Raw genomic sequence first — 115343 nt, forward strand, 5'->3', positions numbered from 1 at the left:
CTATTGCTCCCATCGATTCCGCTCGTGCCCCTGTTGCAATAGATTTCTTGTGGTCTTTTTCCCAAAAAGTTTAAGTATCTGACAGCCATGGAATTGGCTACCTGAATTTGTGAGTTTGCAGGAATATGCTCTAAAACCTTTTTGAAAGCAGGATATTCACCAAAATCTTCTTGGTCAAGAAGGTTGAATAAACTTGTATTGACTTTGTCTTCCAAGCCTAACCATTTTTCCTGAAAGGCTTTGTCGCTCGAAAAGCCTTGTTCCGAAAGCCATTTTAAAAAGAATATAGCATCGCAATCAAGGAACTCAGTCAGGCCCTGAAAAGGATCACGCAGCCCTTGATTGGCTTGAATATGCCAATGCTCGACTTCATTCTTTCGAAGAAAAAGCTTTAATGATTTAGAAATCACTGATTTCCCGAAACTAATAACCAAGTCCGGCACTAAATCCTTGCTGATGGACTCGTTTCCCATCCAATGATCATGCAGAGTGACGGAGCCCGGGATCTGATGATTAGAAATCGTATCCGCAACCACAACTAGGTGCTGTTCTTTGCTTAGTTTCTGAAGAATTTCAGAAATAGTAGGGTCTGGATTCTGTTGACCCGGTATGATTAGTATTTTTTTGAAAGTATTTAGTTTGGACTTGAGGGCATCAAGGTCCTCATTTGCAAGGCTTCTTTTACCTTCTCTGACTTGAATAACTGGAAGTTTGGCGGACGCCGAGAAAGATTCTCCTTTTTTGGGATAAAATGGCTCTCGAAGCGGAATGTTGATATGAACAGGCCCTTTAGGGCCGCTCATACTTAAATTGATAGCCTCATTGACTACGCGCTGGGCATACCAAAGTTGATCTTGGTGCTCAAAGCTATCTGGAAAGTCAAAACTTTCCTTTACATGCTTTCCGTAGACTTTGGTTTGATGAATCGTCTGCCCATCCCATTGATCGATCCATTCGGGCGGTCTATCTGCGGTAAGAATGAGTAAGGGGATTTCTTGAAAAAATGCCTCAGAAACAGCCGGAAAATAGTTTAGAGTGGCAGAACCTGAAGTGCAGACCAATACCACGGGTTGTTTCAGTTGCTGAGCCATCCCCAAAGCAATAAAAGCCGCGGATCGCTCATCTGAAATTGTCCGTGTCTGAATTTCAGGATTCCTCGCAAAAGCAAGAGTCAAAGGGGCACAGCGAGAACCAGGAGAAAGAATTGCATGCCGAATGCCTTTTTTCGCACAAATGGCGACTAAATCTACGATGGCTTGCATGGTCAATTGTTGACTGTTTGAATGAATTTTCCGATGATATTACATTTCACCTCTGTCTCTTCCCATTCCTTCTCTGGATCAGAATCCTCGGTCACCCCAGCACCGGCATAGAGAGTAATAGTGTTCTGACTTAGCGAGGCCGTCCGTAGATTGACATAGATGGATGTTTTATTCTCAATGTTGACCGGTCCGATGAAGCCTGCAAAAAACTTCCTGTCAAAACCTTCATTCGCTTTTAGAAACTCATGCGCCTCTTTTCTCGGCATCCCGCAGACTGCTGAGGTAGGGTGGAGGAGTTGTAGCATGACTGATCCGAGCTGAGGAAAGTTGGTCTCTTTCATATTCACCCGAAAATCAGATCGAAGATGCAAAAGGTTTCCTGCCATGACTGTTTTTGGACCATGCTCTTCGTATTCTCGAAGTCTGATTTTCTTAAAACAATCTACAATGTATCGACTGACAAGTGCTTGTTCCTCAATTTCCTTCTGAGTCCAAGCTGCTGATTTAAGCGGATTTTCCCCTTTGGCTACCTGTGTACCGGCAAGGGACATGGTATAAAAATGATCTCCACTGGTCTCGATTAATATCTCAGGGCTAGCTCCCATCCAGGAACCTACATCGGGTAGGTGGAAGAAATTCACAAATGAATTGGGATAGGTGTGGATTAGGTTGAGCAAGCTTTTTCCCAAGTCAAAATCCTTGGTCATTTCCAAGGTTTTGGTTCGGGCAGGAACCACTTTCTCCATAGATCCCATTTTGACTGCTTCTATACTTTTTCGAACCAGCTCCAAAAAGTGCTCCTTATCTCCTCCGTTTTTTTTGATCTCTTGAGCAGAGAGTTTAGGGAAATGATCTGCAGAAAATTGAAGAGATTTATCTCCTTGTTCAGCAAACTTCTGAATCCATTCGGGTAGGTTGGTTTCGCTTTGATCTTTTGCAAAAGGGATTTTAAAATACTCCTTGGATTCTATAAAAAAGGCCGAATGATCGGCTTGATCTTCAAAAGGATGAACTATAAAGCCGGATGGCACATCTTCGAGAGAAATATTGACTTTTCTTGCCAACTTCGAATCATCGAAAACCACTTCCAACTCATTACTTTTTGGTCTTTTCCATAAGGCAAAGGAACCACCGAATTGGAATCCTGCATGAAGAATTTGCTGAAGAGCCTCGTACTGGGAAATGGATTTGGCTGCTAAGGATTCAATCATTTTTTATCTAAAATAGCCATTGTAATTCTGCTTACGCAGCAAAGGGCCTCTTGTTCGTTATAGATTTTTATTTCCCAAACCTGGGTACTTTTTCCTAAATGTATGGCTTTTGCAATGCCTTTTACCCTTCCTGAACGGACAGATTTGAGGTGGTTTGCGTTGATTTCCAATCCAACACAAGTTTGACTCTTCAAATCAATGGTTAAGGAAGCCGCTACGCTTCCCAGCGTCTCTGCTAGCACTACATTCGCTCCCCCGTGTAACAAGCCCATTGGTTGTTTGGTTTTGCTATCTACGGGCATGGTTGCACTTATGAAGTCATCCCCAATTTCTGTAAAAACAATATCCAGATGGCTCACCATGGTATTTTGACCGCTTTGGTTGAGCTGTTGCAATGAAGGCTTTGTTTTAAAAACCATGAATTCTATTGGGAATTGATTTTATTTGAACTTTGACAAAAATATAGAAAATGCAGCGAAAAAAAATTTACTTAGTCAGACATGGGCAGACTGATTTCAATCTCAAAGGGGTAGTACAAGGAAGTGGCATAGATGCACCTATCAATGAAACCGGTAGATCCCAAGCAGCTGCATTTTTTGAAGCATACAAGGATGTCGAGTTTGATCAGATCTACCATACTTCTCTCATTCGTACTCGCCAGTCCATTCAGCAATTTGTGGATAGAGGAATTCCCACCACAGCTTTAGCGGAATTGAATGAGATTTCATGGGGTGAATATGAAGGAACTCCGATGACGCCACAGGAAAATGAATACTACCGGCATATGTTGCATCAGTGGCAGGAAGGAAATTTGGACTATGCTATAGCCGGAGGAGAAAGTCCTAATCAAGTAGCGGTAAGGCTACAGCGGGGGATAAATAAAATAATTTCGGGTCCTGGCGAAACGATTCTGGTATGCATGCATGGTAGAGCCATGCGTATATTTTTGAGTTTGATTTTTCACTACGACCTGCGCTACATGGATCAATTTGAGCACAGCAATCTGTGTCTTTATTTACTGGAGCAACTTGGAGAAGATAGATTTGTGCTGCGAAAGGCAAATGATCGAGCTCATCTTAAAGCTCTGTAAGCAATTTTCGGCTTTTGGTTTTTGACTCTTTAATTTGTGATTGCTCACTTAGGAAATTCTCAAAAACAGATTCATTCTTGGTCAAATCATAAACTCGAAATGCAATGTCTTCGAGTTTTAAAGATTTTTTTCCTGAAACTTCTACTAAAAAGTCGCCAAGAAAGCATTCATCAAAATCACAAGAAGGAATTTCAATGAAAAGGGCAAGTTCTGAATTGCCTTCATAGCTTTTGGTATCAAAAGAAGAAAATTGCTCTTCTATCTGATTCAGTGCTATTTTATGCTGTTTGAGTTCCTGAGATTGGAAGATGACCAAAAAAGTTTTGGATTCGGGCTGAATCGCCTGAACCTGTAGTCCTATAAAAGTGAATAATATGACTGCCAGAAACTTTCTCATGCCTTAATATAAACATTAAAGTCCTCGGAAAGCAAATTTGTTTGGAGGCAAAAAATAAACCCCGAGAAAATATCCCGGGGTTTGAATGTTGTTAAGCTTTTGCGGTACGCTTCTTTTTTGGCTTTTCTTCGACGATTTCGTCTTCGACGCCTGCCAAGATTCTTCCGCAGTGCTCACACACGATGAGTTTTTTCTTTTCGCGAATATCTGCCTGACGCTGTGGTGGTACGGTATTGAAACAACCGCCACAAGCTCCACGCTTCACCATCACTACTGCAAGACCATTTCTCGCATTAGCTCTGATTTTTTCATACGACCTGTAGAGTCTGTCATCCACCTTTTTGATGGATTTTTCTCTTTCTGATCTCAACTTATCTTCTTCTGCCTCACTTTCGGAGACAATTGTAGACAATTCGTCTTTCTTTTGATCAAGATCTTTCTGTCTGTCCTTCATGACAGCATTCAAATCATCAAGATCTAATTTCTTCTGGTCGATTTTTGCGCCTGCTTCTGCGATCTTCTTTTTCGAAACTTGAATTTCAAGATCCTGAAGCTCCAATTCCTTGGTGATAGCATCGTATTCGCGGTTATTGCGAACATTCATCTGCTGCTCCTGATATTTTTTAATCAGTTTTTCAGACTCTTTGATACTTTCCTTGAAATTTTTGATGTCCTGTTCGTAGGCTTCAATTTCATTTCTGAATTTTTCAAGTCTGGTCTCATAACCGGCGATTTCATCTTCGAGATCCTGAACCTCCTCAGGCAGTGCTCCCCGTACTTTGATGATCGCATCCAGTTTAGAATCTATCAGCTGTAAATTGTGTATAGCGTCGAGTTTTTGTGCTACTGTACTTTCCATGTACTATCGGTAGGATGTGGGATTTGTAACTACTTTCGTCAAATAGAGTGCAATATTAGGAAAATTTTGCGACAATAGTTCTGATAGTAACTCTTTTGTAAAAATTTCGCTTTCATAGTGCCCGATATCGCAAAGCATAAGCTGGCCCTCTGCATCAAAAAACTCATGGTATTTAACGTCTGCGGTCACAAAAGCATCCGCACCATGTCTTTTAGCATCGCCCAAAAGGAATATTCCTGCCCCGCCACAAACAGCTACTTTTTTGATAGGTTTCCAGCGAAGTGCCGTGTGTCTCACTACCTGAAGGTTCATTCGCTCTTTGAGATAGTCCAAAAAGTCTAGCTCCTCCATCGGCGATTCCAATTCCCCTATCATTCCAGCACCTACCTCCTGATTTTCGTTTTCAAGATCTTGAAGGTAGAAGGCCACTTCTTCATAAGGGTGGCTTTTTTTCATAGCAGAAACTACCTTTTGGCTCAAATATTTGGGTAGAATTACTTCTGCTCGCACTTCTGCTTCGTAGGAGGGGGCCCCAGCTTTTCCTGAGTATGGATTGGCTGCATCGGATGGAGTAAAAGTTCCCATTCCATTGACTTGAAAAGAACAGTTTTTGTATTCCCCGATTTGTCCTGCACCGGCTTGGTAGACAGCATCTAGCACTTGGTTTTTTGCATCTTCAGGCACAAAAAAAGTAAGCTTGCTTAATATGCCTTTTTTGGGCTGAAGAATCTTGGGGTTGAGAAGCGAAAGACGATCTGCGATCCGCTTGTTTACTCCATGAGCGACATGGTCAAGATTGGTATGAATGGCGAAAATCGCGACATCGTTTTTGATTGCTTTGATGACAGTTCGCTCCACGTAGTTTTTCCCCGTGAGGCTTTTCAGACCTTTGAAGACAATCGGATGATGGGCAACCACCAAATTAACTCCGAGTTGGATAGCCTCGTCTATTACCTCCTCAGTACAATCCAAAGAACAAAGTATGCCTTTGACAGGCTGATTGGGATCTCCTGCTATCAGCCGTGCATTGTCGTAGGACTCTTGGTAGGCAGGAGGTGCAAGTTGATCTAAAAATGAAATGATGTCTCGGATTTTGTATTCCATGGTTTTTTGTTTCTTTGATCAAAAATAAGAATTCTTTTAGATGCGAGGGTTGCTTTTTCTTTTGTTTCCTTTTTCTGTTCTCTACGATGGCATCACCCGTCTTCGCAATGCGTTTTATGACTGGGGTCTTTTCAAAAGCACTGATTCCAAGATTCCGGCGGTTGTGGTAGGTAACTTAAGAGTGGGAGGGACCGGCAAAACTCCCATGGTGGAATTTCTGATTCGAAGCTTTCGCTCCGATCATGCTGTAGCAACCTTGTCAAGAGGTTATGGAAGAGTAACAAAAGGTTTTCGAAAAGTCAACTCAGACTCAAAAGTGACAGAAGTAGGTGATGAACCCTACCAAATCCACCAAAAGTATGGACAAGGTATTCAAGTTTTTGTCTCTGAGAATCGTGTTTTGGGGGTAGATGAGATTTTGAAAGAGTCCAAGGTACCAAACTTATTGATCCTGGATGACGCCTTTCAGCACAGAGCTATCCGGGCGCAGGCTTATATTCTTTTGACTACCTGGAATGATCCTTTCTTTAAGGATTTTCTCCTACCAGTAGGGAGACTTCGGGAAAGCCGCCATGGTGCAAAAAGAGCCGATGCGATAGTTGTGACGAAATGTCCAAGCTCTAGAACTTTTCAGGAAGAGAACGAGATGAAAAGGCAGATTCATTCTTATTCGGGTGATACTACACCGGTATTCTTTTCTTCCATCGATTATGGAAAGCCTCTAGCTTTAATCCATCAAGAGGCTTTTTCCCCACGTGTGATTCTTTTCAGTGGTTTGGCCGATTCCAGTGCATTGAGGGCTTATTGTGAGCAGAATTATCAAGTGTTGGATGTGGTAGATTTTCCAGATCATCATGCTTATTCTGAAAAGGATTATGAGTTGCTCAAGCAAAAGGCAACAGCTCATGGAAGTAAGAATTTGGTCTTTTTGACGACAGAGAAAGATGGGGTAAAAGTTAAATCACAGCTTAAGAAAGGATTTTTGGGAGAAATTCCGATTTTTGTCCTACCAATTGAGGCCCAGTTTGAGCAAGAGGAAGCGACAGCGCTATTACAACTAATCCAACAAAAAGTCTTTGGAAAAGACCACAAAGGTGAATAAATCCATACTCGCAGTATTTATATTCTTTTTTTTAGGATTGATTCAGCATTCCTTTGCGCAGCGCCCTATTCCCCAAAATGGACGGCAGGTTCAAAACCCAAATCAGCGAGTGCAGCAGGAAGCTTTGCAGCAGGGAGAAGTTGAAGGAGAGGAGCAAACGGGCAGGAGAACTCTTTTGGACGATAGTACCCGGATGGTTTTTGGGCCTACGACTGCCTTATTTTTCTATGAAAAAGATATCAAGCGAAACAGTTTGACGCTTTATCCCCAAGATACTTCATTGACCAATTTTCATAATTATGACCCTCTTGCAAAAGGGGGGTGGAAATATCAGGACCTCGGAAATATCGGCTCCGCTGCCCAGCCTATTTTTTATGAAATACCTGATCAAATTGGTACTCGATCTGGATTTCATGCATACGACATCTACTATCACAATCCCGAAACCAGAAAGTACTTCGATACCAAGTCTCCCTTTACCAATATGTCAGCTTTTTTTGGTGGGGGTAATCGAAATATGTTGGATTTGGAGTTTGCCCGAAATGTGAATCCACGCTGGAATATTGGATTTGAATTCCATACTATTCGGTCCCGAAAAACACTAAATCCAATCGCCAGGGATGACAATATGGTGGAGCAGACATCCTATTCGCTGCACACCAATTATCGATCTGAAAATGGCCGATATTGGCTCCTGGGGAATTTCTCAAGGATGAGGCACGTGGTGAACGAGATTGGTGGAATTATCCCTCCTGAAGAGGACTCTACCTCAGTTTACTTCACCTATGAAGATGCCAAAGTTTGGTTGCGAAACTCCCAAGCGAGAGACCTAAGGCAGGATTACCATTTCTATCATGAGTATAAAGTGAGGGACGGCCTTCAGATCTATCACGTTTTCGACAGAAAGAGTCAGGATATCAGGTTTGATGCCTTACTGAATTCGACTGACTCTCTTTTTTATCCTTCTACAAGATTGCTGGAGCCCGACACCACGAGAAATATCCATGATTTTTCAGAGTGGAAAAATGAATTTGGATTAAAAGGAACCTTCGGAGGCTTTTTTTACAATGCCTATGCAAAGCTCCGAAATGGTAGAATGCAAAACCCTGCTTTCGAAAGCGACAATACCTTCAATGAAGTATTTATCGGCGGGCAGCTTATTGGGAAACTTTCCGAGAAGTGGTCTTTAAGTGCAGATGGGGAATACCTACTTCCCGGCGCGTTTCGGATTCATGGAGTTTTTCAATCTCCCTGGCTGGATGTGGAATATACCAAGGCCCTTTACAAACCCAGTTCCATGCAGCAGCGATATGCCGGTAATCACTTCAACTGGGACAATGATTTCGACAATGTTGGCGTGGATCAAGTCACCGGGACGCTTAAACTAGATATCGGCAAAGCTAAAATAAGACCGGGCTTGACTATCAACCGAGTAAATAATTATATCTATTTTGATGAAAGCAGGTTGCCTGTTCAAGCAGATGGAGAAGCGTTTATGCTGATGCCCAGCGTGAAATCTGCTATTCGGGTTGGTAAAAAATTCCAATGGGATGCGGAGGTGATTTTCACAAGTGTATCCGGAGGGGCAGCTGATGCATTTCGAATTCCTGAGTTATTTGCAAATACCCGTTTTTACTTCGATAGTCCTGCATTTGATGAAAATGTATTCCTGCAATTTGGATTGGATATTCGCTATCACTCTTCTTATTTTGCGGATGCCTATTGGCCATCCCATCAGCAGTTTTACCTCCAAAACACCTTTGATGTGTATGCCTATCCGGTGGTTGACGTGTTTTTGAATTTCCGAATCAACAGAACTCGAGTTTTGCTGAAATACAATCATTTGAATTCGGGGATGATGAGTCGAGATGGATATTTTGTAACGCCTGACTACACTGGAATTCGATCCTTTATTGATTTGGGAATCACTTGGTATTTATTCGATTGATGGTGTCCTGAACTTGATTGATGAATTGCTGTTTGATTAAAAGACATTTGAAGAAAAAGATTGGTTGACTGATGAGTTGGCAAGAAAGTACGAAAGAAAAAATGCTGAATCTCCAGCTACCTACAGATCCCAGATGGGTGGGAATAGCGGAGATGCAGATTGAAGATATTTTGGTTGATCATGCTTATTGCGAGCAAAAGGCGGCTTCCTCCTGCATTTCCTTGATCATCCGATACAATGATTTGGATGAACTGGTAGATACTTTGACTCCGATCGTAGCGGAGGAGTGGGGACACTTTGAGCGGGTCATGGAGCAGCTTCGCAAAAGAGGTATGCGATTTGGGAAGCAGCGAAAAGATGAATATGTGGCGAAGCTTTATGACTTTGTTCGCAAAGGGGGGAGCAGAAAAGATCAGTTGACAGAAGGACTACTCATGAATGCTCTGATTGAGGCAAGAAGCTGTGAACGATTCAAGCTTCTGTCCAAAAATATTGAGGATGAGGAGCTTCGGAAATTTTACTATGAATTGATGATCTCGGAGGCCGGCCATTATGTGGCCTTTATTGATTTAGCCAGAAAATACCAAGATCCCGAAAAAGTAAACAAGCGTTGGAAGGAATGGCTGGAATTTGAGGCTGAGGTAATGAAAAATATGGAGCTTCGAGGTGATCGAATGCATTAAGTAATATTTTAGGAAGTATCTTCGTGAAATGCTTATACTTATTGGCAGAAATAAATTTTGAATAAAGAAATTGTTCTAAAAGCGGACAGAATATGAATTTGATCGAAAATATGCGTGAGGCGACCAAGTCAGTGCAGGTGAATATCCTGCGGACAATTTTGACTGGTGCCATCATTGCCATTGGGATTTCTTCCTTGGTTGGAATGTTGACAGCCATTGACGGAATCAAAGCACAGATTGCCGAGAGTTTTTCGGGATTGGGTGCCAATACTTTTGACCTGCGAAATAGGGGTTTTTCCGGTGGTAGAGCCATCCAAGAGGGAGAGAAGGAGAAGACCTATCCGATCATCACCTACAAGGAATTCATGGAGTTCAAGAATGAATATTCTGCGTATGGGATTTCCACAGTTTTCACCAGAGTTTCGGGTTCTGCTGAGGTTAAAAGGGACTCTAAAAAGTCTGATCCAAATGTTCGTGTCGTAGGAGCCGATGATAATTACCTTTCTATCAAAGCCATCAAGTTGGACGCAGGGCGAAACTTTTCAAATGTCGAAATCCGCTATGGAAACAATGTCTGCATCATTGGAAAAGAGATCAAAGAGATACTATTTGAGTCAAACGAGAATCCAGTCAATGAAAAGATAACGGTCTATGGCCGACCTTATACCGTGATTGGCGTACTGGAAGAGCAAGGAGGCGTAGGAAATGATCAAGGAGCTGATCGTCAGATATTGATTCCTGTGGAAAATGCTTCTCGACTGGATCAACGTGGTACCTTCCGATATCAGGCTACTTCCGTGGCTTCTGGACCTGATAGATTGGAGTATGAAATGGGTCAGGCGATTGGAATTATGCGAAAAATCCGTCAAGACAGAGTAACTGAAGAGGATTCTTTTGAACTGACAAAAAGTGAGTCTGTGGCTGAGAGCTTGGAGGAAGTAGCAGGTTACTTGCGAATTGGAGGTTTTGGAATAGGCTTTATCACGCTTTTGGGTGCATCAATTGGTCTAATGAATATTATGCTCGTTTCAGTTACCGAGCGAACTCGTGAAATTGGAATCCGCAAAGCTTTAGGCGCAACTCCACTTCGGATCCGTCAGCAGTTTTTGATCGAGGCAATTGTGATTTGCCTTTTTGGTGGAGTGGTAGGCGTTTTACTAGGAATTACCATCGGAAATGTCATCGCTAATTTCATTGGTCCGGGAGGATTCTTGGTTCCTTGGCTTTGGATGTTTGTGGCATTCGTGATTTGTGTGGTGGTTGGCTTGCTCTCGGGATATTTCCCCGCTTTCAAAGCAAGTAAACTGGATCCAATCGAATCACTTCGATACGAATAATGAAATATTTAAATGTCTGCTTTCTTACCATTAACCAAAATATATTAAGTTCACCTCGACTTCGCTCGGTGAACGTTACTTCGTAAAGTTGGAGAAGGGGAGGAAAATGCGGTGCTGCCGCATTTTCCTCCCCTTCTAAAATTAACCGCGAATCCGGAGGCCGAGCGAGGTCGAGGCCAATTTGAACTATGGGTATGATTGAGGATAATTAGAATTCAAAAAACCCGCTGGAAACTTAATTCCAGCGGGTTTTTTTTGGCTTTTATTTTTAATAAATAAAAACTATCCCAACCAAGCGCCCCAAGGTATTCTGCTGAGAATAAGCACCAAACCCACGGCGTAAAGCATGTAAATACTTCTGAATTTTGCTCGGGAAGTTTGAGCTTTTTTAGCCCGGCTGTAGCCAATAGTAATTAGCACAATCGCCACGATGTTGATAAGTGGATGCTCCAAAGCCGTCAATCTAGCAGCAGGGTCAGACATTGCTCCTCCGCCTTGTAGAAGCGATAGTCCTACAGGGCTCACAAAGTAAAGAATCAAGCCAAGGAGTAATTGGACATGGGAAAGGATGAAAGCAATCAGTGCTATTTTTCTGTCTTTTTCTGTAAACTCACGTCCACTGAGTGAGCCGATAAGCATTAAGAAGATCACGACTATCAGTGCGATGAGCACTAGGTAAGCCAGTCCGGAGTGTGCATGTTGTAATCCTGTGTACATAGTTCGATTTGTTTGTGTGAAAATAGCTGAAAATGGAAAAAGGTTTCCAAAAAGACCGAAAATTAGTCGACAAATAGCACTAGGCCTTTGAGGTACTCTGTCTCAGGGTGGAAAATATTGATCGGATGATCTGCAGGTTGGGAAAGCTGATGAAGTATTCGAGTTCTCCTGCCAGTTTCCATGGCCGCTGCTGTGACTGTATGCGCAAAAAGGTTTTTGTCCACTACTTGGGAGCATGAAAAAGTAAATAGAATTCCCCCTTTTTTTATTCGTTTCAGAGCTTCTGCATTCAGTCGCTTGTAGGCCTGAACCGCATTATGCCGGGCTTTGATGTTTTTGGCAAAAGCCGGAGGATCCAAAACGATGATATCATAATCGTCTCCTATTTCACGGATGTATTTGACCACATCAGCCACTTTGGATTCGTGCTTGCCTTTGATCTCAGGATTAAGCTTGATGTTTTCTTCTGTGAGTTCGATGGCTTTGGCCGAAATATCTACTGAATGAACTTCTTCTGCACCTTCTAGAAGAGCCAAAACTGAAAATCCACCGGAATAACAGAAGGTATTTAAGACTTTCTTTCCCTTGGAATAATCCGCCAAAAGTTTTCTGTTTTCTCGCTGATCGATGAAAAAGCCTGTTTTCTGGCCTTTGTCCCAATCAATGCGGTAGGTGGCTCCATATTCTTGAACCAAATCTGTTTCCGGGCTACCAAAAACCCAATTGTTCTCATTAATTCCAAAATGCTTGGGCAGCGTTTCGGAGCTCTTATCGAAAATAGCTTTTAGCTTTTCACCATAGCAATTTTGGAGTGCCTCGCTGATGTTTTCCAGATGCTGGTGCATCCCAATTTGATGACATTGGATCACGGCTGTGCCATTGTAAAAGTCTATAATCAAGCCGGGCAATAAATCACCTTCTCCGTGAATCAAACGGTATACATTGGTCTGGCTGCTATCCGTCAATCCCAAACTGTTTCGAAGTTGAAAAGCGGACTGTATTTTTTCATCCCAAAAATTCTGATCGATTTCCGACTTTTCGAAGGAAATCATCCTCACCATGATGGAACCATTGGAAAAGTGTCCGATTCCTAAGAATTCTCCTCCTCTTGAATAGACACTGACAAGCGCACCGTTTTCTAGATCGCTTTCTTGCTCGGCAATAGCACCTGAGAATACCCAATGATGCCTTCTTTTAAGAGAGATTTCTTTTCCTTTTTTGAGGATGATTTTAGGATAGTTCATGGGATTGATTTTTTGATTTGGGAAATAGAAAACTTCCGATGACCATTCCCAAAATACTGCCTGCCAACCCAAATAGATGGGCGGCTACATCGGAAGAAATGAAATTCATGAAAAGGTAAGTAAGCATTCCTGCAATCATAGACAAAAATGCTCCGCCTCGAGAGGCTTTTTTCCAATAAAAGCCTGCCGTAAGCGGTACAAACAGCGAAACCAACATCAAAATGGAAGCTCCAGCAACCAGATCGTAAATGTTTGATTTCCAACTAGCCATGATGGTAGCGATGATTGCCACCAAAACTACATTGATCCTTAGAATCCAAAGGAAGTGCCTGTCTGATAAATTTTGTCCAAAATAGGGTTTGATGATATTTTCTGAAATGATAGCAGAAGGAGCTAGCAGCCCGGAACTAGTCGTACTCATAATAGCTGAAATAAGGGCTCCAAAAAAGACAATTTGGATGGGTAATCCGCCGTGCTCGAGAATCATTCTCGGTAGCAGCATTTGATTATTGTCTAGGGATAATTCGGGATAAAGCACACGAGCACCTAAGGCAATAAACAATGGGAGCAAACCAAAAGACAAATAAAATATCCCGGCCAAATAGGTGGACTGTACTGCTACTTTTTGACTTTTGGCAGACATCACCCGCTGATAGATATCCTGGCTGGGTATGGAACCTAAGCCCAAAATCATCCAAGCCCCTAGATAATTGAGCCAATCAGTAGGATTGGCCTCAGGGATAAATCGAAAGCTACCTTCAGGCGCTTGATCGATAACAGCCGTAAATCCCCCTGCCTGCTTAGCTACCATAATTGCCACCCAAAGTAAACCAATGACAATGACTGTGGTCTGAATAAAATCAGTGATGGAGATGGCCCACATTCCTCCAAGAAAGGTGTAAAGAACTACTACACCGGCGGCTATCAAGATTCCCTGCAATAAGCTAAGGTCGGTGACCGCTCCTAAGACTAAACTCAAAGCGACCAATTGGGCGGCAACATAGCCAAAGTAGGCCGGAATCATAAAGATGGATGCTGTCAGTTCTACTTTTCTCCCGAAGATTCTTCCAAATACATCCCCGATGGTCAGGACATTCATCCGATACATGGGCTTCAAGTAAAAAGCTCCAAAAAGAATCAAACAGAGAGCGCCTCCAAAAGGATCTTCGATTACGCCGAGAAGTCCTTCTTCTAGGTATACCGAGGATGCTCCAAAAATTGTTTCTGACCCAAACCAAGTGGCAAACAAGGCGGATGCAGATAGAAAAAGAGGAAGAGATCTGCCTGCTAGGACAAAATCTCCTGAGTTCTTGACAAGCCGTGAGGACCAAATCCCGATCCCCACGGTGATTGCCAAATAAACGATGATGGCCGTCAGTAGCAACCCGACTAGCCTTTAGCGTACATCTTTTCCCGCAAGGCTTTTATTTCCTCACTTTCCAAGTAATCATCATAGCTGGTCCGTCTGTCAATCACACCATTTGGAGTGAATTCAACTACTCTGTTGACCGTGGACTGCACAAATGCATGGTCATAGGAGGAGATGAAGACCGTACCGGGAAATTCAACCACGGCATTATTGAATGCTGTGATGGACTCTAGGTCAAGGTGATTGGTAGGTTCATCCAAAACCAGGAAGTTTGGATTTTGAAGCATCATTTTGGAAATCATGCAGCGGACTTTTTCACCTCCCGAGAGTACTGTACATTTCTTCAAAGTCTCTTCACCTGTGAAAAGCATTCGCCCTAAAAAGGTTCTGACATAAGCTTCTTCCTGATTGCTGGAATATTGCCGCAGCCAGTCGATGAGGTTCAGGTCTGAGTTGAAATACTTGGAATTTTCATTGGGTAAATAAGCCTTGTTGATGGTAACTCCCCATTTGAAAGTTCCTTTCGTAGGCTTTTGCTCTTCCATGATGGTCTCAAAGAATTTGTTGACCGCCTGCTTGGTTTTGGAGATAAAAGCGATTTTATCGCCTTTGTCCACCATTAGATTTACATCTGTGAAATAGGTTGTTCCATCTTCCACCAGCTCTAAACCTTCAGACATGAAAATCTGGTCTCCAGCTTCACGCTCTGGCTTGAAAATGATGCCCGGGTATTTTCTAGAACTTGGCTCAATGTCGTCCACGTTCAGTTTTTCAAGCATTTTCTTTCTTGCGGTTGCCTGCTTGGATTTGGCCACGTTCGCAGAGAATCTTGCGATAAATTCCTGAAGTTCCTTTCGTTTTTCCTCCGCTTTTTTGTTTTGATCAGATCGTTGCTTGAGTGCAAGCTGGGACGATTCGTACCAGAAAGTATAGTTTCCTGAGAAGATTTTAATCTTGCCAAAATCAATATCTACGATGTGCGTTGAGACCTCATCCAGAAAGTGTCGGTCGTGAGACACAACAATGACCAGGTTCTTAAAATTGATCAAGAAGTCTTCCAACCAACCGATGGTTTCTGCATCCAAGTCGTTGGTAGGTTCATCAAGAATCAGGATATCTGGATTGCCGAAAAGGGCTTGTGCGAGCAAAACCCGAACTTTTTGATTACCAGCCAGTGCTTTCATAGGCTGATAATGGATGTCTTCGGATATGCCTAGACCAGAAAGTAGTGCTGCAGCATCAGATTCTGCATTCCAACCATCCATTTCCGCAAATTCGGCTTCGAGCTCTGATGCGCGAATGCCATCTTCTTCCGAAAAGTCTGGCTTCATGTAGATCGCATCTTTCTCCTCCATGATGGAGTAAAGTTTTTTGTGACCCATCAACACGGTCTTCAGTACCTCTATCTCATCGAATTCGAAGTGATTTTGCTTCAAAACAGCCATCCGTTGGCCGGGGGTGATATGAATACTTCCTGAGGTACTGTCGATTTCACCAGAAAGGATTTTCAAAAAAGTGGATTTCCCGGCTCCATTGGCTCCGATGACCCCATAGCAGTTACCAGGTGTAAATTTCAGATTTACATCTTCGAAGAGGGTTCGTTTTCCAAATTTGAGGGAAAGATTATCTACAGAAATCATGGTACTAGTTGTGTTTTTTTGAAGGCGCAAAGATAGGAATAATTATTTCCATGACTATTTATTCTCCTCCGCTAATCAATCCATTTCAGTGCTTACAAGAAGCAGATAACATTTTTCAGTCTCTATGCTTATATTGATCGGGAATTTATGCTGCTGAAGCCGGATGGGAAGACTTTACCAACTCACTATATTTCTTTTAATTTTTTCTGTGTCTTATGCTGTAAAAGCTCAGGTTTCCACAGTTGGAACGGAGTTTTGGGTAGGCTTTATGGACAATAACCGGATCCCACCGAGTAATGGAGGTGCTGGTGCGCCAGATTTTGCAGTACTGATCATCACAGCTAATGAAGATGCGGATGGTAGTATTGAATATCTTGGCAGGACGGCCAATTTCTCTTTGAATGCAGGGCAACAATACACACTTCGGGTTCCTTCGGAGGATTTGGATTTGCTACACCGTAGTTCAGCTGTCACCCAGAATAAGGGGATTTATATTTCTAGCACAGGAAAAATTGCAGTCCATGCCTACAATGAACGATTTCGAAGTGCGGATGGAACAGTCATTTTACCAGTTTCAGCCTTGGGTACAGATTATTTTATCACCTCCCACTATGAGACACTTACCGCCAATGTCAATTTCAACGGAAATATCAATGATGAAAGCACGCTTTTGGTCATTGCTACAGAAAATGACACGGAAGTAGAAATTACCCCTTCTGTCGGCAATATTGGAGGTGGCCCTGCTGGAGCTCCCTATACCATCCGGCTGAATCGTGGACAAAGCTATCAGCTTAAAGCAAAAGCTGATTTGACGGGTTCTCGGGTACGAGTGATTGGTGCCGATGCCAATGAATGTAAAAAGATCGCTGTATTTGGTGGAAATAAATGGACTTCAGTTGGGAATTGTGGGGAAGCAAATGATCACCTCTTTCAGCAGGCTTATCCTGTCAACACCTGGGGTAGTTCCTTTGTGCATGTAGCCCTATCAGGCCGGACTTCGGGTGAGCTAGTCAAAGTTCTAGCTGCTGAAGATGGAACAGAAGTACGAGTAAACGGGGCCTTGGAAGGGACTATTGACCAAGGAGAATGGCTGCCGCTTGAATTTGGGATCAATGAGCATGGTAAAATAGAAACAAGCAAGCCTGCATCAGTTTCGGTTTTTTCAAAAAGCCAAGCCTGTAATGAACCGACTGCACCTGGATCGACTACGGGAGACCCATTTATGATTACCTACAGCCCCAGCGAGCAATTTTTGAAGCAATTAACATTTATCTCTTTGGACTTGCCTTCCATTGTGAATCATTATGTAAATGTGGTTGTCCGAGCCGGAACGCAGGACGGTACCATATTGGATGGACAAAATGTAGGTGGAAGATTCTTTCCCTTGCCAGGAGATCCTAATTTTTTGTATGCCAGAATCAATATTTCACAAGGAGTACATCGCCTGACGAATCCAGATGGATTTGCCGCATATGCCTATGGTTTTGGTGAGTTGGAGTCTTATGGATATGCTGCAGGGGCAGCTTTGGATAATCTAAACTTCGAGACTCAGGCGAATTACGAATTTGACGTCTCAGGAGAAAATGTGGCTTGTCTGAATCAACCTGGAGATTGGATCATCAACTCTGAAAATCCTGATTTCAGCTATTTTGTTTGGGACTTTGGGGATGGTAGTACTTTGCAAGAGGGGAAAGAGGTAAATCATACTTTTACCCAGTCTGGTGAGTATGAAGTGACTGTTTTGGCAGCTTTGAGTCCTAATTCCTGTGATCAACAAGAGGAAGTAACCTTCACTGTGACGGTATTGGATTCCTCTGGAGAGGTAGTCGGTTCTGAATCGGCCTGCCCCGAAGTCGAGGAGCTGCTTTACACCTTTGAAAACTTTGAAAATGTAGAAAGGGTTGAGTTTGAAGTCGATGGGGGAGAGTTGATGGAAATCAATGATCTTTCTGCTGTCATCAGATGGGGTGTGGCTAATGATAATGCAAGCCTAACAGTGACGCCTATTTCTCTTAATGGCTGTCCCGGAGAGCCAATTACATACCCTGTTGTAATCAATCAACGAATAGACGCGATACTACCTGAAGGACCTGAGCAGGTTTGTTTTGATCCTAATGCTTTACAAACCTACACCGTACCAAACGGGCCCACAGGAAGGTCTTACACTTGGACTGTGACAGGAGGACAAATCATCAGCGGGCAAGGAAGTCCTGAAATTGAGGTGAGTTGGGATCAACCGGATATTACAGGTGAGGTTTCATATACTGTTCGAAGTTTAATTGATTCCCTTTGCGAGGGTGAATCAGGAACCTTTGATGTGCGAGTTGAATCTGAATTTTTGGTTTCAATCGAAGAGCTTATTCCGGTGAGTTGTTCGGGTTTTGAAACAGGGGCTATTGACCTCGAAATCCAAGGAGGAGTAGGGCCCTATGAAATTGAATGGTCCCATGACGGCAATCTAAAACAGGAGCGGGCAGGCAATTTATCAGTTGGTACCTACACGGTGAAGATCACCGATCAACTAGGCTGTGAAAGATTAATCGAAAATATTGAAATAGTTGAACCCTTACCTCTTGAGCTTCAGTCCCAAAACCCCGTAGGTGTGTCTTGTTTTGGAAAACCTGATGGCTCAATTTCTTTAAGTATTACCGGAGGTGTATCTCCATATACTATTGATTATGAAGGGGTAAATACTTTTTCAGGAAATCTTCAATTGAATGATTTACCACAAGGACTTTATGAATGGGAAGTTGTAGATGCAAATGGTTGCGTCTTACCCATTTCCTTTGAAATCACCTCCCCACCGGCGCTAAAGGTGGAGGTAAGGTTGGAAAAGCCTGCCTGCCCGGGTGGGAGCAATGGAGAACTATTTGCCTTCCCGGCTGGAGGCCAGGCCCCATATGTGTATGACTGGGACGGTCAAGGGAGTGGAGAACTACTGACAGGTCTCTCAAAAGGAACCTATAATGTATCTGTGATCGATAGTCAAGGTTGTGTCAGTTTGGGGAATGGAGAGGTGGTAGAGACTGCCCCGCAGGTAAGGATGCCAACCGGGTATAATCCGGGCGATGGTTCTGTTTTCGAAGGTATTTCTAATTGCGAGGTAGATTACGAGCTGTGGATCTATAATCGCTGGGGGCAATTAGTGTATCAAGGGTCTACAGGTTGGGATGGTTTTCTTGAAAATGGGCAAGAAGCTCCTACCGGAAATTACTCCTATTTGGCACGCTATTTATTCCCTCTTGAGGATCAACTCCAAACACTTGAAAAGCGTGGTGGTTTCCTTTTGGTTAGGTAAATTTGACTATGATTAGACGAGTGTGGGAGAGTAAGATGAGTGTAGGTAAAAGGTTGATAGCCTTGTTGCTTATACTTTTGCCATTTTTATCCCATGCTCAAATCAGCACCATCGGTCGGGAGTTTTACATCGGCTTCATGGATAATAATCGTCGGAACTCTCAGCCCGATCGCGTAGTCGTAATCATTACAGCTGTAGAGGAAGCAGCCGGAACTATTCAGACTCCCCGCCAAAGCATTACTTTTGACTTAGAACCTGGGGAACAACTTATTCGAGAATTTGATGGAGATGGGGAAGGAGTTATTCACCGGGGAAGTGGAGCTGTAGATTTCAAACCGTTTAAAGTTACTAGTTCAGGAGATTTGACTGTACATGCCATCAATGGACGAGAATACAGTACAGACGGAACAGTTATTCTACCAACTACCGCTCTGAGCAGCGAGTATTTGGTCATGGCGCACTTTGATGTAGTTGATCCGAGTTTGGATCCCGGAAGTAATCAAAACTTCGAAAGCACCCTTCTGGTGGTAGCCATCGAGAATGATACGCAAGTTGAAGTAATTCCTACAGCACCAACTGTCAATACTATTCCAGCAGGAGCACCCATTCAATTCACCCTGAATGCAGGCGAAAGCTATCAAATCAAAGCCAACGGAGATCTGACAGGCTCTCGTGTTCGAGTACTAAATGCCAGCTCAGATTCCTGCAAGCTTTTGGCAGTATTTGGAGGAAATAAGACCTCTAGCGCAGGAGATTGTGGTACGAGTGGAGATCATATTTTTCAGCAAGCTTACCCACTCGAAAGTTGGGGCAAAGAGTATATCCACGTTCCTTTAGCAGGTCGGACTTCGGGAGAAATTGTCAAAGTTTTGGCTTCTGAGAATGACACAGAAATTCGTGTGAACGGCGTATTAAGAGCTACCCTTGATGCACGTGAGTTTACCCGTTTTGAATTTGGCAAGGATGAATTGGCTCTGATCGAAACATCAAAGCCCAGCTCGGTTGCTGTAATTGCAAAAAGTGGGGCTTGTAATGAGTTTGGGGTAGCTCCTTTGGGAGACCCAACCCTTTTTCTTCTTAGTCCCAATTCGCAGCAACTTGAAAGTATTACCTTTTCCACCGGAAAGCTAATTGGTGGCTTTAATCAAGATATTGAGCATTTCGTTACGATTCTTGTAGAAAGCGATGCCGTCAATCAAACCATTTTAAACGGGCAAGCTGTAGGAAATCAATTTCAACCAGTTTTGAATAGCGGTTTTTCCTATGCCCGAATCAAAGTTCCTTTTGGGGTGAATACGCTTTCAAATCCAGAGGGCTTCATTGGATATGTTTATGGCTCCGGATCGATTGAGTCCTATGGTTTTGCGATAGGGGCTAGTTTGGAAAATGTACAGTTTGAAACCGAAACCACCTATGATTTTGAAGTGGTGGGAGATCGGGTGGCTTGCTTGGATCAAGAGGGTTTATGGGAAATATTCCCGGACGATTCCCGCTTTGTTGATTTTTCCTGGGACTTTGGAGATGATTCAGGTTTGAAGAATGGAAAAGCCGTCAATCATACCTTCACCGAGCCAGGAGATTATGAAGTGACTGTTTTTGCATCCACAGGAGACGGCTCTTGCGGCAGTGAAACAGAATTCAATTTTGAGGTGACTGTGGAAGATATTGGAGCTGAGCTCTCCGGTCCTACTTCTCTTTGTCCAGAGACGGCGGGTGTGCGCTACTTTTTGGAAGATGAAGTAGGCGTTTTTGATGTGATTTGGGAGGTAGAAGGAGGTACCTTTACTGAAGTAAATGATCTGGAAATAGTAGTTGATTGGGGTATTGCCAACCCTGCCGCCTATGTTCTAGCAATACCTGTTGCTGAAAATGGTTGTCAAGGCCAAACTTTAGAGCTAGAAATAACTTTGGATGAATCCATTACTCCTGATTTACCGGAAGGGCAATTAGGTCTTTGTGGAACCAATACCGGACCCTTTGATTATGTGGTTCCTTTTCCACAAGCAGGAAAAGAGTACGAATGGTTTATTACTGGAGGTAGCATCATTGGTAATACGATTTCGGAGTCTATTCAAGTAGAATGGGATCCAAATGCTCCGACTAGAAGTTTGTTTTACGAGGAGCGATTGCCGGGTGGAGGTACATGCTTTGGGACATCTGAGGTGTTGACTGTGGATCAATTTCCTGAGTTATCGGTGGAGCTTGGTTCGGCAATTAGTCCCTCCTGTCCAGGAGACCAGAATGGTCAAATCGAACTGAATATTTCTGGAGGATCAGGCCTTTTTGCTTTTGAGTGGTCTCATGATCCGAATCTTAATGAGCCCATAGCTGAAGGCTTAGTGGCTGGAGTTTATCAGGTTTTAGTCCGGGATTTACAAGGTTGTGGCGATTTCCCTTTTGAAGTTGAAATTCAGGATCCCGCTCCCATAGAATTACTTTCCATTACCCAAAATAGGCCATTATGCAAGGCCAGTGGTGACGGACAGGTCATTTTGGAAATGATAGGAGGGACGGCACCTTTTACTGCTGTAGGAAATCAAAGCGAATGGAATTCTGGTATTTTAACTGTTTCTGGGATTTCTGAAGGAGAATTCAATTTACTTGTCCAGGATGATAATGGCTGTACCTTCCCAGTCCAGGGAATAATGGAAGCTCCAGAAGCTTTGGAAATCAGTTTTGAACAACTTAGCCCGGGATGTCCCGGTGGGGTAGATGGGGCAATCAGAGTGATTCCCACAGGAGGAACAGCCCCTTATCAGGTAATTTGGGAACAAGGCGGGAATTCAGATATTCTCGAGTCGCTTTCATCGGGAGAGTATGGTGTCAGAGTAATAGATGCAAATGGCTGTGAAGTCAGCGGGGTAGGTGTAGTTCCAGATGCTCGCCCGGCAGTCCGCATGCCAACGGGTTTTGATCCACAAGATGGACCATACCAGCCAGTTTCCAACTGCAGTATCTCTTACGAACTGTTAATTTTTGATCGCTGGGGACAATTACTGTATTCCGGCGTCGAAGGTTGGAATGGGCTTTTCAAAGGCGAATCCATGCCTGTAGGTGTGTATACCTACTATCTCAATTATGAATATGCTTTAGAGTCGGGCCTTCAGACGGATCAAATTCGTGGGTCATTTACTTTGATTCAATAATTACATTTTTATCCATGCTTTCTCTTAGTATTTGATACTTTTGTTAAGCAATTTTTGAAAAATGAAGAAAATTTTAATTACAGGTGGAGCTGGATATATTGGCTCTCATACAGCAGTAGAATTGATCAATTCGGGATTCGAGCCCATCATCATTGATGATTTCTCCAATTCTCAGGAAAAAGTTTTGGACAGACTGGAAGAAATTACCGGTAAAGCAATTACCTGCTATCAAGGAGATTGTGCAGATAGGAGTCTTCTGGATCAGGTGGCAAAAGACCATCAACTGAGTGGCGTGATTCATTTTGCAGCTTTCAAAGCAGTGGGAGAAAGCACAGAACTCCCCTTAAAATACTACAGAAACAATCTGGTTTCCCTCATAGAGATTATGGAATTTATGCGGGATCATCAAATCCAAGATTTGGTCTTTTCCTCCTCCTGCACTGTATATGGACAGCCAGACGTCCTTCCTGTCACAGAAGCTACTCCTCGAAAGGATGCCGAGAGTCCTTACGGAAATACCAAAAAAGTATGTGAGGATATGTTGGTAGATTTTGTGAAAAGCAAGCCTGGTATTCGAGTCATCTCGCTCCGCTATTTCAATCCTGTGGGAGCTCATCCAAGCGGAAAAATAGGCGAACTTCCTCAAGGGAAGCCTAATAATCTTGTCCCATTCGTGACGCAAACAGCAGCCGGGATTCGAGAAAAACTGACCGTTTTTGGAGATGATTATGATACGCCTGATGGCTCCTGTGTAAGAGACTTCATTCATGTGATGGATCTTGCCGATGCCCATGTCAAAGCCTTAGCTTACCTGGATGAAAAAGAGAACAATTTTTATGACGTGTTCAATGTGGGTACTGGGAAGGGAGACACTGTCTTGCAAGTCATCAAAACTTTTGAAGAAGTTACCAATGTCAAGCTGAACTATGAAATCGGTCCTAGAAGACCTGGTGATGTGGTGAAAATCTGGGCTGATACCCATAAAATCAATGAGGTGCTTGGCTGGTATCCAAAATACTCGCTTGCCGATTCCATGCGTGACAGTTGGAACTGGCAAAAAGGCTTGTAATCAATTCATTAAATAAAGAAAAAAACTCAGGGGTATATTTTTAGAAGAAAGGAATTTGCATGATGATAACTCAATTGACTTTGCAGATGATGTCTCGATGTAAGCAATTATTTCTGTCAATTACATTTTTACTTTTTTTAAGTAACTCCTTCGCTCAGGTTCCAAAATTGGCTCTTGCGGATTCGCTGGCTAAGGAAATACTTGAAAATGAAGGTCTTTACACCGTTGCAAGTGGTCTCAAGCCAATGAGCACTGTCTTACAATTTGATTTTCAGATCGATACCTTAAGCCAAGAGTTTTTAGATGAAAAAGCTGTCGAAGCCAGTTTGAGTAGTTTTCACAGTGTCTTGAGTCTACTCGAAAATGAGAACATAAAATTCATCATTCTTCCTTTCAAATCGATTTATGGGGATAAGCGAACCTTTCAGATTCTTGTTTTCCATCAAGAGTCTGTTGAAGAAAAGATAAAGGAGTTCTCATCTTTTTTTCTAAAAAGAGGTATTCTTCCAGAGACACCAGTCCATCAGATTCTCTCTATAGTTGAGTTTGGGGAAAAATACGAGAGATATCAGGCATATGGGTATTTTTTTGGCTATCCCGAGCATGCTGTGAATTTCTTTGTCAATGCTTCATTATCGTATGAACAGACCAATGAGTTTTTAGAAAGGGATTTCTTTCAAATTCCAGTAGCCAGTATGGAAGAGGGGCACTTTGTATACGCAGTTCCCAAAGGATATGAACCTGCGGAGATTGATCTTAGAATCCGTCTAGATGCAAGTGAAATATTATCCAAATACAAAGAATTCAAATCTGAAGTCGATTTTGAAACTAAGAGCTATCCTTTTTTGGAATTGTATTTCCAGATTTTGGACTTAGCTTTTTCAGAAAACAAAGAAGAGGTTTTTTTGGACTAAATCAATTAATCTGATTTTTGGCTTTTCAATCAAATAGAAAAGACTAACTCTTCGGACAAGCCGAATGCTCAGATTCTGGAAGCTTCTTCCTTCACTCTTCCGCCTTCGAGCCCGATGATCAAAGTAATCTAGGCTCTAGGCAGAATTCTTCAGTAAAGTTAATAACCGGCTGCTTGACCGTCTTTTCTGGATTCGGATGCTCCGTAGTAAACTTTTCGAACGGGATCAAATTTGATGGCCTGATAACCTCCGAAGGCTCCGACCCTGAATTCTACCCGATGGCCCATTTCTTCCAATTTCCGAATCACTTCATAAGAAAATCCACTTTCCAAATTAAGCGAGCCCCCAGAAGTCATTTTTGATCCGGTGGGTTGGGAGGAGCCTGTATGGCGCATGCGGGGAGCATCTCCTGCTTCCTGAATATTCATTCCGAAATCGATGATATTAACCAAAATCTGGGTATGACCTTGAGGCTGCACAGCGCCACCCATGAGACCAAAACTCATAAATGGCTCTCCATCTTTAGTCACGAAAGCAGGAATGATGGTGTGAAAAGGTCGCTTTCCCCGAGCTAGCGAATTCCAATGATCCGGATCTTGTACATTGAACATTTGACCTCGATTTTGGAGGACAAATCCAAGACCGTCAGGAACCATGCCTGAGCCAAATTCATCATAAATACTTTGGATAAATGAAACCATATTACCCTCTGAATCAGCGACAGTCAAATAGGTGGTATTTCCTTTTTCCAGATCTCCAGCGGCATATTCTTGGGCAGCTTTTGAAAGGTCGATAAGCTTTCTTCTTTCAGCGGCATACTCCTTCGAAATCAAGTATTCAACAGGGATCTCATTAAAAGCCGGATCAGCGTAGTATTTTGCCCGGTCTTCGTAGGCAAGTTTTTTAGCTTCTGTAAGTACGTGGAGATATTCTGCACTTCCGAAGCCCATGGATTGAAGGTCAAAGCCTTCCAGGATATTGAGCATTTGCAGAGCGGCGATTCCTTGACCGTTAGGAGGCAGTTCCCAGACATCATAGCCACGATAGTTAGTGCTTACTGGGTCAACCCATTCAGATGTATGATTTTTTAGATCTTCATAGCTCAAATAGCCGTCATTATCCTTCATAAACCGATCGATGATCCTTGCAATTTCTCCTTCATAAAAGGCTTCTCTTCCACCTTTGGCAATCATGTCATAGGTCCTTGCCAAGTCAGGGTTTTTAAATATATCTCCTTTCTGAGGTGTAGTTTTTCCATTGGGCATGTAGGTCTTTCTAAATCCAGGCAAATCTTGCATTCGTGGCCAGTCGTCATTCATTTGCCAAGCAATCACCTCGGATACCGGAAAGCCCTTATTCCCGTAATCAATTGCCGGTTGAAGGATTTCTTGCATGCTAAGCTTTCCAAACTTCTCGTGTAGCTCAAACCAACCATCCACAGCGCCGGGAACAGAAATGGGTAGTGGTCCAAGGAAGGGAGCATATTGTAAGCCTTTTTCTTTGAAGACTTCCATGGTCAGGCTTGCAGGTGCCCTGCCGCTTCCATTGAGTCCATAGAGCTTTTTCTCTTTGGCATTCCAAACGATGGCAAATACATCTCCGCCAATTCCACAGGCATGTGGCTCTACTAGGCCTAGCATCGCATTGGCTGCAATTGCTGCGTCCACCGCACTTCCGCCTTTTTTAAGAATATCCAAGGCAGCTTGTGTGGCTAGGGGCTGGCTGGTAGCCACCATTCCATTTTGTGCCAGTATTTCTGAACGCGTCGCGAAGTTTTTGCCGCTTACCCGGTCTTGGGCTTTAATATTTGAAAATACCAATAGGCCTAAAGCCAAGAGAAGAAGTCTTTTCATAGTATGAATATTTAGATCAAGTTTAGATGATTGAAAGAGTATGTCCAATAGTTTTCTGGTAAATGGAAGGATGTAAAAGTTCAAAGGGTATTTTTGAAGAAAATTATTTTGCTGATAAATAAGGAGATAACAAATTGCAGGTGTTTTTTTTTGCATTGGTTTTTGTAATGAAAAATCAAAGCGATACATTTGCATCACTTTAAGCCAAGGTTATAAGAACTCTGGATTAAGAAATGTTATTGGAGCGGTAGTTCAGCTGGTTAGAATGCCTGCCTGTCACGCAGGAGGTCGCGGGTTCGAGTCCCGTCCGTTCCGCATATTTTATTATTGATCAATCTTCCCGGAGCGGTAGTTCAGCTGGTTAGAATGCCTGCCTGTCACGCAGGAGGTCGCGGGTTCGAGTCCCGTCCGTTCCGCATCAAAGCCCCAAATTCTGGGGCTTTTTTGTTTTGTTCAAGAGCTTATGGAATATTATGTTTATGTGATTCAATCTGATCTCGATAGCTCATTTTATATTGGGAGCTCTGCCGATCCATACTCTCGACTTGAAAAGCATAACAGGCCGCATAAAGGATACACTGCAAGAAAGCAGCCTTGGTCTTTAAAGTATTTTGAGAAATTTTCTTCTAAAAAAGAAGCTTTGTTAAGAGAGCGGTTTCTTAAGGCTCAAAAAAGCAAACAGTTTTTAATAAAACTTATCCAAAATAACTCCTCGATTTAGAATGCCTGTCCCGAGAATCGGGAAGGTCGCGGGTTCGAGTCCCGTCCGTTCCGCATCAAAGCCCCAAAATTTGGGGCTTTTTTGTTTTTTAAACCGATAAGTAGGACTCTAAGGTTATCTGAAAAGTATTTCAGTGAGATACTTTTCAATTTCCATGAAAGAATTTGCCGCTGCAGGATATTCATTATCTTTGTTTTTGATAAAAACCAATCAAATGGTATTAGAATTCGAAAAACCAATTGCTGATTTAGAGCAAAAACTCCAGGAAATGAAGGATTTGGCCAAGGGTAGAAATATCGATTTAAGTGCCGATATTGAATCCCTGGAAGAAAAGATCCAAAATTTGAAAAAGGAAACATTTGAGAATCTGACTAGATGGCAGCGAGTTCAGCTCAGTCGCCACGCCGACCGACCTTATGCGCTTGATTATATCTATGAGATCACCAATGACTTTATTGAGCTGCATGGAGATCGCAGTGTCAAAGATGATAAAGCAATGATTGGTGGTTTGGGAGATATTGATGGCCGGACGGTGATGTTTATCGGTCAGCAGAAAGGAAGAAATACCAAGCAAAGACAGGAACGAAACTTTGGGATGGCCAATCCAGAGGGTTACAGAAAGGCACTACGCTTAATGAAAATGGCTGAGAAATTTGGTAAGCCGATCGTTACGCTAATTGATACACCGGGAGCATTTCCAGGACTTGAGGCTGAAGAAAGAGGTCAGGGAGAAGCGATTGCAAGAAATCTCAAGGAGATGTTTATGCTGAAAGTACCCGTCATTTGTATCATTATCGGTGAGGGTGCATCAGGTGGCGCACTTGGAATCGCCATAGGAGACCGGGTCTTTATGCTAGAAAATACTTGGTACTCAGTTATTTCTCCAGAATCATGCTCTTCTATTTTGTGGAGGTCTTGGGATTATAAAGAGCAAGCAGCAGAGGCATTGAAGCTTACTGCAAACGATATGAAGGGAAATGGATTAATTGATGATATTATTCCTGAGCCCCTAGGTGGTGCACATCGCGACTTGAAAACCATGTCCGAAACGATCAAAGACACTATCTTAAAAACCTTAAAAGAACTCGATAAACAAAAACCCGAAAAACGGATCGATCAACGAATCGAGAAGTTTTGCTCGATGGGTGTGGTCGTCGAATAAATCTTCCATCCCGAACTTTCCGGTTCGGGATTTTATTTTGAAATACTATGGAACTGTACACTGTCAATACCGGATTTTTCAAACTGGACGGAGGGGCTATGTTTGGTGTAGTGCCTAAGGTTCTCTGGTCCCGTACAAATCCTTCTGACGAAAATAATCTTTGCACTTGGGCCATGCGTTGCTTGCTTGTAGTGGATGGTGACCGTGTTGTACTCATTGACAATGGAATTGGTGATAAACAGGATGCCAAGTTTTTCTCTCACTACTACTTGCATGGAGATGACTCCTTGGAGAATTCCCTAAAAGCCCTAGGAGTGGGTTTTCATCAGATTACAGATAATTTTCTGACACACCTGCACTTTGACCACTGTGGAGGAGGAGTCAAATATGGTTCTCATGGCCAGTATGAAATGACTTTTCCTCGGGCAACCTATTGGAGTAATCCAGATCATTGGAAGTGGGCAACTGAGCCTAATCCTCGGGAGAAGGCCTCTTTCCTCAAGGATAATATTCTTCCTATGCAGGAATTAAATCAACTGGATTTTGTGGATTTGAAAGAAAAGACTCTTTTCCCGGGATTTGACTTTATCACTGTTGATGGTCATACAGACAAGCAAATGCTTCCAAAACTCAGTTACAAGGGAAAAACTATCGTGTTTGTGGCAGATTTGCTTCCTTCAGTAGGACATATTCCGATTCCCTATGTAATGGGCTACGATACCCGTCCTTTGTTGACCATGGATGAAAAGGCTAGGTTCCTCGAGGAGGCAGTTGATAATGATTACATCCTCTTTTTTGAGCATGACCCAGTCAATGAGTGTTGTACACTAAAGCGTACTGAAAAAGGGGTACGTGTAGATCAAACTTTCCGACTCGATGAAATCTAATTTGAAAATCGGTGTTGCCCTTTCCGGAGGGGGTGTCCGTGGAATTTCTCACTTGGGAGTACTTCAAGGACTGAATGAAGCAGGGATATTCCCTACTCATGTCAGTGGCACATCAGCAGGGGCAATTGCAGGAGCCATGTATTGCGAAGGGTATTCACCTACGGAAATCCTCAAGATTATCGTGGAGACGAATTATTTTAAGTTTCTTCGACCTGCTATTTCTTGGAAAGGTATTCTGAAAATGAGTAGTATCGAAGGTCTTTTTCGAACTTATTTGAAGCATAATGATTTTTCCCAACTCAAAACTCCGCTGACAGTTGCTGCTACAGACATCAAAAAGGGTAAGGCAGTGTATTTCTCCGAAGGAGAGCTCATCGCCCCTGTAATGGCTTCCAGTTGTATCCCTGGAATGTTTGAGCCAATTGTGATCGGAAACCGATTCCTAATCGATGGGGGAGTATTGAATAATCTTCCAGTGGAGCCTTTGGATGGGACATGTGATTTTGTGATTGGGGTCAACTGCAATCACCTTCCTGAAGAAAGCGATATCAAAAACATGAAAAGGCTAATCGAGCGATCGGTCATTATGTCGATGAATTATAATGTGTACAGCCGTCAGGCAAAGTGTGATTATTTCATCGAAGCTCCCGGACTGGGAAAGTTTGGTGTCTTTGATATCAAAAAAGCTTCCGATTTATTTCAGGCAGGCTATGTAGAAACACTTCGATACATCGAAGAAAATCCTTCCATTTTGGAATTGAAAAATTCTGGTGAAAAATCCCTATCAGCATGATGAAGTTGCTCTCAAGATTTGTGTTTTGGATTACAGGCTGGACAATGAAAAAAGCTTGGCCTGAAGGTGTAAAGAAGGCTGTATTGATCGCTATTCCTCATACATCCAATTGGGATTTGTTGTACGCTAGGGCCGCCTTCTTTTTGATGGATATTCCTGTGAAATATACCATTAAGAAGGAAATTATGGTTGGGCCATTAGGTTGGCTCTTGAAGGGCTTGGGAGGCATTGCGATTGATCGAAAGCGAATTCCGGGTGGAAAGAAGCAAACCTACACCGAAGCCATGACCCAAATGCTCAAAAATTCAGACGATTTGGTCATCATGGTTACCCCTGAAGGAACAAGAAAGGCAGTCAAGAGATGGAAAACAGGTTTCTACCACATTGCTTTAGGTGCAGGAGTACCGGTAGTAGTAGGATATCTAGACTACAAAAAGAAAGAAGCTGGAATAGGGCCAGTGATTTATCCAAATGGAGACGTAGACGGGCAAGTTGAAGAGCTGAAGGCCTTTGGTAGAACTGTCACACCCAAGCACCCTGATAAGGGGATAATATAGCCTAGTGACTCTTGATCAGTAGATTCAGGTAATCCTTGAGAATTCGAAACTCCTGATCGTCAACTTTACCATCAGCCCATACTTTTTTGATCAATTCATAGAGACCGGTGTACTCTTCTCGAATCTTCCTGTTCTCTTCAAGTTCTAGGAATGTTTTGAGTTTGTAAACCTCCTGATCGTTGATGTCACCGCTGGAAAGTATTCCTTTGAACATCCCATTGATAAAAATCTGATCAGGCTTATCGATTCGTTTTTCACTTCCAATACTCTCAAGAAATTGATCCAGGGTTTCTTCGATTTCATCTAGTTCTTCCACTGAGATTTTGCCGGAATCAATCAGAGGCCTGATTTTAGAATAGAGCTTGTCAAAAGGTCCATAGCTGCATAGACCTTCGTGCTCATTACACCATTCTTTAAGCGCAGCATATTCGTTCCTAGTGACCACTCCATCCAGTGCTACCCCATAAATGAGGCCTGCTAAATCCTTGGCTGCGTTGTGATAATTTGGGTTATTGGGTTTTTCCATTGTTAAAAAGATTTGATCATAATTTACATGGTATTTTTTATAAATACCTGTTCAAAAGGACTTTGCTGTTTAAATATTTTAACAAAAAAATCCTTTTTCAAAATCAAAAAAGAAGAGAATAGTGTGTAAGTTGACCAAGGATTTAATTTTAAACCTTTACTCTTCGACTATGCGAAATGGAATATTTGTTTTTTTGATAGGCTTGTTTTTGGCTTCATGTGATGGCAATGAGGTGGAAAAATCTGAGCTTTCGGACAGCTTTACAGTTACTCTGGACACGGTAATGGTAGATTCGGGAGAGGAGTTTTTGTATTTACAAGACAATCTCTTTTTGTCAGAGCTCGATGCTGAAGATGGTTATTTGATTAATTTCAATCGGCAAGAAATAGGAGCAGAGCGCATTAATCTGGATGAACTTAAGTTAGACTACCTGATTCCTCTCGAAAAAGAAGGACCAAATGGAATACCTCAATATATATCCGGATTTTTGTTGACACCTGAGGAGCATATTTTTATCTGGAATTATGGTTTTTATAAAATCTTCGACCAAGAAGGAAAGCTTGTGAGGGACTTAGAATTAGATAAGCTTGCTCCAGAGGTATTAGGAGGATCGGAGATTTACCCTTCTAGATTTTACTTAGATCCTGAAGATTCCAATCGTTTGTTAGGTCATTTTATTAAATGGGAGGATAAATCTTACTTCCTGATGGATTTTGATTTGGAATCAGGTAGCTATACCGAAATCGAGCTTCCGTTCTTCGAAAAAACACAAGTTTACAATACCGATATTCTATATGAAGGTAATTGGATGGGAAGCTATGGTACCGGAGTTTATCCATTTTCCAATTCTGACAAAATTATTCTTTCTACCAACGTTCTCAATGAAATACAGATCTTTGACTTAAAGCGTGATACCTTATACACCAAAGGCTGGGATACTCCGCTGCTAGGCAGCAAAAGAGGTTATTTGCCACCAAAGGAAGTGGATGGGCAAACAGACGAGATTGAGGAGATTAGGAAAATGGCAGAGTCTGATATCAGCTATGGAGGATTTATCTATGATAAGGCGAGCAAAAAGTATTATCGATTTTCTAAGAAAAGTTATTTCGGAGAAGAGAAGGACGAATATGGGAGTTATGTTCCTACTAGATCCGATGTATATCTTAGTGTTTTTGATGCCGATCTTGAATTACTTGCTGAGGCCCTTGTTCCAGAGCTAAGCCAAGAACCCAAGCGACACTTTGTCAAAGATGGTCAGATTTGGATGTATTTAAACGTAGATGATGAGTTGGGTTTTGTGAGGCTCAGTGTGGAGTAAAACTTTCTTGTTTCCTATCCTAAATTTGACATCTATTAATCCTAAAAAAAATCCAGAACCTGATGGCACTGGATTTTCTTTTTCATATTTGCTTAAAATCTTCGAGGTCTTTAAGACCTCGAAGATTAACCTAATTTGGCCAGGCTTTCCTCCAAGGCTTTTATTTTCGCCTCTGCATCCGCCTGTTTTTTCTTTTCATTTTCTACTACCTGAGCGGGTGCTCCGGCTACAAAGCGCTCATTGGATAGCTTTTTCATCACCGAGTTCAAAAAGCCTTTCGTGTACTCCAATTCTTTCTGAAGAGTGGCTTTTTCTTCTTCCACATTGATGGAGTCTCCCATGGGAACGAAGCATTCGTCTGCCTTGACCACGAAGCTCATTGCATTTTCTACCTTGGCTGCGAAATTTAAGGAAGATAAATTGGCCAGTTTGACTAGTACGGATTGAAAGCGCTGATACAATTCCGGTTGCTTGGTATTGATCGTCAGGTCCAAAGCTTCTTTGGGAGACATCCCTTTAGAAGCTCTCAAATTCCTGACTTGAGAAACCACCTCGAATACTTGGTTGGCTTCCTCAGTGATTTTAGAGTCGAATGGTTTTGCTTCGGGCCATTTCGCCAAAATCAAGGATTCTTCCAATTTCCTATCTTGAATCTGATGCCATATTTCCTCCGAAATGAAAGGCATGAAGGGATGAAGAATCTTTAGAATATCCTCGAAAATCTCAATGGTCTTATCGTAAGTCGCCTGATCAATAGGCTTCTTATATTCTGGCTTAATCATCTCCAGATACCAGGAGCAGAAGTCTCCCCATACCAATTTATAGGTAGCCATTAGGGCATCGGAAATTCTGAATTTCTCAAAGTGATCATTGATCTCTGACAAAGCTTGATTGAAGCGATTTTCAAACCAATGGATTGATGACGTATTGGCCGCACCGTCCAAATTGGAGTCAATTTCCCAGCCTTTTACCAATCGGAAGGCATTCCAGATTTTGTTGGCAAAATTTCTTCCCTGCTCTACTAGCTTGTCATCATAGGGAAGATCGTTTCCGGCAGGGGAGGAGAAAAGCATCCCTGTTCGGACCCCATCCGCACCGTACTGTGCGATCAGCTCCAGTGGATCCGGGGAATTACCCAGAGACTTGGACATTTTTCGGCCCAGTTTATCCCGTACGATTCCAGTCAGATACACATTTTTGAAGGGCTTTTCACCCATATATTCATAGCCGGCGATGATCATTCTTGCTACCCAGAAGAATAGAATTTCGGGAGCAGTCACCAGGTCATTGGTTGGGTAGTAGTATTTCAGTTCTTCGTTTGGCTTGCCAGTGTTAAAGACATCTGTGTCAAATACAGAAATCGGCCACAGCCAAGAGCTAAACCAAGTATCCAATACATCCTCATCTTGCTTAAGGTCATCCAAGGTGTAGCTGGAATCATGCTCAGTTTGGGCAATTTTAAGTGCTTCCTCTTTGGTTTTGGCAACCACAAAGTCTCCATTAGGAAGATGGTAGGCGGGAATCTGATGTCCCCACCAGAGCTGACGGGAAATACACCAGTCCCGGACATTTTCCATCCAGACCCGGTACATGTTTTTGAATTTGGGTGGATGGAGTTGGATGACATCCTCCATTACCGAGCTGAAAGCTGGTTTGGTGATTTCATCCATTTTGAGGAACCACTGCAAAGAGAGCTTGGGTTCGATTACGGCATCCGTTCTTTCGGAATGTCCTACGTTAGATTTGTAGTCTTCGACTTTTTCAAGCTGACCGGCTTCCTCTAACAACTTTCCGATTTTCTTTCGGGCGATAAATCGGTCTTCACCTACGAGAATTTGAGCCTTCTCATTAAGGGTTCCATTGTCATTGAGAATGTCGATGACTTCCAGTTTATGCTTGATTCCCAACTCATAGTCATTGATATCATGAGCAGGAGTCACCTTAAGGCAACCTGTCCCAAATTCCATGTCTACGTATTCGTCTTCAATAATGGGTATGGCTCGATTGATCAGTGGTACGATGGCCTTTTTACCTTTCAAATGAGTGAATCGAGGGTCATTAGGATTGATGCAAATGGCAACATCGGCCATGATAGTTTCTGGACGAGTAGTAGCGATGGTCAAAAACTGATCTACCGTTCCTTCGATTTGATAGTTAATGTAGTAGAGTTTGGAAGCAATTTCTTTGGTGATCACTTCATCATCCGATAGGGCGGTTTGACCTTTCGGGTCCCAGTTGACCATTCGGATGCCACGGTAGATTTTTCCTTTTTTATACAAATCCACAAAAACAGAAATCACGGCATCGCTCAAGCCTTCATCCATGGTAAAGGCAGTACGATCCCAATCACAGGAAGCTCCCAGTTTCTTTAGCTGCTCTAGGATAATTCCTCCGTACTTTTCTTTCCACTCCCAAGCATGCTTGAGAAATTCCTCACGGCTAAGGTCCTTCTTATCGATCCCTTTTTCTTTTAGGAGCTGGACTACCTTAGTCTCTGTAGCAATCGAGGCATGGTCGGTACCCGGTACCCAGCAGGCATTTTTGCCTTGCATGCGGGCACGTCGAATCAAGACATCCTGAATCGTATTGTTCAGCATATGCCCCATGTGCAATACGCCAGTCACATTAGGAGGAGGGATGACGATGGTGTAGGGTTCCTTGTTAGGATCAATTTTGGATGCAAAAAGTTTGTGCTCCATCCAATACTGATACCACTTGGATTCGGTGTTACTTGGATCGTATTTGCTGGCAATTGTGGACATGAAAGCTGGTGATTTTATGAAAGGGCAAAAATAGGGGATTTTAGGGATTTGGGCAGGTAAAATTCAAGCAAATCCGATCTGTGCAAATGAAAAAAGACCGACAAAATTGCCGGTCTTTTAAATCAGTTAATTCGAGGATTAATTTCCTACGTATTCTTCCCAGCTTAGCTCGGCCTGAGGATGAGGGAATTGGGTAAAGATTGTTCCTCCGTCGAAGTCGGTTGGAATTTCACTCAATCTATTGTAGCGACGGGCATCGATCCATCGGTGTCCCCAAGGCTCTGCCCAAAGTGAATAGCGTCTCTGATACAAGATCTCATCAATCAAGGCTGCTTGTGTGGTAGCTCCTGAGTAATCTCCGAGGCCTGCGGCATTTCGGATGATATTGATTGCTTCCACAGCTTCCGCTGATTGATTTAAGTTAGCATGTGCTTCTGCTTTCAAGAGAATCAATTCCTCATTTCTGATGAATGGAATTGATGCAGTGTTAGAAGCCCAACGTGAATCTTGGTGAGTTCCTACCAAAGTACCTGCATCTGTAGAAACCGTTACAGGGGTATCTCGCTCCAAGAACTTGGAAGCTACTCTCAAGTCACCTGGTGTGGCATCTTCCAAAACAGATGGATGAACCACGATGATGGTATTGACAGCGGCATTAGGAACGTAGAATAGCGGATTGAAAACATCCGGCGCAGCTCCATAAGGATGAGCAGGACCGGCATTCAAGTCACCATTCAGATCCATGAAAGATGCATCCAGCGCAGTCAATACTCCTTGCCAATCCTGACGATAGGCATTGAGTCTTGCAGTAATAGCACGGTTTACTTGACGTAGACCTTCGATGGTATTGAACCCGTCAAAGCCTCTTGTCAAGGTGAACGGAAATGCTCCAGAACCTGCAGAACCTAAGGCTGCATCACCTTCATCCAAAACTGCCTTGATCGCATCCAATGCCTGTGCATAAGGTACGAAGGGTCCTGGGTTCAAAGGGTCAGATACATCAATTCGGATTCCATTTTCATAGACGAAGTTGGCTGGAATCATGTATTGATATCCTTGGATTGTTTTAGCAAAACCGCTAACCGCACTTCTGGCAGAAGCAGATATATTCTCGGTATTTTCCGAAGCAGTTACCAAGACATTGGCTTGATTGATGGCCTGATAAGGGGAAGCATAAGAGCCACCACCCGTGTTACCAAAACCGAAATAAGATCGATCTGGAGTTCGACCATTTTGTCCTAGCCAGTCAGTCTGGAATCTAGGATCGGAAGCATTGAGGTACCAAATCTCCCGGCCAAAGGTATTCCAAGCTTGCGAAACGTTGGTGACATAACCTCTGTGTCTTGACTCGAGTCCTGTGATCAAGAATTGTATTTGTTCCCGTGTTGCATTGTCTGATACAGATCCTACCGATGGGTTGTTTGGATCTTGTATCTCGTCTAATTGTAGGGGATTACATGCTGCAAGTACACCTGCAACTGCAATCACTTTACTGATATTTTTAAGTGTGTTTTTCATGTTGTTGCGGGTTTAAAAGTCGATAGTTAAGTGGAAGAATACGCGACGTGGTGTAGGGTAAGGTGCGATATCCACGTTGTTTGCTACTGCTTGAGCTCCAAAAGTGGAAGTCTCAGGATCGTAGCCTTCGTAGTTGGTGAATAGGAAAGCATTGTTGACAGATCCACCTACTCGGATATTCTGAACTGCGCTTCCAAACCATTCTTGAATTGTTGCTCTTGGGATGGTGTAATACAAACCGATTTCACGGATTTTGACAAAAGTCGCATCTTGTACCCATCGTCCAGCATTGTTGTATGGCTCTGGCTCACGCTGACGTCCATTAGGTACTCCGTCACCATTGTCATCGTCAAACCAACCATTCGTAGTACCACCACTATCAGTCAAGAATGAAGTCAGGTTGATGTTGTCTCCGCCTTGTCTCCAGTCTGTCAAGATGGAAAGTTCAAGTCCTTTATAAATGCTAAAGTTATTGAAGAAAGATAGGTTGAAGTCTGGCTGAGAATTACCCCAAATGGTAAATCCACCCGGCACGTTAGGATCAGCAGGAGTACCTACGATCGTGGTAGGAGAGTAGCCTTCAGCATACAAGAAAGTACCTAGACCAGCACCAAATGCTCCAGCAGTGTAGGTAGGAATACCTAATCTGGTCATTTCGATTTGATTTCTCCAGAAGAGAATTCTCGAGAACCATTTGAAATTTGGATTCTCTACAATATTACCGGAAAGCGCGATTTCGATCCCTTTGTTTTGAAGTTCTGCCTCATTACTTGGAGTGGTGTTTACACCGGTAGCTGGAGAAAGTCTCAAGCTTTGAATGTTATTCTGAGTGTTTTTGATGTAGTAAGTTGCTTCCAAGCTAAGTCGGTTATTGAACATACCCACATCCACACCGAATTCCAGTTCTGTCGCTGTTTCAGGGCGGATTTGTGTGTTTCCGATTTGAGTGGAAACTACAGAGCCTAGTAGCCCTCCAATGTTGGTACCGCCTAGTGGAGTAAAGGTCGCTCCGAATCCTACCGGACCAGCAGTTTCACCATAAGCAATTCTTGGTTTTACTTGATTGAAAACTGAAGAACTCCAGAAGTCGAAATTAGCTAAGTTTACAGCCAAGGAAGCCCTAGGGAAAGCATAATACTGATTTGGGTCACCATTCAAAGTGGACTTATCCCAACGAATACCAACCGTACCGATGATTTTGTCTTCGAAGTTGGCTTCCTGCTGTAAGAAAATACCTGCTTCCTGTACTTCGGAATTGAATTCCTGATTGATTTCCTGAATAGCCGCTTGTCCTAGGTTTGTTTGGCCTGGAACCAATCCTCTACCTCTATTGAAAAGAGCGCTATTGTTGAAATCTAGTCGAACCAATCCAGCCTGAGAGTTCATATTGACTTTTCCAAGAAACCAGTTGTAAACCAATGCCGCTTGGAAGTTGGTGTTGAAGCTTTCCTGCTTACCCTTCAATACATCACCGGGGTTTGCTTGAGCTCTCTGGAATTGTAGAAATTCAGGAAGATAAATCAGTGTTCTGTTTTGTAAGAAATCTAATCCACCGGCAATGTTGGCAGTAAGAAAACTATTCTCAGTTTTCAAAAGATCAATATCCAAGGTGAATGCTTGGATGAAACGATTTACTTCTGAGTTGTTTACCGCATTGTCTGTTACTGCTACCGGATTGTCTGAGAAGTAAGGGTTGACAGGGTAGGTACCATCGGCATTCCTTCTCAGATCAAAATAATTAGGTACATAAGCAATGCTGTATCCGATAGATGCACCAGTATTGTTCTGGTTTCCAGTGAATCCTCGGTCTGTGTTAGACTGAATGTAGTTGGAAGATACTCCAAGACGAATGGCATTACTGATCTTATGATCAATGTTTGCTCTTACGGAATAACGCTGAAAACCGGTATTTCGAACAGTACCTTCTTCGTCAGAAATGTTACCTGATACGAAGAATTTGGTCTTCTCATTACCACCCGATACATTCACTCGAGTATTTAGCAGTGTAGCTTGATTGTTGTAAAAGAAGTCTTCATAGTCGATGAAATTACCAGAAGATTGTGCAGCTCTGAATCTTTCAAGCTCAAGCGGTCTTCTTGCTTCAGGGAAGAAGAAATTGATTTTATCCTCACTCCAGTCATCTACACCAAGTAGTCTTAATGGCTCGGCAAAACCGATATCCTGAGAAAGGGATACGGTAGTTCTTCCTTCAGCACCTCTTTTGGTAGTAATGATGATTACACCTGCATTGGCACGGGTACCGTAGATCGCTGCAGCGGATGGACCTTTCAAAACTTCAATCGTTTCGATGTCAGCTGGGTTTAAGTCAGCGAGACGGTTAGCTCCGTCATCCTGATTGCTACCACCTGCTCCTGTTACAGATGCTCGACCGGTTCGTTGGGTGGCATTGGAAATATAAACACCATCCACAATAATTAGTGGCTGAGATGCACCAGAAAGACTGGAGATACCTCGAAGCTGTATCGACATGCCACCACCTGGAGCACCGCCGTTTGACCGGATAGTAGCACCGGCTACTTTACCATAGAGGGCCCCGTCGGTGGTTTGGATCGTTGTTGTTCCAGTGAGGTCTTTGGCAGAAACAGTAGAAACTGCGTTGGCGAGATTACTTCTTTTTACAGAAGATGCAAGACCCGTCACTACCACTTCCTCCAAATTAGTTGCATCCTGATTCAACTGAATATTCAGATTGCTCATAGAGGAGGATACATTGATTTCTTTTGTCAAGTATCCAATAGAAGAAACAACAAGGGTTGCTCCATCGGCATTTTGGATGCTTAGTGAAAAGTTACCATCAATGTCCGTGATAGTTCCAGTGGTCGTACCCTTGATTAGAATACTCGCACCGATGAGCGGCTCCGAAGTCCGCTCGTCTGTCACAGTACCCGAGACGGATATCTGTGCCCATGCCATCCCTGTGGAGAGCCACAGAAAAAGCAAAGGAAGGCTTAGTTTGTAAAATTTGTTCATAAGGTTTAAATATTTAATTATCTAATCTGAAATTACAAAAAGGGAATGGATTCCTCGATTAATTTTCAACTTATTGTTAAAAAATATTATGAAAGGAAAGTAGAAATGATATTTTGTAAATATTCTTTGGCAGAAAAGGATTTTTCAAAAGAAAAGAGGGGGCCTAGCCCCTCTATATTGAAAACCGCTATTACTTTTTTATCATTGGTAGTACTATTCTACTTTGGAACTTCCCTCCATGATGAATAGAGTTTGTTGCTACTACTCCCTCCGTTTCGTCGTAATTATTTCCACCAGTATTCATATTTCTGTCAAAACGTGGGAAGTTTGAGCTGGTCACTTCGATACGGATTCGATGTCCTTTATCAAAATAATTGGACGTGCTCATAGGTGTCATTTTGATCTCATAGACTTTTCCATCCTCCATCCAGACTTCTTTGTCATAGCCTTCACGGTATCGAACCCGCTGGATGGTTTCGTCTAGGTTGTAGGCTTTTCCATCCGGATGAACGTCGATGACTTTGATGGTGACATCTGTATCCTTGGCATCTGAACTCAGATACAAATACGACTCGATGAAGCCCGAAACTTCTACTCCTTCTTCTAAAGGCTCTGAGGTGTAGACGAGTATATCATCCCGAAGCTCCATTTCCGACTGGTCAAATGCCCCACCTTGTACTGCATTACCCGTACAGCATACATTTCCACCATAGGAGGGAACAGGATCCATCGGATCATAAGTGAAAGTATCTTGATTTTCTTTTTTAGGCGCCTTTGCTACCAGTTTTCCATCTCCATTTCTCGTATTGGCATTACCTTCTGAGTCTAGATAGAAATTGGTCATCACAGCTTCTTTGGGAGGCCATACATCTGAGGATTGCCACTCGTTCGAGCCCATGGTGTAGTAGGTTACTTTTGGAAGCTCATTGATGGTATTACTTTCTTCTCCTTTTAGCCACTTGTCAAACCAAGCCGTAATCACCTCATCATAGTTCCAGCGTGCATCTCCTACACTTCGTTCACCTACGATGGTGTTTTCAGTTGCTCTAGTGTAAGAGCAATGCAAAACAGGGGCGATAACCAAATACTGGTTGTCTCTTGCCATTTGACTGATAGCATTTTCTCTGGCGTGATTGTAAAGTGCGATGTTTGGTGAGGAGGATACGTCATACCAAGACACAAACCACATACTTGGTTTGTCAAAAGGCATATCGTCATGATATAGTCCACCCTGATACCAGCGTGCATCATTGGGCTTTCGTGTAATCATTTCTTCATAGATGCCTTTTGGTCCATTTACATTTTTGATAATGTCCTGAACGGGCAAATGCGCAAGGCCTTCTTTCCAGTCTACTCTTGGGTATTCCGGAGCCATGTCATAGAAGCGCTGCAATCTCAATAAGTCCTCTTGAGCGATTCCTCGCTGAAGTCTTGGAGCCATTGGGTCATGTTGTGTACCATAAAGCCAAGCTGTAAAAAGCATCTGCCCAGCACCTCCTCGGTACCAATTGCCCTGCTCTACAAAGTCTCCGATTTTACCAACTCCAGCACCAAATCCTTGTGGGACCAAAGCTGCTAATGCAGGATGATCTAGTGAAGCAGCAGCCATTTGCCATTCTGCTGTGGAGGAACAGCCAAGGAGACCGATTTTTCCATTACTCCAAGCTTGCTCAGACATCCAGTCAAAAGCATCATAGCTATCTGTCAGCGGTGTCCCGAGAATATCCCATTCACCTTCAGAGAAAAAGCGCCCTCTTTCATTTTGTACGACATAGGCATATCCTTTTTTGACCCAGGAAAGGGCAGATTGCATAGTACGGGTACGAAGCTCACCGTCTCCATAGGTGTTAAAATTATAAGGAGTCCTTGAGAATACGATCGGAACAGGCTCATCTGTTTTTGGTCTGTAGATGTCCGTAGCCAGGCGAATTCCGTCTCGCATTGGCATCATTACTTTCTGATCGACGATCGCGACCTCCTCCAATTGGTCCAAAATGGATTTTTCTTGTCCAAAAACCTGGATGGAGAAAAGAAAAATCAGGACAGTAAATAGTGTCTTGGGTATTATTCTGTTCATGGTGCTGTTAAAATTTATTTGCTTTAAATTACCCTTTACAATCTGATTATTCTAAAAAAATAATGATAAGAGGTATTTCTTAGGGTTTTTAGGAGAAGAAGGTTAATAATTGGAAATAATAGTTAAGGGTTTAGTTTCTTTAAACTCTTTTCAATGAAATGGTAATTATCTTTTGTATTCATCGAGAAGGCTTAAATTTGCCCTCACAAATTTTTGATCAGTAGCCAATAAATGATGAACGAGCTAAAAACGTGGGTGGAGATTCCCAAAAATTCCGATTTTACCATCTATAATCTGCCATTTGGCATTTTCAAGAATAAAAGGCTAAGTCCTAGGGTTGGAATTGCAATTGGTGATAAGATTGTTGACTTGAGCATCTTGGATCAGGAAGGATTCTTTTCTGACCTTTTTTTACCGGAGGGGATCTTTTTAAGCGAAGCACTCAATGATTTGATTGCCTTGGGTAAAACTCAAACCAAAAAAATCAGAGAGCGCGTACAAGAATTGCTTCTGGCTGATAATGAAAAGCTTCGCGACCATTCCATCCGTGGGAAGGTAATGGTCAATCGAAAAGAAGCCGAAATGCTTTTGCCCGTCAAAATCGGGGATTACACGGATTTCTACAGCTCCATGGAGCATGCTACCAATGTAGGAAAGATGTTCCGTGATCCAGAAAATGCACTTTTGCCAAATTGGAAGCATCTACCGGTAGGCTATCATGGAAGAGCTTCGTCCATCATTCCTTCGGGCGTAAATATTCATCGCCCAAAAGGCCAATTCAAGGATCCGGATATGGAGAGCCCTTCTTTTGGTCCGAGCAGAAGAATGGATTTTGAGCTGGAATTAGCATTCATCACGGGAAAGTCTACCAAGCTTGGGGACTCAATATCTACAGAAGAAGCGGAAGACTATATTTTCGGATTTGTCTTGTTTAATGATTGGTCTGCAAGGGATATTCAGGCTTGGGAATACGTTCCATTGGGTCCATTCTTGGGGAAAAGTTTCGCTTCCTCCATTTCACCGTGGGTAGTTACCATGGAGGCTTTGGATCAATTCCGCCTAGATGGACCGACTCAAGACCCGGAGGTTTTGCCATACTTGAAATGTGAAACGCCACATAGTTTCGATATCAATCTGGAAGCCTATATCCAGCCAGAGGGAGTAAAACAAGCCAGTCGAGTTTGTCGATCCAATTTCAAATACATGTATTGGAATATTGCGCAGCAGTTGGCGCATCATACTGTCAATGGCTGTAATATCAATGTGGGAGATATGATGGCTTCAGGAACTATTTCAGGTCCCACTGAGGATTCTTATGGCTCCATGCTCGAGTTAAGCTGGAAAGGAAGTAAGCCCATCAAACTGGATACTGGAGAGGAGCGAAAATTCATTGAAGATGGAGATACGGTGATCCTTAAGGGATACGCAGAAAAAGAAGGCATGCGAGTTGGCTTTGGAGAAGTTCGATCCAAACTCCTTCCGGCCAAGTAATAGCTTCGAATAAGCGTAAAGAAAAATCCCGAGATATGGTTTAAGCCTTTCTCGGGATTTTTTTATTTGAATGTCCGCTATCTTACTTATCAATAACCAAATTATATTAGATTCACCTCGACTTCGCTCGGTGAACGTCACTTTGTAAGGTTGGGGAGGGGAGGGAAATGCGGTTGAGCCTCATTTCCCTCCCCTCCTAAAGTTAACCGCGAATTCGGAGGCCGAGCGAAGTCGAGGCCATTTTATGCTATTGGCCATTTTCCGGATGATCATTCTTTTTTCTTAAAAACTTACTTTCCCACTATTTCTAAAAGTGTCTCTGGCTCATCTGTGGTGATAAAATCGATTTTTTTATCAAGCAGAAACTGCATCACCTCTGGGTCATTGACGGTCCAAGAATTGGTGGTCAGTCCCAGTTCGCGGGCTTCCTCAATCCAGTTTGGCTTCAGTTGGAGAATTCTGAAGTTGTAATCAAAGCCATAAAACCCAGCTTCCTTGAGTTCAGCCGGCGATTTGTCTCCGGTCAAATAGGCGACCTTTGCGGTAGGATCGGTAGCGATGGCTTTTAAGCCACCTTCATAGCTAAAGGTGATGTACTCTACCCAATCTTGGGCCTGAAGTTTTTGAACCGTAAGCACTGCCAATTCTCCCACTCGCTCACTTCTTTCGGTGCTGATTTCTGATGGCTTAAATTCCAAAATCAGTTTCGTCTTCTTTTGCTTCATTCCTTCTCGAAGGTATTCTTCTAGCGTGGGTATTTTTTCTCCGTTTGGGAGTTTTTTGCTCAATAGGGTCTCATAGGTTTCATGCTCTATGTCCAATCCCTGAAAGTCTGCATCATGATTGATTACCAACACTTCATCCGCAGTCATCCATACATCAAATTCAGATCCTTCGCAGCCCAGTCGAATGGCTTCTCTGAGGGAAGCGATTGAATTTTGTGGAAGCTCATTCTTTTTCCAAGCACCGCGGTGGGCTATGACTTTATTTTGGATAAAAGTGCTCTGTGCACTGAGGCTGAGACTTAGAAAACAGAGAGCCAGTGAGAGTAGAAATGCTTGCATTTTAGGATTGATTTTGGATTTCGAAAGCGGAAATTATTCCCTTTCTAGGAATTATGGCAATTTTTTAAAAAAGTTCATAGAAACTTCATTCAGGATCAGCCTTGGAATCAAGAATCATTATCAGGTTTTTTTGGTCCTGCCATTTTGTAGAGGAGCCATCCAATACCAACCAAGAAGTGGAGGGCCAAAACTACGACTACGATGATCAAAGTGGTATTGCTTTGCATGGGTTTCTTCAATCGACGGTTTACGGTTGAAATTAACAAAATCGCTTGGGAGTAAATCAATTTTATAAAGAACCTCAGCGAGTTTCCTTGTTTGAAGATTCTTTTAGGAGTGCTTTTCTTTGGACAAAATCAATTTGACATGTCGTTTTTTTTAGATAGTAAGGTTAAAAACTTTCTAATTCTTTCCTTTTGAATTAAAAATAATTACCTTTTAAAACACTGATTTTCAAACTAATAAATAGCCTTTAGGCTAGATTGTTTACGGTTCCCGCTCAACACCTTCAGGTAAAGCTTCGGGATATTGATTCGAACATGCCCACTTGGGTACCTTTTCTCTCCCTTATTTTACCCCCCATATTATCATGGCAAAAATCAAAAATTTAACCGTTACATCGCCCATCCTTTTTGCGCTTCCACTAAAAAGTGCTTGGGCTGTCACTCCGATTGACATCAATAGCCCGCTCTCTGGTGGAGCTTGGGATGGTGCAGGAAAGCTGAAATTTTCCCGTGGAGAAGTTTTGGCAAAAAACGATGCGCAATTTCTCTATCTGGCAATTGATGTGGTGCAGGACACAGGTAATGATTCCGGTACCGGTGATTACTTCTGGCTTTCTTTTGACAGAAATAGAGACCGGGCGATCACTTCAAATTATGACATCAATTATGCGCTCCACCCAGGCCAGCCGAATAAACTTGCGCGGCAGTATTACCTCGGGCCAGCGAGGTGGACAGGTATTTTGAATGATCCGAGTAGTTCGGAAGTGGTGCAAGAATTTGGCTCAAGCGAGGCATCCTCAGCATCCCATCGTATTTGGAAGTTTAAAATTGATTTGAAAGAAATCAATATCGCCCTTTCATGGCCCTTGAGTCCGCCTTATTCTTATTTCGGTTTTCGGGTGAAATCCACTAGACCTGGTTTTACGACAGATTTCCCGGGCAATTTTTTCAAGGATTTCAAAAAGCTGAGACAAATTATTTTGTCCAGAAAACCCGGAATCCCTGACAAATTAGCCGGCCCTTTGATCGGAGGAATTGGCTTGATTCCGAAAACGAATATCAATCAATCCACAGGAAGGGCCACCACTGATGAGGGTTATTATAAGCACTTCGAAAATGCTGCTTTTGGAGGGACATTGAATGTGATTGGCAATCGTACCAAACTACAGCAGCTTTGGGAGCAAGGAGCTAGGAAATACCGGGTTCTCATAGACCCGCCAACAGGACCGGCTCAGAAGTTACTTAGCAATTGGTCCAATTATCGGTGGAATGGTTCTTCCTATGTGCTAGAGACCTTTTCCGCTTCAGCTTTGGGATATTATCAATTGGCAAATCCAGCGATAGATTACTCGATCGATGACTTACTGATCCAATTTCCTACCATAGCCTTGCTTCCAGGGATTCACAAAATCACCGTGATATTTTACAAGGGAAGAACGGTTGCAGCGACGGATACGGTAAATATTTACATCGATAATCATCTGCCAGGAGTGAATATCGAAAGTATCAAGCACGGAAGGAGTGAGGTGTCTGCCTGTGCGATTGAAACGATTGGACCCGCACCTGATGGATTGAATTTTAGAATTACAGCGAACGATCCGCAAGGAAACCTTCGTGCAATTCAATTCAAAGCCACCTACGGTGAAAATCAAACTGCTGTAATTTTCAGTGAAAGCTATCTTCCCTCGAAAGGCAATTGGGTAGGTCATACCAATCTATTGATACCATCTAGTGGTAATTGGCGTCCACCTCAAACGTGTGCCTACAGCTTTGTGCTTACAGCCTCGGCAAGAACAACCAATGGCTATGATTACATTGGGCATATTTCTACTCATAGAAATTTGACGCTGCTGTTGAAATGATTGATTATTAATGAAAAAGGCCACCTTGAAATCAAACAAGGTGGCCTTTTTAGTAGTTTTTTCGATTAGTTAAATCCAAACTTTTTCAATCCTTCATGACTGATTTTAATGGCTTCAAGTGGATCAAGATCAAAGGTATTGTCTTGCTCGACCAGGTAATATTCCATTCCGGATTGGTCCTTTTCCGCCAAAATCCGAGCGAAATCAATTGTACCTGTACCCACAGGGGCAAATTCTCCAGCTTCACTCATGTCTTTGACATGCCAAGCTTTGAACCTACCCGGATATTTTTCGAAGTAGGCTACTGGGTCAGCACCAGCTTTCGTTACCCAAAATAAGTCCATTTGATAGTTGACGTGAGCAGGGTCTGTATTTTCTAAGATATAATCTGTCAGGATAGTGCCATCTTCCATAGGCTTAAACTCAAAGTCATGGTTGTGATATAGAAGCTCAAGTCCAGCAGCAGAGCATTTCTCACCGATTTCAGTTAGAATGCTCACTAATTCTTCTGGTGTTCCTTTCATACCCATTCCATCAGGACCAAAGCTAAACATGCCCATTGGGGGAACAGGAATTACAAAGTATTCAAATCCAGCTGCTTTAGTGGCAGCAATTTGCTCATCGGCATTTTCCAAAGTCACGCCACCCATGTGCGTACTTCTGGCATCCAAGCCGATAGATTCTAGATAGCTTTTGAACTCGGCTGGTTCCATACCATAAAACTTACCATCGGCATAGCCTGCAGCCTCTACGTAGGCATAGCCTGCATCTGCTACTTTTTGGAGTGTGCCTTTCGGATCGGTGCCCATTGCATCTCGAAGGGTGTAAAGGGCCAAGCCTCCGAAGTTTGTTGATTCCATGCTTGTCTCTTCGTTTGATTCGGTTTGTTCATTGGATTGCGGGCTGCATCCTAGGCTTAAAGCCAAAAGACCAGCAATTCCAAGGTTTGATAGGAGTGTCTTCATAGTGATTTTTAATTTGTCCCTAAGTTAATTCATATACATGAAAATGATCCCTTTTTTGGATAAATGGAAGGAAGGAAATGGTTGAGGTATATCCCTCATTGTTAGATTCGATGGAACAATTTGTACTCAAATCCTTTTCTATAATGGAACTAACCTTTAAAATTTTTATGGCAGATAAAGTCAAAATAGTAGATATTCAGGAGCTTACACATGATGTGAAGCAGTTTAAAGTACAAAAGCCAAGCGGCTATTCTTTTGAGCCTGGCCAAGCTTGCGAGGTAGCAATCAATAAAGAGGGTTGGATAGAAGAAAAAAGACCCTTCACTTTTACCTGCCTCCCAGAAGACGATCACTTAGAATTTGTCATCAAATCCTACCATGACCACGATGGAGTGACCAAAGAGATTGACAGTCTTAAAGTGGGAGATGAGCTATTAGTCGATGAATCATGGGGAGCAATTCAATACCAAGGCAAAGGGGTTTTTATAGCCGGTGGTGCTGGAGTTACGCCTTTTATAGCCATTTTCAAAAGCTTGAAAGCCCAAGGGAAAGTAGACGGAAATAGCCTGCTTTTCGCGAACAAAACTTCCAAGGATGTGATTTTGGAAGATTGGTTTGAGAAAACGCTCGGGGAAAATTTCATTTCCATTTTAGATCAGGAAGAAAAAGAAGGTCATGCCCATGGTCGAATTGACAAAGAATTTTTACAGAAGCATATTTCTGATTTCAAGCAGGAATTCTACGTCTGTGGACCCGAACCGATGATCAAAGCAGTCAGCAAAGCGCTGGAAGAACTCGGCGCCAATCCGGAGGCGATTGTATTTGAAAAGTAGATTGAACATCCATAGCTGAAATGACCTGTTTTAAAGGAGCTTGTTATCTATTTTTCCTTTCTAGGGATTTAACCTTTGGAATTAAGTTGAGTTGCTAAAAGCATCTTAGTTACCATTTCACTACTCCTGTTCCCCCGCAAATACTACAAGTGGATTCTCGGTCAGGACCACGCACCGTATAAACTGGAGCACTTCCGGCATATTCTCTTGAGACCTTTCCGTCTGTAGATCGATAAACGTTGTAGGAGGGGCTTCCTTGTATCTGCCTGGATCTTCCGGGGATCATCATGGTTCCTTTTCCATCACACATGGGGCAGCGCTCATGGTCGGGGTGCTGTGGACTTCCTCCGGTAGTAATAGTATAGGAAACGCTAGGTTTAGGGATTTGGACTGTGCCATTTAATACTTTGACGGTCTGTCCATTTGGAGCGAAATAAGTTCCAGTATATTCTGCATCCGCTTGATAACTTCCTGTAAATCGCCATCCATTGGAGTAATGGTATGTGCCATTTCCCTCTTTTTGGCCGTTGCTAACAGTTCCAACATAACGATCCCCGTTAGCGAAATCCCATTCACCATTTCCATAGGGTTGGAAATCTTTGAAGTTTCCTTTGTATTTGTTTCCAGATGGAAAATGGTATTCGCCTTGGCCATTCGCACAGTCACCTGATACGCATCTTGGATCTCTTTTGGCCTGATAGGATTTGTAATCTTGAGCCTCTACTTTGATGTATTGACTCTCTATTTTTTTCCCTTTGTAATACTCTACTTCCTCATAAGAACCATCCTCGAAAATAATCCTTCCGAAACCGTGTTCGAGACCTTTTTGAACCTCGCCTTCGTAGCGGTAGGTTTCATAGTACATTGTACCCGCACCTTCAGGAATTCCTTTGACAAATGTCCCTTCATAGATGCAATAGATGAGATCCATTTTTCCAAAGCCATTTTTGCAATCTCCTTCCAGACACTGCGCTTCTGCGGTGATAAAGCCAGCGAAGATAAAAAGTCCGATTAGGAAAGTTTTGATCATTTTGTCAATAGTTCTTTGGCTTTGGCATCATCCGAAGCGGCTTCTGCATCATTTCCCAATTCTTTATGAATCGCAGATCGCAAATAATACATCATCCCATCATTTGGATTTTTTGAAATCCCTTCACTTATAAAGGAGAGTGCATCCGAAAACTGATTCAAATTAAAAAGTGCTGTTGCTCCATTCAAATAGCCGTTGTTATTGCCAGGCGCGAGTTCGAGTGATTTTTTCGCATCACTTAATGCCTCCTGGTATCTGTCTACTTTTAAATAGGCCAAGGATCGACTGTAATAATTGGCTGCATTTTTTGGAGCCAGTTGAATAGCTTTCGAATATTCCGTGATTGATTCGGAATATTTCCCCATATCGGCCAAAAGGCTAGCTTTAGTTGAGATTACTTCCTCATTATTCGGTTCGATTTTATCCGATAGATTCAGGTCGGAAAGTGCCTTTTCTAGTTCCCCTTGTTTTCTGAACACTTCAGAACGTTTTAGGTAAACTGTGGCATTTTGGCTATTTAACTCTATGGATTTTTGAAAGTCTGCTAAGGCACCTGAAAGGTCATCTAATTTTTCTTTCGACTCTCCTCTAAGCATCCAAATAAAACTAGATTCGGGATCACTTTTCAAATATTCATCAAAATCCCGGATCGCCGGCTCGTATTTTCCTGATTGGAATAAGCTAAAACCTCGGATGAAATAGGCGTCAATCAATTCAGGATTACCATTTATTGCCATGGTGGCAGCTTGAATTACCAATAAATAGTCCCGCTTACCCAAATGGGCAGATGCTTTGGTGTAATAAAAATCAGATGTTAATTCTGAGGAAGCATCTTCAAATTTTTGAAGGTATTCCAAAGCTTTATCGTTATCTCTTAGGTTGTTGTAGTTTGATGCAATGGGTACAAAAACCTGTTCTGGATTTTCTGATCGATTGGCGAAATTCAGGTAATCCCGATTTGATCCTTCAAAATCTCCCGCATAGGATAGCACTTGGGCTCGGTTAATTAACCAATTGACACTGTCGGGAGCTCCTAGAATGGCCTTGTTAATATTTTCAATCCCTTTGTCAGTTTCCCCAAAAAAAGCCTGTAGATACCCATAATTCAATAGGGCTTCAGGATTATTCGGATATCCCTCGTACGCTTTTTTAAAATATTCATAGGCCGTTTGGTAATCCCCTGCTGAAAATGCTTCTATCCCTTGTTTATTAAGGCTTTCATAACTTTGAGCCTTTGCATTCAAGGCCAATAGCGAAAGCAATAGAATGAGGTATTTTTTCATGACATTAAAATAAAATTTTAATAAATTGATTTTTTTTAATTAATAAATTTAAAAAATTTAAAAATCCGATTTATAATTTTGTTCTGATCAGTATGTTTTAAAGAGTAAATCCAAAACTTCGGGTGTTTCAATAGTTGCATTCCCTGTTTAAATAGCTTGAGAAACTTAGTTTGGCTTTTTGTTTTGAAACAGATTTTTGAGAGTTGTAGATGAAGTGAGGCTTTGAAAGTTTTGCCGAGAGGAAGGAAGAGGAGGACAAAAGTCCTCGCTCTCTGTCCACTGAGCAGCCTCACCTCAAAGCAAAAAGCGCTCTTCTCAGTGTAATATCAGTTGCTTGCGGGCTCCTTTTTTAGGATCCACTGTTTTGAAAATAAGTTTACCAGATGGAGTAGTTAGATATGGTATGGTTCCAACAACTAGGTGATCATCAAAATCATAGCTGCTGGATATTTTCATGCTTTGAGGATCAATTTTAAAAATCCTCGCTTCAGCCATAACTTCATCCATCCGTACGGTTGTGATTTTCAGAACGCTTCCAAAATCTTCTCGGGAGGTATGGATTCCTTGTTCCAGCTCAGCTGGAACGCTGCGGATTAAGGCAAAAACCGTCCCGTTCACTTCAAAAATTTCCGAAGGTAAATGGATTGGGTTTTTCCCGATTAAGCGAACAGGCTCATTGTTATCTCCTTCGATTTCTTCAGTCAGGTATGCCTTTTTCAAATCGCCTTGAGGGGAAAGTTGAAGGATCACTGTAGAAACTGGTGCCTGCTGATTAGCAAAGCTGAGCATATAATCCCCATTGGAAAGTTGGGTGATGTTTTCAACTGAAGCGACATTCAAATCCTTGATTTTCGCTTTTGACCCTGCTGGGATTTGCAATTTAGCTTCGATATCCGTGTTGAAAATTTGCTTTGCAAATACTAGATCATCCTCAACCTTGTAAATGGCAATGCTTGGTTTTTTATTCAGTCCGTCTGGGTAGAAGGGTGCGATAATAAACTGCGAATTACCGGCATCCATGATTTTTACATCTACCGTTGGTCTTTTTTTAGGGCCTTCAGCAAATGGAAGTCGAATCTGCTTTAAAATATTTCCCTGCGGATCCATTCGAATAGCCATCAAGTCGCTATCATCTTTTGTACCTTGTGAAACGAGTGCCAAAACTCCATATGGCGTTTGAGAATAGGTTATTCCAACTGGAGCTGATTCCAGGTTTGTAATCACCTGATTGTCCCAGGTTTTGGAGCTCATGTCATACACGCCAGAAATGTATTGCGGCTCAGAGGAAGCCATCAAACCTGCAATAAATGCTTTCCCATCCAAAGGAATGTAATCCGTGTTGCCATCTAAAGCACGTAGAAAGCGGTTCATTCTTCGGGTTTGATAGTTTTGGTTGTCAACACCTTCACCTTGCAGTGCAAAGGAGACAAAAGGCCAGAATTTGTCATCCAATTGGATTTGATCATCTTTCTTGAACTTATATCCAGCCCACAAATCATTGTAATATCTGTTTTCGAACTTCCCGATATTCAACTTGGGTTTCCCAGCTAGGACGGTTTTTTGGAAGTAGCCAAATTCCTTTCCTGCTAAATTATCAGGGACTTTTGAATCTGTTAGCATGGGTTCGGCTCCGATATTTGGAAATTGAGTGAGGCTGGATTCGTTGTAAGGTTCTTCGATAGAAGAAATTACCTCTCCAGAATCGTCTGTGGTTACTTCTAAAAACATCAACCCATTCTTTTTATCCCGATAAAGGAAAAAATTGTAAAGCTGGGTCATGTCACTGTTCCAATAAGAACCGCCATTAAATAATTGCCCTTTTTGGGCGGCTTTCTCAGCATTAGGACTTAGAGGAATATCAACTTCATTGGCTGAGATTTCTTGGGAATAGGAGGAGTAAATCCCTGCAATTCCCATAAGGAGTGCGAGTGTTAATTTCTTGATCATTGCTTTGAGTGTTTTGTTGAATCAAATTTCTGATCCCTAGGAAAAAAATCTCTCCCATTTTCCATGATTTTTCTCCCTGTTTTCGGGGAGTAAAAATCCTTTTTAAGATTAGCGACTACTTTTTAATCCAATTTTTTTATTTTTCAAGGTTGAGAAAACCACTGCATACGATGAGTCAGAAAAAAAACGTCTCTGCTTTTTTAGGATTGATTCTTGGAATGAGCATTTCCTCCTTCGCACAGACCGATAGTCTTTTTAAAGCACTTGAAGAGTTTCAACAGAAGGGTGAGTCTTTTCAAGTCGTGGAGTCATATAAAAATATCGGTCGGTATTATGAGTCAATACAAGCCTATGATTCAGCATTTTACTTTTATCGGAAAGAGGGAGCATACATAAAAGCCCATTTTCAAGAACAAGTTCAGGATTCTCTTCTTGGCAAGGTTTACATGGATTTTTCTTTTGTCGCCTTAGGCCTTCGGGATCTTGATATGGCTTTGCCGTACCTGGATAGCGCGGAAGTGGTTTACGAGCGCTTGGGAAGTAATGGGGATTTGGCTAGGGTAATGAATAATCGAGCCAATGCACTCAATGAAATGAACCGATATGAAGAGGCGATTGGCTATTTACTCAAAGCTATTGAATACGGAGAGCTAGTTGAAAATCAAGAAAGCAAAGATGCATTACTCAATAGCGTGTACAACAATATTGGGAAAAATTACCTCTCCTTGGAAGATTGGCTGAATGCTGTCAAATACACCAGAATGGCAATCGCTATTTCATCTTCTTATGAAATTAATAATGCACATGCAAGGCTTAATCTAAGTAATGCCTACATCGGAATGGATTCTACCGAATCTGCTTTCAATATGGCAAAGGAAGCAGAAGATATTTATGTGAAAGTAGGCTTTCCTTACGGAGTGATTGCTGCTAAAAACAACCAAGGATTGGCCTTGAAAATGAAGGGAGAAATGGATGAGGCAGCTTCCTTATTTCAGGAATCCATCGACATGTCTGAAGAGATAGACTATCCTTTGGGTGTATTGGAAGGATTAATCAATCGGTCTGAAATTTTAGCAGCTAAGAAGCAGTATAGTCAGGCAATTTCTGAAATGAAAGAGGCAGAAAGGTTATGCAATTTATATGATGACCGTCAATACCTAAAGTCTGTTCGGGAGAATTTGGCGAAGCTTTATGAGGAAACTGGAAATACTGACTATGCATTGACTTATTTCAAAGCTTATAAGCAATTGGAAGATTCGCTTAAATCCACAGAGAATATAAAAAATGTTAATGATCTTCTGCTTAAATACGAGACTTCGGAGAAAGAAAAGCAGCTTGCGGAACAGGAAGTGGAGATTCAAACTCAAAAAGCCACATTGGCTGTTCGTAATTCTCAATTGACCTATTTGCTCTCCGGGTTAGTAATTGTATTGTTGGGAGGGACTTTCATTTATCAACGAAATCGATCTAGACAAAAAGCTGCACTTCAACAAGCCATCATCGAAGAAAAAGAGCGGGGTTTTGATGCGGTAATTCAAGCTACAGAAGAGGAGCGAAAGAGAATCAGCAAGGATTTACATGATGGAATCGGTCAACAGCTTTCGGTATTGAAGCTTGGGCTTCAAAACCTTCAGAAAAAAGCGGATCCCGAAATTCAATCCCAATTGGTGGACATTACAGAGAAATTTTCAAAGTCTGCAGATGAAATCCGTCAAATATCCCATCAAATGATGCCCCGTGCCTTGATGGAAGAAGGACTGGTCCGTGCGTTCGAAGATTTACTCCGAAACACCTTTCAATATTCCGAAATCCAATATGAATTTGAACATCATGGGATGGAAGGCAGGCTGGACGAACGGATAGAAATCAGTATATATCGGGTATTGCAGGAGCTTCTCAACAATATTTTGAAGCATTCCGAAGCAAATTTTGTGAACGTTCAGCTCCTAAAAATGAAAGATAAATTGACCCTACTAGTCGAAGATAATGGGAAAGGCTTATCCGATGAAAAATCAAATGGACATGGCCAAATGAATATTCGAAACAGATTAGATTTAATCAAAGGAACTGTCAATTATGAATCCAGTCCGGAAAGTGGTTTTGTAGCGGTCATTTCTGTTCCTGTCAAATAAATGGAGAATACGAGAATTATCATTGTGGATGATCATCAATTGATTATTGATGGGCTGAGTCGAATCATCCAGGATATTTTTGGTTTTGAACTGATCACGGCTTACCATGATCCGTTGGAAGCCTTGCAAAAAGTTCCTGTTTGGAAGCCAGATATCTTATTGGTGGATTTTGAAATGCCACACCTAAACGGGTTGGATTTGATTCGAAAATTGAAACAACAAATTCCAGAATTAAAGACAGTTTTACTGACAATGCACTTGGATCATGCTACAGTTAGGGAAGCTTTATCTGTAGGAGTGAATGCGTATATCCTGAAAAATCTAGATGAATTTGAGTTGAGGATTTCTCTTGAAAAAGTTAGTAAAGGACAAAATTATTACAGCGCTCCAGTGACAGAGGTTTTGAATTCCCGTTCTAAATCCATTCAAAAAACTTCTCATTCCCAACTTGAGTCATTGAGTAGTCGGGAACGAGAAGTCTTGAAATTGATAGCCGAAGCTTTTTCTACCAAGGAAATAGCCAACCAACTCTCTTTGGAAATTTCAACGATAGAAAGTCATCGGAAATCTCTTATGAGAAAATTAAATGTGCACAATGTTGCAGGACTTGTCCGAATTGCTGTGCAAGAAGGACTGGTTTCCTAATCCTCCAATTTTAGACAAATCCAAAAAGAACTGGAAATAAGAATATGACAGTCGAAGCCCAAACCAAATAGGCTGGTAAGAAATTGGAGATGGTTTGACCGACCTGGTTAATGCTTTTCTTGGATCTAACAGTCAACAAGAGGTCTTTTCCCACCCAAATCAAATGCACCATCATCAGTATATTAATTCCTAAAATCGCCGTGCGGTTAGGGGTGAATCCCCATTCGTTGATTCGGAAGATGATGGCGGACAAGGCAACACCATTTACAAGCAAAGTAGCTAAGGCTAAAAGCAGCAAAAGCCAGTTTTGGGAAGCTTGATTTTTTCCTTGGCTATTCTCTGCAATCGAGAAAAAAATCAATGCCATCACACCAATCAAAAGCAAATTAAAGAGTAATAGAAACTCCCGGTCATTGTATGGGTCTTTGCCTGCATATACGATAGCTCCTAGGTAAACCAAGAGCATCACCAAAACTAGCGGACTGAAAATTCGAGCGATTATCGGCGGGACTTTATTGACCAATTGGGGATTGGTTTGGGTCAGGTGGGTAGCAATTAATGGGATAGAGGCCAGTCCAAAGACGGCAATGTACTCCATATAAAATTCCTCAATTCTCAAACCAATCAGGCTAAAGAGTCCAATCGTAATTGCCGAAAGGATTCCTCCCGAAAGGACCAATAATCCACCCATGATAATGGCATCACCATTGAACCGAAGGAAGCCCAATCTGCTTTCCGAACTTTTCCAATTTTCCCCTCCAAAAGAAAAGCCCAATAATCCCCAAAGTAAAATAGGCAAGTGAATACAAGCTAAAACCAGCGTATCACTACTTTCATTGTCAGGTAGTAGATTGATGTAAATCAGCGAAGCGAGAAAGGATAGGGTAAGAATGATGGTGCTTTTCTGTGAAAGCTTGTTTTTCCAAGCGAAATAGGCTGAAACAAAAGGGAAAACCATCAGTCCAAGATTTTTGGGATAAAAGAAATCTTCTTGGATGGGAAAAATTGCCGGAAGCTTTGCGTAAAGCCCTGCAAGCAAAGAAACCACAATCAAGAATGTCCAATCTGATTTTTCTCCCCATTGAATGCTATCCGAAGGTGTTTGAAGTCGAGCTTTCCAAAATTCAGAAATCGGAGATTGGTTTTGAATACTTGGATAGATGTCCAAGAATGCTTTTTTGAATTCAGATTTATTCTTTATATAAAGTTTTTCCAACTCTTCTGCCTGGTCGAGATGGGATAGGATTTCTTCTTTCATGGTGTTTTTGGGATTGGTTTAGTGTGACTTATTCTCTTTAATGAGATTTTCAAGAAAGTCTAAATGATCTTGAAAGGCTTTTTTTCCTGATGCTGTAGCCGAATAATTGGTTTGCGGTTTTCTGCCCACAAAGGTCTTTTCTACGGCTACATAGCCTTGGTTTTCCAAGTATCGTAGGTGAGAAGCGAGGTTTCCATCCGTCACCTCCAGGATCTCTTTGAAGGAATTGAAGTCAAATTGCTCATTGACCATCAGGATGGACATGACACGCAGTCTGACGACATTTTCAAATGCTTTATCGTAATTCCCCTTCACCTTAGCGATCGTATTTTTGGTACATCAAGGCGCCATATACCACATGTAAAATTCCGAAACCGGAAACCCAAAACCACAAGCCATAATCAGGAAAGAAGGCTGCCATTATTCCCAAAATCAATTGAAAAAAGCCTAATTTCTGTATTTCCCCTAAGGTAAAATTAGAAGCAGCAACTAGACCCAAACCATAAAAAATCAATAGGTTGGCGGGAATCAGTTGGAAAGCTGCTTCATGAATCAGCGCAAAGGTGAAAAGCCCACCAACCAAGACAGGAATAAACAGCGCTTGCATAAAGCGCTTACTGGCACCATTCCAGAACACTTGGGCTTTTTGTTTGCTTTTTCGCTTGCTGAGCAGCCAGGCCGTACCTACAGCAAAAAGAAGTATACTGCTTGCCAAAAGAAGTAATCTCGGTAATAAGGTCGAACTATTCAATATTTGACTAGAATCTCCCCATTGGCTAGTAGGGAAGTAGAGCCAATACCAAGCTATGCCGCCACCAATCAATGCATAGATTCCAGCTAATACACCCGATAGTCCACTTAAAGAAAGGAAGCGCGTGCTCCGCTCCATCATGGATTTAATCTCGGCTAATTCTTGTTCAGGGTTTTTCATTTTAAAAGTACTTTGTGATTCAAAGTAAATGAAATTTTACAAAAAAGTATTTGGCTACATGATTTTTTTGAAATCGAAGCTGGGATTTCTCCCCGCATAGTTTACTCTGCTTTGGGAAAAATCTTATTGATTACTTTATTTAATGAATGTCCGTTTTCTTACCAGTGCTGAAATTATGCGGCTAAGATTCTGCGAAATTGATCGATTTATGCTATCATCCGTCATCTGACATCGGACATCCGGCTAGATTAGCAAAGAAAATTTGGTTATTGGAATCATTGCGGATAATCATACTTTATTTAAGTAATTAAATTTTTGATTGTCAATTCATTGTATTCTGTAAAAATCTCCGTTAAGCATTGTTTACTCCAGATTTGGAAATGACTTTTTTGACCAAGGGACCGATGGATAATCCCTGAACAATGATGGAGAAAATCACAATGAGGTAGGTAATGGTCAAAAATAATTCCCGTCCCATCTGCGGTTCGAGTGAAAGTGCCAAGGCGATGGAAATGCCACCCCGTATACCTCCCCAGGTCATGATCAGATTCGTTTTTGGGATAAAGTCCAACTTCTTTTGAAATAGGGCAACTGGTCCAGAAAGGGCAACAAATCTTGACAGAAGCGAAATCACGATTCCAAACACTCCAAAAATCACATAGGTGCTATCAAGCGAAACGATTAATAATTCTAAGCCGATCAATACAAATAGTAGTGCATTGAGTAAGACGTCGATTAGCTCCCAGAATTTATCTACATAGTTTTGGGTGTTGGGCGACCAGGCGATTTCAGGGGACTTGTTGCCAATGAAAATTCCCGCCACGACCACTGCAAGAGGTCCTGAAACATGCAGATAATGAGCCAAAGCTGATATTCCCATCACCAGAGCTAGTGTGATCATCACTTCGGTCTCGAAATTGTCGATCGCTTTCATTAGTCTGAAAGCCAACCAACCGGCAATCAACCCAAGAGCTATTCCTCCGATAACTTCTTCAACGAACAGTAATCCGACATCCCCAAATGACATCGAATCCAGGCCTTGTTGGGCGATTTTGAAAATCACAATAAAAACTACGACGCCCACTCCATCATTGAAAAGTGACTCACCCACGATCTTGGTTTCTAGTTTTTTGGGTGCATTGGCTTCTTTCAAAATACCTAAAACTGCAATCGGGTCTGTCGGGGAAATCAAGGCTCCAAATAGCAAGCAGTAGATGTAATCAATGGGATAGCTGAATGCAAGGAACAAATAGTACATCAGCGTCCCGATCAGAAAAGTAGAAATTACCACTCCGATAGTGGCAAAGAGCGCAATAGGACCTTTCTGTCTTTTAAGAGCATCTAATTTGGTGTGAAGGGCTCCCGCAAAAAGCAAAAAACTCAGCATCACATCGAGTAGAACCGTTTCAAAATCGATGGAATTGATCAGTAAATTGGCTTCCTCCAGAATAAAAGGGTTGAAGGAACCTAGGATATAAACTGCTATAGTGAAAACGATGGCAATGATCATCAAACCTATCGTGAAGGGAAGCTTTAGAAATTTTGTATTGATAAAAGCAAAACCAGCTGAAAGAATGGTCAGAATCGTGATGATATTGAAAATGTTCATGGCGATTTGTATTTAAGAATTCCAAAATACAAGCATTTATTGAATGGACTTTAAATTTCGGTGGGAAAGGTGTAAACAAAAAAGCACTGACCATTTAAGTGCCAGTGCTTTTATTACTTCATTGATTAATTTTTAGATGGATGCTTTCAATCTATTTTGCTTTTTGAGTCCGCGATTGATTTTTGGGACCGCATTTTCAAGGACATCATCCCGCTCATCTTGAAGTTTAGATTTCATAGATTGATAGTAGTCAAATTGGAGTTTTTGGTCAGTCGTCCAAGGTCCGATATAGTCACCTATTTCAGAATACAGTGATCGGATTCTTCGGCTTAATTCTCCGTATTTTCTGCTGATTTCCTTCAGGGGTGCAGCGGTACTTTTATCATAAGAAATTCCGTCCTTTTCCAATTTCTCGAGTTGATCATCAAGTTTATTGATGGTTGTTTGATCCTGGGATACTTCAGCATAAAGGGCCAAAACCTCCATTTGTGATGCAGTCCATTCTTTTCGGATATCTATCGGAATATTCAATCTTGGATCATCGCTGACCTGAAACTTTTGCTCCTGTAATTTTCCATTGACTTCCAGTTTGGCAGTGTAGAGCCCAGGTAAAACATAAGGACCTGAAATTCTACCTCGTCCTGTGCCTGATGTCTCGGTTTGGTATCGGAGATTCCACATTACGCGATGCAATCCTGCTTTAGTTGGTGTTTTGACTTCATCCACTATTTTTCCATTCGCATCTAGAATCGTCAGTTTGATCGCATCAGAAGAGACTGATTCTCGAAGATAGAAATCAATAGCTGCTCCGAAATCAGGATTTTCGCCTCGGTAGTACATATCTCCTGTATGCGCTCCATCTCGAGAATAATTAATGATTTCTGCCTCAGCGATGGAGAAGAGTGCGGCATCCTGCTTTAAGACCTCGGGAGTCATTTCCTGAAGTGCATTTACATGGTCAAGAATCCATACTCCACGTCCGTGTGTACCCAAAACCAAATCATTATCTCGGGGATGAATTACCAAGTCATTGAATGGGAGGGTAGGCATATTGCTTTTGAGTTCTACCCAATTCTTTCCCTGATCGATACTAATGAATAGTCCAAGCTCTGTTCCCAAATAGAGTAGATTCGGGTTTTTTGGATCTTCTCTTAGGGTTCTGGCAACTCGATTTTCCGGTAAATTCCCTTCTATGGATTTCCAGGTTTTACCATAATCATCGGTTTGGTAGATGTAATTATTGAAATCATCATTCCGATAGTTATTGATAGCGACATAGGCTCTTCCGGCTTGATGAGACGATGGCTCAATGGTATTGATCCAGGTTTCTTTGGGTAATCCCGCAAGTTGGGAAGTTACATCATTCCATATCTGTCCATCATCCCAAGAGACTTGAAGCAATCCGTCGTCTGTTCCGGCATACAGCATGCCGGGTTTGAATAAATCTTCAGCCACAGCGGTGAGGGTGGGGTAGTAGGGGATTCCATCATCCAATGAAGCTGTGTTTTCATCAGGCCTTTGTCCCATGATCAGGAGTTCCCGACGATTCACTTTGGTTGTCAGATCTCCCAGTGAAGTCCAGGTCGCTCCATTGTCGGTACTTTTCCAAAGTACATTGGTACCCGCATAGATCGTATTGGCATCATGGTGGGATAGGAAAAATGGACCATCCCAGTTGGCAGGTGCCATGGCATTGCCAAGTTCTGGTTCCGGAATCCCAGGTCCCCAGGCATCCCAATTTCTTCTAGCGCCGATTTTCCCTTGTGGATCTCCTGGACGGATATCTTGACGTTGTCCCGTTTTCATATTGAGTCGGGAAAGTCCCAAATATTGGGACTCGGTATAGACTACATCCGGGTCATTTCGATCGACTAGGTTTAAGAAACCATCTCCGCCTCCCAGTCGTCTCCAGTCCTCATTGATAATTCCGTTAGCTCGGTAAGTTTCGCTTGGGCCAACCCAGCTGCCATTGTCCTGAAGGCCTCCGTACACATTGTAAGGTTTGGCATTGTCAACCGCTATTCGATAATATTGGCTTACTGGTAAATTGCTGATAAATAGCCATTTGATTCCACGATCATAAGAAATTCCAATACCTCCATCATCACCTTTGATGACATGTCTGGAGTCTTTTGGATTGACCCAAAGAATCCGATCATCACCGTGTAAGGATTGGCGGGGAGCGATAAATGTTCTACCGCTATCACTGGAATAGCTGTATTGGTTCATCATGTAAATGCGAGACTCATCGCTGGGATCCACTAGTGGTTGCGAAGCGTACATTGGTCGAGGATTCCAATCACTCATGAGTTCCCAACTTTCGCCCTTGTCCTTGCTTCGATATAGACCCGCCCGACGCTCATTGTAGGCGGTGGAAGCATTGTATTGATAGCCTTGCTCTAAGGAAATATACACTACTTCAGGATTGCTTCGATAAATAGAGATTCCTATTCGGCCGTAATCTCCTTCAGGAAGTCCGTTTTTCAGTTCTTTCCAGGTTTTGCCTCCATCTGTAGATTTATGAAGCCCGCTACCAGGTCCTCCTCCGTGAAAACCATAGGGTTTTCTTCTTCTTTGGTAGGTGGCTGCATAGAGGATGTTTGGGTCTGAAGGGTCCATGGCCACATCGGTGACACCGGTATCTTCATTTACATAAATGATTCGCTCCCAGGTTTTGCCGCCATCTTTGGTTTGGTAAAGTCCTCGCTCTTCATTGGGGCCCCAAAGGTGACCGATGGCAGCGACGTATGCGACCAAGGTATCCGTGGGATGAAGTACGATTCGACCGATATGATGAGAGTCTTTTAATCCTACATTTTCCCAATTCTTACCGCCATCATGTGACTTGTAAACCCCGTCTCCCCAGGAAGAGCTTTGGCGATTGGCCCGCTCCCCTGTACCAACCCAGACGATGTTGGGATGCTTTTGGTGAAGGGCTATGGCACCTACTGAGTGAGTCCCTTCATTTTCAAAAACAGGCTCAAAGCTGACACCATTATTGGTTGTCTTCCAGACTCCACCGGTGGCAGTGGCAGCATAAAAGGTGTAAGGGTCAGATTCGAGTACTGCCAGGTCTACAATTCGACCGCTCATGGTAGCAGGCCCAATATTTCGAAGTGGGAGCCCGTTTAGTAATTCGCTTGTAAGTTCTTGGCTTTGACTAGTCATCGAAAACCCTAGGCAAAGCAAGAGTAAGAGGTATTTATTTTTCATGTGAATATATTTCTGCTCAAGGTGGAAATTAAGCAGCCTGTGTCAGAGTACAAATTCTTTTTGAGGAATGGTGACTTCTAGATATGTCCATAGCTCAAATCAAAGCCATAGCTTTTTCTAATAAATTTTAATCTTGCTGGTAAGGACTGTATTTAAAGTCTGAATTTAGGGCAAATGACGTATAGGTAAGTAACTCCTTTTAAATCAACTTTGGCAAGGATTTAAACACTATTCAAAATGAATAAAAGGACTTTTAACTGGATTTGGATTATTGCAATAGGTCTTGTGATGCTCTCCTGTGCGGATGGAGAAGATATGGAGCCAGATGATAATCAGCAGCTGACCAATGACTTGAATTTTCTCTTTACACTTTCGGGAGATGAAAGTCGCTATGTAATGGAAATCGATGGGGTAGAGGTGAGTAATTATGCTGAGATTCTCAATACTCTCAATACAGACAAGTCTATTTCCATCAATTTTTGGGGGCCAAGTGACTTCAATTTCGCTGCAATCAACTCAATTCCCTTGGGAACCGGAACTTATGAAGCAGGACATGACTTGGGGCCCGGTAATGGTACTTTTGGAAACAATCTCTTTATGATGGCTTTTGTAAAAAAGGAGGGAACAAAGTATTATGCTTATTCAGCGCATATGGATTCTTAGAAGAGGAAAGAATTCCGGGTTCCTCTGCGACAGTCAAGGTTATCACTTTTGAGGGAAAGCAGACGACCTACAACTTTATGAATGGAACCTTCAGCCAATTCATCGGGACGGTGGAAGGTCAGTTTGCAGGTACTTTTAAAACAAAAGATGGTAAGGAAGTGAAGGTGACCAAGGGGCAATTTAGAATAGTCCAAAAACTTCCTCCAGGAGCAGAAGAGGTTGAATAATTCGAAAAATAACAAGAGACTGTCTCAAAAGTAAAGTTTGTCACATTGAGCGAAGTCGAAATGTTGTCCAGAATACTGGAAATGGCCTTCGACTCCGCTCAGCCTGACAAAAAAACGTTTATGAGACAGCCTCTTTTTTTCCTTTTTAAGACTATTGAAAAAGTCTTGGAGCGAATTGACTTAGGTAGACTCTCCAGTTTCTCCAAATATGCCCGCCTTCGCTTTCTACATATTCATATGGCATGTTCATGGAGTCAAGTTTGGCTCTATATTCCTTATTGGCATCGTAGAGAAAATCTGTTTTTCCAATGGCAATCCAATACAGTTTGTAGCCATTGTCCATTTGCTGTTGAAGGGTTTGGTCAAAATTGCTGTAGACCTTTCCTGTAGCATCTTCCCGCGGCATAATTGCTGCCGAAAAGAGTCCCATGTAATCAAATGTGTTCGGATAATACCTTGAAATATGCAAGGTGTGATAGCCACCCATTGATAGCCCTGCAATGGCTCTATTCTCTTTATTTGCTTTTACTCGATAATTATTTTCCACAAACTTGATGATATCCTCAAAAGCCCCTTCATAGGTTCCATCCATTGTTTTTGGGATCATAAAGGCAGGTTTGTAGAAGTTTCGGATACCTTCTCCCGGAGCACCATCTTGGATCACATTTCCATTTGGCATCACTACAATCATGGGTTTGGCTTTTCCCTGGGCAATCAGATTATCTAGGATCTGAGCAGTGCGACCCAAGGAAATCCAAGCTTCCTCGTCTCCACCTGCTCCGTGCAGTAAATAGAGAACAGGGTAGTCTTCGGTTGATTTTTCATAGCCAGGAGGAGTATAGACAGTGATCCTTCTATCCATCCCTAACCCCGGTGAATCATACCATCTGCGAGTGACCGAGCCATGCGGGATGTCATTTGTCTTATAAAGTTCCGCATGACCACCTCCGATAATGAAAATATTCGTAGAGCTAGCTACATCGCGGATCAAAAAGGGATTGTTGGGGTCAGTGGTTCGAAAGCCATCAATAAGAAAGGCATAATTATACAATTCCGGTCCTAATTTTTCGGTGGTGTAGGTCCAGACGCCATTTTCATCCTTAGATAAAGATGCTTTGCCTGGTCCGTCCATTTCACCCATAGGGGTTTCCATCTTTACCGTAGGTAAAAAGTCACCGGTTATTTCTACCGCATCGGCATTTGGTGCAAAAAGCCGGAATGTCACCGAATTGTCCTCATGAACTTCAGGTGAGATGATTTGCTGAGCATTGAATAAGGCTTCCTGAGCAGTCGAACTCAGTATGAGTGCGAAAAGGAAATTTGAGAGTAGGATTAGTTTTTTCATGGATTACGAGATCTATTGTTTCATTTTGGAAAAATAGAAAAAACTCTTTTGAAAACCTATCATCATAAATTGTCAAATTCAAATTTCAAAAAATGAGATTTCTTTTGAACCATCATTCGATTTGAAAGACAAGGTTTTCTGAAAAGAAAGGAAGTGCTTTAGTCTGAATTCGTTCTGCGATACGATTGAGGTGATCACCCTCATAACTCTCATAAAAATGCGGGACTTGATAGGATTCCAGCAGCTCGTGCAACTTTTTTGTGGCCTCGCTGATTCCTCGGTCTTGCAAGCCAGCATCCATACCGATCGCCTTAAGTTTTTTTAGGTTTAGGACATATTGATCCACATAATTCAGTGTTCGGTTCGCTATGATCTTATTGATTACTTCCTGTCGAGGCTCCCCATCTTTTGCTGGAAGGTCAAGGTAGAGTGGTGGATTTTGTGGGTTTGGAGCAAAAGCCGCAGAAGTGGCCAAAGCTGCTATTTCGAAGAAGGAAGTTTCTGCCAATTGATCCGGAGTAAGACTTTCGAGTTTTTTCATTAATTCTGCATTGGTTGACGCAGCTCCATCCATGCAGCAAGGGCTCAATGCGTAAATGGCCGCATAGACATTTGGGTTTTTCATACCTAATCGCAAGGTGCCATAGCCTCCCATGGAGTGGCCAGCTAGTCCTCGGCTATTTTTGTCTGGGATGGTTCGGTAGTTTTTGTCCATATAGCTGACCAATTCTTGGGTGACGAAAGTTTCCCAATCTCCTATGGTAGCCGAACTCGCATACATACTTCCTTTGAATTTATTGTAGGCATTGGGCATGACCACAATCATTTCTTTGGAAAGTCCCTGTTCTATGGATTGCTCAATGACATCTTGCAGGTTGATCCAGTGGTCTTCCCAACCAAACCACTGAGAGTCGGTATCAGTGAATCCGTGAAGCATGTATAGCACGGGAAAACGCCGGTCTGGATTAGAGGCATAGGAGGGTGGAAGGTAAACAGTGACATCTCGCTCGGCAGGATCGCCGATGAGATTGCCTTCTAGAGCTTGACTGTGGATTTTGATTCGTTCTTTAGTTCCTTTTTGAGCATTTACAAAGGAGAAACTCATCATCACTAGAGCGGTGAGGAAAAGTAGTTTTTTCATGGTTTTAATGGGTTTAAGGTAGATTAAAAGTAGGTTTTATCGAGAGATTGGCAAAGGGTATTTATAAATACGGATTTAGACTGATATTCGCTTTTTTGATAAAGATTTACTTAAATTCAATCGTTTAACACTTTTAATTTCCCAAATGAAAAAAATCATCCTCCTTTCGTTTTTTGTTATTCTGACGACTTTTCCCGCTTTTTCCCAATATCAAATTATCACAGGTGGCTGGATTTATGATACCGATACCAAAGCTTTCAAAAAGAACTCCGCCATTTATCTAGTCAATGGATTGTTTGGGACTGGCAGTGAAAATATCACCAACTGGCAGGTCAAGAAGCTTTCAGACGATGATTATATCCTGCCGGGCTTGATCGACCTGCATGCCCACTATCGGGTAAGCTATGAAGGAAAGGCCTATGATGATACGGTAGCCATGCCAAAGATCTTTTTGGCAAATGGGGTCACGAGCACTTTTCCTGCAGGTGAGATTGAGCCTGAAAAAATGTGGGATTTGCAGAGAAAAATAGATGCTGGGCAAATGCCTGGGCCAAGAATTTTACACTCAGGGCCTTATTTTGGTACTGCTGCAGCAGATTGGAGCCCGGATATTTCAGAGTCTCAAATCAGGCAACGGGTAGATGAGTGGGCCAGTCGGGGCGCTTATGGGTTTAAAGCCAAGGGGGTAAATGCAGAGCAACTCCAAGTCTTGATTGATCAGGCTCACAAGCATGGACTGACTGTTACCGGGCATTTGAATTCGGGCTATCGAAACTCCGTCAATCCTCAAGAAGCCATTGAAATGGGAATCGATCGCGTCGAGCATTTTCTTGGAGGTAGATTGTTGGCTGACTCGGTGGACGCTTATCAAAGTTTAAAGTCGCTGGATCCCTCAGACCCAAGGTTGGATGAGATTATTCAGTTGTACATTGGCAATGGGGTTTATTTTGACGCCACCTTGGCTACCTATGGAGCCATAGGCATTGTTGACTCTCCGATATTCTTTGATTTTGCGATTGAGAATGAATATTTCACCCCTTTTACTCGTGAGATCATCCGATCCAAGTCAGCTTCGGCTTTTAATGAACTTTGTGCTTTGATCTATCCGGTGAAGCAGCAAACACTCAAGCGCTTTTATGATGCCGGCGGCTTAATCACCGTGGGTACTGACCGACCGCTACTTTTAGATAATTATCTGGGTGGGGGAATCGGTGGGTTTTTCATCCATCGGGAAATGGCAGCCATGGTTGAGATCGGGATTCCTGCTGGAGAGGTGATTTATTTAGCTACTCAACAAAATGCGGAGGCTCTTAGAATAGCTGACAAAGCGGGTAGCATCAGCCCCGGCAAATGGGCAGATATGATGATTATTCGTGGCAATCCCATTGAAGATATCAACCGAACCCGCAGCGTACATACGGTCGTAAAAGCCGGAAAATTTTACTCATCCCATGATTTAAAAAATGCAGCAAAAGGGAAGTTGGGGCCGCAGGAATGATATGGGTTAAAACACAATTACCAATTTGATAATTACCCAATCTTTCTTATTTACTGTTTCTAAAGGAGCTAAATCTTATTTTATTTCTCGAAGTATCTAGGTTGAAGCATAGGATCATCCTCGTTACTTAGCAGCTTAAATAGAATGGGGTCTCGCAAAATTTGAGTGACGGACAGCTCCATTCCATCCACCATCACTGTTTGACCCATGAGACGTATTCCATGGCTGTAATCCACATACCAGTCCACGTGCCCCGCATAGACTGGCTGAATGGGTTTTCCATCCAATTGATGCCAGCCATAGATAATAACTTTATTGGATAAGTCACTGAGTTGATGGGATAGAATAATGTCCTTTTTGATTCCGGCGATTAGTTGGCCGTTTTGCCCACCTGCTTCCTTTTTTTGCAATTCGATCTGGTTGTTGTGTTCGACAAATTTTTCTACGCTTTCATTTTGATTACCCACTGGTTTGTAAAAAAATGGAGCCAATTTGATGGTGGCATGATCGTAAATATGATCGCTGATTTTTGCCGTAATCAACGATCCTCCAAATAAATCAGCAAGTTTTTGAGCTGTATGAGGATTCATGGGGATTCGGCAATAATCTTCATTTGAACCTACCGCTAAATAGTCGGGCATAGCCTGGTAAATCACTTCATGCTCTTCTCCTAATGCATCTTCAAAATCACCTCTAATAATCACTAGTTTTCTTAAAAAATCAGGCATATTGCCTGAGGATAAGGCCTTATAGATTTCCTCCTCTCGCTCAGAAAGAGGCAGAGAACTGATTCGGTGCATAAACTCTGAACCCGTTTCTGCATTTGCTTTTCTTTCAGGAATTTTAAGAAGGGTTTCTTTGATTTGGCTTAAAACACTCATCGAAAAATATAATGAAATGAATAGGATTAATGGGAGCTTTTTCTTCATGTGTTAAATATGGTGCGTTTCTATTTGAAACTGATTTTTCGATTTATTTTTTATTTAAAAGAAGTTTATAGGATTTAAAAATTGGATGTGTTTTTTTTGCCCAAAAATCTAACTTATCCACCACAATGAAAAATTATCGCAAACCTCAAATTTGGAATTTAACCTACCTATTATTTACTATCTTCTTTTTTGCTTGTACTGAATCTGAAGATCCTCAAATTCCTGCTGAAGAAGAGTTAGAAGATTCACTCTATTTCGATTTGACAATTGATGGAAAAAATTTCCGCACTGAAATCCCTGAAGCAGACCTGGTTCCAAACACAGGCTTTGAAAAAAATGATTCAGGGAACCCAGGGATAAATGCCATGTTTTACAATTTCTTTGATTATTCTATTTCAATTTTGATGAACCGCGACTGTGGTACTGAGGAGAACAGGGATTGTATTGATTTGATCATTTTTAGATCAAACCCTCTTAGTGTAGGAAATTTTGCAAATGAATTTACAAATGGACTTTTAGTTGGAGGTGATACCTATGCTTTAAGCTATACTGGTCCCAATATTTCACCAGACCCCTCAGATCAAATGATCTCTATGGAAATCACAAAATTTGATGAGGAAATTAGTATTGTGGAAGGCACTCTTTCGGGAAGTTTTTACAAAGCAGGTGATACAACTCCAATACTTTATCCATTTAGTGCAAAATTTAGAATTTACATACAGAAGTTTTGACCTTTTGTTTTTTTAAATACTTGTAGATTTTAAATAGACCTTTCAACCTACTTAAGAAAAGTTGAAATTTTGAAAGAAAATGTGAAGATCTTATTTTCCATCGTCAATTTTTTGAATATCTTATTCAACTGTAACTTTACCAACTCATTCAATACCAGAAGCCGTGTCAAATAAAAACGTCAAAGTAGGCCTCGTTCAACTCAGTTGCTCTGGGGATGTGGCCGATAATATGAAGAAAACCATTGCAGGTATCCGTGAAGCAGCCAAAAAAGGCGCTCAGGTAGTGGTCTTGCAAGAGCTTTTTAGATCCCTCTACTTCTGCGATGTGGAGGATTATGAAAACTTCAAATTAGCGGAAGCCATTCCTGGACCTTCTACAGATTCCCTCGGTGCTTTGGCCAAAGAATTAGGAGTGGTGATTGTCGCTTCCCTTTTTGAAAAGCGGGCGGAAGGGCTTTATCATAACACTACAGCGGTTCTAGATGCTGACGGAACTTACCTTGGCAAATATCGAAAAATGCATATCCCGGACGATCCGGGCTATTTTGAGAAGTTTTACTTCACTCCGGGTGACTTGGGCTACAAGGTTTTTCCAACCAAATTCGGAAAGATCGGCGTCTTGATCTGTTGGGATCAGTGGTATCCGGAGGCTGCTCGAATTACAGCCTTGAAAGGCGCAGACTTTTTGGTGTATCCTACGGCCATCGGTTGGCATAAAGATCAGGACCAACTTACCAATGATGAGCAATATGGCGCTTGGCAAACGATTCAGCGCTCCCATGCCGTCGCTAATGGAGTTCCGGTAGTATCAGTCAATCGTACAGGCGTAGAAGGTGAGATGCAGTTTTGGGGAGGATCTTTTGTAGCCAACTCTTTTGGTCGGGTGGTGTACAAGGCTCCTCATCTCGAGGAAGAAGTGCATGTAGAGGAGCTGGACCTGACTGGTTCGGATCGATACCGTACGCATTGGCCTTTCCTCAGAGATCGCCGCATCGATAGTTACGAACCGATTACCAAGCGTTACCTAGACGAGGAATAAAGATGGCTGATGTATTTGAATTGGCTCGATCTGGAGCAGCAACTCCAGCCGAATTGGGCTATTATTTTCCAGCGGAATTTGCACCTCAAGAATCCATGTGGCTCTCTTGGCCCCATAAGGAAGCTAGCTGGCCGGGTAAAATTGAGAAGATTTTTGCGCCTTACTCCCAGTTTATCAAGGAAGTAGCCAAAGGCCAAAAAGTCAATATCAATGTGGCTGATGAAGCCATGAAGTCCTTTGCTTTGGCACATTTGGAAAAGGCTGAGGTGGATTTGAGCAAAATCGCTTTCCACTTTTTCCCAACCAATGATGCCTGGTGCCGGGACCATGGACCTGCCTTTGTGATCAATCCCCAAGCAGAACCGAAAAAAGCTATCGTCAAGTGGAACTACAATGCCTGGGGAGACAAGTATCCTCCGTATGATTTGGATAATCAGATTCCCATCCGGATAGCAGAGCATTTGGGTATTCCCTTTTTCAAACCCGGAATCGTCATGGAAGGCGGTTCGGTAGAATTCAACGGAAAAGGAACGCTACTCACTTCCACAGCCTGTCTGCTCAATGAAAACCGGAATCCTCACCTCAATCAAGCTCAAATTGAAAAATACCTCTGTGATTACTACGGGGTAAAGCATATTTTGTGGGTTGGTGATGGAATCATCGGAGACGACACCGACGGGCATATCGATGACATCACACGATTTGTGAATGAAGATACGGTGGTGACCGTGGTGGAGGAAAATGAAGCGGATGAAAACCACGAAATCCTGGCTGAAAACCTTGAGCTCCTTAAGAAAATGAGGCTTGAAAATGGCAAGCAACTTAACATTGTGGAGCTTCCCATGCCAAGTCCCGTGATTTGGGAAGATCAGCGACTTCCGGCTTCCTACGCCAATTTCTATATCGCCAATGAGGTGGTCGTGGTGCCGACTTTCCGGGATAAAAACGATCAAAAAGCCCTCGATATTCTGACGGATTGCTTTCCCGGCAGACGTGTGATCGGAATTGACAGTACCGATATCATCTGGGGACTTGGATCTTTTCATTGTCTGAGTCAGCAGGAACCGGCGGTGTAGTAGAAAGTTCATTAGTGCCTAAGCAGGAGGGTAGTCGAAGCAGAATGAGTAAAGTATTCCAATTGAGTGGCAGTTTGTAAATGGTAAGTAGTAAGTAGTGGGCGGTTTTAAGTGAGATAAGGGGTAAGTAGTAGGCATTGGTTTGCAGTTAACACAAATCACGAGCTGTGAGCGAATTTTAAGTACAGAAGGTTAATTTTTCGGCTATTTCAGAGCGAGAATCAGAAAGCTAAATTTTTTTAAGCGGCTGATTTCTCTGGATTCCTATTAAATAAGATTTTCGCTAAATTCATCGTTAGATTTTTTCAAGAATCGAAAAAAGATTAATTAATTTGGTAATTCGATGAAATATTTCGTTAGATTATGTTTTTTCAAATAAACTGAGGTTTTAGGGGGGGGGGCTTAAGCTATGGACTCAAAATAATATTCTGAAAAAATCCGTTTTTCAGATTGTACAATTCTAAGAATTCAAGTTTCTGATAATGAGTGATTTGGAAGTTTGAAAAAGACTCTTTAAAATCAACCATTCAATTAATTAGTTCAACACTTTAACCATTAACAACTATGAAAAAGTTAAAAGTTACATTTATGCTAGCATCTGCCCTTCTGTTTTTCGGAAGTGGTCAATTAATGGAAGCAAACGCACAATCGGATCCTAGGCATTATAGGGTTTATGATGAAGACCCAGACTTATGTACTTATGGGTGCTATGAACCTGGAGGCAATTGTTATTCAGAAGATCCTTTTGAGGAGCAGTTCGCCTGTGATTAAATTTTGCAGAGGAGGGTGAAAGCCCTCTTCTTTACTGAATCTATCTCAAAAAAAATGATCAAAAGATTTTTGACCCTAAGCCTTATTTTGTTAGGCCTTGTTTTCTTCTCATGCCAAGAGGAAGAAAAAACCAAACCACTTTCCTATCAACTCACCCATGCTTTTCGCCTAGTCGTAGAGGATCACCCACTTCGTACCTGGAGCCTACAAACCAAAGTTATCGATGGCGAAGAAAAGTTGTTTTTTGGGGATGTGCGAAGTAAAGACAATATCAAAGTTTTCAATATGGACAAAAAGGAATGGGAAGAGCCTATTCGATTTGAAAAAGAAGGGCCGGATGGAATAGGGACAATGAACGGATTTTATGTTCATACCTTGGATTCTATTTTTGTGGTGAACAGCTTTAGTTGGGAGATTCACCTGATGAATGGCAGTAAGAAGGTAAGAACCTACAATACCAAAGAAGGAATTCCTGCCATGGATCAAATAACCCCTTTTACCACCAATAATGCTATTTCAGGAATAATCAACGGGAAATTGATTTTTTATGGATTCCCGGAAGTCCCCTATCAGGGTTTGGACTATCATAACCGGGTGAAAATTGCCCAATCCATTGATTTAATATCCGGAGAAAATAAAGTTGGAATCGGATACCCTAAGGAATATCATAATAAATATTGGCCGATAGTAATTACACTTAACGATCAAACTACTAATGGCGAAGTGGTTTTCATCAATTTCCCATATAGTGACTCAGTTTATTTTTATAATGAAGAACTCAAAGAAGTTAATTCATTTAAATTTTCATCTGTTAAAAAGTCCCAAACCCCTTCTTTTGAGGATAATTCCGTAGCAAGAAATAGTGAGCTTGCATATTTTGAAGCATTAGGCCATGGTATATTTAGAGATGTCCTGGCTGAAAAGAATAGAGACTATTTATACAGAACCATATCCTATAGCAAAAGCGACCCGTCTTCTTTCTCTACCTATTCTGAATTCAAGCCAACCGCTGAGCGGAACCTATTGATTTATGATTTGAAGCAAGATACCTTTATCGGAGAGATTGACTTTCAAGAAGGTGAATTAGACCGGATTCCCATGATGTTTGTAGGGGAAAAAGGATTGTACCTCAGCAAGATGAGTGAAAAAGAGGAAGCTGTAGACTTTTATTTGTTGTCATGGGACGAGTAGGGTTTTGTTCTCTTTTATTCTTTCTGCTTCTAGCCTGTAATAAAAAGGGTAAAGACCAGGATTTAGAAGTGCTAGCTGAGAAATTCCCTCAAGCCAATCAGATCTTGTTTATCCCCCTTCAAAATTCCTGCAATTCCTGTCAGCAATCCGTAGGTGATTGGCTTGAAAGTAAGGCAACACTACTGGCTGATGATGTATTGGTTGTCCTTTCTGTAGAAGATAAATTTCTTTCTGCTGAATACCGGGACGAATACTTGAATGATTTTACCCTAATCCATTTTGATCCAGATAGGAAATACGTGAGGGAGAATATCCTAGATGGAAGTTTTCCGCTGTTTTCCATCACGCTTTGGAAGAAAAACGGGGAAACTTGGGAAAGAAGCGGATCAATAACACCCGGTCCCAGAACCTTGATAATTGAACAGTTGGAGATGCTTTTTGAAGTCTCAGATTAATTGTTTCACCGAGGTGTTGTATAAGAGGACCGATTTTTTGCACCAAACTCAACAGTTATATGAAAAATGATCCTTGACGCTATTTCAACCAGAATAGTAGGTTGCCTCAAATCTAGGCCAAAATGATCTAGGAATTAATTAAGCTTACCGGGATCCACTTAAGTCGTTGAAAATAAATAATATATGAATGAAAAGTGGTAAAAATATTTTTAGAATACTTCCAAGGTAGGCAATTCCATGTGCTTGACAGCACCGACATTATCTGGGGATTGGGTTCTTTTCATTGCTTGAGTCAACAGGAACCGTCGGTGTAGTAGAAAGTTCATTAGTGCCTAAGCAGGAGGGTAGTCGAAGCAGAATGAGTATAGTATTCCAATTGAGTGGTAGTTTGTAAATGGTAAGTAGTAAATAGTGGGCGGTTTTAAGTGAGATAAGAGGTAAGTAGTAGGCATTGGTTTGCAGTTAACACAAATCACGAGCTGGGAGCGAATTTTAAGTACAGTAGGTTAATTTTTCGGGTATTTCAGAGCGAGAATCAGAAAGCTAATTTTTTTAAGAGGCTGATTTCTCTGGATTTCTAAAAAAGGAGATTTTCGCTAAATTTATCGTTTGATTTTTCTAAGAATTAAAAAAAAGTTAAAAATAGTTGAAATTCGATGAAATATTTTGTCATTTCAAATCACTTCAAAATAACCTGAGGATTTAGGGGGGGGGGTTAAACTAATGATTCAAAAGAATATTTCGAAAAATTTCGTTTTTCAGCTTGTATTTTTCTAAGAATCACAAGATGTTGATCCTAAGGGATTTGGAAGTATGAACTAGAATACTTAAAATCACCCAATGATTCAAACATTATTAATATTTAACCATAAACAATTATGGAAAAATTAACAAATGACCAGATGGAAAATCTGGTGAGAACAGGGTATTGTGAGGATCTATGGACCATGCTTACAGGTGGTAACTACCAAGGTGATTTGGCTTATGGATGGTCTGTTTACGCAAGAAATTGTGTAGATCAAAATCCTTAGAATAATATAAGGACTGTTTATTTTTAGACAGCCTTTGCCATATTCAATCCATTAATGCAACACGCTTGAAAGATAGTAATTTCTCTTTAGGTTTTAAATAAAAAAATAAAAACTATAAATAATTATGAAGAAGGATGTTTTATTAATTCTGTTTAGTTTTGGCTTAGTAATCATTTCCATTTGGATAAGTCTCTTTCCAAAAGAAGCAGAAGCTTTGGGAGGGAAAGGTCAATGGATTGAAGTACAGTGTGATGATCTTAATGGAACGGTCGATTGTAACGATTGTATTGCAGGTGAAAAAAATTGTTTTGACCACACCTGTACTTCTTGCTATGGAGGCGGAATTGGTCTTTAATAATTATTGTATTTTTTGATAAATAGAACTTATTTATAATGAGGTATTTGGTTATTCTAAGCCTTTTCATATTCTCATGTACTAATCTGGCTGATGAAAAAGGTCAGGGAAAGGCTGAACTGATTGATTTTGAAAAAGTTGAAGAAACTGATTCATTATTGTCTCCAAGATACTTATTTTCCGAAACTGAATTCTTGCTTTTAAAAACTCCTGATTCATTAAGGTTGACTGTTGCAGGGAAAATTCGAGAATTGAATAAAAACATTTTAATTCTAGATCAGAAAAAAAATATTGTTTTCGTTTTCGACGAAAAGGGTGAATTTATTAGCTTAGTTGGTTCTAAAGGAGAGGGTCCATCAGAATTTAAAGAAGTCACTGATTTTGATGTTAAAGGCGATAAGGTTTATTTATTTTCAAGAGCTGATTTCGCAATATTCAAATTTAATTCTGATTTAGTCTTTGAAGAAAAAATCAAGGTTGATGAATGGGGTTTGCAAATGAGTGTATTGAATACTGGTCACTATGCACTTTATTCATTATTGGTGGAAGGGGATGATGAGTTTAACATAAATGTAATTGACAATGAAGGATCAATTCTTGAAAAAAGAATGATTTTTGATAGGGCCGGTGATTTTGAAGGTCTAGATTATTCGGGGTTTATTAATGGAGAATTTTATACCTATCCACTCTCGTCATATATCTACAAAATTAATGAAGGTGGAAAATTTGATTCTCTAAAATACGAAATAAACTTCCCACAGAAGTTTCCAGAAGAGGATATTTTTAATTGGACTACTTTCCAAGAGAATTCATTGGCTAAACACAATAACAACATTCTTACCAAATTTGAATTTGGTCTGAATGGAGAATTTATTTGCTATTATGGCTTCCGAGAAGGTACTTCAAATGGCTATACTTTAGGTATTCGTCTAGCCAGTGGTCAAAAATTTGGACATAAGAATCTGAAACATGCAGCAAAAGATAAATTTGATGATATTTATTTACAAATGTTTTTAAAAGGTCCTTATAATATTCCATATTATTCCAAAGAAAATGGTCAATTCTTTGTTGCTTCTAACACTCAAAGTGTTGGAATATATTTCGATTATATAGTGGATATAATTACTTCAGAACGGGTTTATGATAAAGATCTTTTGCAAATCCTAAAGAGTACAGATTTGGAAGAATCAATAATCATGAAATTTAAATTAAAGGAAAGGATATGAAAAATTTTTTTGTTTATGCTTTGTTCGCCATTTCATTAATATTCTTTATAATAAGTTTGATTTTAAGATTTAATATTTTTTTATTAGATGATATGCTTAAAACCTCTAAATTGACGGAAATTACTGTTAATAATAGTTATATTGACATTGGCAAAGTTTCAAATTTAAAATTAGCCCAAGGTTCATTCTATATTAAAAATACTGGAGTAGAGAACTTAATTCTTGACAAAGTTGAAGTGTCTTGTTCTTGTAGTTCCAGCACTTTTCTTAACGAGAAGATTGCTCCGGACGATTCAGTTAAGATTACTGTCAGCTATAATAAGAAAACGGGAGGGTATTTTTATTCTGACGTTTTGGTACATGGTAATTTTTCTGGATCGCCTAAGATTATGAGTTTCGAAGGATTTTATTCGGAAAAGTTGGATTTTGATGAAATAGTTAATGATTAAAAAGATAAAGTTATGAAAAAATTAAATGTTTTGGCTTGCTTAATTACTGTTTTTATGATTTTGGGTATGGTTTCAATCCTTGCTCCAAAAAGCGTCAATGCGAACGGAGAAAACAATAAACGTTATCTTGGAAGCACCTGTGAAAGCCCGGATGAATCTTGGAGATGTAATAATTGTATTGAAGGTAATTCGGAATGCTATGATCATACTTGCATGGAGTGTTACAAGCCTTCTTTAGGTAATTAATCTAAGCGTTTGGCCTAATCTTAACGAAATTAAAGATTTAAAGGCTACTGGTAAGGGATTCTTGCTGATGATAGTTAGGAATGGCTGAGTTTGGGTCTGGTTTTGCTTTCTGTCCTTTTGATTGGTAGATCGGTACTCAGCTACCTGCGTGCTTCCATTTTGGTGCGTCAGAGCAAAGAGCTGAATCTTCGTCTGATCAGCGGATTTTTTCAGCAGTTGCTGGGATTACCCAAGGTGTTTTTTGATTCCAGAAAGGTCGGGGACATCACCTCCGGGATGAATGATTCGCGGCGGATTTAGCGGGCGGTATCGGTTTTGACGACCGAACCCCTTCTGGGTGTCGCAAAATCATGACATGATAAGTACTAGGCGTATGTTTGTAACTACGCCTCTCTATCCAAACAAAGTTGTAATTTGTTTATGAAACAAGGGGTCGAATCAAACGGAGAGAAGTATTCCAATTGAGTCTTAGGTTGTAAATGGTAAGTAGTAAGCAGTGGGTGGGTTGAAATAAGATAAGGGGTAAATTGTAGGCATTTGGTTTGGTTTTGACACAAATCACTATCTGTGAGCCAATTTTAAATTTAGAAGATTAGTTCTATGGCTATTTTTAGAACGTGATTTAGAAAGCTGAATTTTTTGAATCGGCTGATTTCTCTGGATTTCTATAAATAGATATTTCGGCTAAATTAATCGTTTGATTTTTCTAAGAATTAAAAAAAAGTTAAAAATAGTTGAAATTCGATGAAATATTTTGTCATTTCAAATCACTTCAAAATAAACTGAGGATTTAGGGGGGGGGGATAAACTAAGAATTCAAAAGAATATTTCGATAAATTTTGTTTTTCAGCTTGTACTTTTCCAAGATTTGCAATGATCTGATGATTAGTCGTTTGGAACTTTGGAACTGATTTTTTAAAATCAACCATTCATTTAATTATTTCTTACACTTTAACCATTAACAACTATGGAAAAATTAGCGAAACTTAAAATTGGACTTGCATTTATCGCATTGATTAGTTTTACTTCTATGTCTAGTGCCGTATTTGCGCAAGGTGGACTCGAAGGTCCCGGTGGAGATTGCAAATGGAAGAGAGCTTCCTGCGGACTTTTCCAAGGAACCTATGAAGCCTGTCTTACCAATGGCGATGGTAGTCTTTGTTCTTGTGGTGATGTAACTAGAAACTGTTAAATTTTTAATAGAGTAGGGCAAACGCCTTGTTCTTCTTTTGACCCATGAAAAAAAAATACCTCTTAGCCCCCGTGTTTCTTTTTGCTTTTCTTAAAAGCTGCCAAAACGTAGAACAGTCCCAGCTGAACTTGACAAGCTGGGATATTTCCTCAGGTATTTCTTCAAGTGAAAAGTTATCAGAAATCATTCTTCCAGAATATTTGTTAATTCCGTTAGAGACTTCTTCAGAATCTTTAGTTTCCAAAATCGATAAGGTTGTACTACACGAAGATAAAATTTACTTGTTGGATGGTTTTTCAGAGGCTCGTATCAAAGTGTTTGATACTTCTGGGGATTTTTTGCAAACAATCGGCAAAACTGGAGAAGGACCGGGGGAGTATAGAAATCCGGTCGATTTTTTCTTGCAAGACGATTTCATCTTCATCTACGATAATCCAGACAAATTACTGAAATACAATTTGGGAGGTGATTTTGTCGATAGTGAGCGTACTGGTATTTCGGGGTTTAGGATAGAACCTAATCAAGATCATGGGTTTGCGATGATCGACGGGGGAACCTCATCAAACCTAGTGACTACGGATGAGCAGTTTGGCCAAATGCAATCATTTTTTCCTTACCGAAGTCGATTTGTTGACCAAATCATTTTATATCCACTCATTAAGACTTCAAATGGCGATTTGCTTTACAGAAGGTTTTTGAACGATACGATCTTTAAAATCGAAAAGAACGGTGTTCCGGTGCCTCATTTGTTTATAGACCATGGGGATAAGGCTTTTTCTCTGAACCAAAATTGGGGAGATAAAGCCATTAATGACGATGAGCTGGAAAATCTGACTAGTAACTATTCGGTGAATCAGCTTTACTTAGAAAATGATTCCCATCAACTGGTATTTTATTTTAGTTCCATGTCTCCCTACTTTGCATTGCGAAATAAGGAGACAAATGACTCCAAAGTCTTTGATTTTTTGAGTTTTGAGAATGATATTACCCTGACTCCAAACTTCGCTTTTACTCATGCTTCAGGTGGATACTTTATCGCAGTAGTAGATCCTGCATCCGTGTTTATGAATAAAAAAGCTGATGAGAATTATCCTGAAAAAATGAAATCAGTATTAGATCAGATAGAGGAGGGAGATAACCCCATATTGCTTTTGGCAAAGTTTAAATAATTCTTGACAGTTCATAATCGTGTTGTTAACAAAGCCAATTTGAAAAAAACTCTACGACTTAATCACCCTTCCATCCTCCATCTCGATAATCCGGCTAGTGCCTGCTGCAAATTCCGGGTCGTGGGTGACGATTAGCATGGTTTGATTGAATTCCTCGGCGAGCTCCTTAAACTTGTTGAATACAATATCCGAGTTTTTCTTATCCAGATTACCCGTCGGTTCATCGCCCATGATCAAGAGCGGATCATTGATCAAAGCCCGAGCGATGGCTACCCGTTGCTTTTGACCTCCGGAAAGTTGATAGGCTTTCTTTAGGGCATGCTCCTCCATCTCAAATATTTTCAACTTTTCCATCGCACGCTGTTCCAGTTCCTCTCGGGAGTATCTTCCCAGTTTCAGCCCGGGAATAAGGATGTTTTCCAGTACCGAAAACTCATTGAGAAGGTAATGAAACTGAAAGACAAAGCCGATTTTCTCATTTCGAATGCGTGCGAGGTAATCGTGAGGCTTGCCTGTAATGAGCTCTTGATCCAAGTGAAGCTTGCCTTGATAGTCCGTATCCATGGTAGATAGGATATAGAGCAAGGTGGACTTTCCACAGCCTGACTTACCGACTACCGATACAAATTCCCCCCGATTGATGGTAAAGGAAACTTTCTTAAGTACCTGATTTTTGACAGGGCTAAAAAAGTACTTATCGATATCCTCGGCCTGAAGTACGGATTGTGCTTTTTGATTCATTTTCCTCTGATTATATCCACCGGATCGACTCCACTTGCTTTTTTGGCCGGAAAATATCCCGCGAGATATGTGGTGATAATGCTAAATATCCCTCCGATGAGGTAGTATTTGGGGTTGTAATCCACCGGGAAGGTTTTGATCGTCGGCAAGGCTTCTGTCTCGAATGGAACCTGATCGATGCCAAGACAGGCCAAAAACCCAAAAAGCAAACCCAAAGTCCCACCTACCAAGCCTATGCTCAATGCGATGGTGATGAAAATGCGGTTTACATCCGATCCGCTGAACCCAATTGCCTTCAAAATAGCAATGGTATCCAGTTTTTCATAGATCATCATATTCAGAATATTGTAAATCCCAAAGCCGGAAACGACCAAAAGGGTGATTCCCACTGCATAGCTAATGAGCGAGCGGATTTGGGTTCCCGTCTCAAACTGCGCATTGACCGTCTGAATATCATCAGCATCGATTTCGTAAATGGTTTCCAGTTCCCGTGCCATGGGAGGGGCGAGGTCTAGATTTTTGAGCTTGACCTGAATGTCGGTGATAAAGGAGGGTGGCTCACCCAGCATTTTCTGCACCGTGGTGATCGAGGCAAAGCTATTGGCATTGTCAAAGTCTCCCAGTCCGGATTGGTAGTACCCGACCACTTTTAGTTGGATTCGGTTGCCTTGGGAAGTAGTGACCTGCACTACATCTCCAATATCGGCGAGCATGCGATCTGCCAGTCCTTTACCGAGTACAATGGTATTGTTTTGAACCAATTCTTCCAGATTTCCTGCCGTTACATAATCTGAAAAAGCGAATAATTGGGTTTCTTTTTCCACATCTATGCCATTGACTAAGCCGGTCAAATCGATCGTGCCGACATTGAAAAAAACCTGCGATGAAATCTTTCTACTCACACCTAATACCCTTGGGTCCTCCTCTAAATCCTGAATGATTTTACTGGCATTATGGATGGCTAAGCGGCTGGTAGAGGGCTTGATGGAGCGGATTACATTCCAGGCATCGGCAAATTCTCCTTTTTGATCTATGGGTTGATTGGGGTTAGGTTTGATTTCATTGTAGAAGCGAATGTGTGGCGTACGATTGAGCACCAGTCCATCGAGCATGGTATTTAATCCATTCATAAATCCCAATAAAGCCACAAACATGGTGATGCTGAAAAGTACACCCACAGCTGCAATAGCGGTCTGTTTGAATCTCGCCAGCATCAAAGCGGTGGAAATCTCAAAAATCAGTGACCACTTCATCTTCATGGCTTGATGATTTCGGTGGTTTCAGTGATTCCTTCAAGAATTTGGGCAAATTGAAAATTTCGGATACCAATTTCCACAGCTACCGTATCTCCGCTTGCGAGGATTACCTGACTATCGTTTATGAGGTAATTTCTTGGGATGACTAAAGCATTTTCAACAGACGAAGTCAAAATATTTGCTTCGAGACTCAGGTTGGGATAGAGGGATGGGGGCGGATTGGTGAAAGTGGCTTCCACTCGAAAGCTTTTGGTTTTTGTATCCATGAGGGGATATATCTGAGTCACTTTCCCATCAAAAACAGAGCCCTTGTAGCTATCCATGGTGATCGCAATTTCTTGGTCGAGCTTCACCTTGGCGATATCGTATTCATCCACCTGTAGCTCCATGACAAACTCTTTTGCATCACCTAAAACGGCTACCACTGTCTGAGGGCCTACCATTTCGCCTTTTTCCTTAGGCAGGGAGTATACCCGACCATTAATCTGGCTTTTCAGCACGAAGTCACTTTCTAAGGCCCGGCTGATGGCAGCGGACTTGGCAGCACTTCGGGAGTTAAACTCAATCTCACGCTCCACATCTTGATACCGAAGCAGTGCTGACTGATAGTTGTTTTTAGAATTTTCGTATGCCAGTTTTCGCTGCTCCAATTCCACAATCGTTCCGATATTTTGCTTCCAGAGATTCTGTTGACGGGCATAAAGTAACGAGTCATTTTGCATTCGGCTTTTGGCAAAATCAATGGCCAACTGAAGATCCCGGAGCTTACTTTGATTCTGTTGGTAATCAGCAAATGCCTGCGCTAATTCGGCATTTTCTCTGCTTAATCGTTCGCGTTCATTATAAACTGCCAGAATGGGCATCCCAACTTCTACCAAGTCACCTTCCTTGACAAAAATTTCTTGAATAGGCCCTGTTCCGTTGGCAAAGGCTTCATATTGATTTAAGGCTTTGATATTGCCTGAAGCATAGACAGATTCGGTAATATCGCTAATGAAAGGGGTAGTGGTTTCTTCCTCGGACGACATACAGGAGAAAAGACCCCAAAATGCCAGGATGCTTAGAAGTTTCGAACGGCTCATGTGTGTTTTCGAAAAGATTATTAATCAAAGAAAGCCTGTTTTTTTCAGTAATTTCCTGATTATTGTCAACTTACTCACAAATTCAAATCAAACAAAGGATTCTAATCACGGTTCTTCAAGGATGAAAAAATATTCACCGCTTTTCTTGGCAATTTTTCTTTTCGCTATTCAGTCATGCGCTTTCAAAGGTGTGGTTCGGGAAAAGAACATTCCCTACATCGAAGCTGATAATTTCTATGACCTACCAATCAAGGAATTGAATGTCTTTTCGCCCAGAAAAGCCTCAAATCTTCCGGTTTTGATATTTATCCATGGAGGAAGTTGGAATAAGGGTCGAAAGGAGATTTATGATTTTATGGGAAATCGACTGGCTCGAAGAGATGTGGTGACGGTAATTATTGATTATCCTTTGGCTCCAGACTATCAGGTAGACGATATGGAAAAAGCGACTGTTTTAGCTGTAGAATGGGTAGAAAAAAATATTTTCGACTTTGGCGGAGATCCTGATCAAATCTTTGTTTCGGGTCATTCGGCAGGTGGTCATTTGGCGGCTTTAGCTGCAATCAAGAAGGAGCCTTGGGAAGAACTTGGCAGATCCAACCCCATCAAAGGAGCCATCTTGAATGATCCGGCGGGTTTGGATTGGTATTGGTTTCTAGAGCAGATGAGAGATAGACCGGATGGAACGGCTAATTATGATGCTTTTACGGATGATCCTGAGGTTTGGAAGGCCTACTCTCCGGTTTATTTTTTGGATGAAAATGAAGTGCCGCTATTGTTGATGGAGGGAGAAAAGACCTACCCGGGAATTCGACTGACTGTGGAGCGTTTTCGGGAAAAGGCGGAGGAAAAAGGAGTGGACTTGACCTATTCTTTTTATCCTAAAACCAAGCATATTCCCATGGTCACGCAATACTTCTGGACATGGAGCAAAGGCTATGATGATGTCCTGAACTTCATTGATTCTCATTCTGAAGAAAGTACGCGCACCAGTTCCTCAGGAGTCAAAATGGGTAAGTAAGTATTTGAGAGCTTAAGGAAATCCTTGTCGGAGGTGACGATGGCTTCGATTTGATTTGAAAAAGCTATTTGATAAAAAATTGTATCCTCAATATCTTTTGAATTCATCCGAAGGGCATTTAAAACATCTTTACCGTCACCATCGACAAAATGAAAAAGAGGAACTATAATTTTTAATATTTCTTTCGTTTTTTCGTATTTAAGATATTTCAGAAGAAAATAGGAGGCTGTCTGAACAAGACCTGTGGTTATAAAACCAATGATTTTTCCACTTTCTAATTCTTTGGTAATTCGTTCAAAAATTTCAGGGTTATCAGTCCGTTTAATTGCAATATCAAGGACTACATTTACATCAAAGAAGATCCTCATACCCTAATTTTTTTGCTTTGGCTTTGTAATATTCTTCTTTGTAATCGAAATCTTCTGGAAAATCAAATTTTGGCAGTGACCGCATATACTCCACCAAAGACATACCCTCTGGGAGGCCTGTTCTTCGGCTGACCAGCTTTTCGAAATGCTCTTCTACCAAACTTGAAATACTGGTTTCTTCTTTTGCTGCGTATTGTTTGATTTTCTCAAGCAGCTTTTCGTCAATGGTAATATTGAGGCGCTTCTTCATTTGATGCGTATTTATTTATAATTATACGCATAATTTGGATTTCCTGCAAAAAGTTCATTTTCAGTAAGTTGTCGGACTAACTCGGGTCTACATCCACTATCCAGCGGACGGACCGGAACTCTGGACGGGCTTGTAATTCCTCAGTGATTTCAGCGAGTTTTTCCTTAAAGGTAGTTTGGGTGGCGCCAGATCGATCAAGTTTTATTAGACTTTCAAATTGATACTGATTTTTAATTCGTCCAATAAGTGCTTTCTCAGGGCCTAAAACAATCTTTTTGACAGCGATCTGAGCCATTTCCCGATGAAGGGCGATGGCAGCTTTTTCAGCGGTTTTGAAGTCTGCATGTCGGGTAGTGATTTTCACCAGTTTGACATAGGGAGGATAGAAAAAATTGCGTCTTTCGACCATTTCCTGTTGGAAAAACGAGCCATAGTCACCTGCAATTACCTTCGCGAAAATATTCTGATCAGGATTTCGGGTTTGGATAATGACTTTTCCCTTCTCGGATCTTCGACCGGCTCGGCCTGCTACTTGTGTGATTTGCTGAAAGGCCCGCTCTCCTGCTCTGAAATCCGGGAAATTCAAGATTCGATCTCCATCCCAAATTCCCACCACCGTGACTCGACCAAAATCAAGTCCCTTTGTGATCATTTGCGTACCCACCAAAATATCCAACTGTCCGGATCCAAATTCATCCAAAATACGCTGATAACCATATTTATTTCGGGTCGTATCCAAATCCATTCTTCCCATTCTGGCTTCTGGAAAAAGTAAGCTCAAGGATTCTTCGATCCGCTCTGTCCCCATTCCCTTGGTGGAAAGCTGGGTACTTCCGCAGGCAGGGCAGGAGGTAGGGATTTTTTCTTTGTAGCCGCAATAGTGACAGCGGAGTTCCTCGGTAAATTGATGGTAAGTCAGGCTGACGTCACATTGGACGCACTCTCCAGTCCAGCCGCAATCCTCGCATTGGATGTAAGGAGCATACCCGCGACGGTTTTGAAAAATGAGAACCTGTTCATTTTTATCCAGGGCCTCCTGAATCTTTTCTCGTAAGAGTCGAGTAGAATCCAACTTGAGCAGGTTTTTACGACGATCAGCACCCAAGTCTGCTAAGAAGTAATCGGGGAGTTCGGCTTCTCCGTATCGGTACTTTAACTCCACGTAGCCATATTTTCCTTGTGAGGCATTGTAAAAAGACTCAAAGGAAGGAGTGGCCGAACCCAATAAGGTCTTGGCTTGGTGGAAATAGGCTAGCATAATCGCGGCATCCCGCGCTTGAAAGCGTGGTGCTGGATCGAATTGCTTGTAACTGGACTCGTGCTCCTCGTCTACAATGATCAAACCCAAAGAATCAAAAGGCAGGAAAATAGAGGAGCGAACTCCCACCACAAAAGAAAATCTTCCGCTCAAAACTCCATTCCAGACCTCAACGCGCTCATTGTCGGAATATTTGGAATGATAAACCCCCATACTCGATCCGAATACTTCTTGTAATCGACTGACAATCTGTGTGGTTAAAGCGATTTCCGGCAAAAGCAGCAATACCTGAGATCCACTTTCCAAGACTTCCTGGATCAGTTGAATGTAAATTTCTGTTTTCCCGCTTCCTGTGATTCCGTGAAGAAGAAGAGTTTGTTTCTCTTCAAATTGAGCCTTGATTTGACTCATGGCCTCCTGCTGAGAAGGAGATAATTGGGCTGGAACCCGCTCCGGTTCTACCTCTTGGAGGCGGTTGACGGTGACTTTGAAGCTTTCAAATATTCCATTTTTGATCAGAGTCTTGAGCGAACTTTCCGAATCTCCTTCTTCCAAAATCGTCGCTTTTTCCAGTCCTTTTTCATTCAGCTCTGGCTTCTGAAAAACAGGAACATCTCGAAGGTATTTCAGGAGGATGGATTCCTGCTTCTCCTTTCCTGAAAGTTGCTCAAAGATTGCCTCCAAAGCCTTCTTTTCCTTGGCTAAATCTTCCCGCAGGCGAATTCTTGTCTCGACCTTTGGGGTATATTTTTCCTGAACTTTTTCAAAAATCAGAATAGCTTCTTTGGCTACCAAGCTTTTCAAAATCGGTGTGACCGTTTTGATTCCGAGGATTTTCTCGCAATCCTCATAAGTGAGCTCCTCTTGATTTTCGAGTGCATCAAGGATTTTCTCCTCTCGCTCATCAAGGGGATAAGCAGCGTTTTCCCGATCAAAATCCGGATTGGCTTGAATCTTGGATTCACTGGAAAGCCGAAGCCCCGAAGGTAGCGCGGCATGCATTACTTCCCCGATATGGCAGCAATAGTAATCGGCCATCCAAGCCCAAAATCGGATCTGAAGGGGATTGACAGAGGGGCGCTCATCCAAAACCTCCAAAATGGGTTTGGCCTCGTAGGCTTGGGGTGCTTTGTTGTGAACTTTCCCGATGATTCCGGTTAGAATCTTTTTTCTTCCAAACTGAACGATTACCCGTGCACCGATTTGGATCTCCGAGGAGAGATTTCGGGGTATTTTATAGGTAAACATCCTGGGGATGGGTACCGGTAAAATAATATCCGCAAAGGAAAAACCCGATTCATTTTGGGTGATCTCATTTTCTCCAAAAAGGCTCAGCACTAGGTCAGTTCAAATAAGGGATTTGCGATAAAGCTTCATCTACATGGCTTACCGGTCTTCGGCAGGCATGATCGAAACAAACATAAATTAAGGCATTTCCTGTCGAATCCGGAGTTTTTCCTTTCAAAATCGGGGCAGTTTCTGTCGATTTTTCTGACCAAGCCAAAGCAATATTGCTTGGCTGTTTTTGTAAAAGGTCTAAGGCTAAGGATTCTGCACCTTTTCCCACAATTCCAATCTCTGCCGTTGGGACAACTGTTTCTAAAAGCAGACTTGCCCAATTACAAAGGAAACCAGGCTCTTTGAGAATGAGCTCCTTCATTTTTCGAAGCATGGAGTTGGCGATCTCTGAGTAATTTTCCTCGTAAGTATAAAGTGCGAGCCGATGAAGGTTTCTAGCCATTATGGAATTGGAGGCCGGGATTACATTGTCAAACAGCTCCTTTTTGTTGGCGATAAGTTTTTCGGCCTTGGGATTATTGAAATAGAAAAAGCCCTCTTTTTCATCGTAGAAGTTTTCCAGGCTAAAGTCCGTCAAAGTTCTAGCAAAGTCCAGTAAATCACTTTTTCCGCTTACTTCGAAAGCCTTTAGCGCAGCTTCAATGACGGCTGCGTAATCTTCCAAAAATCCAGGCGTATAGGCTTTTCCATTTTTATAGCTTCGAAATAACACACCATCCACCATCAGTTTTTCTTGAATGAATTTCAGATTGTTCAAAGCTAAATCCAGCATCCGCTTATCTCCAGTGGCGATATAAGCCTGAACCAAGCCAGTACTCATCAAGCCATTCCAACCGGCTAGAATCTTATCATCTTTTCCAGGGAAAATGCGCTGATTTCGACTTTCTAAAAGGGTAGTCTTAATTGCTTTCAGTTTTTCGAGTAATTCCGCTTCGCTCATGTTGAATTCCTCTGCCACTTCCCTATAGGAGGAAGTTTGGAAAAGGATGTTGACTCCATCTTCCCAGTTGCCATGAATTTTCAAGTTGTAAAGCTTTCGAAGCCAAGGCATCTCATCACCCACCAGTTTTTCCAATTCGGAATAGCGCCAAGTGTAAAATTTCCCTTCCACTCCTTCACTGTCTGCATCTTGTGCAGCTTCGAAACCTCCTTCGCTAGTCAGCATCTCAGCTTCCAGCCAATTCACCGTTTCGGTTACTTTCTCTAAAAAGAATGAATCTCCACTGACCTGATAGGCTTTGGCAAAAAGCTTTAAAAGTTGCCCATTGTCATAAAGCATTTTTTCGAAGTGTGGCGCAAACCATTCACCATCTACGGAGTACCGAGCAAATCCACCCCGAAGCTGATCGTAGATTCCACCCATTCCCATTTTTTTGAGGGTAAAGAAGACCGCTTCCTTTAGCTCATTCCTTTTGGAGGTGATGGCGTAGTCCAAGGTGAAATCCCAAATCGCCGGCATGGGGAATTTGGGGATGCGGTTCATACCACCCCATTCCTTGTCAAACTGCGCGCTGAGTTTGGTGATCACTTCGCTTAAGTCATCCGCGCTAAAATCCTCCTTTGATTCCTTGATTCCGTACTTTTCTATCTCCGATCGATTAAGGGAGCGACCAAATCCCTCGGCGCTTTCCGCCAACTGATCCTCGTGCTTTTTGAATGCATCTGCGATATTGGCAAGCAAGCGTGTCCACTGCTCATTTTTGAAGTAGGTGCCTCCGTAGAAGGGTTTTTGGTTGGGCATCAGAAAAACATTCAAGGGCCAGCCTCCTTGCAATCCCATCGCCTGCACGGCATCCATGTAGATATTATCCAAGTCGGGCCGCTCTTCCCGGTCGATTTTGATGCAGACAAAATGCTCATTCATCAACTCAGCGGTAAGCTCATCTTCAAAACTTTCCCGCTCCATCACATGACACCAATGGCAGGCGGAGTAGCCAATGGAAACTAATATTGGCTTATTCTCTTTTTCGGCTTTTTGGAGTGCTTCAGGACCCCAAGGAAACCAGTCGACGGGATTATGAGCGTGTTGGAGTAGGTAGGGAGATTGGGAAGATGAAAGACGGTTTGGCATAGTTGGAAAGTTGAAAGGTTTACATACAAGGATTTGGAATCCCTTGGACTGTTTGAGGAATTCGTAAGTGGATCAAGGATTAATAAGTCTTTCGAGTGTTCGATTTATTAACTTTAACTCTTTTGAAAAGTCGAATTCCGCACCCATTTGTTCCAGTTTGGTCCGTAAGTTCTGAAGAAATTTGCGGTGGGAGTCACTTTCGGGGTTCAAAGGGCGGTGAGCAAGTTCTCGATGGATTTTTTGAATTTCAGAAATTTTACTCTGTGTTTCTTTTGAAAAATAGGCTTCTGAAAATCGCTTCCAAATGTAATTTTCAGCCTCTGCTGTGGGATGAATTCTATCTTCTTTATAAAACCGATAGTCCCGTAATTCGTCCATCATGATTTCATAGGCGGGAAAATAACTCACCTTTTCAAACTTCTTTTCGAGTTCATGACATAGCAGTCGCAATAGGCTTTTGCTGAGCTGATTTTCTGGAATGCCGTCCTTGATGTGACGAACTGGGCTGACAGTCAAAATGATATTCAATTTGGGAAATACACGGGAAAAATTGCCCAGTGTCACTTCCAAGTCAAGTAACATTTCATTCAGCGGAGAAAGCCTTTTTTCGAATTGCTTTTGTGGCTGTTTATGGCAATTTGCTACCGAGCCAAAATCCTGATGATCGTAAATCCAAGCTGTACCAATAGTCAAAATCAAGTGTGTGCCTGAGGCTAAATAGTCCTGGGTTTGTCGGATTCTTTCATCCCAAATCTGAATCAGCTCCTCCTTGCTCTTTCCAACCAAATCCGAATGAGCAGAATAATGGAAATACATTCCTTCCCGCTCCAAGATGCCCGATTCATCTAAGGAATCTTCGAATAGAGCGTGATTCAGGAGCCGGGATAAAATGTTGGGGTGGAATATTGTGCCAAATGGATTGCACAATACGTCAAATTTGTTGCTTTCCAGTTTGCTTCCCACCACTTGCGCAAAGCAGGACCCCATACTGAGGATTTTAGATTGGTGAGAAATCGGAGAGGATGCGGGAGGTATTTCGAATGAGGTAAACCAGTTCATGTATCGAATTTACAGATTATGATTATACGCTTCCTTGTCAGTAGCAAAATTGAAAGGCTAAAATTCTGTAGAAATGATTGATTTACGTTGGTATCCGACATCGGACATCTGACATCCGTTTAGATCCAACGAAGAAAACTAGGTAAATGAAATAATTCCGTATATCCATATTACAGTTTCTATCAGGGTCCTTTCGAAAAAAATTTCCTAGATTTTTAAAAAAACTTGGAATGAGTTGTGATTTTTTGAAACTATCTCAGACTAATAGAGCAAAAGCTAATTCATGAAGCGCGAGGACGAATTCATTCAACTCATTCAGGAGAACCAGGGCTTGATCTACAAGATCACCACGATCTACACTCGGGAGAGGGAAGAGCAGGAGGACTTGTATCAGGAGATTGTCTATCAGACCTGGAAGTCTTTTGATCAGTTCAAAAAGGCTGCTAAACCCAGCACTTGGCTGTATCGAGTAGGGATGAATACGGCGATCACTCATCTCAATCGCTCCAAAAAACGGGTAGCTGCAGTGCCTATGGAGGGATTGGAACTTGAGCTGATGGATGATGGAGATTCGCAGAAGGAAGAGCAAGTCCGACAGCTTTATGCTGAAATCAGAAAGTTGGGATTGCTGGACCGAGGAATCGTTTTCCTTTTTCTGGAAGGAAAAAGCCATGAGGAAATTGCCGAAATCGTCGGGATCAGTACCAGTAATGTGGGGACCCGACTGTCACGAATCAAGGAAAAGCTGAGAAAAGGAGTACAAACCCACTAAAAACCCAATGATCATGGAACTCGAGGAAATGAAAATACTCTGGGGTGAACTCAGTGGAAAAGCAGAAAATCAAGAAAAAATCAAAAAAGAAGAACTCATGAAAATGACTAAAAAGAAATATCAAAATAGTTTGGGGACGATCTACCTACCCGAAATTCTAGGAGCTGTGATATGCTTTGTGTATGCTGGCTTTTTTATCTTTCAGATAGATAAGTTGGAGTTGCAAGTCAATCAAATCTTTGCGGTTTTTAATACCGTTTTGATGATCATTTTGCCAATTATCAGTTTGGTGATGCTTTATCGATTCAATAGGTTGAATATCAGTGAGAATAGTCCTGTTCAGCTACTTGAAAAATTCAAAAAAGACAAGCGGTTTTACCGGGATTTTCAGATTGTAACAATTGTGCTGTCTGGCTTATTCGCCATGACCATTTTGCCTCCTCTTGCTGAGTTGATGGGTAAGGCTGATATGGTCTCCAATCCTCAGTTTTGGATGGTTTATGTGCCAATAGGAGTGATTTTTATCTTCATTTTTGGAAGGTGGACCTTGAAAAAATATACGCGAGCGCTGGACAAAGCACAGGAAGTAATCGAAGGAATTGAATAATGAAAAGGGGCTAGGCCCCTTTTTTTAGGCTTTCCCAAAATCGATGCACCTGCAAGTCTCCAAAACCATAGATTGGATGCCTCTTCTGAAATTCCTGGAAAGTCTTTCCAAACCCCCAATCTGGATGAGCAGCTTGGATTTCTTTCAAAGTTTTGAGTGGAAGTCCTTCTGAGTCTTTTGATGGGATCATCGCTTTCCATGCATCCAATGCAGGGTTTAAAAAGGGAAACTTCTCTTTACCCAATTGAGCTTGAAGTGAGGCAGTTTCTGTATCTGCAGATTGGAAAGACTTCCAAAGGGTTTTAAATAGCTTTTGGTCTTCGAAATCAATTTTGATTGGATTTTTCCATTGGACTCTTAATTGCTTGGAATTTAAATGGGCGAAAGAGTAGGGGGTTTGTTTTCCAGGTATGACCAAATAGACGAGTTCGATTTCATCTGGCAAAAGAGAAATTGCCTTCCAAAGATTGACCTGGCAAAAAAGATCTTCTTCAAACCAAAGGTAAACAGCTGATTCTCTCTGAATTTGAGTGATTTTTAGGATTTCGGACTTGGAATAGATATCGTAATCTTCAGCTCCATAGTTTTTCTCCAAAAAGTCTTTTCTTAGTTTCCAGAACTCATTCTCTGTCTTAGCAGCCACCGGTCCATCGATCAAGCATTCTCTGAATATGATTTTCTTACCCGGTATTTCTTTTGGTAATTGCTCAGCTAAGGAGTCTCCATTCAAAATGTGCAAAGTCATCTGGTCGGGTATTTTGACTTCATGTATTCATATGACTTTTTGATCAGCTCCCGCAAAACTTGCTCATCAACATCGCTCAATTTGTTGATGTAAAGGCAGGAGGCGCCGGTTTTATGTTTTCCAAGCTTTGCGAAAAGCTCATCGAAACTAGTTTCCATACAGCCCAATAAATACAATGAGAGGGAAGTTTTGCGGGGAGAGAAGCCAACGATAAGAAATTCACCTTCTCTACCGCTTTCATATTTGTAGTGGTATTGTCCGAAGCCTACGATGGAAGGGCCCCACATTACAGGCTTTTCTTCCGTGACTTCTTCCATGATTTGCTTGATCCGAAATGCATCTTCTCGCTTTTTGGGAGATTCTACCTGATTGAGGAAATCTTCGACGGAGGCATTTGTAGGCTGGGTTTTATTTTCTGCCATGGCTAGTTCATTAAGTGCTTCTGCAAGAATTTAGCAGTTTCATTAGAAACTCGAATCATGTTTTTCCACTTCATCCAATGGTGGGTATCACCTGGAATTAAAATCGATTCATAGGGCTTTTTCAACTCATCAAATCGTCGGATCAAATTGGTGGTTTGAGAAACATTTACATTTCTATCATCATCCGAGTGAATAAAAAGAACCGGACTGGTCCAGGTATCCAAATCAGCGATAGGAGAAGAATTCCAAGCTATTTCTTTAGCTTTTTCATAGTCTGGAGCCACTTCGTAGCCTTCAGGCAAATCATACCTTCCATCCAAGTCATGAACTCCGTGGATATCTACTCCAACTTTGAAAAGGCCAGAATCTCTAGCTAGAGCTAAAGCAGTCAGATAACCTCCATAGCTTCCTCCGTAGATACCGATTTTCTCTCTATTCACTTGAGGTAAATTGGCTAAGAATTCTCCCCCGGCCTTCACATCCTGGTATTCTACCGCCCCTTGATAGTACCCGTAAGCAGGTCTGTGAAATTCGTATCCATAACCAATTCCCAAGCGGAAATTGACGGAAAGTACCACAAAACCCATTTCGGCCAAATACTGATTCAGCGCATAGGTATTGGTGTAGTAGTCCATGTAGCTCCAGCCCAAAAGCATCTGCCGCTGAGGTCCTCCATGCACGAATACTACTCCGGGTTTTTGACTGGAACCACCTTCCTTTTCGAATAACTGTCCATAGACAGTAGTCCCATCCGGAGCGGTGAATTTGACTTGTTTTGGTGTTACCAATTGCTTTTGAGGAAAATCACTAGGAATTAAATCTGCCTGTAGCATTTGAGCTTGGTCTCCCTTTTTCACCGTAACTAAATGGGGCCGCTGAGGAGTGGCAGAAAAGTAAGCGAGTTGCCCATCTGCCAAAGCAACCGGATAGGCTTCAATTCCTTCTCCGGAAGTTTCCCAAGTCAGCTTTTTATTCTTCAAGTCCACCGAACCGATGTGTCTTAGGTCTTTATCTTCTTCTTGAGGACCATAATTGGCAGAGAAGAGGATTCGGCTTCCATTTGGGCTGAGTTTGATTTGCTCCACCATGTAATCACCGGGAGTAAGTAGTGATTCTTTTTTGTCTTCAATATCCAAGGCATACAAATGCTGCCATCCGTCATGGTAGGATTCAAATACCAATTCATTTTGATTGGGGTAAGAGAAAAAGAAATACCGATGAGAACCTCTCAAAGTCTCAGGGGCTTTCCAAAGCATTTCGGCTTCTCCACTAGCCACATCAGCATGCCAAATTTCCCAAGGATCATGTCTCGGCTCCAAAAGGGGAAAAGCAGCTCCAGTTCCTCCTAAGGTTTTGATAAAAGCGAGTTTACTGCCATCGGGTGACCACTTGGGTTGGGAATAGCGGTGAAAAGATGGGGAAATAAATTGGATGGGAGTTTCAGCATCTCGGTAGATACCGATCAATTGGTGTCCACCTCGGTTGACGGTAAAGGCTAAGCTTTTTCCGTCAGGAGAAAACTCCATGGAATTAACGGTTCCTTTAATATCAAAAAGCTGGGTTGCATCTAGGTCCTTTGCCAAATCCATAGTCCAGACCTTTCCATTTTTCAAAAAAGCTAGATTTGAGTCAGGTCCCATCACCAAGTCATCCCCCTCACCGATGATGCTTACTGCTTTTGTAGTAAGATTGATTTTCCAAATTTCTACTTTTGGAAGGGTAGGAAGATTGTCAACATTAACGGTAGAGGAGTAAAGGTATCCACCATGGTCTCCACCACGTACAAACACGAGCCAGTTGCCATCTTTGGAAAAGTGTAAGCCCGTGATTTCCTGCCCATCATCCTCGTCAAAAGCTGTCAATTTTTGAGGTTCGAATCTAGGGGCTTCTGCGTAATACACATTCCGCTTTCCCTGCTCATACATTGCCCAGGCAAGTTGAGTGCCTGATCGATCTGCGGTGAGTTCAGAGGGAAAGGTGAATTTTCCTATCTCTTCCATCGTGAAGGTTTGGGAGAGGACAGGGAAGGAGATGAGTACAAAAAGGATAAAGACTAGGCGGAGTTTCATAGTTTAATTGTTAGTAAGATGGCGTTCGAGTTCTTTTGCTAATTCCTCCTTATTTGGGAGGTAAAGCTGGTATTTGCTGACAAAAAGCTGATTATTGATATTATCCGTAGCGTATTCGACCAAAATATGATCTTTGTAGGCTCCCAAAACAATCCCTATGGGAGGATTATCGCCTTCAACATTTTCTTCTTTTCTGAAATAATTGAGATAAAGGTTCATTTGACCAATATCTTGATGGTCTATTTCGCCTCGCTTTAAATCAATGAGAACAAAGCATTTTAAGATTCTATGGTAAAAAACCAAATCCACATAAAAATGTCTGTTGGCCAAACTGATGCGATATTGTTGTCCGATAAAGGCAAAACCTTTTCCCAGTTCCAATAGAAAGCCTTGGAGGTTTTGGATCAATTGAGTTTCAAGCTCTCCTTCCGAATAAGTAGATTGGTTTTGAAGGCCCAAAAATTCAAAGACATAGGGATCTTTGATTAGGTCTTTTGGATGCTGGAATTCAGCTCCTTTTTGGGATAGTTGTAGAATCTCATCTTTTTCCTTACTCAAAGCCAATCTGTGAAAAAGCATACTCTTCATTTGCCGCTTGAGCTCTCTTACAGACCAGTTTTCTTTTTCGCATTGTTTGGTGTAGAAGTTTATTTCTAACTCATTATCGCTTTTTAATATTTCACAATAATGACTCCAAGATAATTGTCCAGACAGTGTCTGGATTTTTGGAAAATTGATGTAGAGGCTTCGGATTTGAAATAAGTTGGATCTGCTAAACCCCTTTCCAAATTCTAATGTCAAATCTCGGGAAAGCCGATCCAGAAGATTGGAACCATACTCCGATTTTGCCTCACCTCCTTGCTCAAACTCAACGATGTGCCTTCCGATTTGCCAGTAGGTCTGAACCAAAATAGTATTGACAGCCCGTCCAGCTTGTTCTCTTCCAGCGATCAGAAGCTGACTGATTTCCTTCTTTAAAGAAGTATAACTGTTCGTTTGCGGGGATTCCTTCATGGCTTAATACTTGTCGTGAATCACGTAAAGCACCTTTTGTAATTCCGTTTTCAGTTCACTGGAAGAAATTTGATAGTTGTTCATCAGACAGGAAAAGTGAAGAATCTTTCCACTTTTGGTGATCAAATACCCGCTCAGTGCATTGGACATGCTAAGCGTCCCCGTTTTGGCATATATGTAAGGAGGCTGCCCTTCATCAGCAGGATACCAGTTTCGGATAGTTCCAGACTCGCCTCCCGCAGGAAAATAAGCCTTGATTTTTTCTAGCGGGACCTCGGCTCGGATTTTTCCTAAGAGCACGATGATTGATCGAGGCGTAAACATGTTCCGGGAGGATAGCCCAGACCCGTCGTACCAGATGGGTTCATCAGGCAAGTCATTCAATAGATTTTCTTTGGCGTAGTCTATTGCCTCTCGGGTGCTTAGTCGGTTATTCAGTTGATCTGAAACCAAAAGCATCAGCTGCTCTGCCAGAAAATTATCACTGATTTTCATCATCTGGGCATAGATGCTGTCTGCAGGAGCGGTTTGGAGTTTTTTAGGATCAAGCTTCAGGTACTGGTCGCCAGAGATCAGGCTGACTTTTTTATCTAATTTTTCGCTTAGAAGCTGAGCAGCAAACTCTGCCGAGGTAATAAATGGGATGTCGGTTTCAAAAGGTTTTAATTCCTGATCGTCTGAGATTTGATAGGAAAATAGATTTTGGAATCTATCTCTTCTAAATCGGAAACCATTCCAATTTTCAGTTTTTACAGCTGCTAAAAAAGGTTTAAAGCGCTCAGGATAAATGGTAAAGTTTTTATTTCCCTCCTCAAACTTGTATCGCACAATATTCCCATAAATTGGTAAGGCTGATCGCTCGGTGGCATAATAGGCATTATACCAATCCCAAGACCACCCCGGGCCAAAAGCATCGATTTGATCAAAGTTGTCAATAAGGAAAAGTTGCTTTTCTGATTTTTGGAGAAACTCTATGACTGTGCTATCCTGTAAATCAGGATGTAGTAAACTCGGATCTCCTGTACCCCAGAAAATCAAGGAATCCCCTCGCTCCAAGTAGTTCAGTCCATTTACCTTTTCATCTCCCAATACGGTGTAGGAGGTATAAAAAGTAAATAGCTTGGTATTCGATGCAGGAATGAAATACTTGTCTTCATTGATGGCTACCAAAGGTTTTTCTTTTGCAGGATCCGTGAGCATAAATCCCAGATGCCCTTTTTCGAAAACATCCGATTTGGTCAGGGATTTATTGATTTTTTGAACCGTGCAGGATGCACTCAAAAGAAATAGGAGGAGGTAGGTGATTCTTTTCATAAGATTAAAATAAAAAAAGTCTCCTGCTTTTGGGCAGGAGACTTAGAGTAATGGTCAAATATTTATTGATCCCACCAGATTCTATCCAGCAGGGTCACATTTGGAACGTTATTTCCATTACGGCTAACCTCACTATCAGGATAGGCCAAGCGCCGGATATAGTTTCCGTTTAATTCTGGATTTAGGTTTTCCGGAAGTGTCATATCCTTGTATCCATAATCGAATCGACGAGCGTCATTCCAAGTTTCAGGATGCAAGAACATGGCAACCCACTTTTCTTTCATGATCTCATCCATGGTCAAGGACCCTGCTCCCACACTGACACTTTCATCAGCTAAGTAAGCAGCCTTGTCCTCTTCTGATACACCCAACATATCCATGTGCGCTTCGATACCTGCCAGGTAGGCCGCATAGGCTCTTGCTGGGTCAGATGCTAAAGCCGCCTCCGCTTCGATGAATTTCAACTCTGCATAAGTGGCGATCAAAAGGGGAGAAGTAGTGGAAGTATAGAATTGCCCAGGGATCAATGTAGATCTGGCACCTTGCTCAGGAGCATCTCCACGACCAGCTCCATTGACTGTACCGATGAATTCACCCTCGTCTGTAGTTCCGATCATCAAAGGAAGTCTAGGATCTACAGTAGGATAGCTAGTTCCATCTAATGCTTGAACGAATTGCTCTGAAATCCATCCTCCAAGAAGCAAGTTGGAATTGTTGATCGCAACCTGCGCCCAAGGGTTGAATCGCTGCTCAAAGAAAGTAACAGCAGCATCATCATCATTCGACTGGAATCCTGCTGAAACAGCCGCTAAAACCTCATTGGCATTGTAACCTGATGTTTCTTTGGTGTGCAAAAGGAATCGAGCTTTCAAGGAGTTTCCAAATCTGATCCATTTGTCGATATCACCACCGAAGATGAAGTCGTCAGCTCCAATTGAGATCGCCGTCTCACCTTGAAGATTGGCAATGCCTTGATCTAAAAGAGAAAGAACCTGCTGGTACAATTGCTCATCGCTATCATAAGCTGGTGTTACCGTTTCGAAATTGAAACTTTCAGAGAATGGAACATCCCCGAAAATATCCACAGTCATTCCCAGGTTCAAGGCCATCAAAATTTGACCTGCACCGAGGTAATGATTTGCTCCTGATTCCTCTGCCTTGCGAATGATTTCATTGACATCAGTCATGACATTGTAAAGGCTAAACCAAGTACCACTGAAATTCACCGGATCCATCGTATCCGATGAGGTTGCAGGGTTTGGTGAGGCAAGGTATTGTACATAGTTGCTGGTAGCACTTCCGATTCGCTGCACATTGAGAGCAGTTTCATAAGTACTATTGGTCATTAGACCAGAAATAGGGGCGTCTTCCGGATTATTTGGATTTTCATTGACATCCAAGAAAGATTCACAGGCTGAAGCTGTAAGTAAAATTCCGGCACCCAGTATGGTATATAATTTATTTTTGAATTTCATCTGTTCGTTAGTTTAAAGTGTTACAGTCCCAAATTCAAAGTCACAAAGTAGCTCTGTACTCCTGGGAATCCCAGACCGGTAAATCCAACAGCATTTCCTCCAGCACCTGCTGAGAAAGATTCAGGATCGAATCCATCCCATGGGGTAGAAAGGATAATGTTGTTTGCCGCAAGCGATATTCTAGCTGTTCTGAAAGGTGTTCTTTCCAAAACATTAGGCTGGAGATTATAAGCCAAAGTGATATTTCTTAGCTTGATGAAATCCGCATCTTTGACGAAGTTTTCGGATACACCTCGATAGTGATTTCTCCAGTAACCTGCACCATAATTTACGCCGTCAGGACCTACGCCTTGACCCAACCAAACTTCTTGAGTGTTCTGAGAACCATCAGCCAAGACTCCAGGGAATACTACGAAGTCGTTTCTTCTTTCAGAATCTTCTTGCTTACCAAAGGCAGAAAGGAAGTTGCCAAACTGATCATACTGCTGAAGTCCGGAACGGAAATCAATCAAGAATGAAAACTCGAAACCTTTGTAGCTGAAATCATTTCTCAAGCCACCAAAAAACTTAGGAACTGCATTACCTAAAACCAATTGATTTCCATTTCTAACTGGGAAGCCATTAGCTCCGATCAATTGTGGAAGGCCTCTATCAAGTTCTGTTGCTCCCTCAGGTGCTCCAGGTCTTACATAGCTGCTACCAAAGATATTTCCATAAGCTTCCCCTTCTTCAAGAATCATGGTTACTGTCGATCCCGCATATCCAAACTGGGAACCAACTACAATTTGCTCGATTCCTTCTCTAATCGCCACGATCTCATTCGCATTGGTAGTTAAGTTAGCTGAAACATCCCATCTGAAATCGCCTCTTTCGATCGGTGTGCCTCCGATTACAAATTCCCATCCACGGTTTTCGATTTCTCCTGCGTTTGTGATGTAAGAAGAGAACCCTGTAGCATCAGAAATCGGCACTGGAATAATCTGATCTTTGGAGTTTGTCTTATAGTAGGTTACATCCAAGTTTGCTTTGTTGTTGAAAAAGGCAAACTGTGCACCGAACTCCAAAGACGTCGTCAACTCAGGACGGAGATTTGGATCACCGAATACAGAGTTTCGGGAGAAACCTACCTGTCCATTCAGTGGGAATACACTTGGAGACACAAAGAATGATCCTAGAATATGAGGATTGGTATCTTTACCCACTTGCGCCCAAGATGCTCTTAGCTTTCCAAAGGTCACCCATGATGGCAAGTCAAAATTCTCGCTAAATACATATCCCAAGTTAACTGAAGGATAAAAGAAGGAGTTGTTATTCTTCGGTAGAGTGGAGGAGATATCGTTTCTTCCGGTCACGTTCAAGAAAAGGAAGTTTTTGTAATCGACCATCAAGTCACTGTAGAAACCTACCAATCGACGAATGCTCTTTCCCTGAGAAGCGAAAATCTGCGTGGTATTATTCAGATTGAAGAAATCAGGGATTACGAAGTTGGAACCCGTTGCAGTCACTCGATCAAACTTCCGCTCAAAAATATCATTTCCCAATCTAAGCGTGGTATTCCAATCTGAATTCCACTGCTTTTGTAAAGTAATGTAGAAGTTGGAAGTAATATCCCGGCTATTGATTCGAGTTTCCTCGATGAATCCAGTAGAACTTAAGGCTACCTCGCCGTCGATTCCCTTTGGACCTGGAGTGATTTCTGTTCTAGAGTCTGAGTAATTATCAACTCCCAAACGATAGGATAGTGTCATCCACTCTGTAGGGCTATAGTTCAGATTGATGTTTCCGATCACTCGGTTTACATTGTCTTCATAAGTAGCAAAACGGGCGTCATAGATTGGATTGGTATTGCCATAAGTACGCATCGTACCATCCTCGTTGATGTAATCTCTCACATCAGTAGTCTCTGACCAATACATCATCCGCTCCAAGAAGCGGTCGTGAGGTACTCGATTACCACCTGAGTTGATGTAATTCATGGAGCCTGAGAAATTGAACTTCTCGCTCACCTTGATGGTACCGGAAAGTTTGGCACTAGTTCGATCCCAGTTGGAGAAAGGAATGATACCGTTTTGATCTAGTCTACCGAAGGAACCGTAGAATGTGGCTTGTTCATTACCTCCTGATACAGAGATAGAGTTATCAAATTGGATTCCTGTGTCAAAAGCTCTTTCCCAGTTGTTTTGATAAACGTAATCCGGGTCATTTTCTTCGGCAATATTAGCACCCCAAGAAGGCCAGAAACTAGAGTCGTTTCTTTCACCGCTAAATCCTTGTCCATATTCATCCTGAAGTCGAGGCTTTTTCACCAATCGGTCAAAACCTAGAGAGGAATTAAAATCTACTCGAATCTGACCTGCCTTACCTTTCTTAGTGGTAATGATGACTGCCCCATTTGCAGCTCGTACACCGTAAAGTGCTGTAGCGGCTGCACCTTTTAGTACAGACATGGACTCAATATCATTTGGGTTGATGTCAGCAATACGGTTTGACATACCACGAGGTGTACCTCCTGACTCTACCGTGGAGTTATCCACCGGCACACCATCCACTACGAATAGTGGTTGATTGTCTGCTGAAGGGTCCAATGAGTTAATTCCTCGGATGATGATTCGGGCAGATTGGCCTGGAGCACCTCCGGAATTAGTGACTTGTACACCGGCTACTTGGCCTTGTAGGGCATTAACCACATTTTGTTGTCTGGTCTTGGTGATTGCTTCTGAATCAATGCTTTGGGCAGCATAACCAAGTGCTTTTTTCTCTTGAGAAATACCGAATGCTGTGACAATGACTTCATCAAGCTGAGATTCCTCTTTTTTCATGATGACATTGATCACACTGGTATTTCCGACAGATACTCGCTGAGTCTCAAATCCTATAAAGGAGAATACCAAAACCGCATCGGAATTTGGAACTGAGATGGAATAGTTTCCATCGATGTCTGAAACGGTACCGTTGGTCGTACCGTCCACCACGACGCTTACCCCTGGTAAGGGTAGGCCATCTTCTTGTGTTGTAACTTTTCCTGTGACAGTTTGCTGGGCCATGGACATTCCCACGGTCGAGCAACTCAGCAAGAAAAGCAACATGAACTTGTAGTAGTTTTTCATGTGCGTTTAGATTAGGGTTAGTGAAACATTAATTTGCTTTTTTATGCAATTTTTAAAATACAAAACAGGCAGATCACCAAATATAATTTCTAAAAAGCAGCAAATACTGCAATAAAACTGGCGGATTTCTTGTCTTTTATCCTGACTTAGGAAACCTATTTTGTAGAACAGTTTTTAATTTACTAAACAAAATGGTTAAAATCCGAAGATTTGGCCTGAAATTTCTTTTAAAATTGAGTTTTCATTGATTTTCAGGTAAAAAATAGGATTGCTGTTTTTTGCAGTAATTAAAATTTAGGCAAAAAAAAATCGCCGTATTTACCGGCGATCTTTTTTATGATTAATTAAGGAGGGTTTATTTGACGATTTTCTCGGTCACAGTGACGATTTCTTTCCCTTCCTCAACTTTAATTTCTTTTTTAACCTCGATCACTTTGGCATCTGCCATTTCACCATGAGAATCATGTGAAGATAGAAGTGGTGCAATTACCAATCCCACCAAACAGGTCAACTTGATCAAGATATTCATGGATGGACCTGACGTATCTTTGAATGGATCTCCGACAGTATCGCCTGTTACGGCTGCTTTGTGCGCTTCTGATCCCTTGTAGGTCATTTCTCCGTCGATCATCACACCTGCTTCAAATGATTTCTTGGCGTTATCCCAAGCACCACCTGCGTTGTTTTGGAAGATGGCCCACATGACACCAGAAACTGTAACACCCGCCATATATCCTCCGAGAACCTCAGCAGCCAATAGGGTGTCTCCGGTAAACAACTGTGTCAAAAAGGCAATTAAGATTGGTGATACAATCGTCAGTAATCCAGGGAGCATCATCTCCTTCAAAGAAGCGTTTGTAGAGATTTCGACGCACTTGTCGTACTCAGGTTCTGCTTTGCCTTCCATGATACCAGGAATCTCTTTGAACTGACGTCTTACCTCTTTAACCATAGCCATGGCAGCTTTACCAACCGAACTCATAGCCAGTGCAGAGAATACTACAGGAATCATCGCTCCAACAAAAAGCGCTGCAAGAACTGGTGCTTTGAAAATATTGATGCCATCAATACCTGTAAATGTTACATAAGCTGCAAAAAGGGCAAGCGCTGTCAAGGCTGCAGAAGCAATTGCAAAACCTTTACCAATAGCAGCAGTCGTGTTACCAACAGAATCAAGAATATCTGTACGCTCACGTACTTCTTTTGGCAATTCGCTCATTTCCGCAATACCACCAGCATTGTCAGCAATTGGACCGAAGGCATCGATAGCCAACTGCATGGCTGTGGTAGCCATCATGGCAGAAGCGGCAATCGCTACACCATAGAAACCTGCAAAAGCATAAGCTCCCCAGATGGCAGCAGCGAAAAGCAATACCGGAGCAAATGTGGACATCATACCTTGAGAAAGGCCTGCGATGATATTGGTTGCAGCTCCGGTAGATGAATTTTGAATGATGGTCATTACTGGCTTCTTACCCATACCAGTATAGTACTCTGTAAAGTAGCTAATCAAACCTCCCACAGCCAAGCCGATCAATACGGCAGCAAAAACGTTGAATGAGGTTACAGTTTGCAAACCTTTACCGAAGAATGTCATTTGCATTTCTGCAGGTAGCATCCAATCAATGATGAAATAAGAGGCAATACCCGTTAAGATGATCGATCCCCAGTTTCCTCTGTTTAATGCAGCCTGTACCTGCGGCTCTTTGGCATTGTTGTCACTAATCTTGATGAACCAAGACCCTACGATCGAGAAAACAATCCCGATGCCAGCAATCAAAACTGGTAATAATATTGGCCCCATTCCGCCAAAGGCGTCATTCATAGCTGTGCCATTGTTGATATCATTGATCAGGTAGTTACCCAATACCATCGCCGCCAACATGGTAGCTACATAAGACCCAAAAAGGTCAGCACCCATACCTGCAACATCTCCTACATTATCACCTACGTTATCTGCAATGGTAGCAGGGTTACGAGGATCGTCTTCTGGAATTCCAGCTTCCACTTTTCCTACAAGATCAGCGCCTACGTCAGCAGCTTTAGTATAAATACCTCCACCCACACGTGCAAAAAGGGCGATAGATTCAGCTCCTAGGGAGAAGCCGGCAAGGGTTTCGAGAACGATGGTCATTTCCATGTAGAATGACTGCTCACCTGTAATGAAAAACTGGACGAGAAGGGCAAGTAGTAGTGAAAGACCGAATACGGCCAATCCAGCAACACCTAGACCCATGACAGTACCGCCTCTAAAAGAAACTTGAAGAGCTTTTGGCAGGCTTGTTCTTGCAGCTTGCGTGGTTCTTACGTTAGCGTCTGTGGCGATCCGCATCCCGATATTTCCTGCAATAGCTGAGAAAACAGCTCCTATAACAAATGCTACAACAATGAACCAGTGGGTAGTTTCAACCAACATTGAAACGACACCTAAAAGAGCTCCGGCAATGACCACGAAGACCGCCAACATTCTGTACTCGGCTGCTAAGAATGCCATTGCGCCTTCTTTTATGTAGCCGGCAAGCTTCTTCATATTTTCTTCGCCTTGATCTTGCTTGTTCACCCATGTTCTCAGATAAAACATGTATGCTAATCCGACCAACCCGAAGGCTGGTAAAATGTAGATTAAGTTTTCCATTTATTTTTTTTCTTTAGACTGCTTGGTTAAATAATTGGGCAAATATAGAACTTCTAGCTTTCCAGCCAACAGGTAAAAAATTTTCTATTTTGTGATTATTGTTATGTGTTTTTTGAAAAAGAGGCAATGTTTCGATGCGAAAGCTTTATTTTTTTTAGAGATTGGAAAATAAAATTGAAAATCAAATAAAACGATCAACCTAATGACCGTCAAAGAATTCAAAAATTTAGAACAACCGCTGCCAAGTTTTTCACCAGAGCTACGCTCACTTTGGTGGGATTTCAAAGGAAATTGGGACATGGCCCATGCTGAAGTGGATCAACTGCCGGGAAAGTCAGCGGCAAAGGTCCATGCCTATCTCCACCGGAAAGAGGGAGATGATTGGAATGCAGATTATTGGTATAGAAGGGCAGGTGTCAGTCGACCTTCAGTTTCGCTGGATGATGAGTGGGAGGATTTGCTTCTTGATTTTCTTCAAACATCCTAATTATAAGTAAGTTGTATAATCATGAGTCTAATTTGGAGTATTTTTCTTATGGTAGTTTTGAGTAGTAATCCGTCTTTGAGCTTAGAAGATTTTAGATGGAAGAACAGGCTGCTAGTGATTTTTGGAGAAGAAGCAATTGATAAAAAACTTCTCGAGACTCAGTTAGATGAGATTCAAGAACGGAAACTAATCATCATGCGATTTCAAAATGAAGAATTGGTTTATTCGACAGATACATTGGATATAAAAGTTGAATCATTTTTGAAATTAAAATCAAAAAATCCTCGGGCAGATTGGATGCTTATAGGTCTCGATGGAGGAGTAAAATCTTCAGGTAAATCCGGGGAATTGGATTTATTGAAAACTTTTAAACGGATAGATTCTATGCCGATGAGACAGAGTGAAATGAGAAAAGACGGGAAAAATTGACAAAAAAAGGTCAAAAAATACCCTTTTTAGGGGATGTTTTCGTGTTTTTTTGATTCGTATTTTGGGGCCGATTAAACGGAGTGAATTAAGTAGCCTCAAACTATTACCGATTATGAAATTCTTTTATTTGTCTAGTACCCCCAATGAAGACAATATGCTTGAGATTCATGAACGGGAATGCAGCAACATTCCCGATTCTTTGGATCGAGATTATTTGGGCCCATTTAATAATGGAGCGGAGGCAATTCGGAAAGCGAAGATGATTAGTGAAAATGTCACTTTGTGTGTTCACTGCTGTAAAGTTTCTACGAGTTCCGTGCTTCTCAAGAAAAAGAGCTAATGCTGGGGTTTATAATCTCGGGAATTTTTCGAATTGGAAATGGATATTTTGGCTGAAAATTTTACATTTGCCTCGCGATTCAGGGGGCCGATTAGGTCTCGGAAATCATAAAATCGGGGTGTGGCGCAGTCCGGTTAGCGTACACGTCTGGGGGGCGTGTGGTCGCAGGTTCAAATCCTGTCACCCCGACAGTAAGGAATTTCAAAAGAATCCAAAGCCTTGTAAATCAGTGATTTACAAGGCTTTTTTATTTTTAGGCTATTCAGAATACGTCAAAAAAGGTCAAAAAGCTGGTGAGTTATTCGGTGAACCGGAAAACTATTAAAATAGATACTCACCAGATGTGCTTTAAGTCAATGATTATCAATAATTTTGATCAATCGAATTGAAGTGAATTTTAGCCACTTTTTGACCAAAATTTGATGAAAAGTGCCAAAAAAAATGAAAAAATAATCGGCGTTTTTGAAGCGCTAAGGCACTTTTGGTGAGCTCCTGCATAAATTTAATTCATGACTTCTGGTAAAATACTGAAAATCAGTGTTTTGAAAAATGTTTATTTAGTTTAAAAAATTATGAAAAGCCAGAAAACACTAGGAATTCAATTTGTAACAAGACCGACTAAATCCAATAGCAGTTTGCTTCAATTGTTTTTGAGACTTACGGTCAATGGTCGAAGGGTGGAGTTTAGTCTTAAAAGACCAATTCCTAAGAAGTTGTGGAACCCTGTAAAAGGAAGTGCAAAAGGTAGTTCGGAGGAAAGTAGTCAGCTGAACGAATCATTGGATAGAATAAGGGCTTTTGTTTCTTCAAAGTATCATGAGTTGTTGGTCAAGGGAATTCCATTTACCGCAGAGGATTTAAAAGCAGCGGTTCTAGGAATTGAAGAAGAAGCGTATTCCTTAAGAGAATTGATCGAATATCATCAGGAAGTTATGAGTGATACACTCAAGCCCGGAACTTTGAAAAACTATGAGACTTCCAAAAAGTACCTCTTGACCTATCTTGAAAAGTCTTTAAAGAAAAAGGACATATCATTTCAGATGGTTGATTATAAGTTCATAATGGGATTTGAGAGTTTTTTGAGAAGACATAAACCAACCAATCATCAAAGGCCTTTACAGCACAATGGAATTCTGAAGCACATGGAGCGCTTTAAGAAAATCTTGAATCTTGCAGTCAAAATGGATTTGCTGGAGAAAAATCCTTTTGATAAGTACCAGTTTAAATACAAACGTTTTGATCGGGATTATTTAGAAGATGAGGAACTGGAGCGCTTAGAAGAAAAAGTGTTTTCGAACCAACGATTGAATTTGGTAAGGGATTTATTTGTCTTTTCCTGTTATACAGGATTAGCTTATATAGATGTTTCTACTTTGTCCAGACAAAGTTTGGTTAAATCACAGGGTGAATATTGGATCAATACAGAAAGGACCAAAACAAATACACCTATTAAGATACCTGTTTTGCCAAAAGCGATGGAGCTTATAAATAAATATAAAGATCATCCGCGGGCTGTTTCCAATGATCTATTGCTTCCGGTTCTTTCCAATCAAAAGCTAAATTCTTATCTGAAAGAAATAGCCGATCTATGTGAAATTGATAAAAATCTCAGCTTTCATGTGGCCAGACATACTTTTGCAACCACTGTTACCCTCAAAAACGGGGTACCCATGGAAACAGTCAGTAAGCTATTGGGGCATAATAAAATTTCAACCACTCAGATCTATGCAAGAGTAGTGGAGGTAAAAGTGAAGGAGGATATGGGGAAACTGAAAGAACGTTTATCTATGAAAGGAAAGAAAATGTAGCTTCGGTTTTCATTCAAAATCACTTCCCCGCTGATAGCGGGGAAAAGATTTTTCTTAAGACCCTTACTTTCAGCCCTTGGCTTAAAAGGGTATCGGCTTTGCCGCTTCCCTTTCAGCCAAAGGCTTTTTACTTTTAAAGAAGTGCCATTTTAAAATTCACCTGAATTCAGGAATAAGGTAAGCCAGTCTCTTCGGAGGCGGCCAAGAGCTTCCGGCATAAAGCCATTCGCCTGCGGCTCATTATTTATTCCTTTTCCTCTTGGCCTTGCTCAGGACAGGCTTGGTGGGATTCCATAATTCATGTTTCACAAAATCAAAAACAATTATGGAAGCTTTAAGAGAAAAAATCGATTTGGGTACAGTAGCAGAAATTACCATCGGGTATAGCAGCAAGGTCAGGGCCAGTGACCGGCCGAAGGTGACTTGTTCCCGACAGGTGTATCAGGTGTTTCTGGAGTTTTGGAATCAGGATAGGATTGAGTTGGTGGAGGATTTTCATCTCATGCTGCTCAGTCGGGCCAATCGGGTCTTGGGAATCTGTACCATCAGCAGCGGTGGAACATCGGGAACGGTAGTGGATGCAAAGGTGGTTTTTGCGACAGCCTTGAAAGCGAATGCCTCCTCGATGATAGTAGCCCATAACCATCCATCGGGAAACCTGATTCCTTCCGAGCAGGACAGCAGATTGACAAAACGACTCACTGAGATCGGAAGAGCCTTGGACCTGCCCTTGTTGGATCATGTGATCGTGACTAATGAAGGGTATTATTCCTTTGCAGATGAAGGGGTGCTGTAGACCCCTTTTTTTGTTCATTTTGGTATAGGATTTATCACTTAGGAACCCAAAAACATCAAGTTAGGGAGCAAGGAATTGGGCTATTGTTATTATTATTTTTTAAAGGTTCTGCTAAAAATTGGTGTTTAATGAAGTCAAACAGTTGCGTCAAACCAGTTGATTGATTTTTTTTTCTATTCAATAATATTATACCCTAAAGGGTATATTTTAATAATTATTAATCATTTTATACCTGAAAAGGTATATTTTTTTGTTTTTTGAGAGATTATATACCCGATAAGGTATATTTATGATGGATTCATTGTATATTTATACCCAAAGAGGTATAGCGGTATGAATAAATTAAGTGAATTCGTCAAGAAAAGAAGGAAGTCGCTTGGCTTAACTCAAGAAGACCTTTCTTTCAAAGCCGGAGTAGGGCTAAGATTTGTTAGGGATTTGGAACAAGGAAAAGAAAGTTTAAGAATGGATAAGGTTAATCAGATCCTAACATTATTTGGTCATGAATTGGGCCCAATAAAATCTGAAAGAAATGAAGAAGGCTGAAGTATATATGTATGATAAGTTATCCGGCATCTTAACGGAAGATGAGGACGGATTTCATTTTAAATATGATAATTCTTATCTGCACTCTGATTATGCTGAACCCATAAGTTTGACTTTGCCTCTTTCAGAGGAAGTATATACAAGTAAGGTAATGTTCCCGTTTTTTGATGGATTGATACCGGAAGGTTGGTTACTCGATATAGCTCAAAAAAATTGGAAGTTAGACCCAAGAGACCGAATGGAGGTTTTATTAAAGACCTGTCGAGATTGTATAGGTGCAGTATCTATTAAAGAAATTTAATCCTATGGAAAACAAATGTCTTTACTGTTATAATACGATTAGCTCCTCCGATTTAAGCACTTCTGCTGGTCAGAGTGGATACCATCCAAAATGTAGCAAGAAGTTTTACGGTAAACCTATACCTCCATTATTAGATTTCACAGAAGATCAAATATTGCAACTAGCCGAACAAGTAATTAAAAGTCAAAAGACAGTAACGGGGGTACAACCAAAACTATCTCTTGGATTGAATGATAGAAAAGGTGACAATGATCGTTTTACTATTGTTGGATTATGGGGAGAATATATACTGAAACCGCAGACCAAAACCTATCCAAACTTACCTGAAATAGAAGACTTAACCATGCACCTGGCTGAAATAAGCAAGATAAAAACAGTTGATCATTCATTGATAAAGCTTAGGTCAGGACAGTATGCTTACATCACTAAAAGAATTGATCGAATTAATGGTAAAAAATTGCACATGGAAGACATGTGTCAATTAACAGAAAGACTAACAGAAAATAAATACAAAGGGTCTCACGAGCAAGTAGCAAAGGCAATTTTGAAATATGCAGCTAACCCTGGATTAGGGGTAACAGATTTTTACGAATTAGTCTTGTTTTGTTTTTTAACAGGAAATAATGACATGCATTTGAAAAACTTTTCATTGCTTAAAAGAAATCAGAAATATGATTTTTGTCCAGCCTACGATTTAGTTGCGTCAGAGTTGGTAGTAGAAGGTGATGATGAAGAACTTGCATTAAACTTGAATGGTAAAAAGAAAAAGATCAAACGGAATGACTTTGAAACAGGAATGCAAAGAGCTGGGATTGATCAAAAGGTAATCGAGAATATCTTCAAGAAGTATAAAAAATTGATTCCTCAGTGGAATCAGTTTATCATTCATAGCTTTTTATCAGATAAATTGAAAGATGAATATATTTCGCTAATTGAACGGAAATCAATTCAATTAGAACTTTAAATTGTCTACGCTTGATTTCTTATGTGGTTTTTTCGAGAATGAATTTTCCTGTTAGATAGTGAAACCGGGGAAAAATATTTCTAAAAAAGAGTAAGTTAAGTTCTAGTTTTTTCGGAGATTGTAGTCCATAGCCATCCAATAGGAAATCAGATTCCTTGCGGGCTGGAGAGGAGATTGACAAAGCGGCTGACTGAGATCGGAAGTGCCTTGGATTTTACTTCTGTTTGCCTAACAAAGGTAGAAAATGATTAAAATTACCCTCGTTGTTTACAAGAGGGTAAATTTTACTTCTGTTATCGACTTTTAAGATGAATAAATGGAAAAATTATCCTCTTATTCGGTTTTAATGGAAACGATAGGGTTCGCATAGGCAGCTTTAAATGCCTGTGTAAATGAACTTAATGCTGCAATGAGTAATGTAGCCAAGCCTCCGCAAATAAACATCCACCAGGTCATGGTGATCCGATAGGTAAAGTTTTCGAGCCAATATTCCATTAAAAGGTAGGTGATTGGCAAAGCAAGAAGAAAGGCCACTCCAATTAGAAATGTGAATTCTTTTGAGAAGAAATGGATAATCTCTGAAACACTGGCTCCAAAGACCTTTCGGATACCCACCTCTTTGGTCCTTTGGGTGGTCAAAAAGGTCATCAATCCTATTAAGCCAAGGCTACCGATTAGTATTGCTACTATGGAAAATAAAGTAAAGCCATTGAATATGAGGGTTTCCACAAAATACTCGTTGTGAATAGAATCATCTACAAATTCGTAGGAGAATACGGAGCCGGAAAAGGCTTTTTTCCAGCTTTCTTCAATATCCCGGATTGCATCTGAATCCAAATTACTAAGCTTAATAAAAGCTTTATCCTTAAAATATTCCCAGTTAATTAGGATGCAGGCTGAAATTTCGTTTTGAAGTGAATTATTATGAAAATCTTTCATCACTCCGATAATGGTAGCTTCTCCTTCATTGGTAATGATCTTTCTTCCAATAGCTTCTTCAGGAGTCCAATCAAAAGTTTTAATTAGGCTTTCATTGACTATAAACTCATTAAAGGATGGAGTCTTGTTCATGAAATTTTTTCCAGCGAGTAATTCTATGTCATAGAAGTTTAAATAATTGTCATCTCCAATTTTCAACTCTGTTTCATAGCCCTCATTCTCTGCCATCTCAGGAATTCTATACCGAGAACCTAGTTGCAGGCCATTTACTGCCATGGGGGGTCCAGACCCTATTGTGACATCCAAAACATTTGAAGTTTGCTGCAATTGGTTTTTAAAAAATTCAGTTTTATCCGCTTGGGGTATGGGAGTCATCAATACTGCTTCTGAAGAAAAACCCAGAGGTTTATGCTTGAATAAGTCCATTTGGAAAGCAGCAATGATGGTGGCAATTACAAATATCTGGACAATCATAAATTGAAATACTGTAATAGCCTTTCTGGTTGAAATGCCACGGGTTTTTGAAAAAGGAACCCTGTTTTTAATGATTTGTAGCGGTTGGAATCTTGAAAGGATCAGAGCAGGGTAGGAGGTCCCCAATAGAACTGTTATAAACCCTATGATAAGAATTACTCCTACATGACTCCACTTCAGGCTTAATTCAAGGTTGATCGAGGAGAATACTTGATTTGCCTGATTGAATAGGATTGAAGAAAGAAGGAGGGAGAAAACAATAGAAATTATAACGATAAGGCTGTTTTCCCAGGTAAACTGTTGGAATAAATCAAACCTGCTGCTTCCTATGGATTTTCGTATTCCTACTTCTTTTGCTCTGTTGACAGATCGAGCGGTTACCAAGTTTACAAAATTTCCAATGGCAATAAGCAAAATACAAATTCCAACATACCGGGCATTTATCAAGGTAGAGCGACTTATATTATAACTTCCTGGACTGCTGCCATATCGTGCATCCGTATGCATTTGACTTAAAGGCTGTAATTTGTATTGAATTCTGCTGTTATCTTCCTTGCTTAGATATTTCTTCTGCCAGGTTTGGATAGCAGATTCAATTTCTTCAGAAGATTGATTTTCAGAGGCAACAAGGAAGGTTGTTCCTCCGTGATTTCCTGACCAATTACTCGCAGGGTCTGGGTTCTTAAGTCTAAATAATTCATATGGAATGAGGAATTCATATTGGAGGGTGCTGTTTCCGGGCGCATCTTGAATGATACCTGTTATTTGTAGGGCTTCCTTTCCCTCAAGCAGAAGTCTTTTTCCAAGGAGAGTCTCGAATGAAACAGAGCCTCCGTATATTTTTTTTGCAAAACTTTCGGTAAGCACAATCGAATAGGGCTGATTGAATGCGGTGTTTTTATCTCCGGAAAGCCAATTCAATTCAAAAACCTTGGCATAATAGGAATCAACATACAGCGTATACCTGGACTCAAAGGAATGATTATTTCCTCCGCTATTTTCAACTGTCAATAGCTTGTTAAAGGGGCCGGCTGTTTGAGTGACTAGGTCTAGATTTGGAAAGTCTTCACGCAAAGCTTCTGCAAGGGGATAAGCTGTCGTATTCCAATAAAGGGTTTCATCAACATATTGGGTGTGCTGAACTACCCGATAGCTTCTTTCTGTATAAGGATGAAAACTGTCAAAACTGGATTCATATTCTGCAAAAACAAACAGGGATAAACAACAAGCAATTCCCATGGCTAAACCTAGAATACTAACCCCCGAAAAGCCCTTATTCTTTATGAGTTGTCTTCCTCCGATTTTTAGGTAGTGTTTAAACATGATAAAGTCTTTTAGGTAGCTTAAATCCACCTTTTTAATGTTTCGTAGCCTAAAGGAACGGATCACATCCCAGATGAATTTTCGGTTTGCTTTCCTAGGGGATAGCTTATCATATCTATCCTCAAATAATTCAATGAGGTCTCCTTCGATTTCTTCGATATAATCCTCTCTACAAAACCAGCGGAGGAATTCAAGTGCTTTTCGGGGTGGATGCATTAGCCAAAGGATATTTTTGGAATTCTGTTGTATAGACTACTTCTGAGGGTGAATTGCTGATCTAGAACTTGTTTTCCCAAAGCGGTTATGACATAATATTTTTTACGCCTTCCGCCTCTCTCACCTGTTATTCCCCCAAATCTTGACTTTACGAACTCCTTTTCTTCCATTCGTTTAAGTGCCACATGGACTGCACTGATATTCATCGATTTACCGGATTCTTTTTCTAATTCGGACAATATGGATACACCATAGGCCTGATCATGTAAGGCAGCAACCATCAGTAATACCAGTTCTTCAAACTCCCCAATTGAATGCGATTTCATTTTGGTGTGATTTAATTAACAAAAGTAAAAGTAATCAATTTATTTTATATTTGTTAAAGAAATTCCTTTTTGCTATAACTCCATGAAAGAAAGAGTTTTATGATTAGTAAGATGTTTTGTTGATTCTGCATTAAAGGGATTCCAATTATCTTTAAAAGAATTAAATTTAGTCTTCTTCTTTTTCTATCTGCAAAAGGTAACCACCACCAAAAGTGAAATACATCTCTATCAATCTTTACCGGAAAATAATTGAATGCGCTATTGAGGAGGGTATGTCTAAAGAGGATTTCATAGATCTCCCAACCTCGATTGATTCAATTCATTTGATAAAGGCTGTACCGGCAGACCATTTTTTCGGATTGCATGAACTACTAGATGAAAAGCTTGGGCCCGGTTTTGCAATAAGAGTAGGACAAAAAATGGAAATTGAAGATTACGGTGTCTTAGGACTATCTTGGAGGACTTGCTCTTGGGCCGGTGAAATATTTGAGCGAAGTGAGCGGTATTTTAAGTTATTATCGAATACATACTTTTTTAAAGTGGAAAGAGAGGGGATTTTTTCGCATGTATTTTTATTGAGGGAGCCTCATCGAAGAGGTGTAGAGCTTTCCAATGAAGCTACTATTTCGGCAACCACTGTGGTGCTCAAGGCAATGACCGAAACTAATCTGTCTCCCACCCAAGTTACATTTAAGCATGCCGCACCCATTGATTTATCGAGTTATGAGAAAGCCTTCAACTGTAAAATACTTTTTAATGGGCCCGATTATTCTATTACTTATCGAACAGCAGATTTAGAGAAGCGTACAGCAAAAGCTGACCTAAGTATCAATCGATTTTTAGTAGACAGAGTGGAAGAAGAGACGCGTGGAATAGAGTTTAGTATAGGGAAAATTTCCACTGATGTTGAGATACTCATCAAGAACGCTTTGCCAAGTGGCATACCTGCTTTGTCTCAAATAGCCAATCACATTGGCATGAGCAGCAGGACACTCAACCGAAGATTATCTGAAAGAGGGATCACATTTCGTGAGTTGGTACAAAAATCTCAAGAAGAAGTTGCCAAGGACCTGCTTAAAAACTCCAATAGAAGTATTGGAGAAATTGCCTATGAAACTGGCTTTTCCGAGCAAAGTACATTTAATAGAGCCTTTAAGCGTTGGGTAGGCTGTTCACCCTCCGAATTCAAAAACAAATAGAAATTTTTCAGTTTGGCGCAAAGTGCTAAATCATTGGCATAACTAGTCAATGGTGGGATACTTGTGGACTCTACCTTTGTATTCATATCAAATTTGATTGAGTTGGATCAAAGTTTTGCAAATAAGTCCTTGTTTTTCAGTCTCCTAACCAGTGTGCTGTTTCTTGTATCAAGCTTTATGTTTCAGGCAGAAGTTGCACTAGAAAATTTTCAGGATGCTACCAATGAAGACTTATTGCTAGAAAGAGATGTCTTGAAAATTCTCCGAAACAAATGCGATTTCTGTCATCAAAGGAAGAACCCTTTTTTGATCCTTAAAGAACAGAATATTTCTAGGATAACAGGTAAATCCTATCAAATGGTATTCGTCGAACAGAGCATGCCTAAAGGAATCAAAAACAGGCTTACCAAGAAGAAAATTGTCAGTTGAAAAACTGGCATTTAAAATAAAAATCCAAAAATCATGGAAATACAGATTCAGAATATTTCACTAAATGTCGCTTTGGTTCTCACAGGACTATCTGCGGGGTTATTTTTTGCTTGGTCGGTTTCAGTAATTCCGGGAACGCAAAAAATCGATAGCCTCAGCTTTTTGGAGACCATGCAAAGTATTAATCGGGAAATTATCAACCCAGCTTTCTTTTTGGTCTTTTTCGGGAGTATAGCAGCGCTTACCTATTCGACCTATATTACTTATGGTCAAAGTACTACCAGCTTTTGGCTTCTGTTAACTGCAACTTTGGCTTACCTATTTGGAACAATAGGTGTGACAGGGGTGGGGAATGTACCCCTTAATAATGAGTTGGAGCTATTGAATTTAGCCAAACTCAGTACCAAAGAAATCACCGAATTCAGAGAATACTATGAATTGAGATGGAATAAGTTCCACACCTTTCGGATGCTGTTCTCTGTCCTTTCTTTTTTAATGACGGTCGTGGCTCTCAACTTTCAATTAAAGAATTAAACAAAAACATAACATACGTACTATGAAGAAAAATATCTTAGTAATCGGCGGTACCGGTAAGACCGGTCACCGAGTGGTGGAAGAATTGTTCCAGCTAGGCCAGAATGTATTTGTGGGCTCAAGAAAAGGTTCTCCCTCATTTGATTGGGATGACTTCAGCACATTCGCACCGGCATTAAAAGGAATAGATCGAGCTTATATCGTCTATTATCCTGACTTAGCGGTGCCAGGTGCTAAAGAAGCCATCGAAGCCTTAACAGAGGCTGCCTTACATGAAGGGTTAGAAAAAGTGGTGCTTCTATCCGGAAAAGGTGAAAAGGAAGCAGAAGCCTGTGAGCAAATCGTTGCCAATTCAGGATTGAATTATACTGTAGTTAGAGCCTCCTGGTTTAATCAAAATTTCAGTGAAGGAGCATTCTTAGATTTTATTCTGGCGAGGCAGGTAGCGTTACCAATGCCAGAAGCAGAAATCCCATTTGTGGATGCAGATGACATTGCAGAGGTGGTTACAAAAGTACTGCTTGATGATTCTTACAATGGAGAAACTATAACCGTAACTGGTCCTGAAAAATTGACTTTTGAGCAATCCGTAGAAATAATGCAGAGGGGAATTGGAAAAGATATTCAATATATCCCGATCAGCATCGAAGAGTTTAAAGAAGGAATGAAGGCTGCTGGTCTTCCGGATTCTTATGTATGGCTTTTCAGTTATTTATTTCAAGATGTTCTTGGAAATCCTGCTAATCAACTTGTCTCTAATGATGTAGAAAGAGTTTTGGGGAGAAGAGCTACTTCATTTGAAGAATTTGTTCAAAAGGCTGCCTTGACAGGGGTTTGGAATCAAACAGTGTCAGGTGCTATCTAAACAAATCAAGATTATGAAGACTCTGA

Annotated in this window: 99 protein-coding genes and 3 tRNA genes (2 of these 102 running past the window's edge); 54 read left to right on the plus strand and 48 right to left on the minus strand. The window is 41.5% G+C overall.

Features of this window, described 5'->3' with window-relative positions:
• The 3 genes in view from menD to CDH51_RS18085 are tightly spaced (at most 2 nt apart) and all read right to left on the minus strand, a layout consistent with a single transcriptional unit that may run on beyond the window.
• Window positions 1–1262 carry the 5' portion of a 2-succinyl-5-enolpyruvyl-6-hydroxy-3-cyclohexene-1-carboxylic-acid synthase gene (gene menD / locus CDH51_RS18075; protein ID WP_232724856.1) on the minus strand. Its footprint begins 415 nt before the window's first position, so 1262 of the gene's 1677 nt are visible here — the first part of the coding sequence; it begins with the start codon at window positions 1260–1262; its stop codon lies off the left edge, out of view.
• 2 nt (window positions 1263–1264) lie between these two features.
• Complete coding sequence (locus CDH51_RS18080) at window positions 1265–2473, minus strand: chorismate-binding protein (protein ID WP_100629957.1); 1209 nt, start codon at window positions 2471–2473, stop codon at window positions 1265–1267.
• Entirely contained in the window at window positions 2470–2892 is a 423-nt protein-coding gene (locus CDH51_RS18085; RefSeq protein WP_100629958.1) for a hotdog fold thioesterase, read from the minus strand. The genes CDH51_RS18080 and CDH51_RS18085 overlap by 4 nt, the downstream gene beginning before the upstream one ends.
• Window positions 2893–2942: 50 nt before the next feature.
• On the opposite strand from CDH51_RS18085, the gene CDH51_RS18090 reads away from it, so the two are divergent.
• Window positions 2943–3563, plus strand: coding sequence for a histidine phosphatase family protein (locus CDH51_RS18090; RefSeq protein WP_100629959.1), 621 nt, complete (start codon window positions 2943–2945; stop codon window positions 3561–3563).
• Here the strand turns inward: CDH51_RS18090 and CDH51_RS18095 are convergent.
• The 3 genes from CDH51_RS18095 to CDH51_RS18105 all read right to left on the minus strand — a co-directional run bounded on the left by CDH51_RS18095 (window position 3550) and on the right by CDH51_RS18105 (window position 5923).
• Window positions 3550–3960, minus strand: a complete 411-nt coding sequence (locus CDH51_RS18095) for a hypothetical protein (RefSeq protein WP_100629960.1) — start codon at window positions 3958–3960, stop codon at window positions 3550–3552. The genes CDH51_RS18090 and CDH51_RS18095 overlap by 14 nt on opposite strands.
• A gap of 91 nt (window positions 3961–4051) precedes the next feature.
• Window positions 4052–4819, minus strand: coding sequence for a zinc ribbon domain-containing protein (locus CDH51_RS18100; protein ID WP_100629961.1), 768 nt, complete (start codon window positions 4817–4819; stop codon window positions 4052–4054).
• 3 nt (window positions 4820–4822) lie between these two features.
• Window positions 4823–5923 carry a Nif3-like dinuclear metal center hexameric protein gene (locus CDH51_RS18105; RefSeq protein WP_100629962.1) on the minus strand — a complete coding sequence of 367 codons (1101 nt, stop codon included), beginning with the start codon at window positions 5921–5923 and terminating at the stop codon, window positions 4823–4825.
• A 40-nt stretch (window positions 5924–5963) separates the two neighbouring features.
• On the opposite strand from CDH51_RS18105, the gene lpxK reads away from it, so the two are divergent.
• The 4 genes from lpxK to CDH51_RS18125 all read left to right on the plus strand — a co-directional run bounded on the left by lpxK (window position 5964) and on the right by CDH51_RS18125 (window position 10993).
• The gene (gene lpxK, locus CDH51_RS18110) at window positions 5964–7025 is read left to right on the plus strand and encodes a tetraacyldisaccharide 4'-kinase (protein WP_100629963.1); all 1062 of its coding nucleotides are present in this window, start codon (window positions 5964–5966) and stop codon (window positions 7023–7025) included.
• Entirely contained in the window at window positions 7000–8973 is a 1974-nt protein-coding gene (locus tag CDH51_RS18115; protein ID WP_100629964.1) for a putative porin, read from the plus strand. Before lpxK ends, CDH51_RS18115 begins: the two co-directional genes overlap by 26 nt.
• A 71-nt stretch (window positions 8974–9044) precedes the next feature.
• Entirely contained in the window at window positions 9045–9656 is a 612-nt protein-coding gene (gene miaE / locus CDH51_RS18120) for a tRNA-(ms[2]io[6]A)-hydroxylase (RefSeq protein ID WP_198514348.1), read from the plus strand.
• A 92-nt stretch (window positions 9657–9748) separates the two neighbouring features.
• Window positions 9749–10993 (plus strand): ABC transporter permease, encoded by a 1245-nt coding sequence (locus tag CDH51_RS18125; RefSeq protein ID WP_100629965.1) that lies wholly within the window; start codon window positions 9749–9751, stop codon window positions 10991–10993.
• Window positions 10994–11275: 282 nt separating this feature from the next.
• Here CDH51_RS18125 and CDH51_RS18130 read toward each other — a convergent pair whose 3' ends face one another.
• The 4 genes from CDH51_RS18130 to CDH51_RS18145 all read right to left on the minus strand — a co-directional run bounded on the left by CDH51_RS18130 (window position 11276) and on the right by CDH51_RS18145 (window position 15963).
• Window positions 11276–11710 carry a hypothetical protein gene (locus CDH51_RS18130; RefSeq protein ID WP_100629966.1) on the minus strand — a complete coding sequence of 145 codons (435 nt, stop codon included), beginning with the start codon at window positions 11708–11710 and terminating at the stop codon, window positions 11276–11278.
• Window positions 11711–11772: 62 nt separating this feature from the next.
• Window positions 11773–12954, minus strand: a complete 1182-nt coding sequence (locus tag CDH51_RS18135; RefSeq protein WP_100629967.1) for a class I SAM-dependent rRNA methyltransferase — start codon at window positions 12952–12954, stop codon at window positions 11773–11775.
• On the minus strand, window positions 12941–14338 hold the full coding sequence (locus tag CDH51_RS18140; RefSeq protein WP_100629968.1) for a sodium:solute symporter family protein: 1398 nt from the start codon (window positions 14336–14338) through the stop codon (window positions 12941–12943). Before CDH51_RS18140 ends, CDH51_RS18135 begins: the two co-directional genes overlap by 14 nt.
• Window positions 14339–14343: 5 nt before the next feature.
• A complete protein-coding gene (locus tag CDH51_RS18145) occupies window positions 14344–15963 on the minus strand; it encodes an ABC-F family ATP-binding cassette domain-containing protein (RefSeq protein WP_100629969.1) in 1620 nt (539 codons plus the stop codon).
• A 208-nt stretch (window positions 15964–16171) separates the two neighbouring features.
• On the opposite strand from CDH51_RS18145, the gene CDH51_RS18150 reads away from it, so the two are divergent.
• From CDH51_RS18150 to CDH51_RS18165, 4 genes are all read left to right on the plus strand, one after another.
• Window positions 16172–19261 (plus strand): PKD domain-containing protein, encoded by a 3090-nt coding sequence (locus CDH51_RS18150; protein ID WP_198514349.1) that lies wholly within the window; start codon window positions 16172–16174, stop codon window positions 19259–19261.
• 8 nt (window positions 19262–19269) lie between these two features.
• Complete coding sequence (locus CDH51_RS18155) at window positions 19270–22407, plus strand: PKD domain-containing protein (protein ID WP_100629971.1); 3138 nt, start codon at window positions 19270–19272, stop codon at window positions 22405–22407.
• Between the two features lie 61 nt (window positions 22408–22468).
• Window positions 22469–23476 (plus strand): UDP-glucose 4-epimerase GalE, encoded by a 1008-nt coding sequence (gene galE, locus CDH51_RS18160; protein WP_100629972.1) that lies wholly within the window; start codon window positions 22469–22471, stop codon window positions 23474–23476.
• Between the two features lie 59 nt (window positions 23477–23535).
• Complete coding sequence (locus CDH51_RS18165) at window positions 23536–24390, plus strand: hypothetical protein (protein ID WP_100629973.1); 855 nt, start codon at window positions 23536–23538, stop codon at window positions 24388–24390.
• A gap of 158 nt (window positions 24391–24548) precedes the next feature.
• On the opposite strand, the gene ggt is transcribed toward CDH51_RS18165, so the two are convergent.
• Window positions 24549–26243 carry a gamma-glutamyltransferase gene (gene ggt / locus CDH51_RS18170; RefSeq protein ID WP_100630132.1) on the minus strand — a complete coding sequence of 565 codons (1695 nt, stop codon included), beginning with the start codon at window positions 26241–26243 and terminating at the stop codon, window positions 24549–24551.
• Window positions 26244–26484: 241 nt separating this feature from the next.
• Between ggt and CDH51_RS18175 the strand changes: the two genes are divergently transcribed.
• From CDH51_RS18175 to CDH51_RS18205, 7 genes are all read left to right on the plus strand, one after another.
• A tRNA-Asp gene (locus CDH51_RS18175) sits at window positions 26485–26558 on the plus strand.
• 27 nt (window positions 26559–26585) lie between these two features.
• Window positions 26586–26659: transfer RNA gene (locus CDH51_RS18180), tRNA-Asp, on the plus strand.
• A gap of 47 nt (window positions 26660–26706) precedes the next feature.
• Window positions 26707–26964, plus strand: coding sequence for a GIY-YIG nuclease family protein (locus CDH51_RS20455; RefSeq protein ID WP_100629974.1), 258 nt, complete (start codon window positions 26707–26709; stop codon window positions 26962–26964).
• Between the two features lie 214 nt (window positions 26965–27178).
• Complete coding sequence (locus tag CDH51_RS18190; RefSeq protein ID WP_024282861.1) at window positions 27179–28126, plus strand: acetyl-CoA carboxylase carboxyltransferase subunit alpha; 948 nt, start codon at window positions 27179–27181, stop codon at window positions 28124–28126.
• A 47-nt stretch (window positions 28127–28173) separates the two neighbouring features.
• A complete protein-coding gene (locus tag CDH51_RS18195; RefSeq protein ID WP_100629975.1) occupies window positions 28174–29013 on the plus strand; it encodes an MBL fold metallo-hydrolase in 840 nt (279 codons plus the stop codon).
• On the plus strand, window positions 29003–29806 hold the full coding sequence (locus CDH51_RS18200) for a patatin-like phospholipase family protein (protein ID WP_100629976.1): 804 nt from the start codon (window positions 29003–29005) through the stop codon (window positions 29804–29806). Before CDH51_RS18195 ends, CDH51_RS18200 begins: the two co-directional genes overlap by 11 nt.
• Window positions 29803–30363: a 1-acyl-sn-glycerol-3-phosphate acyltransferase gene (locus CDH51_RS18205; protein WP_026947461.1), complete on the plus strand. Its 561-nt coding sequence runs from the start codon at window positions 29803–29805 to the stop codon at window positions 30361–30363. The genes CDH51_RS18200 and CDH51_RS18205 overlap by 4 nt, the downstream gene beginning before the upstream one ends.
• Before the next feature lies 1 nt (window position 30364).
• On the opposite strand, the gene CDH51_RS18210 is transcribed toward CDH51_RS18205, so the two are convergent.
• Window positions 30365–30889, minus strand: a complete 525-nt coding sequence (locus CDH51_RS18210) for a hypothetical protein (protein WP_100629977.1) — start codon at window positions 30887–30889, stop codon at window positions 30365–30367.
• A gap of 169 nt (window positions 30890–31058) precedes the next feature.
• Between CDH51_RS18210 and CDH51_RS18215 the strand changes: the two genes are divergently transcribed.
• Window positions 31059–32207 carry a DUF4221 family protein gene (locus tag CDH51_RS18215; RefSeq protein WP_100629978.1) on the plus strand — a complete coding sequence of 383 codons (1149 nt, stop codon included), beginning with the start codon at window positions 31059–31061 and terminating at the stop codon, window positions 32205–32207.
• Between the two features lie 125 nt (window positions 32208–32332).
• Here CDH51_RS18215 and CDH51_RS18220 read toward each other — a convergent pair whose 3' ends face one another.
• The 4 genes from CDH51_RS18220 to CDH51_RS18235 form a co-directional block, all read right to left on the minus strand.
• Window positions 32333–34969: a valine--tRNA ligase gene (locus tag CDH51_RS18220; protein ID WP_100629979.1), complete on the minus strand. Its 2637-nt coding sequence runs from the start codon at window positions 34967–34969 to the stop codon at window positions 32333–32335.
• Between the two features lie 138 nt (window positions 34970–35107).
• Window positions 35108–36487, minus strand: coding sequence for a RagB/SusD family nutrient uptake outer membrane protein (locus tag CDH51_RS18225; RefSeq protein ID WP_100629980.1), 1380 nt, complete (start codon window positions 36485–36487; stop codon window positions 35108–35110).
• 12 nt (window positions 36488–36499) lie between these two features.
• Entirely contained in the window at window positions 36500–39478 is a 2979-nt protein-coding gene (locus CDH51_RS18230; RefSeq protein ID WP_100629981.1) for a SusC/RagA family TonB-linked outer membrane protein, read from the minus strand.
• Window positions 39479–39668: 190 nt separating this feature from the next.
• On the minus strand, window positions 39669–41555 hold the full coding sequence (locus CDH51_RS18235) for a CocE/NonD family hydrolase (RefSeq protein ID WP_100629982.1): 1887 nt from the start codon (window positions 41553–41555) through the stop codon (window positions 39669–39671).
• Between the two features lie 231 nt (window positions 41556–41786).
• On the opposite strand from CDH51_RS18235, the gene fahA reads away from it, so the two are divergent.
• Window positions 41787–43046 carry a fumarylacetoacetase gene (gene fahA / locus CDH51_RS18240; RefSeq protein ID WP_394335578.1) on the plus strand — a complete coding sequence of 420 codons (1260 nt, stop codon included), beginning with the start codon at window positions 41787–41789 and terminating at the stop codon, window positions 43044–43046.
• A gap of 290 nt (window positions 43047–43336) precedes the next feature.
• Here the strand turns inward: fahA and CDH51_RS18245 are convergent, their stop codons facing one another.
• Window positions 43337–44110: a glycerophosphodiester phosphodiesterase gene (locus CDH51_RS18245; RefSeq protein WP_100629983.1), complete on the minus strand. Its 774-nt coding sequence runs from the start codon at window positions 44108–44110 to the stop codon at window positions 43337–43339.
• Window positions 44111–44699: 589 nt separating this feature from the next.
• Here CDH51_RS18245 and CDH51_RS18250 point away from each other — a divergent pair.
• Window positions 44700–46196 (plus strand): hypothetical protein, encoded by a 1497-nt coding sequence (locus CDH51_RS18250; RefSeq protein ID WP_100629984.1) that lies wholly within the window; start codon window positions 44700–44702, stop codon window positions 46194–46196.
• A gap of 65 nt (window positions 46197–46261) precedes the next feature.
• Here the strand turns inward: CDH51_RS18250 and CDH51_RS18255 are convergent, their stop codons facing one another.
• Window positions 46262–47161: a sugar phosphate isomerase/epimerase family protein gene (locus CDH51_RS18255; protein WP_100629985.1), complete on the minus strand. Its 900-nt coding sequence runs from the start codon at window positions 47159–47161 to the stop codon at window positions 46262–46264.
• A 167-nt stretch (window positions 47162–47328) separates the two neighbouring features.
• Here CDH51_RS18255 and CDH51_RS18260 point away from each other — a divergent pair, with 167 nt between their 5' ends.
• Window positions 47329–47994: an FAD-binding oxidoreductase gene (locus CDH51_RS18260; protein ID WP_100630136.1), complete on the plus strand. Its 666-nt coding sequence runs from the start codon at window positions 47329–47331 to the stop codon at window positions 47992–47994.
• Window positions 47995–48103: 109 nt separating this feature from the next.
• On the opposite strand, the gene CDH51_RS18265 is transcribed toward CDH51_RS18260, so the two are convergent.
• The 3 genes from CDH51_RS18265 to CDH51_RS18280 form a co-directional block, all read right to left on the minus strand.
• Window positions 48104–49024: an MORN repeat-containing protein gene (locus tag CDH51_RS18265; RefSeq protein WP_100629986.1), complete on the minus strand. Its 921-nt coding sequence runs from the start codon at window positions 49022–49024 to the stop codon at window positions 48104–48106.
• Entirely contained in the window at window positions 49021–50307 is a 1287-nt protein-coding gene (locus CDH51_RS18270) for a tetratricopeptide repeat protein (RefSeq protein WP_100629987.1), read from the minus strand. The genes CDH51_RS18265 and CDH51_RS18270 overlap by 4 nt, the downstream gene beginning before the upstream one ends.
• A 315-nt stretch (window positions 50308–50622) precedes the next feature.
• Window positions 50623–52254, minus strand: coding sequence for a hypothetical protein (locus CDH51_RS18280; RefSeq protein ID WP_100629989.1), 1632 nt, complete (start codon window positions 52252–52254; stop codon window positions 50623–50625).
• 170 nt (window positions 52255–52424) lie between these two features.
• Here CDH51_RS18280 and CDH51_RS18285 point away from each other — a divergent pair, with 170 nt between their 5' ends.
• Both CDH51_RS18285 and CDH51_RS18290 read left to right on the plus strand, forming a co-directional pair.
• Window positions 52425–54386, plus strand: coding sequence for a tetratricopeptide repeat-containing sensor histidine kinase (locus CDH51_RS18285; RefSeq protein ID WP_100629990.1), 1962 nt, complete (start codon window positions 52425–52427; stop codon window positions 54384–54386).
• Window positions 54387–55031, plus strand: coding sequence for a response regulator (locus tag CDH51_RS18290; RefSeq protein ID WP_100629991.1), 645 nt, complete (start codon window positions 54387–54389; stop codon window positions 55029–55031).
• 10 nt (window positions 55032–55041) lie between these two features.
• Here the strand turns inward: CDH51_RS18290 and CDH51_RS18295 are convergent, their stop codons facing one another.
• From CDH51_RS18295 to CDH51_RS18315, 5 genes are all read right to left on the minus strand, one after another.
• On the minus strand, window positions 55042–56289 hold the full coding sequence (locus tag CDH51_RS18295; RefSeq protein ID WP_100629992.1) for a DUF4153 domain-containing protein: 1248 nt from the start codon (window positions 56287–56289) through the stop codon (window positions 55042–55044).
• An 18-nt stretch (window positions 56290–56307) separates the two neighbouring features.
• Entirely contained in the window at window positions 56308–56604 is a 297-nt protein-coding gene (locus CDH51_RS18300) for a winged helix-turn-helix domain-containing protein (protein WP_157807165.1), read from the minus strand.
• 1 nt (window position 56605) lies between these two features.
• Window positions 56606–57220, minus strand: coding sequence for a hypothetical protein (locus CDH51_RS18305; protein WP_100629994.1), 615 nt, complete (start codon window positions 57218–57220; stop codon window positions 56606–56608).
• A 352-nt stretch (window positions 57221–57572) separates the two neighbouring features.
• Window positions 57573–58829, minus strand: coding sequence for a cation:proton antiporter (locus CDH51_RS18310; protein WP_100629995.1), 1257 nt, complete (start codon window positions 58827–58829; stop codon window positions 57573–57575).
• 132 nt (window positions 58830–58961) lie between these two features.
• A complete protein-coding gene (locus CDH51_RS18315) occupies window positions 58962–62042 on the minus strand; it encodes a VPS10 domain-containing protein (RefSeq protein ID WP_100629996.1) in 3081 nt (1026 codons plus the stop codon).
• 237 nt (window positions 62043–62279) lie between these two features.
• On the opposite strand from CDH51_RS18315, the gene CDH51_RS18320 reads away from it, so the two are divergent.
• Window positions 62280–62705, plus strand: a complete 426-nt coding sequence (locus CDH51_RS18320; RefSeq protein WP_100629997.1) for a hypothetical protein — start codon at window positions 62280–62282, stop codon at window positions 62703–62705.
• Between the two features lie 77 nt (window positions 62706–62782).
• A complete protein-coding gene (locus CDH51_RS20120) occupies window positions 62783–62932 on the plus strand; it encodes a hypothetical protein (RefSeq protein WP_157807166.1) in 150 nt (49 codons plus the stop codon).
• 151 nt (window positions 62933–63083) lie between these two features.
• Here the strand turns inward: CDH51_RS20120 and CDH51_RS18325 are convergent, their stop codons facing one another.
• Both CDH51_RS18325 and CDH51_RS18330 read right to left on the minus strand, forming a co-directional pair.
• On the minus strand, window positions 63084–64277 hold the full coding sequence (locus CDH51_RS18325; protein WP_100629998.1) for an esterase: 1194 nt from the start codon (window positions 64275–64277) through the stop codon (window positions 63084–63086).
• A 112-nt stretch (window positions 64278–64389) separates the two neighbouring features.
• A complete protein-coding gene (locus CDH51_RS18330) occupies window positions 64390–65418 on the minus strand; it encodes an alpha/beta hydrolase (RefSeq protein WP_100629999.1) in 1029 nt (342 codons plus the stop codon).
• 145 nt (window positions 65419–65563) lie between these two features.
• Here CDH51_RS18330 and CDH51_RS18335 point away from each other — a divergent pair, with 145 nt between their 5' ends.
• The gene (locus CDH51_RS18335) at window positions 65564–66916 is read left to right on the plus strand and encodes an amidohydrolase family protein (RefSeq protein WP_100630000.1); all 1353 of its coding nucleotides are present in this window, start codon (window positions 65564–65566) and stop codon (window positions 66914–66916) included.
• Between the two features lie 80 nt (window positions 66917–66996).
• Here the strand turns inward: CDH51_RS18335 and CDH51_RS18340 are convergent, their stop codons facing one another.
• A complete protein-coding gene (locus tag CDH51_RS18340; RefSeq protein WP_157807167.1) occupies window positions 66997–67845 on the minus strand; it encodes a hypothetical protein in 849 nt (282 codons plus the stop codon).
• A 125-nt stretch (window positions 67846–67970) separates the two neighbouring features.
• Between CDH51_RS18340 and CDH51_RS18345 the strand changes: the two genes are divergently transcribed.
• The 13 genes from CDH51_RS18345 (at window position 67971) to CDH51_RS18395 (ending at window position 77607) form a co-directional block, all read left to right on the plus strand.
• Window positions 67971–68576: a hypothetical protein gene (locus tag CDH51_RS18345; protein ID WP_100630002.1), complete on the plus strand. Its 606-nt coding sequence runs from the start codon at window positions 67971–67973 to the stop codon at window positions 68574–68576.
• A gap of 163 nt (window positions 68577–68739) precedes the next feature.
• Window positions 68740–69615, plus strand: coding sequence for a carbon-nitrogen hydrolase (locus tag CDH51_RS18350; RefSeq protein ID WP_100630003.1), 876 nt, complete (start codon window positions 68740–68742; stop codon window positions 69613–69615).
• Between the two features lie 2 nt (window positions 69616–69617).
• Window positions 69618–70691 carry an agmatine deiminase family protein gene (locus CDH51_RS18355; protein WP_100630004.1) on the plus strand — a complete coding sequence of 358 codons (1074 nt, stop codon included), beginning with the start codon at window positions 69618–69620 and terminating at the stop codon, window positions 70689–70691.
• 588 nt (window positions 70692–71279) lie between these two features.
• Entirely contained in the window at window positions 71280–71462 is a 183-nt protein-coding gene (locus tag CDH51_RS18360; protein WP_133391311.1) for a hypothetical protein, read from the plus strand.
• Between the two features lie 54 nt (window positions 71463–71516).
• Window positions 71517–72653, plus strand: a complete 1137-nt coding sequence (locus CDH51_RS18365; protein ID WP_133391312.1) for a DUF4221 family protein — start codon at window positions 71517–71519, stop codon at window positions 72651–72653.
• Complete coding sequence (locus CDH51_RS18370; protein WP_100630007.1) at window positions 72641–73108, plus strand: hypothetical protein; 468 nt, start codon at window positions 72641–72643, stop codon at window positions 73106–73108. Before CDH51_RS18365 ends, CDH51_RS18370 begins: the two co-directional genes overlap by 13 nt.
• 194 nt (window positions 73109–73302) lie before the next feature.
• Entirely contained in the window at window positions 73303–73422 is a 120-nt protein-coding gene (locus CDH51_RS20365) for an agmatine deiminase family protein (protein WP_262494524.1), read from the plus strand.
• A gap of 564 nt (window positions 73423–73986) precedes the next feature.
• Window positions 73987–74139: a hypothetical protein gene (locus CDH51_RS20130; RefSeq protein ID WP_157807168.1), complete on the plus strand. Its 153-nt coding sequence runs from the start codon at window positions 73987–73989 to the stop codon at window positions 74137–74139.
• 124 nt (window positions 74140–74263) lie between these two features.
• Entirely contained in the window at window positions 74264–74494 is a 231-nt protein-coding gene (locus tag CDH51_RS18375; protein ID WP_100630008.1) for a hypothetical protein, read from the plus strand.
• A gap of 38 nt (window positions 74495–74532) precedes the next feature.
• A complete protein-coding gene (locus tag CDH51_RS18380; protein ID WP_100630009.1) occupies window positions 74533–75720 on the plus strand; it encodes a 6-bladed beta-propeller in 1188 nt (395 codons plus the stop codon).
• Entirely contained in the window at window positions 75717–76169 is a 453-nt protein-coding gene (locus CDH51_RS18385; protein ID WP_100630010.1) for a DUF1573 domain-containing protein, read from the plus strand. Before CDH51_RS18380 ends, CDH51_RS18385 begins: the two co-directional genes overlap by 4 nt.
• A 336-nt stretch (window positions 76170–76505) precedes the next feature.
• The gene (locus CDH51_RS20460; RefSeq protein ID WP_100630011.1) at window positions 76506–76715 is read left to right on the plus strand and encodes an ABC transporter transmembrane domain-containing protein; all 210 of its coding nucleotides are present in this window, start codon (window positions 76506–76508) and stop codon (window positions 76713–76715) included.
• A 730-nt stretch (window positions 76716–77445) separates the two neighbouring features.
• A complete protein-coding gene (locus CDH51_RS18395) occupies window positions 77446–77607 on the plus strand; it encodes a hypothetical protein (protein WP_198514350.1) in 162 nt (53 codons plus the stop codon).
• Window positions 77608–77611: 4 nt separating this feature from the next.
• Here the strand turns inward: CDH51_RS18395 and CDH51_RS20325 are convergent, their stop codons facing one another.
• Complete coding sequence (locus CDH51_RS20325) at window positions 77612–77851, minus strand: hypothetical protein (RefSeq protein ID WP_232724862.1); 240 nt, start codon at window positions 77849–77851, stop codon at window positions 77612–77614.
• On the opposite strand from CDH51_RS20325, the gene CDH51_RS18400 reads away from it, so the two are divergent.
• Window positions 77808–78776, plus strand: a complete 969-nt coding sequence (locus tag CDH51_RS18400; RefSeq protein ID WP_232724861.1) for a 6-bladed beta-propeller — start codon at window positions 77808–77810, stop codon at window positions 78774–78776. The genes CDH51_RS20325 and CDH51_RS18400 overlap by 44 nt on opposite strands.
• 51 nt (window positions 78777–78827) lie before the next feature.
• On the opposite strand, the gene CDH51_RS18405 is transcribed toward CDH51_RS18400, so the two are convergent.
• The 3 genes from CDH51_RS18405 to CDH51_RS18415 are packed head-to-tail and all read right to left on the minus strand — an operon-like array spanning window position 78828 to window position 81855.
• Complete coding sequence (locus tag CDH51_RS18405; protein ID WP_100630014.1) at window positions 78828–79517, minus strand: ABC transporter ATP-binding protein; 690 nt, start codon at window positions 79515–79517, stop codon at window positions 78828–78830.
• Complete coding sequence (locus tag CDH51_RS18410) at window positions 79514–80770, minus strand: ABC transporter permease (RefSeq protein WP_100630138.1); 1257 nt, start codon at window positions 80768–80770, stop codon at window positions 79514–79516. The genes CDH51_RS18405 and CDH51_RS18410 overlap by 4 nt, the downstream gene beginning before the upstream one ends.
• A 2-nt stretch (window positions 80771–80772) precedes the next feature.
• The gene (locus tag CDH51_RS18415) at window positions 80773–81855 is read right to left on the minus strand and encodes an efflux RND transporter periplasmic adaptor subunit (protein ID WP_100630015.1); all 1083 of its coding nucleotides are present in this window, start codon (window positions 81853–81855) and stop codon (window positions 80773–80775) included.
• A 121-nt stretch (window positions 81856–81976) separates the two neighbouring features.
• On the opposite strand from CDH51_RS18415, the gene CDH51_RS18420 reads away from it, so the two are divergent.
• Window positions 81977–82876, plus strand: coding sequence for an alpha/beta hydrolase (locus CDH51_RS18420; RefSeq protein WP_100630140.1), 900 nt, complete (start codon window positions 81977–81979; stop codon window positions 82874–82876).
• On the opposite strand, the gene CDH51_RS18425 is transcribed toward CDH51_RS18420, so the two are convergent.
• From CDH51_RS18425 to CDH51_RS18445, 5 genes are all read right to left on the minus strand, one after another.
• On the minus strand, window positions 82822–83244 hold the full coding sequence (locus tag CDH51_RS18425; RefSeq protein WP_100630016.1) for a type II toxin-antitoxin system VapC family toxin: 423 nt from the start codon (window positions 83242–83244) through the stop codon (window positions 82822–82824). The genes CDH51_RS18420 and CDH51_RS18425 overlap by 55 nt on opposite strands.
• Window positions 83228–83494 (minus strand): DUF6364 family protein, encoded by a 267-nt coding sequence (locus tag CDH51_RS18430; protein ID WP_100630017.1) that lies wholly within the window; start codon window positions 83492–83494, stop codon window positions 83228–83230. The genes CDH51_RS18425 and CDH51_RS18430 overlap by 17 nt, the downstream gene beginning before the upstream one ends.
• Window positions 83495–83570: 76 nt before the next feature.
• Window positions 83571–86090: a replication restart helicase PriA gene (gene priA / locus CDH51_RS18435; RefSeq protein ID WP_198514351.1), complete on the minus strand. Its 2520-nt coding sequence runs from the start codon at window positions 86088–86090 to the stop codon at window positions 83571–83573.
• 4 nt (window positions 86091–86094) lie between these two features.
• Window positions 86095–88122, minus strand: a complete 2028-nt coding sequence (locus CDH51_RS18440; RefSeq protein ID WP_100630018.1) for a thioredoxin domain-containing protein — start codon at window positions 88120–88122, stop codon at window positions 86095–86097.
• A 72-nt stretch (window positions 88123–88194) separates the two neighbouring features.
• Window positions 88195–89181, minus strand: coding sequence for a GSCFA domain-containing protein (locus tag CDH51_RS18445; RefSeq protein ID WP_100630019.1), 987 nt, complete (start codon window positions 89179–89181; stop codon window positions 88195–88197).
• A 283-nt stretch (window positions 89182–89464) separates the two neighbouring features.
• Here CDH51_RS18445 and CDH51_RS18450 point away from each other — a divergent pair, with 283 nt between their 5' ends.
• Window positions 89465–89953, plus strand: coding sequence for an RNA polymerase sigma factor (locus tag CDH51_RS18450; protein WP_100630020.1), 489 nt, complete (start codon window positions 89465–89467; stop codon window positions 89951–89953).
• A 13-nt stretch (window positions 89954–89966) separates the two neighbouring features.
• Window positions 89967–90560 (plus strand): hypothetical protein, encoded by a 594-nt coding sequence (locus CDH51_RS18455; protein WP_157807171.1) that lies wholly within the window; start codon window positions 89967–89969, stop codon window positions 90558–90560.
• Window positions 90561–90570: 10 nt separating this feature from the next.
• Here the strand turns inward: CDH51_RS18455 and CDH51_RS18460 are convergent, their stop codons facing one another.
• The 8 genes from CDH51_RS18460 to CDH51_RS18495 all read right to left on the minus strand — a co-directional run bounded on the left by CDH51_RS18460 (window position 90571) and on the right by CDH51_RS18495 (window position 103341).
• The gene (locus CDH51_RS18460) at window positions 90571–91305 is read right to left on the minus strand and encodes a DUF1835 domain-containing protein (RefSeq protein WP_100630022.1); all 735 of its coding nucleotides are present in this window, start codon (window positions 91303–91305) and stop codon (window positions 90571–90573) included.
• Window positions 91302–91727: a DUF1801 domain-containing protein gene (locus tag CDH51_RS18465; RefSeq protein WP_100630023.1), complete on the minus strand. Its 426-nt coding sequence runs from the start codon at window positions 91725–91727 to the stop codon at window positions 91302–91304. The genes CDH51_RS18460 and CDH51_RS18465 overlap by 4 nt, the downstream gene beginning before the upstream one ends.
• Window positions 91728–91729: 2 nt before the next feature.
• A complete protein-coding gene (locus CDH51_RS18470) occupies window positions 91730–93796 on the minus strand; it encodes a S9 family peptidase (RefSeq protein WP_100630024.1) in 2067 nt (688 codons plus the stop codon).
• Between the two features lie 3 nt (window positions 93797–93799).
• Window positions 93800–94810: a PDDEXK nuclease domain-containing protein gene (locus CDH51_RS18475; RefSeq protein WP_100630025.1), complete on the minus strand. Its 1011-nt coding sequence runs from the start codon at window positions 94808–94810 to the stop codon at window positions 93800–93802.
• Between the two features lie 3 nt (window positions 94811–94813).
• A complete protein-coding gene (locus tag CDH51_RS18480; protein ID WP_100630026.1) occupies window positions 94814–96124 on the minus strand; it encodes a D-alanyl-D-alanine carboxypeptidase in 1311 nt (436 codons plus the stop codon).
• A 62-nt stretch (window positions 96125–96186) separates the two neighbouring features.
• Window positions 96187–97599, minus strand: coding sequence for a SusD/RagB family nutrient-binding outer membrane lipoprotein (locus CDH51_RS18485; RefSeq protein ID WP_100630027.1), 1413 nt, complete (start codon window positions 97597–97599; stop codon window positions 96187–96189).
• Between the two features lie 20 nt (window positions 97600–97619).
• Window positions 97620–100706 carry a SusC/RagA family TonB-linked outer membrane protein gene (locus CDH51_RS18490; protein WP_100630028.1) on the minus strand — a complete coding sequence of 1029 codons (3087 nt, stop codon included), beginning with the start codon at window positions 100704–100706 and terminating at the stop codon, window positions 97620–97622.
• Between the two features lie 355 nt (window positions 100707–101061).
• Entirely contained in the window at window positions 101062–103341 is a 2280-nt protein-coding gene (locus CDH51_RS18495; RefSeq protein ID WP_100630029.1) for a sodium-translocating pyrophosphatase, read from the minus strand.
• A gap of 202 nt (window positions 103342–103543) precedes the next feature.
• Here CDH51_RS18495 and CDH51_RS18500 point away from each other — a divergent pair, with 202 nt between their 5' ends.
• The 8 genes from CDH51_RS18500 (at window position 103544) to CDH51_RS18540 (ending at window position 109012) form a co-directional block, all read left to right on the plus strand.
• Entirely contained in the window at window positions 103544–103828 is a 285-nt protein-coding gene (locus CDH51_RS18500) for a hypothetical protein (RefSeq protein ID WP_100630030.1), read from the plus strand.
• A 48-nt stretch (window positions 103829–103876) separates the two neighbouring features.
• Window positions 103877–104257 carry a DUF4174 domain-containing protein gene (locus CDH51_RS18505; RefSeq protein WP_262494525.1) on the plus strand — a complete coding sequence of 127 codons (381 nt, stop codon included), beginning with the start codon at window positions 103877–103879 and terminating at the stop codon, window positions 104255–104257.
• A gap of 454 nt (window positions 104258–104711) precedes the next feature.
• A tRNA-Pro gene (locus CDH51_RS18515) sits at window positions 104712–104786 on the plus strand.
• A 383-nt stretch (window positions 104787–105169) separates the two neighbouring features.
• A complete protein-coding gene (locus CDH51_RS18520) occupies window positions 105170–106405 on the plus strand; it encodes a site-specific integrase (protein WP_100630032.1) in 1236 nt (411 codons plus the stop codon).
• 325 nt (window positions 106406–106730) lie between these two features.
• Entirely contained in the window at window positions 106731–107201 is a 471-nt protein-coding gene (locus CDH51_RS18525; RefSeq protein WP_100630033.1) for a JAB domain-containing protein, read from the plus strand.
• Between the two features lie 333 nt (window positions 107202–107534).
• Complete coding sequence (locus CDH51_RS18530) at window positions 107535–107747, plus strand: helix-turn-helix transcriptional regulator (RefSeq protein WP_100630034.1); 213 nt, start codon at window positions 107535–107537, stop codon at window positions 107745–107747.
• Window positions 107734–108048 carry a HipA N-terminal domain-containing protein gene (locus tag CDH51_RS18535; protein ID WP_100630035.1) on the plus strand — a complete coding sequence of 105 codons (315 nt, stop codon included), beginning with the start codon at window positions 107734–107736 and terminating at the stop codon, window positions 108046–108048. Before CDH51_RS18530 ends, CDH51_RS18535 begins: the two co-directional genes overlap by 14 nt.
• Window positions 108049–108052: 4 nt before the next feature.
• Window positions 108053–109012, plus strand: a complete 960-nt coding sequence (locus CDH51_RS18540) for a HipA domain-containing protein (RefSeq protein ID WP_100630036.1) — start codon at window positions 108053–108055, stop codon at window positions 109010–109012.
• Between the two features lie 333 nt (window positions 109013–109345).
• Here the strand turns inward: CDH51_RS18540 and CDH51_RS18545 are convergent, their stop codons facing one another.
• Window positions 109346–111964, minus strand: coding sequence for an ABC transporter permease (locus CDH51_RS18545; RefSeq protein WP_100630037.1), 2619 nt, complete (start codon window positions 111962–111964; stop codon window positions 109346–109348).
• Entirely contained in the window at window positions 111964–112290 is a 327-nt protein-coding gene (locus CDH51_RS18550; RefSeq protein WP_100630038.1) for a PadR family transcriptional regulator, read from the minus strand. The genes CDH51_RS18545 and CDH51_RS18550 overlap by 1 nt, the downstream gene beginning before the upstream one ends.
• 212 nt (window positions 112291–112502) lie before the next feature.
• Here CDH51_RS18550 and CDH51_RS18555 point away from each other — a divergent pair, with 212 nt between their 5' ends.
• The 4 genes from CDH51_RS18555 to CDH51_RS18575 form a co-directional block, all read left to right on the plus strand.
• Complete coding sequence (locus CDH51_RS18555) at window positions 112503–113489, plus strand: AraC family transcriptional regulator (protein ID WP_157807172.1); 987 nt, start codon at window positions 112503–112505, stop codon at window positions 113487–113489.
• Between the two features lie 462 nt (window positions 113490–113951).
• Entirely contained in the window at window positions 113952–114452 is a 501-nt protein-coding gene (locus tag CDH51_RS18565; RefSeq protein WP_100630041.1) for an anthrone oxygenase family protein, read from the plus strand.
• A gap of 22 nt (window positions 114453–114474) precedes the next feature.
• A complete protein-coding gene (locus tag CDH51_RS18570; protein WP_100630042.1) occupies window positions 114475–115317 on the plus strand; it encodes an NmrA family NAD(P)-binding protein in 843 nt (280 codons plus the stop codon).
• Between the two features lie 13 nt (window positions 115318–115330).
• Window positions 115331–115343, plus strand: partial view of a DUF5367 family protein gene (locus CDH51_RS18575; protein ID WP_100630144.1) — the 5' end (the start) only. It continues 392 nt past the right edge of the window; only the first 13 of its 405 coding nucleotides appear in the window; it begins with the start codon at window positions 115331–115333; its stop codon lies off the right edge, out of view.

It is taken from the genome of Algoriphagus formosus (genome assembly GCF_002807035.1).
Classification (GTDB): Bacteria; Bacteroidota; Bacteroidia; order Cytophagales; family Cyclobacteriaceae; genus Algoriphagus; species Algoriphagus formosus.

Coding starts and splice junctions, on each gene's coding strand:
- CDH51_RS18080 (WP_100629957.1), bottom strand. CDS start 2,473: ATGATTGAATCCTTAGCAGCCAAATCCATTTCCCAGTACGAGGCTCTT.
- CDH51_RS18085 (WP_100629958.1), bottom strand. CDS start 2,892: ATGGTTTTTAAAACAAAGCCTTCATTGCAACAGCTCAACCAAAGCGGT.
- CDH51_RS18090 (WP_100629959.1), top strand. CDS start 2,943: ATGCAGCGAAAAAAAATTTACTTAGTCAGACATGGGCAGACTGATTTC.
- CDH51_RS18095 (WP_100629960.1), bottom strand. CDS start 3,960: ATGAGAAAGTTTCTGGCAGTCATATTATTCACTTTTATAGGACTACAG.
- CDH51_RS18100 (WP_100629961.1), bottom strand. CDS start 4,819: ATGGAAAGTACAGTAGCACAAAAACTCGACGCTATACACAATTTACAG.
- CDH51_RS18105 (WP_100629962.1), bottom strand. CDS start 5,923: ATGGAATACAAAATCCGAGACATCATTTCATTTTTAGATCAACTTGCA.
- lpxK (WP_100629963.1), top strand. CDS start 5,964: ATGCGAGGGTTGCTTTTTCTTTTGTTTCCTTTTTCTGTTCTCTACGAT.
- miaE (WP_198514348.1), top strand. CDS start 9,045: ATGAGTTGGCAAGAAAGTACGAAAGAAAAAATGCTGAATCTCCAGCTA.
- CDH51_RS18125 (WP_100629965.1), top strand. CDS start 9,749: ATGAATTTGATCGAAAATATGCGTGAGGCGACCAAGTCAGTGCAGGTG.
- CDH51_RS18130 (WP_100629966.1), bottom strand. CDS start 11,710: ATGTACACAGGATTACAACATGCACACTCCGGACTGGCTTACCTAGTG.
- CDH51_RS18135 (WP_100629967.1), bottom strand. CDS start 12,954: ATGAACTATCCTAAAATCATCCTCAAAAAAGGAAAAGAAATCTCTCTT.
- CDH51_RS18145 (WP_100629969.1), bottom strand. CDS start 15,963: ATGATTTCTGTAGATAATCTTTCCCTCAAATTTGGAAAACGAACCCTC.
- CDH51_RS18155 (WP_100629971.1), top strand. CDS start 19,270: ATGATTAGACGAGTGTGGGAGAGTAAGATGAGTGTAGGTAAAAGGTTG.
- galE (WP_100629972.1), top strand. CDS start 22,469: ATGAAGAAAATTTTAATTACAGGTGGAGCTGGATATATTGGCTCTCAT.
- CDH51_RS18165 (WP_100629973.1), top strand. CDS start 23,536: ATGATGATAACTCAATTGACTTTGCAGATGATGTCTCGATGTAAGCAA.
- ggt (WP_100630132.1), bottom strand. CDS start 26,243: ATGAAAAGACTTCTTCTCTTGGCTTTAGGCCTATTGGTATTTTCAAAT.
- CDH51_RS20455 (WP_100629974.1), top strand. CDS start 26,707: ATGGAATATTATGTTTATGTGATTCAATCTGATCTCGATAGCTCATTT.
- CDH51_RS18190 (WP_024282861.1), top strand. CDS start 27,179: ATGGTATTAGAATTCGAAAAACCAATTGCTGATTTAGAGCAAAAACTC.
- CDH51_RS18195 (WP_100629975.1), top strand. CDS start 28,174: ATGGAACTGTACACTGTCAATACCGGATTTTTCAAACTGGACGGAGGG.
- CDH51_RS18200 (WP_100629976.1), top strand. CDS start 29,003: ATGAAATCTAATTTGAAAATCGGTGTTGCCCTTTCCGGAGGGGGTGTC.
- CDH51_RS18205 (WP_026947461.1), top strand. CDS start 29,803: ATGATGAAGTTGCTCTCAAGATTTGTGTTTTGGATTACAGGCTGGACA.
- CDH51_RS18210 (WP_100629977.1), bottom strand. CDS start 30,889: ATGGAAAAACCCAATAACCCAAATTATCACAACGCAGCCAAGGATTTA.
- CDH51_RS18215 (WP_100629978.1), top strand. CDS start 31,059: ATGCGAAATGGAATATTTGTTTTTTTGATAGGCTTGTTTTTGGCTTCA.
- CDH51_RS18220 (WP_100629979.1), bottom strand. CDS start 34,969: ATGTCCACAATTGCCAGCAAATACGATCCAAGTAACACCGAATCCAAG.
- CDH51_RS18225 (WP_100629980.1), bottom strand. CDS start 36,487: ATGAAAAACACACTTAAAAATATCAGTAAAGTGATTGCAGTTGCAGGT.
- CDH51_RS18230 (WP_100629981.1), bottom strand. CDS start 39,478: ATGAACAAATTTTACAAACTAAGCCTTCCTTTGCTTTTTCTGTGGCTC.
- CDH51_RS18235 (WP_100629982.1), bottom strand. CDS start 41,555: ATGAACAGAATAATACCCAAGACACTATTTACTGTCCTGATTTTTCTT.
- fahA (WP_394335578.1), top strand. CDS start 41,787: ATGATGAACGAGCTAAAAACGTGGGTGGAGATTCCCAAAAATTCCGAT.
- CDH51_RS18245 (WP_100629983.1), bottom strand. CDS start 44,110: ATGCAAGCATTTCTACTCTCACTGGCTCTCTGTTTTCTAAGTCTCAGC.
- CDH51_RS18250 (WP_100629984.1), top strand. CDS start 44,700: ATGGCAAAAATCAAAAATTTAACCGTTACATCGCCCATCCTTTTTGCG.
- CDH51_RS18255 (WP_100629985.1), bottom strand. CDS start 47,161: ATGAAGACACTCCTATCAAACCTTGGAATTGCTGGTCTTTTGGCTTTA.
- CDH51_RS18260 (WP_100630136.1), top strand. CDS start 47,329: ATGGCAGATAAAGTCAAAATAGTAGATATTCAGGAGCTTACACATGAT.
- CDH51_RS18265 (WP_100629986.1), bottom strand. CDS start 49,024: ATGATCAAAACTTTCCTAATCGGACTTTTTATCTTCGCTGGCTTTATC.
- CDH51_RS18270 (WP_100629987.1), bottom strand. CDS start 50,307: ATGAAAAAATACCTCATTCTATTGCTTTCGCTATTGGCCTTGAATGCA.
- CDH51_RS18280 (WP_100629989.1), bottom strand. CDS start 52,254: ATGATCAAGAAATTAACACTCGCACTCCTTATGGGAATTGCAGGGATT.
- CDH51_RS18285 (WP_100629990.1), top strand. CDS start 52,425: ATGAGTCAGAAAAAAAACGTCTCTGCTTTTTTAGGATTGATTCTTGGA.
- CDH51_RS18290 (WP_100629991.1), top strand. CDS start 54,387: ATGGAGAATACGAGAATTATCATTGTGGATGATCATCAATTGATTATT.
- CDH51_RS18295 (WP_100629992.1), bottom strand. CDS start 56,289: ATGAAAGAAGAAATCCTATCCCATCTCGACCAGGCAGAAGAGTTGGAA.
- CDH51_RS18305 (WP_100629994.1), bottom strand. CDS start 57,220: ATGAAAAACCCTGAACAAGAATTAGCCGAGATTAAATCCATGATGGAG.
- CDH51_RS18310 (WP_100629995.1), bottom strand. CDS start 58,829: ATGAACATTTTCAATATCATCACGATTCTGACCATTCTTTCAGCTGGT.
- CDH51_RS18315 (WP_100629996.1), bottom strand. CDS start 62,042: ATGAAAAATAAATACCTCTTACTCTTGCTTTGCCTAGGGTTTTCGATG.
- CDH51_RS18320 (WP_100629997.1), top strand. CDS start 62,280: ATGAATAAAAGGACTTTTAACTGGATTTGGATTATTGCAATAGGTCTT.
- CDH51_RS20120 (WP_157807166.1), top strand. CDS start 62,783: ATGAATGGAACCTTCAGCCAATTCATCGGGACGGTGGAAGGTCAGTTT.
- CDH51_RS18325 (WP_100629998.1), bottom strand. CDS start 64,277: ATGAAAAAACTAATCCTACTCTCAAATTTCCTTTTCGCACTCATACTG.
- CDH51_RS18330 (WP_100629999.1), bottom strand. CDS start 65,418: ATGAAAAAACTACTTTTCCTCACCGCTCTAGTGATGATGAGTTTCTCC.
- CDH51_RS18335 (WP_100630000.1), top strand. CDS start 65,564: ATGAAAAAAATCATCCTCCTTTCGTTTTTTGTTATTCTGACGACTTTT.
- CDH51_RS18340 (WP_157807167.1), bottom strand. CDS start 67,845: ATGAAGAAAAAGCTCCCATTAATCCTATTCATTTCATTATATTTTTCG.
- CDH51_RS18345 (WP_100630002.1), top strand. CDS start 67,971: ATGAAAAATTATCGCAAACCTCAAATTTGGAATTTAACCTACCTATTA.
- CDH51_RS18355 (WP_100630004.1), top strand. CDS start 69,618: ATGGCTGATGTATTTGAATTGGCTCGATCTGGAGCAGCAACTCCAGCC.
- CDH51_RS18360 (WP_133391311.1), top strand. CDS start 71,280: ATGCTAGCATCTGCCCTTCTGTTTTTCGGAAGTGGTCAATTAATGGAA.
- CDH51_RS18365 (WP_133391312.1), top strand. CDS start 71,517: ATGATCAAAAGATTTTTGACCCTAAGCCTTATTTTGTTAGGCCTTGTT.
- CDH51_RS18370 (WP_100630007.1), top strand. CDS start 72,641: ATGGGACGAGTAGGGTTTTGTTCTCTTTTATTCTTTCTGCTTCTAGCC.
- CDH51_RS20130 (WP_157807168.1), top strand. CDS start 73,987: ATGGAAAAATTAACAAATGACCAGATGGAAAATCTGGTGAGAACAGGG.
- CDH51_RS18375 (WP_100630008.1), top strand. CDS start 74,264: ATGAAGAAGGATGTTTTATTAATTCTGTTTAGTTTTGGCTTAGTAATC.
- CDH51_RS18380 (WP_100630009.1), top strand. CDS start 74,533: ATGAGGTATTTGGTTATTCTAAGCCTTTTCATATTCTCATGTACTAAT.
- CDH51_RS18385 (WP_100630010.1), top strand. CDS start 75,717: ATGAAAAATTTTTTTGTTTATGCTTTGTTCGCCATTTCATTAATATTC.
- CDH51_RS18395 (WP_198514350.1), top strand. CDS start 77,446: ATGTCTAGTGCCGTATTTGCGCAAGGTGGACTCGAAGGTCCCGGTGGA.
- CDH51_RS18405 (WP_100630014.1), bottom strand. CDS start 79,517: ATGAATCAAAAAGCACAATCCGTACTTCAGGCCGAGGATATCGATAAG.
- CDH51_RS18410 (WP_100630138.1), bottom strand. CDS start 80,770: ATGAAGTGGTCACTGATTTTTGAGATTTCCACCGCTTTGATGCTGGCG.
- CDH51_RS18415 (WP_100630015.1), bottom strand. CDS start 81,855: ATGAGCCGTTCGAAACTTCTAAGCATCCTGGCATTTTGGGGTCTTTTC.
- CDH51_RS18420 (WP_100630140.1), top strand. CDS start 81,977: ATGAAAAAATATTCACCGCTTTTCTTGGCAATTTTTCTTTTCGCTATT.
- CDH51_RS18425 (WP_100630016.1), bottom strand. CDS start 83,244: ATGAGGATCTTCTTTGATGTAAATGTAGTCCTTGATATTGCAATTAAA.
- CDH51_RS18430 (WP_100630017.1), bottom strand. CDS start 83,494: ATGAAGAAGCGCCTCAATATTACCATTGACGAAAAGCTGCTTGAGAAA.
- CDH51_RS18440 (WP_100630018.1), bottom strand. CDS start 88,122: ATGCCAAACCGTCTTTCATCTTCCCAATCTCCCTACCTACTCCAACAC.
- CDH51_RS18445 (WP_100630019.1), bottom strand. CDS start 89,181: ATGAACTGGTTTACCTCATTCGAAATACCTCCCGCATCCTCTCCGATT.
- CDH51_RS18450 (WP_100630020.1), top strand. CDS start 89,465: ATGAAGCGCGAGGACGAATTCATTCAACTCATTCAGGAGAACCAGGGC.
- CDH51_RS18455 (WP_157807171.1), top strand. CDS start 89,967: ATGGAACTCGAGGAAATGAAAATACTCTGGGGTGAACTCAGTGGAAAA.
- CDH51_RS18460 (WP_100630022.1), bottom strand. CDS start 91,305: ATGACTTTGCACATTTTGAATGGAGACTCCTTAGCTGAGCAATTACCA.
- CDH51_RS18465 (WP_100630023.1), bottom strand. CDS start 91,727: ATGGCAGAAAATAAAACCCAGCCTACAAATGCCTCCGTCGAAGATTTC.
- CDH51_RS18470 (WP_100630024.1), bottom strand. CDS start 93,796: ATGAAACTCCGCCTAGTCTTTATCCTTTTTGTACTCATCTCCTTCCCT.
- CDH51_RS18475 (WP_100630025.1), bottom strand. CDS start 94,810: ATGAAGGAATCCCCGCAAACGAACAGTTATACTTCTTTAAAGAAGGAA.
- CDH51_RS18480 (WP_100630026.1), bottom strand. CDS start 96,124: ATGAAAAGAATCACCTACCTCCTCCTATTTCTTTTGAGTGCATCCTGC.
- CDH51_RS18485 (WP_100630027.1), bottom strand. CDS start 97,599: ATGAAATTCAAAAATAAATTATATACCATACTGGGTGCCGGAATTTTA.
- CDH51_RS18490 (WP_100630028.1), bottom strand. CDS start 100,706: ATGAAAAACTACTACAAGTTCATGTTGCTTTTCTTGCTGAGTTGCTCG.
- CDH51_RS18495 (WP_100630029.1), bottom strand. CDS start 103,341: ATGGAAAACTTAATCTACATTTTACCAGCCTTCGGGTTGGTCGGATTA.
- CDH51_RS18500 (WP_100630030.1), top strand. CDS start 103,544: ATGACCGTCAAAGAATTCAAAAATTTAGAACAACCGCTGCCAAGTTTT.
- CDH51_RS18505 (WP_262494525.1), top strand. CDS start 103,877: ATGGTAGTTTTGAGTAGTAATCCGTCTTTGAGCTTAGAAGATTTTAGA.
- CDH51_RS18520 (WP_100630032.1), top strand. CDS start 105,170: ATGAAAAGCCAGAAAACACTAGGAATTCAATTTGTAACAAGACCGACT.
- CDH51_RS18525 (WP_100630033.1), top strand. CDS start 106,731: ATGGAAGCTTTAAGAGAAAAAATCGATTTGGGTACAGTAGCAGAAATT.
- CDH51_RS18530 (WP_100630034.1), top strand. CDS start 107,535: ATGAATAAATTAAGTGAATTCGTCAAGAAAAGAAGGAAGTCGCTTGGC.
- CDH51_RS18535 (WP_100630035.1), top strand. CDS start 107,734: ATGAAGAAGGCTGAAGTATATATGTATGATAAGTTATCCGGCATCTTA.
- CDH51_RS18540 (WP_100630036.1), top strand. CDS start 108,053: ATGGAAAACAAATGTCTTTACTGTTATAATACGATTAGCTCCTCCGAT.
- CDH51_RS18545 (WP_100630037.1), bottom strand. CDS start 111,964: ATGCATCCACCCCGAAAAGCACTTGAATTCCTCCGCTGGTTTTGTAGA.
- CDH51_RS18550 (WP_100630038.1), bottom strand. CDS start 112,290: ATGAAATCGCATTCAATTGGGGAGTTTGAAGAACTGGTATTACTGATG.
- CDH51_RS18565 (WP_100630041.1), top strand. CDS start 113,952: ATGGAAATACAGATTCAGAATATTTCACTAAATGTCGCTTTGGTTCTC.
- CDH51_RS18570 (WP_100630042.1), top strand. CDS start 114,475: ATGAAGAAAAATATCTTAGTAATCGGCGGTACCGGTAAGACCGGTCAC.